Origin of the sequence: Bradyrhizobium sp. CCBAU 11434, from assembly GCF_028128895.1 — a bacterium.
Taxonomy (GTDB): domain Bacteria; phylum Pseudomonadota; class Alphaproteobacteria; order Rhizobiales; family Xanthobacteraceae; genus Bradyrhizobium; species Bradyrhizobium zhengyangense.
In genome coordinates this window covers 1-112,986 of the sequence record NZ_LBJX01000095.1, presented here as the reverse complement: position 1 = coordinate 112,986, position 112,986 = coordinate 1, and the positions used below count along the sequence as shown (strand labels likewise).

General features: G+C 63.7%; 110 protein-coding genes and 3 tRNA genes (1 of these 113 only partly in view). 77 read left to right on the top strand and 36 right to left on the bottom strand.

The features are described from left to right. A protein-coding gene (locus XI06_RS26155; RefSeq protein WP_271606872.1) for a polysaccharide deacetylase family protein crosses the window boundary here: on the top strand, nt 1-241 show its 3' end. The gene continues 803 nt to the left of window position 1, outside the view; the window shows 241 of its 1,044 coding nt (coding positions 804-1,044); the start codon falls outside the window, past its left edge; its stop codon occupies nt 239-241. On the opposite strand, the gene XI06_RS26150 is transcribed toward XI06_RS26155, so the two are convergent. Continuing rightward, nucleotides 231-452: a DUF2842 domain-containing protein gene (locus tag XI06_RS26150; RefSeq protein WP_045003154.1), complete on the bottom strand. Its 222-nt coding sequence runs from the start codon at nt 450-452 to the stop codon at nt 231-233. The two genes, XI06_RS26155 and XI06_RS26150, sit on opposite strands and share 11 nt — an antisense overlap. A 109-nt stretch (nt 453-561) precedes the next feature. On the opposite strand from XI06_RS26150, the gene XI06_RS26145 reads away from it, so the two are divergent. Then, nucleotides 562-1,644, top strand: coding sequence for a COX15/CtaA family protein (locus XI06_RS26145; protein ID WP_237861814.1), 1,083 nt, complete (start codon nt 562-564; stop codon nt 1,642-1,644). A 19-nt stretch (nt 1,645-1,663) separates the two neighbouring features. Here the strand turns inward: XI06_RS26145 and XI06_RS26140 are convergent, their stop codons facing one another. The 5 genes from XI06_RS26140 to XI06_RS26120 all read right to left on the bottom strand — a co-directional run bounded on the left by XI06_RS26140 (nt 1,664) and on the right by XI06_RS26120 (nt 5,491). Further along, nucleotides 1,664-2,005 (bottom strand): hypothetical protein, encoded by a 342-nt coding sequence (locus XI06_RS26140; protein WP_271606871.1) that lies wholly within the window; start codon nt 2,003-2,005, stop codon nt 1,664-1,666. A gap of 105 nt (nt 2,006-2,110) precedes the next feature. Then, nucleotides 2,111-2,449, bottom strand: a complete 339-nt coding sequence (locus XI06_RS26135) for a hypothetical protein (protein ID WP_237861818.1) — start codon at nt 2,447-2,449, stop codon at nt 2,111-2,113. Between the two features lie 112 nt (nt 2,450-2,561). Next, complete coding sequence (locus XI06_RS26130; protein WP_237861819.1) at nt 2,562-3,842, bottom strand: O-acetylhomoserine aminocarboxypropyltransferase; 1,281 nt, start codon at nt 3,840-3,842, stop codon at nt 2,562-2,564. Nucleotides 3,843-3,979: 137 nt separating this feature from the next. Further along, nucleotides 3,980-4,564 (bottom strand): CoA-binding protein, encoded by a 585-nt coding sequence (locus tag XI06_RS26125; RefSeq protein ID WP_237873877.1) that lies wholly within the window; start codon nt 4,562-4,564, stop codon nt 3,980-3,982. Between the two features lie 102 nt (nt 4,565-4,666). Further along, on the bottom strand, nt 4,667-5,491 hold the full coding sequence (locus XI06_RS26120; RefSeq protein ID WP_271606870.1) for an enoyl-CoA hydratase: 825 nt from the start codon (nt 5,489-5,491) through the stop codon (nt 4,667-4,669). 85 nt (nt 5,492-5,576) lie between these two features. Here XI06_RS26120 and XI06_RS26115 point away from each other — a divergent pair, with 85 nt between their 5' ends. The 6 genes from XI06_RS26115 to XI06_RS26090 all read left to right on the top strand — a co-directional run bounded on the left by XI06_RS26115 (nt 5,577) and on the right by XI06_RS26090 (nt 9,265). Further along, nucleotides 5,577-6,005 (top strand): PaaI family thioesterase, encoded by a 429-nt coding sequence (locus tag XI06_RS26115; protein WP_237861825.1) that lies wholly within the window; start codon nt 5,577-5,579, stop codon nt 6,003-6,005. A 159-nt stretch (nt 6,006-6,164) separates the two neighbouring features. Next, nucleotides 6,165-6,629: a 50S ribosomal protein L13 gene (gene rplM / locus XI06_RS26110; protein ID WP_015685724.1), complete on the top strand. Its 465-nt coding sequence runs from the start codon at nt 6,165-6,167 to the stop codon at nt 6,627-6,629. 2 nt (nt 6,630-6,631) lie between these two features. Then, on the top strand, nt 6,632-7,114 hold the full coding sequence (rpsI, locus tag XI06_RS26105; RefSeq protein ID WP_271606869.1) for a 30S ribosomal protein S9: 483 nt from the start codon (nt 6,632-6,634) through the stop codon (nt 7,112-7,114). Nucleotides 7,115-7,343: 229 nt separating this feature from the next. Continuing rightward, nucleotides 7,344-8,576: a GGDEF domain-containing protein gene (locus XI06_RS26100; RefSeq protein ID WP_271606868.1), complete on the top strand. Its 1,233-nt coding sequence runs from the start codon at nt 7,344-7,346 to the stop codon at nt 8,574-8,576. 56 nt (nt 8,577-8,632) lie between these two features. Then, nucleotides 8,633-8,869, top strand: coding sequence for a hypothetical protein (locus XI06_RS26095; protein ID WP_237861829.1), 237 nt, complete (start codon nt 8,633-8,635; stop codon nt 8,867-8,869). Nucleotides 8,870-8,968: 99 nt separating this feature from the next. Then, entirely contained in the window at nt 8,969-9,265 is a 297-nt protein-coding gene (locus XI06_RS26090) for an antibiotic biosynthesis monooxygenase family protein (RefSeq protein ID WP_035673823.1), read from the top strand. A 62-nt stretch (nt 9,266-9,327) separates the two neighbouring features. Here XI06_RS26090 and XI06_RS26085 read toward each other — a convergent pair whose 3' ends face one another. Then, nucleotides 9,328-10,428, bottom strand: coding sequence for an AI-2E family transporter (locus XI06_RS26085; protein WP_249802191.1), 1,101 nt, complete (start codon nt 10,426-10,428; stop codon nt 9,328-9,330). A gap of 296 nt (nt 10,429-10,724) precedes the next feature. Here XI06_RS26085 and XI06_RS26080 point away from each other — a divergent pair, with 296 nt between their 5' ends. From XI06_RS26080 to XI06_RS26070, 3 genes are all read left to right on the top strand, one after another. Further along, nucleotides 10,725-11,498 (top strand): gamma-glutamyl-gamma-aminobutyrate hydrolase family protein, encoded by a 774-nt coding sequence (locus XI06_RS26080; protein WP_237873869.1) that lies wholly within the window; start codon nt 10,725-10,727, stop codon nt 11,496-11,498. Between the two features lie 383 nt (nt 11,499-11,881). Beyond that, entirely contained in the window at nt 11,882-13,255 is a 1,374-nt protein-coding gene (locus XI06_RS26075; RefSeq protein ID WP_237862560.1) for an NfeD family protein, read from the top strand. Beyond that, on the top strand, nt 13,255-14,013 hold the full coding sequence (locus XI06_RS26070; RefSeq protein ID WP_377818674.1) for a slipin family protein: 759 nt from the start codon (nt 13,255-13,257) through the stop codon (nt 14,011-14,013). The genes XI06_RS26075 and XI06_RS26070 overlap by 1 nt, the downstream gene beginning before the upstream one ends. A 205-nt stretch (nt 14,014-14,218) precedes the next feature. On the opposite strand, the gene glnA is transcribed toward XI06_RS26070, so the two are convergent. Further along, complete coding sequence (gene glnA / locus XI06_RS26065; RefSeq protein ID WP_237861834.1) at nt 14,219-15,628, bottom strand: type I glutamate--ammonia ligase; 1,410 nt, start codon at nt 15,626-15,628, stop codon at nt 14,219-14,221. 151 nt (nt 15,629-15,779) lie between these two features. Next, nucleotides 15,780-16,118, bottom strand: a complete 339-nt coding sequence (locus XI06_RS26060; protein ID WP_007603495.1) for a P-II family nitrogen regulator — start codon at nt 16,116-16,118, stop codon at nt 15,780-15,782. A 378-nt stretch (nt 16,119-16,496) separates the two neighbouring features. Here XI06_RS26060 and XI06_RS26055 point away from each other — a divergent pair, with 378 nt between their 5' ends. Both XI06_RS26055 and XI06_RS26050 read left to right on the top strand, forming a co-directional pair. Continuing rightward, nucleotides 16,497-17,996, top strand: a complete 1,500-nt coding sequence (locus tag XI06_RS26055; protein ID WP_237861836.1) for an NAD(P)H-hydrate dehydratase — start codon at nt 16,497-16,499, stop codon at nt 17,994-17,996. Further along, nucleotides 17,996-18,430 carry a GNAT family N-acetyltransferase gene (locus XI06_RS26050; protein ID WP_237861838.1) on the top strand — a complete coding sequence of 145 codons (435 nt, stop codon included), beginning with the start codon at nt 17,996-17,998 and terminating at the stop codon, nt 18,428-18,430. The genes XI06_RS26055 and XI06_RS26050 overlap by 1 nt, the downstream gene beginning before the upstream one ends. Before the next feature lie 10 nt (nt 18,431-18,440). Here the strand turns inward: XI06_RS26050 and XI06_RS26045 are convergent, their stop codons facing one another. After that, nucleotides 18,441-19,757 carry a multicopper oxidase domain-containing protein gene (locus tag XI06_RS26045; RefSeq protein ID WP_237861840.1) on the bottom strand — a complete coding sequence of 439 codons (1,317 nt, stop codon included), beginning with the start codon at nt 19,755-19,757 and terminating at the stop codon, nt 18,441-18,443. A gap of 154 nt (nt 19,758-19,911) precedes the next feature. Here XI06_RS26045 and XI06_RS26040 point away from each other — a divergent pair. The 6 genes from XI06_RS26040 to XI06_RS26015 all read left to right on the top strand — a co-directional run bounded on the left by XI06_RS26040 (nt 19,912) and on the right by XI06_RS26015 (nt 27,413). Continuing rightward, nucleotides 19,912-19,996: transfer RNA gene (locus tag XI06_RS26040), tRNA-Leu, on the top strand. Nucleotides 19,997-20,179: 183 nt separating this feature from the next. Then, on the top strand, nt 20,180-21,538 hold the full coding sequence (gene tig, locus XI06_RS26035; protein ID WP_237861842.1) for a trigger factor: 1,359 nt from the start codon (nt 20,180-20,182) through the stop codon (nt 21,536-21,538). Between the two features lie 292 nt (nt 21,539-21,830). Next, on the top strand, nt 21,831-22,466 hold the full coding sequence (locus tag XI06_RS26030) for an ATP-dependent Clp protease proteolytic subunit (RefSeq protein ID WP_237861844.1): 636 nt from the start codon (nt 21,831-21,833) through the stop codon (nt 22,464-22,466). A gap of 448 nt (nt 22,467-22,914) precedes the next feature. Then, nucleotides 22,915-24,186 (top strand): ATP-dependent Clp protease ATP-binding subunit ClpX, encoded by a 1,272-nt coding sequence (clpX, locus tag XI06_RS26025; RefSeq protein WP_018642420.1) that lies wholly within the window; start codon nt 22,915-22,917, stop codon nt 24,184-24,186. Nucleotides 24,187-24,511: 325 nt separating this feature from the next. After that, nucleotides 24,512-26,935: an endopeptidase La gene (gene lon / locus XI06_RS26020; protein WP_237861846.1), complete on the top strand. Its 2,424-nt coding sequence runs from the start codon at nt 24,512-24,514 to the stop codon at nt 26,933-26,935. A 73-nt stretch (nt 26,936-27,008) separates the two neighbouring features. Further along, nucleotides 27,009-27,413: a GFA family protein gene (locus tag XI06_RS26015; protein ID WP_237862562.1), complete on the top strand. Its 405-nt coding sequence runs from the start codon at nt 27,009-27,011 to the stop codon at nt 27,411-27,413. Between the two features lie 136 nt (nt 27,414-27,549). On the opposite strand, the gene XI06_RS26010 is transcribed toward XI06_RS26015, so the two are convergent. Beyond that, nucleotides 27,550-27,626, bottom strand: a tRNA-Val gene (locus XI06_RS26010). A 219-nt stretch (nt 27,627-27,845) separates the two neighbouring features. Between XI06_RS26010 and XI06_RS26005 the strand changes: the two genes are divergently transcribed. Both XI06_RS26005 and XI06_RS26000 read left to right on the top strand, forming a co-directional pair. Continuing rightward, nucleotides 27,846-29,270 (top strand): cytochrome P450, encoded by a 1,425-nt coding sequence (locus tag XI06_RS26005; protein WP_271606867.1) that lies wholly within the window; start codon nt 27,846-27,848, stop codon nt 29,268-29,270. A 15-nt stretch (nt 29,271-29,285) separates the two neighbouring features. Further along, nucleotides 29,286-30,146: a class I SAM-dependent methyltransferase gene (locus tag XI06_RS26000; protein ID WP_271606866.1), complete on the top strand. Its 861-nt coding sequence runs from the start codon at nt 29,286-29,288 to the stop codon at nt 30,144-30,146. Nucleotides 30,147-30,306: 160 nt separating this feature from the next. Here the strand turns inward: XI06_RS26000 and XI06_RS25995 are convergent, their stop codons facing one another. Genes XI06_RS25995 through XI06_RS25975 form a run of 5 tightly spaced genes read right to left on the bottom strand, consistent with a single transcriptional unit; the run spans nt 30,307 to nt 37,158 of the window. After that, nucleotides 30,307-31,284, bottom strand: a complete 978-nt coding sequence (locus tag XI06_RS25995) for a cation diffusion facilitator family transporter (RefSeq protein ID WP_271606865.1) — start codon at nt 31,282-31,284, stop codon at nt 30,307-30,309. Next, nucleotides 31,277-34,498, bottom strand: a complete 3,222-nt coding sequence (locus XI06_RS25990) for an efflux RND transporter permease subunit (RefSeq protein WP_271606864.1) — start codon at nt 34,496-34,498, stop codon at nt 31,277-31,279. The genes XI06_RS25995 and XI06_RS25990 overlap by 8 nt, the downstream gene beginning before the upstream one ends. Continuing rightward, nucleotides 34,491-35,468, bottom strand: coding sequence for a divalent metal ion exporter adaptor subunit IhpB (ihpB, locus tag XI06_RS25985; RefSeq protein WP_237868753.1), 978 nt, complete (start codon nt 35,466-35,468; stop codon nt 34,491-34,493). Before ihpB ends, XI06_RS25990 begins: the two co-directional genes overlap by 8 nt. After that, on the bottom strand, nt 35,465-36,739 hold the full coding sequence (ihpA, locus tag XI06_RS25980) for a divalent metal ion exporter subunit IhpA (RefSeq protein ID WP_271606863.1): 1,275 nt from the start codon (nt 36,737-36,739) through the stop codon (nt 35,465-35,467). Before ihpA ends, ihpB begins: the two co-directional genes overlap by 4 nt. 59 nt (nt 36,740-36,798) lie before the next feature. Beyond that, nucleotides 36,799-37,158 (bottom strand): hypothetical protein, encoded by a 360-nt coding sequence (locus XI06_RS25975; protein WP_271606862.1) that lies wholly within the window; start codon nt 37,156-37,158, stop codon nt 36,799-36,801. A gap of 367 nt (nt 37,159-37,525) precedes the next feature. Between XI06_RS25975 and XI06_RS25970 the strand changes: the two genes are divergently transcribed. After that, nucleotides 37,526-38,419, top strand: a complete 894-nt coding sequence (locus tag XI06_RS25970; protein ID WP_271606861.1) for a hypothetical protein — start codon at nt 37,526-37,528, stop codon at nt 38,417-38,419. 7 nt (nt 38,420-38,426) lie between these two features. Here the strand turns inward: XI06_RS25970 and XI06_RS25965 are convergent, their stop codons facing one another. After that, on the bottom strand, nt 38,427-39,110 hold the full coding sequence (locus tag XI06_RS25965; RefSeq protein WP_237868759.1) for a MarR family winged helix-turn-helix transcriptional regulator: 684 nt from the start codon (nt 39,108-39,110) through the stop codon (nt 38,427-38,429). A gap of 153 nt (nt 39,111-39,263) precedes the next feature. Here XI06_RS25965 and XI06_RS25960 point away from each other — a divergent pair, with 153 nt between their 5' ends. Beyond that, on the top strand, nt 39,264-40,352 hold the full coding sequence (locus tag XI06_RS25960) for an AraC family transcriptional regulator (RefSeq protein WP_271606860.1): 1,089 nt from the start codon (nt 39,264-39,266) through the stop codon (nt 40,350-40,352). 2 nt (nt 40,353-40,354) lie between these two features. On the opposite strand, the gene pepT is transcribed toward XI06_RS25960, so the two are convergent. Both pepT and XI06_RS25950 read right to left on the bottom strand, forming a co-directional pair. Beyond that, nucleotides 40,355-41,602 carry a peptidase T gene (pepT, locus tag XI06_RS25955; RefSeq protein ID WP_271606859.1) on the bottom strand — a complete coding sequence of 416 codons (1,248 nt, stop codon included), beginning with the start codon at nt 41,600-41,602 and terminating at the stop codon, nt 40,355-40,357. Between the two features lie 117 nt (nt 41,603-41,719). Next, entirely contained in the window at nt 41,720-42,064 is a 345-nt protein-coding gene (locus XI06_RS25950; RefSeq protein WP_237868762.1) for an HU family DNA-binding protein, read from the bottom strand. Nucleotides 42,065-42,296: 232 nt separating this feature from the next. Here XI06_RS25950 and XI06_RS25945 point away from each other — a divergent pair. Then, a tRNA-Asp gene (locus tag XI06_RS25945) sits at nt 42,297-42,373 on the top strand. A 193-nt stretch (nt 42,374-42,566) separates the two neighbouring features. Here XI06_RS25945 and XI06_RS25940 read toward each other — a convergent pair. Next, nucleotides 42,567-42,770, bottom strand: a complete 204-nt coding sequence (locus XI06_RS25940; RefSeq protein ID WP_237861871.1) for a hypothetical protein — start codon at nt 42,768-42,770, stop codon at nt 42,567-42,569. Nucleotides 42,771-42,985: 215 nt separating this feature from the next. Here XI06_RS25940 and XI06_RS25935 point away from each other — a divergent pair, with 215 nt between their 5' ends. Next, a complete protein-coding gene (locus XI06_RS25935) occupies nt 42,986-43,888 on the top strand; it encodes an alpha/beta fold hydrolase (protein ID WP_271606858.1) in 903 nt (300 codons plus the stop codon). A 6-nt stretch (nt 43,889-43,894) separates the two neighbouring features. Here XI06_RS25935 and XI06_RS25930 read toward each other — a convergent pair whose 3' ends face one another. Then, complete coding sequence (locus XI06_RS25930; protein ID WP_271606857.1) at nt 43,895-45,187, bottom strand: spinster family MFS transporter; 1,293 nt, start codon at nt 45,185-45,187, stop codon at nt 43,895-43,897. Between the two features lie 56 nt (nt 45,188-45,243). Continuing rightward, nucleotides 45,244-46,434, bottom strand: a complete 1,191-nt coding sequence (locus XI06_RS25925; protein ID WP_271606856.1) for an aromatic ring-hydroxylating dioxygenase subunit alpha — start codon at nt 46,432-46,434, stop codon at nt 45,244-45,246. Between the two features lie 196 nt (nt 46,435-46,630). Between XI06_RS25925 and XI06_RS25920 the strand changes: the two genes are divergently transcribed. From XI06_RS25920 to mtnK, 24 genes are all read left to right on the top strand, one after another. Next, nucleotides 46,631-47,146 (top strand): MarR family winged helix-turn-helix transcriptional regulator, encoded by a 516-nt coding sequence (locus XI06_RS25920; RefSeq protein ID WP_271606855.1) that lies wholly within the window; start codon nt 46,631-46,633, stop codon nt 47,144-47,146. Between the two features lie 69 nt (nt 47,147-47,215). After that, entirely contained in the window at nt 47,216-47,440 is a 225-nt protein-coding gene (locus XI06_RS25915) for a hypothetical protein (protein ID WP_271606854.1), read from the top strand. 250 nt (nt 47,441-47,690) lie between these two features. Continuing rightward, nucleotides 47,691-48,056: an NADH-quinone oxidoreductase subunit A gene (locus XI06_RS25910; protein ID WP_092290902.1), complete on the top strand. Its 366-nt coding sequence runs from the start codon at nt 47,691-47,693 to the stop codon at nt 48,054-48,056. After that, entirely contained in the window at nt 48,047-48,634 is a 588-nt protein-coding gene (locus XI06_RS25905; protein ID WP_237861883.1) for a NuoB/complex I 20 kDa subunit family protein, read from the top strand. The genes XI06_RS25910 and XI06_RS25905 overlap by 10 nt, the downstream gene beginning before the upstream one ends. Before the next feature lie 11 nt (nt 48,635-48,645). After that, complete coding sequence (locus tag XI06_RS25900; protein ID WP_237861885.1) at nt 48,646-49,257, top strand: NADH-quinone oxidoreductase subunit C; 612 nt, start codon at nt 48,646-48,648, stop codon at nt 49,255-49,257. 2 nt (nt 49,258-49,259) lie between these two features. Further along, complete coding sequence (locus tag XI06_RS25895) at nt 49,260-50,456, top strand: NADH-quinone oxidoreductase subunit D (RefSeq protein ID WP_194475602.1); 1,197 nt, start codon at nt 49,260-49,262, stop codon at nt 50,454-50,456. Continuing rightward, nucleotides 50,456-51,418 (top strand): FkbM family methyltransferase, encoded by a 963-nt coding sequence (locus XI06_RS25890; protein WP_237868768.1) that lies wholly within the window; start codon nt 50,456-50,458, stop codon nt 51,416-51,418. Before XI06_RS25895 ends, XI06_RS25890 begins: the two co-directional genes overlap by 1 nt. 10 nt (nt 51,419-51,428) lie before the next feature. Beyond that, nucleotides 51,429-52,040 (top strand): NADH-quinone oxidoreductase subunit NuoE, encoded by a 612-nt coding sequence (nuoE, locus tag XI06_RS25885; protein WP_237861891.1) that lies wholly within the window; start codon nt 51,429-51,431, stop codon nt 52,038-52,040. Continuing rightward, a complete protein-coding gene (locus tag XI06_RS25880; protein ID WP_271606853.1) occupies nt 52,040-52,243 on the top strand; it encodes a hypothetical protein in 204 nt (67 codons plus the stop codon). The genes nuoE and XI06_RS25880 overlap by 1 nt, the downstream gene beginning before the upstream one ends. A 15-nt stretch (nt 52,244-52,258) precedes the next feature. Then, on the top strand, nt 52,259-53,584 hold the full coding sequence (nuoF, locus tag XI06_RS25875) for an NADH-quinone oxidoreductase subunit NuoF (RefSeq protein WP_237861895.1): 1,326 nt from the start codon (nt 52,259-52,261) through the stop codon (nt 53,582-53,584). 5 nt (nt 53,585-53,589) lie between these two features. Continuing rightward, complete coding sequence (gene nuoG / locus XI06_RS25870; RefSeq protein ID WP_271606852.1) at nt 53,590-55,665, top strand: NADH-quinone oxidoreductase subunit NuoG; 2,076 nt, start codon at nt 53,590-53,592, stop codon at nt 55,663-55,665. A gap of 6 nt (nt 55,666-55,671) precedes the next feature. Continuing rightward, the gene (gene nuoH / locus XI06_RS25865; protein WP_128961317.1) at nt 55,672-56,739 is read left to right on the top strand and encodes an NADH-quinone oxidoreductase subunit NuoH; all 1,068 of its coding nucleotides are present in this window, start codon (nt 55,672-55,674) and stop codon (nt 56,737-56,739) included. Between the two features lie 14 nt (nt 56,740-56,753). Then, complete coding sequence (nuoI, locus tag XI06_RS25860; protein ID WP_026232873.1) at nt 56,754-57,242, top strand: NADH-quinone oxidoreductase subunit NuoI; 489 nt, start codon at nt 56,754-56,756, stop codon at nt 57,240-57,242. A gap of 9 nt (nt 57,243-57,251) precedes the next feature. Continuing rightward, on the top strand, nt 57,252-57,890 hold the full coding sequence (locus XI06_RS25855) for an NADH-quinone oxidoreductase subunit J (RefSeq protein WP_237861899.1): 639 nt from the start codon (nt 57,252-57,254) through the stop codon (nt 57,888-57,890). Beyond that, entirely contained in the window at nt 57,887-58,195 is a 309-nt protein-coding gene (nuoK, locus tag XI06_RS25850) for an NADH-quinone oxidoreductase subunit NuoK (RefSeq protein WP_008547737.1), read from the top strand. The genes XI06_RS25855 and nuoK overlap by 4 nt, the downstream gene beginning before the upstream one ends. Before the next feature lie 8 nt (nt 58,196-58,203). Beyond that, nucleotides 58,204-60,285 carry an NADH-quinone oxidoreductase subunit L gene (nuoL, locus tag XI06_RS25845; RefSeq protein ID WP_237861901.1) on the top strand — a complete coding sequence of 694 codons (2,082 nt, stop codon included), beginning with the start codon at nt 58,204-58,206 and terminating at the stop codon, nt 60,283-60,285. Continuing rightward, nucleotides 60,286-61,794: an NADH-quinone oxidoreductase subunit M gene (locus XI06_RS25840; RefSeq protein WP_237861902.1), complete on the top strand. Its 1,509-nt coding sequence runs from the start codon at nt 60,286-60,288 to the stop codon at nt 61,792-61,794. It begins immediately after the preceding gene. Nucleotides 61,795-61,816: 22 nt separating this feature from the next. Beyond that, nucleotides 61,817-63,253, top strand: a complete 1,437-nt coding sequence (gene nuoN, locus XI06_RS25835; RefSeq protein ID WP_237861904.1) for an NADH-quinone oxidoreductase subunit NuoN — start codon at nt 61,817-61,819, stop codon at nt 63,251-63,253. A gap of 1 nt (nt 63,254) precedes the next feature. Beyond that, nucleotides 63,255-64,061, top strand: coding sequence for a biotin--[acetyl-CoA-carboxylase] ligase (locus XI06_RS25830; RefSeq protein WP_271606851.1), 807 nt, complete (start codon nt 63,255-63,257; stop codon nt 64,059-64,061). Then, nucleotides 64,061-65,731, top strand: coding sequence for a ribonuclease J (locus tag XI06_RS25825; RefSeq protein ID WP_237861908.1), 1,671 nt, complete (start codon nt 64,061-64,063; stop codon nt 65,729-65,731). The genes XI06_RS25830 and XI06_RS25825 overlap by 1 nt, the downstream gene beginning before the upstream one ends. A 43-nt stretch (nt 65,732-65,774) precedes the next feature. Continuing rightward, nucleotides 65,775-66,179 (top strand): methylmalonyl-CoA epimerase, encoded by a 405-nt coding sequence (gene mce, locus XI06_RS25820; protein ID WP_271606850.1) that lies wholly within the window; start codon nt 65,775-65,777, stop codon nt 66,177-66,179. A 9-nt stretch (nt 66,180-66,188) separates the two neighbouring features. Continuing rightward, nucleotides 66,189-66,464, top strand: coding sequence for a DUF1467 family protein (locus XI06_RS25815; RefSeq protein WP_237861912.1), 276 nt, complete (start codon nt 66,189-66,191; stop codon nt 66,462-66,464). Between the two features lie 33 nt (nt 66,465-66,497). Continuing rightward, nucleotides 66,498-66,845 (top strand): hypothetical protein, encoded by a 348-nt coding sequence (locus XI06_RS25810; protein WP_237861914.1) that lies wholly within the window; start codon nt 66,498-66,500, stop codon nt 66,843-66,845. 86 nt (nt 66,846-66,931) lie between these two features. Continuing rightward, nucleotides 66,932-68,221, top strand: a complete 1,290-nt coding sequence (gene mtnK, locus XI06_RS25805; RefSeq protein WP_271606927.1) for an S-methyl-5-thioribose kinase — start codon at nt 66,932-66,934, stop codon at nt 68,219-68,221. 37 nt (nt 68,222-68,258) lie between these two features. On the opposite strand, the gene XI06_RS25800 is transcribed toward mtnK, so the two are convergent. Continuing rightward, entirely contained in the window at nt 68,259-68,594 is a 336-nt protein-coding gene (locus XI06_RS25800) for a hypothetical protein (protein ID WP_271606849.1), read from the bottom strand. Nucleotides 68,595-68,853: 259 nt separating this feature from the next. Here XI06_RS25800 and XI06_RS25795 point away from each other — a divergent pair, with 259 nt between their 5' ends. The 6 genes from XI06_RS25795 (at nt 68,854) to XI06_RS25770 (ending at nt 74,937) form a co-directional block, all read left to right on the top strand. After that, nucleotides 68,854-70,440, top strand: coding sequence for an ABC transporter substrate-binding protein (locus XI06_RS25795; protein WP_237862564.1), 1,587 nt, complete (start codon nt 68,854-68,856; stop codon nt 70,438-70,440). A 59-nt stretch (nt 70,441-70,499) separates the two neighbouring features. Beyond that, nucleotides 70,500-71,423, top strand: a complete 924-nt coding sequence (locus tag XI06_RS25790) for an ABC transporter permease (RefSeq protein WP_237862565.1) — start codon at nt 70,500-70,502, stop codon at nt 71,421-71,423. Then, entirely contained in the window at nt 71,420-72,241 is an 822-nt protein-coding gene (locus XI06_RS25785) for an ABC transporter permease (protein WP_237861917.1), read from the top strand. Before XI06_RS25790 ends, XI06_RS25785 begins: the two co-directional genes overlap by 4 nt. Then, the gene (locus XI06_RS25780; protein ID WP_237868774.1) at nt 72,238-73,218 is read left to right on the top strand and encodes an ABC transporter ATP-binding protein; all 981 of its coding nucleotides are present in this window, start codon (nt 72,238-72,240) and stop codon (nt 73,216-73,218) included. Before XI06_RS25785 ends, XI06_RS25780 begins: the two co-directional genes overlap by 4 nt. Next, nucleotides 73,211-74,242 (top strand): ABC transporter ATP-binding protein, encoded by a 1,032-nt coding sequence (locus XI06_RS25775; protein ID WP_237861921.1) that lies wholly within the window; start codon nt 73,211-73,213, stop codon nt 74,240-74,242. The genes XI06_RS25780 and XI06_RS25775 overlap by 8 nt, the downstream gene beginning before the upstream one ends. A 251-nt stretch (nt 74,243-74,493) precedes the next feature. Then, nucleotides 74,494-74,937 carry a CBS domain-containing protein gene (locus tag XI06_RS25770; RefSeq protein ID WP_237861923.1) on the top strand — a complete coding sequence of 148 codons (444 nt, stop codon included), beginning with the start codon at nt 74,494-74,496 and terminating at the stop codon, nt 74,935-74,937. A 101-nt stretch (nt 74,938-75,038) separates the two neighbouring features. On the opposite strand, the gene chrA is transcribed toward XI06_RS25770, so the two are convergent. Further along, a complete protein-coding gene (gene chrA, locus XI06_RS25765; protein WP_271606848.1) occupies nt 75,039-76,277 on the bottom strand; it encodes a chromate efflux transporter in 1,239 nt (412 codons plus the stop codon). Between the two features lie 85 nt (nt 76,278-76,362). On the opposite strand from chrA, the gene XI06_RS25760 reads away from it, so the two are divergent. The 3 genes from XI06_RS25760 (at nt 76,363) to XI06_RS25750 (ending at nt 78,230) form a co-directional block, all read left to right on the top strand. Further along, a complete protein-coding gene (locus tag XI06_RS25760) occupies nt 76,363-76,605 on the top strand; it encodes a hypothetical protein (protein ID WP_237861927.1) in 243 nt (80 codons plus the stop codon). 462 nt (nt 76,606-77,067) lie between these two features. Then, the gene (locus XI06_RS25755) at nt 77,068-77,988 is read left to right on the top strand and encodes a DUF6065 family protein (RefSeq protein WP_237861930.1); all 921 of its coding nucleotides are present in this window, start codon (nt 77,068-77,070) and stop codon (nt 77,986-77,988) included. Then, nucleotides 77,985-78,230, top strand: coding sequence for a hypothetical protein (locus XI06_RS25750; protein ID WP_237861932.1), 246 nt, complete (start codon nt 77,985-77,987; stop codon nt 78,228-78,230). The genes XI06_RS25755 and XI06_RS25750 overlap by 4 nt, the downstream gene beginning before the upstream one ends. A 42-nt stretch (nt 78,231-78,272) precedes the next feature. On the opposite strand, the gene XI06_RS25745 is transcribed toward XI06_RS25750, so the two are convergent. The 6 genes from XI06_RS25745 to XI06_RS25720 all read right to left on the bottom strand — a co-directional run bounded on the left by XI06_RS25745 (nt 78,273) and on the right by XI06_RS25720 (nt 83,426). Beyond that, on the bottom strand, nt 78,273-78,617 hold the full coding sequence (locus XI06_RS25745; protein ID WP_271606847.1) for a serine hydrolase: 345 nt from the start codon (nt 78,615-78,617) through the stop codon (nt 78,273-78,275). Continuing rightward, on the bottom strand, nt 78,614-79,159 hold the full coding sequence (locus XI06_RS25740) for a hypothetical protein (RefSeq protein ID WP_271606846.1): 546 nt from the start codon (nt 79,157-79,159) through the stop codon (nt 78,614-78,616). The genes XI06_RS25745 and XI06_RS25740 overlap by 4 nt, the downstream gene beginning before the upstream one ends. A gap of 134 nt (nt 79,160-79,293) precedes the next feature. Beyond that, on the bottom strand, nt 79,294-80,322 hold the full coding sequence (locus XI06_RS25735; RefSeq protein WP_237861936.1) for an ABC transporter permease: 1,029 nt from the start codon (nt 80,320-80,322) through the stop codon (nt 79,294-79,296). 12 nt (nt 80,323-80,334) lie between these two features. Continuing rightward, nucleotides 80,335-81,837, bottom strand: a complete 1,503-nt coding sequence (locus tag XI06_RS25730; RefSeq protein ID WP_271606845.1) for a sugar ABC transporter ATP-binding protein — start codon at nt 81,835-81,837, stop codon at nt 80,335-80,337. Nucleotides 81,838-81,860: 23 nt separating this feature from the next. Beyond that, entirely contained in the window at nt 81,861-82,883 is a 1,023-nt protein-coding gene (locus tag XI06_RS25725) for a sugar ABC transporter substrate-binding protein (protein ID WP_271606844.1), read from the bottom strand. A 138-nt stretch (nt 82,884-83,021) separates the two neighbouring features. Then, a complete protein-coding gene (locus tag XI06_RS25720) occupies nt 83,022-83,426 on the bottom strand; it encodes a globin (RefSeq protein ID WP_271606843.1) in 405 nt (134 codons plus the stop codon). Between the two features lie 479 nt (nt 83,427-83,905). Here XI06_RS25720 and XI06_RS25715 point away from each other — a divergent pair, with 479 nt between their 5' ends. The 8 genes from XI06_RS25715 to XI06_RS25680 all read left to right on the top strand — a co-directional run bounded on the left by XI06_RS25715 (nt 83,906) and on the right by XI06_RS25680 (nt 93,048). After that, entirely contained in the window at nt 83,906-84,280 is a 375-nt protein-coding gene (locus tag XI06_RS25715) for a DUF2946 family protein (protein WP_237861944.1), read from the top strand. Between the two features lie 86 nt (nt 84,281-84,366). Continuing rightward, nucleotides 84,367-86,838 carry a TonB-dependent receptor gene (locus XI06_RS25710; RefSeq protein ID WP_237861946.1) on the top strand — a complete coding sequence of 824 codons (2,472 nt, stop codon included), beginning with the start codon at nt 84,367-84,369 and terminating at the stop codon, nt 86,836-86,838. Between the two features lie 43 nt (nt 86,839-86,881). Next, on the top strand, nt 86,882-87,403 hold the full coding sequence (locus XI06_RS25705; RefSeq protein ID WP_237861947.1) for a copper chaperone PCu(A)C: 522 nt from the start codon (nt 86,882-86,884) through the stop codon (nt 87,401-87,403). A gap of 31 nt (nt 87,404-87,434) precedes the next feature. Continuing rightward, nucleotides 87,435-87,953, top strand: a complete 519-nt coding sequence (locus XI06_RS25700) for a YcnI family copper-binding membrane protein (RefSeq protein ID WP_237861950.1) — start codon at nt 87,435-87,437, stop codon at nt 87,951-87,953. Continuing rightward, nucleotides 87,953-89,515, top strand: a complete 1,563-nt coding sequence (locus XI06_RS25695; RefSeq protein WP_271606842.1) for a copper resistance CopC/CopD family protein — start codon at nt 87,953-87,955, stop codon at nt 89,513-89,515. Before XI06_RS25700 ends, XI06_RS25695 begins: the two co-directional genes overlap by 1 nt. A gap of 147 nt (nt 89,516-89,662) precedes the next feature. Then, nucleotides 89,663-90,982: a proline--tRNA ligase gene (gene proS / locus XI06_RS25690; protein ID WP_271606841.1), complete on the top strand. Its 1,320-nt coding sequence runs from the start codon at nt 89,663-89,665 to the stop codon at nt 90,980-90,982. A gap of 73 nt (nt 90,983-91,055) precedes the next feature. Further along, entirely contained in the window at nt 91,056-92,336 is a 1,281-nt protein-coding gene (locus tag XI06_RS25685; protein ID WP_212232535.1) for a lipoprotein-releasing ABC transporter permease subunit, read from the top strand. 7 nt (nt 92,337-92,343) lie between these two features. Next, the gene (locus XI06_RS25680; RefSeq protein WP_271606840.1) at nt 92,344-93,048 is read left to right on the top strand and encodes an ABC transporter ATP-binding protein; all 705 of its coding nucleotides are present in this window, start codon (nt 92,344-92,346) and stop codon (nt 93,046-93,048) included. A gap of 130 nt (nt 93,049-93,178) precedes the next feature. Here XI06_RS25680 and XI06_RS25675 read toward each other — a convergent pair whose 3' ends face one another. Next, on the bottom strand, nt 93,179-94,258 hold the full coding sequence (locus XI06_RS25675; RefSeq protein ID WP_271606839.1) for a zinc-binding alcohol dehydrogenase family protein: 1,080 nt from the start codon (nt 94,256-94,258) through the stop codon (nt 93,179-93,181). 261 nt (nt 94,259-94,519) lie between these two features. Between XI06_RS25675 and XI06_RS25670 the strand changes: the two genes are divergently transcribed. Both XI06_RS25670 and XI06_RS25665 read left to right on the top strand, forming a co-directional pair. Next, on the top strand, nt 94,520-94,690 hold the full coding sequence (locus XI06_RS25670; RefSeq protein ID WP_271606838.1) for a hypothetical protein: 171 nt from the start codon (nt 94,520-94,522) through the stop codon (nt 94,688-94,690). Nucleotides 94,691-94,850: 160 nt separating this feature from the next. Further along, nucleotides 94,851-95,624, top strand: a complete 774-nt coding sequence (locus XI06_RS25665; protein ID WP_271606837.1) for a helix-turn-helix transcriptional regulator — start codon at nt 94,851-94,853, stop codon at nt 95,622-95,624. Nucleotides 95,625-95,649: 25 nt separating this feature from the next. Here XI06_RS25665 and XI06_RS25660 read toward each other — a convergent pair whose 3' ends face one another. From XI06_RS25660 to XI06_RS25645, 4 genes are all read right to left on the bottom strand, one after another. After that, nucleotides 95,650-96,066 carry a putative quinol monooxygenase gene (locus tag XI06_RS25660; protein WP_271606836.1) on the bottom strand — a complete coding sequence of 139 codons (417 nt, stop codon included), beginning with the start codon at nt 96,064-96,066 and terminating at the stop codon, nt 95,650-95,652. A 40-nt stretch (nt 96,067-96,106) separates the two neighbouring features. Continuing rightward, nucleotides 96,107-96,508 carry a (R)-mandelonitrile lyase gene (locus XI06_RS25655; RefSeq protein WP_271606835.1) on the bottom strand — a complete coding sequence of 134 codons (402 nt, stop codon included), beginning with the start codon at nt 96,506-96,508 and terminating at the stop codon, nt 96,107-96,109. 95 nt (nt 96,509-96,603) lie between these two features. Further along, nucleotides 96,604-97,296: a carboxymuconolactone decarboxylase family protein gene (locus XI06_RS25650; protein ID WP_271606834.1), complete on the bottom strand. Its 693-nt coding sequence runs from the start codon at nt 97,294-97,296 to the stop codon at nt 96,604-96,606. A 190-nt stretch (nt 97,297-97,486) separates the two neighbouring features. Further along, a complete protein-coding gene (locus XI06_RS25645; protein ID WP_333909369.1) occupies nt 97,487-98,593 on the bottom strand; it encodes an arabinose transporter in 1,107 nt (368 codons plus the stop codon). A gap of 150 nt (nt 98,594-98,743) precedes the next feature. Between XI06_RS25645 and XI06_RS25640 the strand changes: the two genes are divergently transcribed. The 4 genes from XI06_RS25640 (at nt 98,744) to XI06_RS25625 (ending at nt 102,456) form a co-directional block, all read left to right on the top strand. After that, the gene (locus tag XI06_RS25640; RefSeq protein WP_271606833.1) at nt 98,744-99,643 is read left to right on the top strand and encodes a LysR family transcriptional regulator; all 900 of its coding nucleotides are present in this window, start codon (nt 98,744-98,746) and stop codon (nt 99,641-99,643) included. A 162-nt stretch (nt 99,644-99,805) separates the two neighbouring features. After that, complete coding sequence (locus tag XI06_RS25635) at nt 99,806-100,492, top strand: TetR/AcrR family transcriptional regulator (RefSeq protein WP_442869478.1); 687 nt, start codon at nt 99,806-99,808, stop codon at nt 100,490-100,492. Nucleotides 100,493-100,562: 70 nt separating this feature from the next. Beyond that, nucleotides 100,563-101,420: a DMT family transporter gene (locus XI06_RS25630; protein WP_237861972.1), complete on the top strand. Its 858-nt coding sequence runs from the start codon at nt 100,563-100,565 to the stop codon at nt 101,418-101,420. A 103-nt stretch (nt 101,421-101,523) separates the two neighbouring features. Next, complete coding sequence (locus XI06_RS25625; RefSeq protein WP_271606832.1) at nt 101,524-102,456, top strand: dihydrodipicolinate synthase family protein; 933 nt, start codon at nt 101,524-101,526, stop codon at nt 102,454-102,456. A gap of 36 nt (nt 102,457-102,492) precedes the next feature. On the opposite strand, the gene XI06_RS25620 is transcribed toward XI06_RS25625, so the two are convergent. After that, on the bottom strand, nt 102,493-103,752 hold the full coding sequence (locus tag XI06_RS25620) for a hypothetical protein (protein WP_271606831.1): 1,260 nt from the start codon (nt 103,750-103,752) through the stop codon (nt 102,493-102,495). Between the two features lie 630 nt (nt 103,753-104,382). Between XI06_RS25620 and XI06_RS25615 the strand changes: the two genes are divergently transcribed. The 5 genes from XI06_RS25615 to XI06_RS25595 form a co-directional block, all read left to right on the top strand. Beyond that, nucleotides 104,383-105,102: an outer membrane protein gene (locus XI06_RS25615; RefSeq protein WP_237861978.1), complete on the top strand. Its 720-nt coding sequence runs from the start codon at nt 104,383-104,385 to the stop codon at nt 105,100-105,102. 502 nt (nt 105,103-105,604) lie between these two features. Beyond that, nucleotides 105,605-109,108: a DNA polymerase III subunit alpha gene (dnaE, locus tag XI06_RS25610; RefSeq protein WP_271606830.1), complete on the top strand. Its 3,504-nt coding sequence runs from the start codon at nt 105,605-105,607 to the stop codon at nt 109,106-109,108. A gap of 117 nt (nt 109,109-109,225) precedes the next feature. After that, on the top strand, nt 109,226-109,756 hold the full coding sequence (locus XI06_RS25605) for a DUF2846 domain-containing protein (RefSeq protein WP_237868787.1): 531 nt from the start codon (nt 109,226-109,228) through the stop codon (nt 109,754-109,756). A 101-nt stretch (nt 109,757-109,857) separates the two neighbouring features. Continuing rightward, nucleotides 109,858-110,598 carry a carbonic anhydrase gene (locus tag XI06_RS25600; protein WP_237861984.1) on the top strand — a complete coding sequence of 247 codons (741 nt, stop codon included), beginning with the start codon at nt 109,858-109,860 and terminating at the stop codon, nt 110,596-110,598. A 156-nt stretch (nt 110,599-110,754) separates the two neighbouring features. Further along, a partial coding sequence (locus XI06_RS25595) for a caspase family protein (protein WP_271606829.1) occupies nt 110,755-112,986 on the top strand: 2,232 nt, incomplete at its 3' end.

Genomic DNA, 112,986 nt, shown 5'->3' with positions numbered 1-112,986 from the left:
ATATCCGTTCGGCGATCGGTCCTCGTTCCGGCGCAGCCACGTCGTGATGGCGGAGGAGGCCGGTTTTGCCAGCGCGGTATCGACGATCCCGGGCATTGTGGATGCGGAAGGACGCACCAATCTGCGCGCGTTGCCGCGGATCCCCTGGGACGGGCGGGTGCGCTCGCTGCGAATGATGCGGGTGTTGGTGTCGGGCGTTGCGTTCGCGCCGGTGAAACCGACGGGCAGCGTTACGAGCTAGATTTCGCCCGGTCGGGCCGCTGCATCCAACTCACGATGGGCATGGCCGGAAGCACCCAGCCCATGCCGACCACCACGTAGTAGATCGCCTGACGCCAGCCGGACTCGGCGATCCACGGCATCTGCGCAGCCGCCATGCCGAGCAGAGCCCATACGGTGGCCAGCACCAGCAGCAGAATGGCGCCGAGGAACTTGCGGGTGCGGATCGTCATGGCGGGGACTTGCGGCTTTCGCGTAACTTGCGCTGCGGGAGCGGGGGACTATAAGGGGCACGCAGTCCGGTTCAAGTCTCTTAGTCACAAGGCTTGGTTTGTCCCTGAAATGACGACGATTTCCGCCCCGACCAACCCGCATCGCGCCGTGCGCTGGTGGCTGATCTCCGTGGCCGCCCTGATCGCGCTGATGGTGCTGGTTGGCGGTGCGACGCGGCTGACGGAATCCGGCCTGTCGATCGTCGAGTGGAAGCCGGTCGCCGGCAGTATTCCACCGCTGTCGGAGACACAGTGGACAGACGCCTTCGAGGCCTACAAGAAGATCCCGCAATATCGCGAACTCAACGCGGGCATGAGCCTGTCCGAGTTCAAGCAGATATTCTGGTGGGAGTGGAGCCACCGGCTGCTCGGCCGCTTCATCGGCGTCGCTTATCTGCTTCCGTTCCTGTTCTTCCTGTGGCGCGGCGGCCTGTCCGGTGAGCTGAAGCGGCGGCTGTGGCTGCTGTTCGCGCTCGGCGGCCTTCAGGGCGCAGTCGGTTGGTGGATGGTGGCCTCCGGATTGTCTGAGCGGGTGGAGGTTTCTCAATATCGGCTGGCGACGCATCTGGTGCTGGCGCTGCTGATCTTCGCCGGCATCGTCTGGACGGTGCGGCGGCTCGCCGACCGGGCGCAGCTCGCGGTTCCCATGCGGCTGCGGTTCACGAGCGCGGTGCTGGTGATCCTGACCTTCATCCAGATCTATTTCGGGGCGCTGGTCGCGGGTCTGCGCGCCGGACGCGCCTACAACACCTGGCCGGAGATCGACGGCGCATTCATTCCATCGGCGGACCGGCTGTGGTTCGAGACGCCGTGGTGGCGCAACATGTTCGACAATGTGCTGACGGTGCAGTTCGAGCACCGCATGACGGCTTACCTGCTGTTCACGCTGGTGGCGCTGCATGCGTTCGACGCGGTACGCTCGCGCGCAGGCTCGGCGACGAGCGGTGCGCTCTGGCTGTTTGCGGCGGTCAGCTTGCAGGTGGTGCTCGGCATCCTCACGCTGCTCAACCAGGTGCCGATTGACCTGGCGCTCTCGCACCAGGCGGTCGCGATCGCCGTGCTGACCTTGGCGGTCATGCAGGCGGAGCGGCTGGCGTCGCGGCAGAGCGCGGACGTGCAGCCGCGTGCAGTTCCGGTCGGTCAGGCCGGCTGATCACCATCAGCCAAGCTGATCAGCAATAGCCGTAGATGCCGCACGAATAGGGCAGGCGCCAGAAATAGTCGACCTGCTTCCCGCCGTAATACGAGCCCTGGTAGTCGTAGTCCCAGGGGCGGCCGTAATAACCCGGTAGTGTGTGCGAGCCCGGCAACAGCGGGGTGCCCGGCAGATTGCGGATGTAGCTGCCGACGCCATCGGCCGGCGAGATCAGCGCATCTGAATCAGTCTCGACATAGACCGTTGGCGGCGGCGGAGCTGCGGCCCGTCGCTTCGGATGGGCGGGAAAATCGGCGGCAAGGGCTGCTGAGGCCGTCAGCATTGCCGCAAGGGCAGCAGGCACCATCCAGCGCAGCATCGTCGGCTCCGAATCAAAGGCGATCCAAGAACGATCTATGCGGCAGATATGGTTAATGACTGTTAACCGTGGCCCGTTTCCAAGCGCTTTCACGCGCTCCGCTGATCAGGCAGGAATCGTCCGGACCGGGGTGACGGCCGCGTCGAACTGAATGCTCACCCTGTTCTTCAGAACGTGCTGGATCACTTCCGTTTCCGACCTCTCGAAAAGTTCGTCCCGGTTCGCGGCTTGACCGAATTCTCGCGCGAAATCGATGTCGGCGAATTTTCCAAGGAAGAGGGCCGCAACATCAGACTCATTGTTCTTCGCGAACACGTGGCTTTGTCCCGACTTCTTCATGTACAGCCCGATCATGCGCAGCGCCTTGTAGACCAGCGTGCTGTCGTGAAAGAGGATGATCGCGTCGGTACGGCCATGTTCGTGGCCATCCTTGTGCAGCCGCAATCACCACGATCATGTCGGATCGTGGACGTTGAGCGACCGTAGCCACGGAAGCTGGCGCGGAGCCCTCGGCAAGGCGCAGCGCCAGATCCCGGTGCGGATGGACGGTAGTGCTCTACGCGCTCAGGGCCTGCTCCAGGTCTGCGATCAGGTCTTCCTTGTCCTCGATGCCGATCGACAGACGCACCACGTCGGGACCGGCGCCGGACTTCACCTTGGCCGCGTCGTCGAGCTGGCTGTGAGTGGTCGAGGCCGGGTGGATGACGAGCGAGCGGGTGTCGCCGACATTGGCGAGGTGCGAGAACAGCTGCAGTTTCGACACTAAATTGACGCCCGCGTCATAGCCGCCCTTCAGGCTGAAGGTGAACACGGCGCCTGCGCCCCTCGGCGCATATTTGCGCGCGAGCTGGTTATACTTGTCGCTGGCCAGACCCGCATAGTTCACCGAGGCCACGGCGGGGTGGCCGGCGAGGAATTCGGCGACCGCCTTGGCGTTGTCGCAGTGCTTCTGCATGCGCAGCGGCAGCGTCTCGATGCCGGTCAGGATCATGAAGGCGTTGAAAGGCGACAGAGCCGGGCCGAGGTCGCGTAAGCCCAGCACACGGCAGGCGATCGCGAAGGCGAAATTGCCGAAGGTCTCCTGCAGGCGGATGCCGTGATATTCGGGCCGCGGCTCGGAGAGCATCGGATATTTGCCGCCCGTCGACCAATCGAAGGTGCCGGCATCGACGATGATGCCACCGAGCGAATTGCCGTGACCGCCCAGGAACTTTGTCAACGAGTGCACAACGATGTCGGCGCCGTGATCTATGGGGCGGATCAGATAGGGCGAGGCCAAGGTATTGTCGACGATCAGCGGCACGCCAGCCTTGCGCGCCACCGACGAGATCGCCTCGATGTCGGTGATGCTGCCAGCGGGATTGGCAATGGACTCGATGAAGATCGCCTTCGTGCGTGGCGTCACGGCGCGCTCGAAGCTCGCGATATCATCGGGGTCGGCCCACACCACGTTCCAGCCGAAGCTCTTGAATGCGTGCGTGAACTGGTTGATCGAGCCGCCATAAAGCTTTCGCGCGGCGATGAACTCGTCGCCCGGCTGGAGCAATTGCTGCAGGACCACGACCTGTGCGGCATGGCCCGAGGCGACCGCCAGCGCGGCGGTGCCGCCTTCGAGCGCGGCAACGCGCTCCTCCAACACCGCGTTGGTCGGGTTGCCGATGCGGGTATAGATGTTGCCGAACGCCTGCAGGCCGAACAGCGAGGCGGCGTGGTCGGCGTCGTTAAAGACGAACGATGTTGTCTGATAAATCGGAGTCGCGCGCGCACCAGTGGTCGGATCGGGCTGTGCGCCGGCATGCACGGCGAGGGTGGAAAATCCCGGAAGGCGATCGCTCATTGAGGCGTCCTGTTCTTGGGGTCTGAAATCGCGCGGCATGCTGATGGGAGCCGTGCCCGGCGTCAAGCCGCGGCTTCACATCGCAACGATCGTGCTACCCATTGACGCGTTCGCGAAACGAATCCTTCGCAATTGCGTCAGCTTTGCTCGCTCTTGTTTTTGGCGGCGCGATCGGAGGCGGCGGTGTCGCCACCGCCGACACTCATCCGATTGAGGGATAGACGCATGCCCTGCGTCGGCGCCGGCGGACGCTTGGAGCTCAGCGTACGCGAATTGACGCCCATCCAGGAGATCTCCGACGACAGTCGGCCATATTCGATCTTGGGGCAGCGGTTCATCACGACCTTAATACCGGCCGCTTCCGCCTTTTCAGCTGCGGCATCGTCATGCGCGCCGAGCTGCATCCAGATCACCTTCGGCAGAGGAGCGAGCGTCAGCGCCTCCTCGACCACGGGCATGATGTGGCTGGAGTTGCGGAAGATGTCGATCATGTCGATGGGGCGGCCGATGTCGCGAAGCGAGGCGACGAATGGCTTTCCGAGCAGATCTTTGCCGACATGTCCAGGGTTGACCGGGATCATGTCATAGCCGCGCTGCGCCAGATATTTGAACGCAAAGTAGCTCGGCCGCACGTTGATCGGCGAGGCGCCGACCATCGCAATGGACTTCACGCTGTTGAGGATGCTGCGGATATAATTGTCGGGATAGGCGTCGTGGTTCATTTTTTCTTTCCGTCATTCCGGGGCGCGCGATAGCGCGAACCCGGAATCTCGAGATTCCGGGTTCTGCTCTGCGAGCCGCCCCGGAATGACGATGCTAGAGTGTCACTCATCCCGCCATGTCGGCGTGCGCTTCTCGATGAAGGCGCCGATGCCTTCTTCAGCGTCGCGAGCCATCATGTTTTCGGTCATCACCTCTGCCGCATAGCGATAGGCATCCGCAAGGCTCATTTCGGCCTGGCGGTAGAACGCCTCCTTTCCGAGCTTGACGGTGTAGGCGGATTTCAGGGCGACCTGCTCGGCCAGCGCAATCGCAGCATCCCGCTCGGTGCCGGCGGCGACGACGCGATTGACCAGGCCGATCTCTCTCGCGCGCGCGGCCGGGACCGGCTCGCCCGTCAGCAGCATCTCCATCGCCTGCTTGCGCGGCACGTTGCGTGACAGCGCCACCATCGGCGTCGAGCAGAACAGGCCGATTTCGACACCGGGCGTAGCGAAACTCGCCGCTTCCGATGCAATCGCAAGATCGCAGCTCGCGACGAGCTGACAGCCAGCCGCGGTTGCGATGCCCTGGACGGCAGCGACCACCGGCTTCGGCAGGTGCACGATCGCCTGCATCATCGCGCTGCAGGCATTCATGGCCTCGGCGAAGAAGGCGCGGCCACGGTCGGGATCAGTGCGGCGCGCAGTCAGCTCCTTCATGTCATGGCCGGCCGAGAAGGCGGGACCGTTGGCCGCCAGCACGACACCGCGGACGGCCTTGTCGTTGCTGATGTCATGTAGCTCGGCATGCAGGCTGGCGATCATCGCCGTCGACAGGCTGTTGCGTGCCGCCGGCCGGTTGAGGATCAGGACCGCGATCGGGCCGACCATTTCGCGCAGCAGAATTGACTGATGCGGGGAGGGAGCGCGGGCGGCCTGGGTGGACATTGCGGCGTTTCCGATTGGATTATTACAGTTAGATGATGCAGTAACCTAATGTAGCAGGCGACGTGAAGCGAGGGTGGGGAACGGCATGGCGGCAGCGAAAATGAGCGTGGCGGAGCTCGAGCAGTTTCTCCGCGACGAATTTCCCCAGGCCTTCAGCGGCGACGACATCACGATCGAGAGCGCGGACGGCCAGACCTGCCTTTTGCGCCAGCGTTACGGTGAGAAGATGCTGCGGCCGGGTGGAACCGTATCCGGCCCGACGCTGATGGCGCTCGCCGATTTCGCCATGTACGTGGTGCTGCTCTCCGCGATCGGACCGATCGGGCTCGCGGTGACCACCAATCTCAACATCAATTTCCTGCGCAAGGGCCAGCCCGGGCAGGATGTGCTGGCGGAGGCCCGGCTGCTCAAGCTCGGCAAGCGGCTGGCGGTCGGGGAGGTCAAGCTGTTGTCCGGGACCTCGCCCGATCCGATCGCCCATGTCACATCGACCTATTCCATTCCAAATGCTTGAGCTTTTTACAGGTAATATAGCACCATATTTATAAGTCGCTGATTTGACTTATATAATTTCCGCCACTGGGCATTGACCGTTGCGTGTCTCTTCTCTAGAAACCCGCGCAGTCCGGTGCGGTGTTCGCGCCGCTATTCCCCGTCCACGGAAAACTCTGACATGAAAACCTTTTCGGCAAAGCCGGCCGAGGTGACCAAGAAGTGGGTGCTGATCGACGCCAAGGGTCTGGTCGTCGGCCGTCTCGCCACCATCGTTGCCATGCGTCTGCGCGGCAAACACCTTCCGACCTACACCCCGCACGTTGATTGCGGCGACAACGTCATCATCATCAACGCCCAGCATGCGGTCCTCACCGGTCGCAAGCGCGAGCAGAAGACCTACTACAAGCACACCGGCTATGTCGGCCACGTCAAGGAGCGCACCGCGCGCCAGATCCTTGAAGGCAAGCATCCCGAGCGCGTGCTCGAGAAGGCCGTCGAGCGCATGATCCCGCGTGGTCCGCTCGGTCGCGTCCAGATGGGCAACCTCCGTGTCTACGGTGGTGCCGATCATCCGCACGAGGCCCAGACGCCCGAGAAGCTGGACATCGCCAAGTTGAACCGCAAGAACACGAGGGCCGCATAATCATGGCCGAATCCATTCAGTCGCTCGACCAGCTCTCGCAGCTCAAGACCGCAGCCGTGGCGCCCGATGCGCCCAAGCACGAGAAGAAGGTCGACAAGTTCAACCGCGCCTACGCCACCGGCAAGCGCAAGGACGCGGTTGCCCGCGTTTGGATCAAGCCGGGCGCCGGCAAGGTCACCGTCAATTCGCGCGAGGTCGAGGTCTATTTCGCTCGTCCCGTGCTGCGCATGATGATCGAGCAGCCGTTCTCGGTGGCCCAGCGTTCGGGCCAGTACGACGTGATCTGCACCGTCGCCGGCGGCGGTCTGTCCGGCCAGGCCGGCGCGGTCCGTCACGGCATCTCCAAGGCGCTCACCTATTTTGAGCCGGAGCTGCGCACCGTGCTCAAGAAGGGCGGCTTCCTCACCCGCGACTCCCGCGTGGTCGAGCGCAAGAAGTACGGCAAGGCCAAGGCCCGCCGGTCCTTCCAGTTCTCGAAGCGTTAATCGCTTCGGTCACATTCGCCGCGAAAGCGGCTTCAATGAGAAGCAAAAAGGCGCTGATTTCAGCGCCTTTTTTGTTGTTCGTTTGTACGCAAATTGAGCGCGTGTTTCCCGAAAACTTGGGCCCGCGTGAAAACCTGAATGGAACTCGCCGGACCTAGCGTCGCATCTGGAAGGGCGCGCAAGTCGGCTGGGCCGATCGCGTAACTGCTATGTTTAGAAGGGGGCCGACATGATGTCGCTCGATAGCATCACGCTCTATTTGGTCGCCACGATGGTCGCCGCATTGCTCGGCGCCATGATGGTGTTTTTCGGCAAGCAGGAGAACAGCCCCGCGCTGAAATGGTGGGGCACCGCCTATCTGCTCGGCGCGTCCTCTGTCGCGCTGTGGACCGCGACCGGCGACAAGCTCGGCCCGTATCTCTATCTCGCCTTGAACGCGGTCGGCTTCGTCGCTTGCGGCATGGTGTGGAACGCGGCGCGCGTCTTCCACGGCCGCAAGCCGAACTGGCCGGGTCTGGTATTCGGCGCACTCGCGTGGGTCGCGGCCGCGACGTTGCTCGATCCCACGGCCTCGATGCTGCGCATGATCATCGGCGCCGGCATCGTCTCGATCTATGCGGCCCTGACCGCAAGCGAGCTCTGGGTCGAACGGCGCAAGAGCCTGCAACGGCGCTGGCCGGCTTTCGTCGTGCCGGTGATGCACGGCTGCGTGCTGATGCTGCCGATCCTGCTCGGCAGCTTCCTGCGCCCGCATGACGCCGGTTTCTCTACCAGCGTCTGGGTCACCGTGTTCGCGGTCGAGCTCATCCTCTATGCCGTCGGCACCGTGTTCGTGATCTTCATGCTGGTGTCCGAGCGCACCGTCACCGCGCATCGCACCGCTGCGTCGACGGATCCCTTGACCGGCATGCTCAACCGCCGCGGCTTCTCGGAAGCCTGCGCGCGCATGATCGAGCGCGAGGCCAAGGGCGGCCGCCCTGTCACGGTGATGATCTTCGACATCGACCATTTCAAGTCGATCAACGACCGCTTCGGCCATCCCGCCGGCGACGAGATGCTGAAACTGTTCTCGACCATCGTCGTCAACAATCTGCGCATCTCGGACCTGTCGGGCCGCATCGGCGGCGAGGAGTTCGCCGCGCTGCTTCCGTGCGCGCTTGAAGAAGGCGCGCTGGTCGCCGAACGCGTGCGCGAGGCGTTCCAGACATCAGGCGTCGTGGTCGAGGAGGGGCCTGTCGACACCACCGTCAGCATCGGCGTGGCGGGCGGGCCTGCCGGCACCGAGCTCGAGGTGTTGCTGGCGTCCGCCGACACGGCGCTCTACCAGGCCAAGCGCGGTGGTCGTAACCGCGTCGAGGCGGCTGAGGAACTGCCGCTGTCGCTGGAGAACTGGCGCCGCCAGAGCGCCGCGCGGATCGGCGTTCCCAAGGGACCGTCCAAGACACAGCCGGCCACGGCCTGAGACGAACACGGCTCGCGGTAATTCTCTGTTTACCATTCGGTTCCACCATTGCGGTCATGGAATCGATCCGTCGACAGAACCCGCAAGCTGCCCTGATGTCGCTCGAAGCCGCCGCAAGTTCGGCACGCGGTGGTTTCGCGTGTCTGTTCTCGACAGCGGACGAATACGAGACGGCGCTGATTGCCGAGCGCCGCGCCCAGGGGCGCTATACCCAGGGCCGTAGTTATTGGCCGATCGCGTTGTTTCTAGGTTGCGCGCTTGTCGTCGCCGGCACCGCGCTGCTGTTCGGCTGACAGCGCCGCATTTTCGGTCGGGCAGGGCGCCGTTTCGGCGCCTTTTTCTTTGCGTCCGTCTGCGCTAGACACGGCCACCAGACAATGGGGTGGAAACCGATGATCACCGAGATCGCGCAAATCGACGTCAAGCCGGGTAGCGAGAAGGACTTTGAGGCCGCCGTCGCCAAGGCCAAAGCCGCCTTCGGCCGTTCCAAGGGGTTTCACGGTTTCGAATTGCACAAGTCGATCGAGAAGCCGCAGCGCTATCGACTGATGGTGAAATGGGCGACGCTCGAGAACCACACCGTCGATTTTCGTGGTTCCGAGAATTTCACCGAATGGCGCGGCCTCGTCGGCCAGTATTTTGCCTCGCCTCCGGAAGTCGAGCACACCGAGACCGTGCTGACGACTTGAGCCGGCTTTATTTCGGGAGCAGATCTTTCGGAGAACCGCTACACACTTTTCCGGATCATGCTCTACGCCGCCTCGGCCGGGGGCGGCGCCTCGTACGTCTTGAAATGATCGATCATGACCTTGGCGATGGCGACAAGTGGCAGCGCCAGGGCCAGGCCCCAGATTCCGAAGACAACGCCGAGCAGGATCTGGAACGCGAACAGCGTGGCCGGCGGGATGTCCAGCGCCTGGCGCTGGAGCAGCGGCGTCAGCACGTAGCTCTCCATCGTATGCACGCCGAGGAACAGAATCAGCGCCGATAGTGCCGGAATCCAGCCCGAGGCGAGGCTCGCCAGCACCACGACAACGCCGGCGATGATGGCGCCGACGGTCGGGATGAAGGCGAGCAGGCCGGCCTGGATTCCCAGGATGAACGAGCCGGGTATGCCGATGATGGCAAGCCCGATCCAGGTCACGACGCCGACCGCAAGCATGACGATGATCTGCGCGATCAGCCAGCGCTCCAGCGTCTCGCCGATCCGGTCAATGATCAGCGTCGCGCGGAGGCGATGCTTGGCCGGTGCGAGGAACAGCAGCCCGTCGTGGTAGACGCCTGGTTGGGCTGCGAAGGCGAGCCCCAGGAAAAGCACGATAAAAATATTGCCGACGGCGCTGATCGCGCCGAACAGCAGCTTGAAGGTCTGGCTCACGATCGCCCCGCCGTTGGAGGCTAGTGCGCCTGCGCCCGGCAATGGGGCACGTGTGTTCGAGTTCGGCGGAGGGGCCGACGGCGTATCGGCCGAGGTCGAGGGGGCGGCGGAGCTTGCATTGCCGAGATCGAAGACGCTGGTGTCGATGCCGTGGTTCTCCAGGAACGACCTGACATGCGAGATCTGCGACTTGATGGTGTTGCTGAGCACCGAGGCCTGCTCGGCAATGGTCGCGCCGCCGAGATAGGCGACACCCGCAAACAATGCCGCAAGGACGAAACAAACAATCGCAAGCCGCACCGCATGCGGCAGGTGCACGCGGCGCCCGAGCGCATTGGTCAGCGCGTTGAGGCCGACGCCGAGCAGCATGCCGGTGAAGATCAGGAGCAGGGTGGTGGCAAAGTACCAGGTGAAGACGAGTGCCGCGGAGAACAGGACGACGGCGATGCCGCCGACGGCAACGGCCCAAGCCATGCCCCGCGTCAGATCGGAGCCGGTTTTTGACTGTTCATCTCTGGAGACGCTCACATCATGTCCTTTCGGGGCGGGCACGGGCACTCTTTCGTGAAATCAGACCGGCGATCAAGCCGGGGCCGGTGCGCCGGATCGAAGCGCCCGGGCGCCTTGCGACCAATGCCGCGGCTCTGAGAGGGCGCCCAGGGCCCATTTGCGCAAAAATAGCATTGCCGTCCCGCGATCCGCTCTGTTGAATTTGTTCCATCCGAGGGGCATGTTTGGAGAATCTTCTTACGGGGAGGTCGGAACGGGAGATGAGAAAGCCGGTCGTCGGCGTGATCGGGAACGCCCATCGCGTCGAAAATCGATTTCAGGTTCAGATGGTCGGCGAGCGCAATTTGCGCGCCGTGGCCGAGGTTTCCGGCGGCCTGCCGGTGATGTTCGCGGGTGCGCCCGACATCACCGATATCGCCGCTCTGCTCGATACCGTCGACGGCATCGTGCTGACGGGGGCCCGCGCCAACGTGCATCCGACCCGCTTCAATGTCGACCCCTGCGAGAAGCACGAGCCTTATGATATCCATCGCGACGAGGTCGCGCTGGCGCTTTCGGTCGCCTGCGTCTCGCGCGGCATTCCGCTGTTCGGCATTTGCCGTGGCCTGCAGGAGATGAACGTCGCCTTCGGGGGCTCGCTGCATCCCGAGATCCGCGAGATCCCCGGCCGCATGAACCACCGCATGCCCCGGCTCGAGAATGGCGAGATCCATCCCGACCCGACCGTGGTGTTCGCCGACCGTCACGACGTCGACCTCACGCCGGGTGGCGCGTTCGCCAAAATTCTCGGCTGCGAGAAAATCCGGGTCAATTCGCTGCACGGGCAGGGCATCCTCGATCCCGGCAGGCGCGTGCTGATCGAGGGCGTCGCCGAGGACGGCACCATCGAGGCGATCCGCATTGCGGAAGCGCCAACCTTCGCGCTCGGCGTGCAATGGCACGCCGAATACGATCCGCAGCGCAATCCGATCAACCGAAAGCTGTTCGAGGCTTTCGGCGAAGCAATGGTGGCGAAGCAGAAGGCGGCGGCGTAACTCGCGTGCCAGAGTCCGTACGGCATACTCTCGCCCGGCCGTCATTACGAACGCAGCGACTTGTCCGCCGAAGCCTCGGCGAAGGTGGAAGCAATCCAGAGTCTTGCCGCGACGGAGTTCTGGATTACATCGCGCGAATAAACCAAGCGGAAAGAATTGGTTCGCGCTGATTTCCGCGATTCCGATTCGTTCTTTGCGAACGAAATGGAGTCAGATGCAGAACGAAAAAATATAGCCATGCCTTCGCGTTCTCGCGACTGATTTCCACGAGCGCCGCCGTACGTCCCCGCCCATTGCATCGCACAATCGCAATCGCGAGCGACAGACCTCCGGATTGAGGTTTGCCTGACGGCCACCATATCTTCGCCAAGGGAGCCCTTGCCGTGCAGATCATGAAGGCGGCCCTCGTTGCGACAATCGGCATCGTCGCTTGTCTTGCCTGTCTCCGTCCCGGCTCAGCGGAGGATCAGCGCCGTCTTGCACTCACCGTCACGATCGACGGCGCCATCGGGCCGGCGTCGGCGAGCTATGTGAAGGAGGCGCTGGCCAAGGCAGGCGAGCGACGCGCCGAGATCGTCATTCTTCGCATGAATACCCCCGGCGGCCTGAACTCCAGCATGCGCGAGATCATCGCGGATGTGCTCGGCTCGACCGTTCCTGTCGCCGGCTATGTCGCACCGGCCGGCGCCCATGCGGCAAGCGCCGGGACCTATATTCTCTATGCGACTCATATCGCGGCGATGGCGCCGGGCACCAATATCGGTGCCGCGACGCCGGTGCAGATTGGCGGATCGCTTCCGGGCTTGCCGAGCGGCACGCCTGACAAGGACAGCAAGGACAAGAAGGACGAGCCGAAGGATGCGATGACGGCAAAGGTAACGAACGATGCCGTCGCCTTCATCCGCAGCCTCGCCGAACTGCGCGGCCGCAATGCTGATTGGGCGGAGAAGGCGGTCCGCGAAGCCGCGACGCTGTCCGCCAACGGCGCGTTGCAGGCGCACGCGATCGACCTCGTCGCGCGCGACGAGGTCGACCTGCTCAGGCAGATCGACGGTCGCGTGGTCGAGCTCGGCGGCGGCACGACGCAGCGGCTGGCAACGCAGGATGCCATCATCGAAGCCGTCGATCCCGGCCGGATCTCCCGATTCCTTGCGGTCATCACCGATCCCAACGTCGCGTTCATCCTCCTGATGGTCGGAATCTACGGCCTCGTCTTCGAGTTCATGTCGCCCGGGACGGTTGCTCCGGGCGTGGTCGGAACGATCTGCCTGCTGCTTGGCCTCTATGCCCTCAATATGCTGCCGATCAATTATGCCGGGCTCGGCCTGATGCTGGTCGGCATCGCGCTGCTTGCCATCGAGGCCTTCAATCCGACCGTCGTGATCGGCCTTGGAGGCGTCGTCGCCTTTGTGCTGGGCGCCATCATGCTGGTGCGGGTCGAATCGCCCAGCTACCGGCTGTCGTGGTCGGTCATCGCCATTGTCGCGGCGATCTTCGCCGGGTTTGTTCTGGTCGTGCTCGGCGCGCTCAGGCGTGCCCGCCGCGGTGCGCCACGGGTCGGCGCGCAAGCCATGCTTGGCCTGATCGCCGAGGTGCTCGACTGGAACGAGACCGAGGGGCACGTCTTCACGCATGGCGAACGCTGGCAAGCGCGCGGCGCCGATAGCTTCAAGCCCGGAGAGAGGGTCGAGGTCGCCAACATCGTCGACTTGACCCTGGTGGTTCGGCGGCCGAACGGCGAGGGAGGTCAAGTCTGATGTTCGAATATTCGCTTTATGCAGCGCTTGCGCTGATCGTCATCCTGTTTCTCACCCAGGCCGTTCGCATCCTCAGGGAATATGAGCGCGGCGTCATCTTCACGCTCGGCCGCTTCACCGGGGTGAAAGGGCCGGGCCTCGTCATCCTCATTCCGGTCGCGCAGCAGCTCGTCAAGGTCGACCTCAGGGTGATGGTGCAGGTCGTGCCGCCCCAGGACGTGATTTCGCGCGACAACGTCTCGGTCAAGGTCAACGCCGTCCTTTACTTCCGCATCGTTGATCCCGAGCGCGCCATAATCAAGGTCGGCGACTACATGGCCGCGACCAGTCAGCTTGCCCAGACCACGTTGCGCTCGGTGCTTGGCAAGCACGAGCTCGACGAGATGCTCGCCGAACGCGACAGGTTGAACGCCGACATCCAGGAAATCCTCGACAAGCAGACCGACGTCTGGGGCATCAAGGTGACCGGAATCGAGATCAAGGACATCGATATCAACGAGACCATGGTGCGCGCGATCGCCAAGCAGGCCGAAGCGGAACGGTTGCGGCGCGCCAAGGTAATCAATGCGATGGGCGAACAGCAGGCCGCCGAAAAGCTGGTCGAGGCCGGCCGCATTCTCGCGCAGGAGCCGCAGGCGATGCAGCTGCGCTACTTCGCGGCGCTGCACGACATCGCCGGCGAGCGGTCGTCGACCATCGTGTTTCCGCTGCCGACGGGATTGCTCGATTATTTTACGTCGCGGCGTGACACGACGTGAGTGTGGATCGACGGCACGATGGTGCGTAGCGAATCTCTCGGGTCGAATAAACCAATCAGCAAGGATTGGTTCGTGCCGATTTTCGCGATTCCGATTCGTTCTTTGAGAACGAAGTGGAGTCAGATGCAGAACGAAAGTTGAGTCGATCGCTCAAAACAAAAGGCGCCCGATGGGGCGCCTTTCGCGTGTCGTGATATCGAGCCGCTTAGCCCGAATAGTACATCTCGAACTCGACCGGATGCGGGGTCATCTCGAAGCGGGCGACTTCGGTCATCTTCAGCTCGATGTAAGCGTCGATGAAGTCGTCGTCGAACACGCCGCCGTTCTTGAGGAAGCCGCGGTCCTTGTCGAGGTTCTCCAGCGCCTCGCGCAGCGAACCGCAGACGGTCGGGATCTGCTTCAGCTCTTCCTTCGGCAGATCGTAGAGGTCCTTGTCCATCGCCGGACCCGGATCGATCTTGTTCTTGATGCCGTCGAGGCCAGCCATCAGCATCGCGGCGAAGCCGAGATAGGGATTGGCGAGCGGATCGGGGAAGCGCACCTCGACACGCTTGGCCTTCGGCGAAGCGGTGTAGGGGATGCGGCAGGAGGCCGAGCGGTTGCGCGCGGAGTAGGCGAGCAGCACGGGGGCCTCATAGCCCGGGACCAGACGCTTGTACGAGTTGGTCGACGGGTTGGTGAAGGCGTTGATCGCCTTGGCGTGCTTGATGATGCCGCCGATATAGTGGAGGCAGGTCTCCGACAGGTCGGCGTACTTGTTGCCGGCGAACACCGGCTTGCCGTCCTTCCAGATCGACTGGTGCACGTGCATGCCCGAGCCGTTGTCGCCATAGACCGGCTTTGGCATGAAGGTGGCAGTCTTGCCGTAGATGTGCGCGACCTGGTGGATGCAGTATTTGTAGATCTGCAAATGGTCGGCCATCAGCGTCAGCGTGTCGAACTTCATGCCGAGCTCGTGCTGGGCCGAAGCGACCTCGTGGTGATGCTTCTCGACCTTGACGCCCATCTTGGCCATGGCGCCGAGCATCTCCGAGCGCATGTCCTGCACCGAGTCCTGCGGGGGCACGGGGAAGTAGCCGCTCTTGGTGCGGACGCGGTGGCCGAGATTGCCGCCTTCATATTCGGTGTCGGAGTTGATCGGCAGCTCCGAGGAATCGAGACGGAAGCCAGTCTTGTAGGGATCGGACGAATAGCGCACGTCGTCGAACACGAAGAACTCGGCTTCGGGGCCGACGAACACGCTGTCGCCCACGCCCATCGACTTGACCATGGCCTCCGCCTTCTTGGCGATGCCGCGGGGGTCGCGGTTGTAGGGCTCGCCGGTGGTCGGCTCGAGCACGTCGCAAGTGATGACCATGGTGGTTTCGGCGAAGAACGGATCGATCGTCGCGGTCACCGGATCTGGCATCAGGCACATGTCTGACTCGTTGATCGCCTTCCAGCCGGCGATCGAGGAGCCGTCGAACATGGTTCCTTCGGCGAAAATGTCCTCGTCGATCATGCTGACGTCGAACGTCACGTGCTGCCACTTGCCGCGCGGATCGGTGAAGCGCAGGTCGACGTATTTGACGTCGTTGTCCTTGATCGATTTCAGGACGTCTTTGGCGGTCTTCATGCATACCCCTTTTGGCTCTGCGGGTCGGTTTCCAGATGAGCAGATTCGTTCTCGCTTTCGGCGAGTTTGGCGCAACCGCACAAACGAAATCAGGCCGCCGAAGCAGCCTTTTTTCTTTCAGAGTGTCGCAAAATTCGGGATAGCACCCGGCTCAGATAGCGTCCAGCCCGGATTCGCCGGTTCGGATGCGGATCGCCTCTTCGATATTGGAGACGAAAATCTTGCCGTCGCCGATGCGACCGGTCTGTGCGGCGCGGCGGATCGCATCAATCGCACGCTCGACCAGGTCGTCGCCGATCACGATCTCGATCTTCACCTTGGGCAGGAAGTCGACGATGTATTCTGCGCCGCGGTAGAGCTCGGCGTGGCCCTTCTGGCGACCAAAACCCTTCGCCTCGGTCACTGTGATGCCCTGGAGACCAACTTCCTGGAGCGCTTCCTTCACCTCGTCGAGCTTGAACGGCTTGATGATGGCTTCGATTTTCTTCACTGCGCGCCTCCCGGCATTTCGATCAAATAGCAACGTCTTCGTCAGGATGCGCTTGTGTCACGCACGATTTTGTCCTCGTCATGCCGGGACCTGACCAGCCTGGCAACAACGGCCGGCCACACCCAGAATATGCCAGTGAGCACGACGAACCGAAGCGGCTTCCTCGAAAGCAGGGTCTATGCCAAGTTGCAAATGCCCTGGATATTGGAGCGTTATCAGCCTTTTAACGAGCATCTCTGATAGGTGGAGCCGATTGGCTCAAAATACCGCAGACTACGAAATAGGCAAACGGTTCAATATCTGTGCAATCGAATGTTCCGCCGGGTGTATCGGCACGGAACGTGCCTGTTGAAAGGGCGTTTGGACCAGGGAAGTGGCATGGAAGTACTGACCAACGCTGAGATGCAGCGGGCTGACCAGCTCAGCATTGCGGCAGGCACGCCGGGCTTCAAGCTGATGCTGAGCGCCGGCCAGGTGGTTGCGGAGGCCGCCAATGCGCTGGTGGAGGAGGGGCCGATCCTGATCGTCGCCGGTCCCGGCAACAATGGCGGCGACGGTTTTGTCGCAGCTGCCGAGCTCGCTGCACAGGGCCGCGAGGTCTCGGTCATCCTGATGTGCGAGCGCGACCAGCTCCAGGGCGATGCAGCCTCGGCTGCGCGCGGCTGGAAGCATCCGGTGCTCCCGTTCAATCCGCAGGCGATCGGAAAGCCCGCGCTGATCATCGATGCACTGTTCGGCGCGGGCCTCAGCCGCTCCGTCGATGGCGAGGCGCGCGCGATGATCGAGGCGATCAACGCCAACGGTGCCCCGGTGCTTGCGGTCGACCTGCCGAGCGGTATCAACGGCACCAGCGCGGCGGTGATGGGCATGGCGGTGAATGCCACCGAGACCGTCACCTTCTTTCGCAAGAAGCCCGCACATCTCCTGTTGCCCGGCCGCATGCATTGCGGCCGCGTGCGCGTCGCCGATATCGGCATCGACGCACAGGTGCTCGACGAGATCGCGCCGACGATTTTTGAGAACGATCCGGACTTCTGGGGCGCCGCTTTCCCGGTGCCGCGTATCGACGGCCACAAATATGCCCGCGGCCATGTGCTGGCGGTATCGGGCGACGCTGCGGCGACCGGCGCTGCACGGCTTGCTGCCCGCGGGAGCTTGCGCGCCGGCGCGGGTCTCGTGACGCTGGCGACCCCGCGCGATGCGCTTGCGATCAACGCAAGCGCGCTGACATCAGTGATGGTTCGCCCCGTGGACACCGCGATCGAGTTCGGCGAGCTGCTTGGGGACATCAGGTACAACACCTGCATGATCGGGCCCGGCGCGGGCGTTGGTGAGCGCACCCGCGACATGGTCCACACCGCGCTCACCGCGCAACGCCATCTGGTGCTCGACGCCGATGCACTGACGAGCTTTGCCGCAAAACCCGAGCGGCTGTTTGAATCGATCAAGTCGTCGCAGGACACAGGCGTGGTGCTGACGCCGCACGAGGGCGAGTTTCCGCGGCTGTTCTCCGATCTCAGCAACAAGACTCCGGGTCGCTCGAAGCTCGAGCGCGTGCGTGCCGCGGCCGAACGCTGCGGCGCTGTCGTGCTATTGAAGGGCCCTGACACCACGATCGCCGCGCCCGACGGCCGCGCCACCATCGCCGCCAATGCGCCGCCCTGGCTCGCCACCGCCGGCGCCGGCGACGTGCTCTCGGGCATCATTGCAGGGCTCCTCGCGCAGGGCGTACCGGCGTTCGAGGCCGCCAGCATCGGCGTCTGGATGCACGGCGAGGCTGCTAGCGAAGCAGGGCCGGGGCTGATCGCCGAAGATCTCACCGAGACACTGCCTGCGGTGCATCGGCGCATCTATAGCGCACTCGGGATCGAGTATTGATGCTGAGACAGCTCGCGCTCACCGATATGGCTGCGGCGGCGCAAGTCCATCGGATCGCGTTTGATCATGCAATGCCGTGGCTCGTCGGGCTGCACACGCCGGATGAAGACCGCTGGTTTTATCGCGAGCTGGTTTTCCCGGCCTGCCGCGTGTGGGGACGTTTCGACGGCGATCAGCTCTGCGGCATTATCGCCTTTCGCGACGGTTGGATCGAACAGCTCTATGTCCATCCCGCCGCGCATGGCCGCGGCATCGGCACCGAACTTCTCAACAGCGCCAAGGCCGCGAACAAGCGGCTCGAGCTCTGGACCTTCCAGCGCAACGCACCGGCGCGGCGCTTCTACGAGGCGCGTGGGTTCACTCTGGCCGAGCAGACCGACGGGGCGCGGAACGAGGAGAGGGAGCCCGACGCTCGGTATGTCTGGTCGCGCTAGGGCCGATAGCTCACTCCACTCCGTACCAGCGCACCAGCCGCGGTGCGGCCCAGTCGGTCACGACGGATTCGATTAGCCATCGCCCTGGCGATGTCGCGGCAAAGGCGATGCGTTCGGTCTGGCCGGGCTCGATGGCGAGCGTGTCGAGCCAGTAGGGCTTCCAGCCGTCGTCGAGCTTGTCGAGCAGGCGGAAATGATGGCCATGCAAAGAGAAGACGGTGGCGACGGGGGCAGGGTTCTTCAAGGCCAGCACGACGGTGCGGCTGGCCTTGGTGCGGAAGGCGGGGTCAGAGGCCGTAGAGAAGTCTGCCGTCCGCGCCCATCCGGTGTCGGGCACACCAAGCGCGACATCCAGCCGCAGGGCCCCTTTGAGGTCGAGCTTTTCGGGCAGATCGTTCGACGGCAGCGGTCGCGGTGGCAGGAGAGGCGCACGCCGCTCGAACCAGCCGGTGACCATGAGGGCCCCAATCCGGCGCGCCTCCTTGCCATCGTGCAGCAGGAACTGGGCCGATCTGGCTGTATCCACAAAAGCGTCGGCGCGCGCACCTGGGGCCAGCACCAGAGCGCCGTTGCGCGCCGGGAACGGTTCGGCGGGCTGGCCGTCCAATGCCATGACTTGGACTTCGTGGCCCTCCAATTTGATCGCCAGAACAGAACGTTGCGAGCCATTGATAAAGCGCAGCCGCAGCCGCTGGTTGCCCAAGGCTGAGAGTTCGAATGAAGTCTGCCCGTTGATCGTATAGAGCGGCGTGCTGTCTTTGGGATCCTGGCCCGGCGGGACCGCAGTGCCATCCGGCCGCAGGCGCCATTCCTCAATCAGCAGGACCTCGTCGCGATCGACGGAGACGGGCCCTGTCTCCTCGGCAATGATCGGAAGCGGCCGCGCGGGCTGCTTCAGTTGGTCTTCGAATAGCCGGAAGTCAGTCAGCAGGGTTCCCGCGCTTGATATTGAAATCGTTGATGTTTCCGTGGCTCCTGGGGCTGTGGGCGCGCGTCCCCGTTGGGGGTCGGCCACGGCTGCGCCGTTCAAACCGTACCAGGCTGGCGCAAGTGGCACAGGCAGGTCGTTTCGAAACACCACTTCGCAGAGGTCGCCGCGCCTGAGATGGACGCCCTTGGTGTGACTTGCGGCGGCAAGTTCCCAGATCGGCGTAGCGCGTTGGCCAGGCCTCAGGTCCAGGGATGCGGGCTTGGCCTGAAGGAGGACTTGGGCCGTCGGGAGCGGGGCTGCGGCGCCGGCCACGAACCCGGCCGCCGGGGCTCCGAGGGAGGCTCCCAGCCCGGCCAGAACCTGACGCCGATCAGGGGCAAAAATCCGCTGTCTCATGCTGCGATCCGGACCACGCGGCGCTGGATAAGTCCAGCCATCGTGCCTACTTGAAGGCTGCCTCCATCAGGCCATTTTTTTGCTGCGAACAGTCGGGCACATGCTATAAGCCCGGCCGCCCGCGGCATCGCGGCCGGTCTTGATGCAACTTCACGCGGGCGTGGCGGAACTGGTAGACGCGCTGGATTTAGGTTCCAGTGACGAAAGTTGTGGGGGTTCGAGTCCCTCCGCCCGCACCAAGCGCTTATCGCGTTTGCACGGATTACTGAGGGGCCTTGGCTCCCGTGCGGAAGTTATTCCGTCTGGGGCCGGGCTCGATGAACCACCGGCGTTGAGGCGTTTGCCTCGCGCTGGATCGATTAATGACAGCGTCCCGACGCGGGTAGCGTTGCCGGGACCGAACGAGAAGAAGATTGGACGCCATGCAGGTCACAGAAACCCTCTCGGAAGGTTTGAAGCACGAGTTCAAGATCAGCGTTCCCGCGTCTGATCTCGACGCCAAGGCCGGCGCCAAGCTCGTTGACCTCAAGGACAAGGTGCGCCTCAACGGCTTCCGTCCCGGCAAGGTGCCGGTCACTCACCTCAAGAAGGTCTATGGCCGCTCGGTGATGGCCGAGACCATCGACCAGACCATCCGCGACACCAACACCCAGCTGTTTTCCGAACGCGGTTTCAAGCTCGCGACCGAGCCTAAGATCACGATGCCGACCGAGCAGGCCGAGGTCGAAGAGCTGCTGAGCGGCAAGACCGATCTGACCTATACGGTTGCGATCGAAGTTGTGCCCGCCATTGCGCTTGCCGACTTCAAGTCCTTCCAGGTCGAGAAGCCCGTCGCCGACGTCTCCGATTCGGACGTCGACGAGGCGATCAAGCGCATCGCCGACACCAACCGCGGCTATGCCGCCAAGGCCGAGGGCGAGAAGGCCGCTTCCGGCGACCGCGTCACCATCAACTTCAAGGGCACCATCAACGGCGAAGCCTTCGAGGGCGGTACCGGTGAGGGCATTCAGGTCGCGATCGGTTCCAACACCTTCATTCCGGGCTTCGAGGAGCAGCTGATCGGCATCGGCGCGAACGAGACGCGCACGCTGAAAGTGTCGTTCCCCAAGAACTACATGAGCGAGAAGCTCGCGGGCCAGCCGGCCGAGTTCGAGACCACTGCGACGCTGATCGAAGCGCCGCAGGACATCACGATCGACGACGAGTTCGCCAAGACGCTCGGCCTGGAATCGCTCGACAAGCTCAAGGAAGCTGCGCGCGAGCGTCTGGCTGCCGAGTTCGCCGGTGCGACGCGCCAGCGCGTCAAGCGTGCGCTGCTCGACCGCCTCGACGAGGCGCATCGCTTCGAGGCGCCGCCCTCGCTCGTCGACGAGGAGTTCAATCTGATGTGGAACTCGGTCAAGGCCGAGATGGACTCCGCCGGTAAGACCTTTGCCGACGAGGATACCACCGAGGACAAGGCCAAGGAGGAGTACCGCAAGATCGCCGACCGCCGTGTGCGCCTCGGTCTCGTGCTCTCGGAGATCGGCGAGAAGAACAAGATCACCGTGACCGACGACGAGGTCGGCCGCGCCGTGATCGAGCGTGCGCGCCAGATGCCGGGCCGCGAGAAGGAAGTCTGGGACTTCTATCGCAACAATGCCCAGGCATTGGCCCAGCTTCGTGCACCGATCTATGAGGACAAGGTCGTCGACTTCATCCTCGAGCTTGCCAACGTGACCGAGAAGAAGGTCTCGCGCGAGGACCTGTACAAGGACGACGAGGAAAAGACTGCAGCCTGAAGGCTTTGACGCAGTCTTCTATTAAGGATGATCAGCGAACGGGCCCAGCTAGCCAGATGGCCGGCTGGGCCTTTTTGCGAGAATCAGCTTCAAGTGCCGCAAAGGGCCCGATGGATTAAGCCTTAATTCGCTCCGCACTTGTCTGGCGCGAATTGGGCTATATCTGTCGGTACCTACGCGTTCTACCTCTACCAACTTCCTGCATCACGGGACGTCCATCGGCCTTCCGGCACATCCAGTCCGACTGGCAGCCAAGACTGGCGATGTCCGCCTCTAAAACCCTAGGTGACTCATGCGCGATCCGGTTGAAACTTACATGAACCTCGTGCCCATGGTGGTCGAGCAAACCAACCGTGGCGAGCGCGCCTACGACATTTTCTCGCGCCTGTTGAAAGAGCGCATCATTTTCCTGACCGGTCCGGTCGAGGACGGCATGTCGACGCTGGTCGTCGCGCAGCTGCTGTTCCTCGAAGCGGAAAATCCGAAGAAGGAAATCTCGATGTACATCAACTCGCCGGGTGGCGTGGTGACGTCGGGTCTTGCGATCTACGACACCATGCAGTTCATCCGCCCGCCGGTCTCGACGCTGTGCACCGGCCAGGCTGCTTCGATGGGCTCGCTGCTGCTCGCCGCCGGCGCGAAGGACATGCGCTTCTCGCTGCCGAACGCGCGCATCATGGTGCATCAGCCCTCCGGCGGCTTCCAGGGCCAGGCCACCGACATCATGTTGCACGCGCAGGAAATCCTGAACCTGAAGAAGCGGCTCAACGAGATCTACGTGAAGCACACCGGCCAGACCTACAAGTCGATCGAAGACGCGCTGGAACGCGACAAGTTCCTGACCGCGAACGACGCCAAGGAGTTCGGTCTGGTCGACAGGGTCATCGACAAGCGCGCCGAAGAGGCCGCGCCTGCGAAGACCCCGTAGCACTACCGGGACTGCGACGGCGATCCCCGAAATGAGCGGAGATTGCCGGAACGACGTTCACGTCGGGAACGCGTTCGCGAGGGCGCAAAAAGCCCATTTTTGCGCCCTGCGGCAAGCAGAAAGTTCCGCTTTCGTGCTCGTTTTTCGTGGTAATCCAGCAACGTCGGGGTGATTTCGGTCACTTCACCCGTGCCAAGACCTGAAATCACGGTATTGTAACGGGTAGCCGACGACCCCCGATTAGCGAATTCTTGATAGTCGGGTGACAGCATGGTTGGCTACGATTGATCGGCTATGATCGCGGAGAATCGAGTGACCGTGATTCGCACGGGATGTAACGCGTAGGGTCTTTTTTGGTACGGAATTTGCTCTATTTGAGTCCCTTACCCGCCAACGTTTCGGGATGGGACGATCGAGCGGACGGATCGAACCGCGGACGGAGACATGAATGAGTAAGGTCGGCACGAGCGACTCCAAGAACACGCTATATTGCTCGTTCTGCGGCAAGAGCCAGCACGAAGTCCGCAAACTGATCGCGGGTCCCACGGTCTTCATCTGCGACGAGTGCGTCGAGCTCTGCATGGACATCATCCGCGAGGAGAACAAGTCCTCGCTGGTCAAGTCGCGCGACGGCATTCCGACGCCGAAGGAAATCTGCAAGGTCCTGGACGATTACGTCATCGGTCAGAGCCATGCGAAGAAGGTCCTGTCGGTCGCGGTGCACAACCACTACAAGCGCCTCAACCATCAGACCAAGCACAACGACGTCGAGCTCGCGAAGTCGAACATCCTGCTGATTGGTCCGACCGGCTCGGGCAAGACGCTGCTCGCGCAGACGCTTGCCCGCATCCTGGACGTGCCGTTCACGATGGCGGATGCGACCACGCTGACCGAAGCCGGCTATGTCGGTGAGGACGTCGAGAACATCATCCTGAAGCTGCTTCAGGCCGCCGACTACAATGTCGAGCGCGCCCAGCGCGGCATCGTCTACATCGACGAAATCGACAAGATCAGCCGCAAGTCCGACAATCCCTCGATCACGCGCGACGTGTCGGGTGAGGGCGTGCAGCAGGCGCTGCTGAAGATCATGGAAGGCACGGTGGCTTCGGTCCCGCCGCAGGGCGGCCGCAAGCATCCCCAGCAGGAATTCCTGCAGGTGGATACCACCAACATCCTGTTCATCTGCGGCGGTGCATTCGCCGGCCTCGAGAAGATCATCTCGGCGCGCGGTCGGTCCACCTCGATCGGTTTCGCCGCCCAGGTGATGGCGCCGGAAGACCGCCGTACCGGCGAGATCTTCCGTCACGTCGAGCCTGAGGATCTCTTGAAGTACGGTCTCATCCCCGAATTCGTCGGTCGTCTGCCCGTCGTGGCGACGCTCGAGGATCTGGACGAGACCTCGCTGAAGAAGATCCTCACCGAGCCGAAGAACGCGCTGGTGAAGCAGTACCAGCGGCTGTTCGAGATGGAGAACATCGAGCTGACCTTCGCCGACGAGGCGCTTGGCGCGGTTGCCCGCAAGGCGATCGAGCGCAAGACCGGCGCGCGTGGTCTGCGTTCGATCCTCGAAGCGATCCTGCTCGAGACCATGTTCGACCTGCCGGGCCTGGAAGGTGTGGAAGAAGTCGTGATTTCCCGCGAAGTTGTGGAAGGCACGGCGCGTCCGCTCTACATCTACGCCGATCGGACCGATCGCGCGGTCGAGAACGCCAGCGCCTGATTTCCCGGCGCTGGAACGCTTCCCGTCGTCTTTCACAGCAGCGGCTGCGGACATGTATTCCGCAGCCGGAATTGCGTCGCTTACCCACGTGCGTAAGCGCCTGATGGCGCGTGTTTTTTCAATGACTTGACACCCCCCCGGTCGATAGCCACCTAATGTCGGCGGCGAGCGAGAATTCTGTTCAAGATTCGCCTCTGTTTCGATCCGGCAAGCCCGGTCCAACCTATGAAGGGTAGACCGGTTTTGTGGATCACCTCGGCACCTTGTGGCGGTTGCGCACCGAATGCGGGCTGCGTGCGAGGGGGCAAAGCAAAAGGAAAAGGCCATGACTAATCCAAAACCCAGGCCAACCATCGTCCATGGCGAGACGCACGCTTATCCCGTGTTGCCGCTGCGCGATATCGTCGTCTTCCCGCACATGATCGTTCCGCTCTTCGTCGGTCGCGAGAAGTCGATCCGCGCGCTCGAAGAGGTGATGAAGAACGATGCGCTGATCATGCTCGCGACGCAGAAGAACGCGTCCGACGATGATCCGGCGCCCGATGCCATTTACGAGACCGGTACGCTTGCCAGCGTGCTGCAGCTCCTGAAGCTCCCCGATGGCACCGTGAAGGTGCTGGTCGAAGGGCTCGAGCGCGCACGCGTGTCAAAATACACCGATCGCGCCGACTATTATGAAGCCACCGCCGTTGCGCTCGCCGACACCGATGCGAAGTCGGTCGAGGCGGAAGCGTTGGCGCGCTCCGTCGTGTCCGACTTCGAGAGCTATGTGAAGCTCAACAAGAAGATCTCGGCCGAGGTCGTCGGCGTCGTGCAGGCGATCACCGATTTCGCCAAGCTCGCCGACACCGTTGCTTCGCATCTCGCGGTCAAGATCGCGGATCGGCAGGGCATCCTCGAGACGCTGTCCGTCACCACGCGCCTGGAGAAGGTGCTGGGCCTGATGGAGAGCGAGATCTCGGTGCTGCAGGTCGAGAAGCGCATCCGCTCGCGCGTCAAGCGCCAGATGGAGAAGACCCAGCGCGAGTATTATCTCAACGAGCAGATGAAGGCGATCCAGAAGGAGCTCGGCGACGACGACGGTCGCGACGAGCTCGCCGATCTCGAAGAGAAGATCGCCAAGACCAAGCTCTCCAAGGAAGCGCGCGACAAGGCGCAGCATGAATTGAAGAAGCTGCGCCAGATGTCGCCGATGTCCGCGGAAGCGACCGTCGTGCGCAACTATCTGGATTGGCTGCTGTCGATCCCGTGGAACAAGAAGTCCAAGGTGAAGAAGGACCTGGAGCAGGCGCAGGCCATCCTGGACTCCGATCACTATGGTCTTGAGAAGGTCAAGGAACGTATCGTCGAGTATCTCGCGGTGCAGTCGCGCGCCAACAAGCTGACGGGCCCGATCCTTTGCCTCGTCGGACCTCCCGGCGTCGGCAAGACCTCGCTCGGCAAGTCGATCGCGAAGGCGACCGGCCGCGAGTTCGTGCGCGTGTCACTCGGCGGCGTGCGCGACGAAGCCGAGATCCGCGGTCACCGCCGCACCTATATCGGCTCGATGCCCGGCAAGATCATCCAATCGATGCGGAAGGCGAAGTCGTCCAATCCGCTGTTCCTGCTGGACGAGATCGACAAGATGGGCGCCGATTTCCGCGGCGATCCGTCCTCGGCCTTGCTCGAGGTCCTTGATCCCGAGCAGAACGGGACGTTCGCCGACCACTATCTGGAGGTCGACTACGATCTGTCCAACGTCATGTTCATCACGACCGCGAATACGCTCAATATTCCCGGCCCGCTGATGGACCGCATGGAGATCATCCGGATCGCGGGTTACACCGAGAACGAGAAGGTCGAGATCGCGCGCAAGCACCTGATCCCGAACGCGGTGTCCAAGCATGGCCTGGACTCCAAGGAATTCTCGATCGACGACGACGCGCTGCTGCTGTTGATCCGCCGCTACACCCGCGAAGCGGGCGTGCGTAACCTGGAGCGTGAGCTCTCCACACTCGCCCGCAAGGCGGTGAAGGAGCTGATGATCTCCAAGAAGAAGTCGGTCAAGGTCACCGAGAAGACTCTGGAAGAGCTGCTCGGCGTGCCGAAGTACCGCTTCGGCGAGATCGAGAGCGAGCCGCAGGTCGGCATCGTCACCGGCCTTGCCTGGACCGATGTCGGCGGCGAGCTGCTGACCATCGAAGGCGTCATGATGCCCGGCAAGGGCAAGATGACGGTCACCGGCAATCTGCGTGACGTCATGAAGGAATCGATCTCGGCGGCGGCGTCCTACGTCCGCTCCCGCGCGATCACCTACGGCATCGAGCCGCCGCTGTTCGACCGGCGCGACATCCACGTGCACGTGCCCGAGGGCGCGACGCCGAAGGATGGTCCGTCGGCGGGCGTGGCCATGGCCACCGCGATCATCTCGGTCATGACCGGCATTCCGGTCCGCCACGATGTCGCGATGACCGGCGAGATCACGCTGCGCGGCCGCGTGCTGCCAATCGGCGGCCTGAAGGAGAAGCTGCTGGCTGCGGCCCGCGGCGGCATCAAGACGGTGCTCATCCCCGAGGACAACGCCAAGGATCTGACGGAGATTTCCGATGCGATCAAGGGTGGCATGGAGATCATCCCGGTTTCCCGTCTCGATGACGTCATCGCCAAGGCGCTGGTGAAGAAGCCCGTGCCGATCGTCTGGGAAGAGGACACCAAGGTGACGGTGAAGCCGGACGGGGATGAGGCCGCCGGCGGCCTGACCGCCCACTGAGATCGCAGATCGAAAAGATGATAAAACGGCGCCTCCGGGCGCCGTTTTTGCTTTGGGAGAAGGGACGATCGTGATGCAGGTCGATGGGCAATGCCATTGCGGCAAGATCACTTTTGAGGCCGAGATCGATCCTGAGGCGGTCTCGGTCTGTCATTGCCGTGACTGCCAGGCCCTCACGGGATCGCCGTTCCGGGTGACCGCCATCTGCACCGCTGATGACGTCAAGCTCACCGGCGGCTCGCCCAAGATCTATGGCAAGCGTGGCGATAACGGCCGAATGCGCTTCCAGCACTTCTGCGGCGAGTGCGGTTCCCCGCTGTTCACCAACGGTGAAGGTGACCAGGCCGACGACTGGGGCATCCGCTGGGGCTCGATCCGCCAGCGCGATAAATTGCGCCCCGTCAGGCAGATCTGGTGCCAGTCGGCGGCTGTGTGGATCGACGCGGTGCCGTTGCTGCCGGGCCGGCCAGCGGACTAAGGGGTTTGCCCAGCCGAAGCTCGTTGCCCAAAGCCCGCCTTCGCCTAACGGCTTCGGCGCGGCACCTTCACTCGCTTCGCGTCAATGAAGTTCCTGGCTGGCTTGCCTAGCCGTAGCCCGCGAAGCGGGCGAAGGCTGGTGGGCGGTCACGGATTCGAACCGCGGACCCTCTCGGTGTAAACGAGATGCTCTAACCAGCTGAGCTAACCGCCCCTCGGCGCCTCTTTAGCCCTCCGGCGGGTGTTGGAGCAAGGGGGGGCTGTGGTGAACAGACCGGCCAGCGCGGCCTTATTCGGCCGAGCGGTTTCCTCCGAAACCGTCCTTCCTCCGCGACTACGCGCTGATTTCCGCGATGAGGCTGGACGTTGCCGGGAACTCCGGCGACACTCCGGCCTTATTCGATATTGTTCCCAACCCTTATTGCGCCGTTCGATGCTGCGTATCGATGGTGATATTGCGCAGAACTATTGTCCGCCGGCGCCGCAGCCGCCGGAGGCGCGGTTGCGGCTGTTCAGGCTGCTCGCGACGCTGAAGCGCAATCCTCTGGAATGCTGGAGTGCGGAGTTCTTTCGCGAGCCCATCGCCAGGGTAGGACTGCCCTTTACCGACGCCTTTCTGGTGCACGATCCCGCTGCCATCAGGCACGTGCTGGTCGACAATGCCGATAACTACCGCAAGGACCCAATTCAGCGCCGCATTCTGGCGAGCGGTCTTGCGGATGGGCTGTTGAGCGTAGAGGACGCGCGCTGGGAAACGCAGCGGCGCATGCTCGCGCCGCTGTTTGCCCGACGCGCGGTGGCGACGTTCACGGAAGCGATCCTCACAGCCGTCGACCGGTTGACGGCGCGTTGGCGCAGCCGGGGCCCCGGGGCGGCCTTCGACGTCGCGGCCGAGATGGCGCTGCTCACGCTTGACGTGCTCGCACTCACGATCTTCTCGGATGGCATCGCGGGCGATTACGACGCATTCCGCAGTGCGATGAATGCCTATTTTGCGGTGATCGGACGGATTGGCGCGCTTGACCTGCTCGGTGTGCCGCAATCAGTGCCGCGCCCCGGACGAGCCCGGCTGCGGCGGACCCTGGACTATTTCGAAGGCATCATCGACCGCATCATCGATACGCGTCGGCGCGTGCTTGCAGGCTTGCCGCCCGGGGAGGGGCCATCCGATCTCCTCACGCCGCTGTTGCGTGCACTCGATCCCTCGACCGGTCAATCACTGTCGCTTGCCGAGGTGCGCTCCAACATTCTCACCTTCCTGTCGGCAGGTCACGAGACGACCGCGAACGCGCTGAGTTGGTCGATCTTCCTGCTGTCGCAGTCGCCCGACTGGCGCTACCGCGTGCGGGAGGAGGCGGCGCGCGAACTCGCTGGACCCGTGGAAGGCCTCACCGACCGGCTGGTTGTGACCAGGGCGGTGGTCGAGGAGGCGCTGCGGCTTTATCCGCCGATCGCCGCATTGAGCCGGATGACAAAGGACGCCGACATGCTGGGTGGCGTCGCGGTGAAGCCTCGTTCGCTGATCGTCATTGCGCCCTATGTGTTGCACCGGCATCTCCTGCTGTGGGAGCAACCCAATGCGTTCGATCCAGCGCGCTTCATGCCGGCGCGCCGCGGCACGATCGGACGGTTTGCATATCTGCCCTTCGGCATCGGCCCGCGCATCTGCATCGGCGCCTCGTTCGCGTTGCAGGAGGCGACGATCGCGCTTGCCGCACTCATGCAGCGCTTCGACATCATGCTCTCGCCGGATGCCAAAGTTTGGCCCTTGCAGAAAATTACGCTAAGGCCGGAGAGCGGCTTGCCGATGCGCGTAACCCCACGCGATTGCGGGGAGCGGCCGGTCTTACATGAATGAAGAATAGAGGGACTGATGGAATCGCCCACCGGACACGAGAAAAACGCCGACCAGATCGCCTATTGGAACGGGCCCAGCGGGCAGCGCTGGGCCGATCGGCATGCGGCACAGGAGACCATCCTCGGGCCGATCGCGGAGGTCCTGATCGACCGCGCCAGGCCCAGGCCGGGCGAGCGCGTTCTCGACGTCGGCTGCGGCTCGGGTGCGACCACCTTTGCTTTCGCGAAGGCTGTTGCGCCCGATGGCTTCGCCCTCGGCCTCGATGTGTCCGAGCCGATGCTGTCGCAGGCGAGAGCGTTTGCGCCAAAGGGGCTGCCGGTCGATTTCGTGCTGGCGGATGCGACGGTGTATCCCTTTGAGCCGGCGAGCTTCGATCTGCTCGCCTCACGCTTCGGCGTGATGTTCTTTGCCGATCCGATTGCGTCCTTCACCAATCTTCGCCGCGCGCTGAAGCCGACGGGACGACTTGCGTTCGTCTGCTGGCGCGAGCCGAAGGAAAATCCGTGGATGATGGCGCCGCTGATGGCGGTCTACAAGCACGTGCCGAAGATGCCGCCGGTCGGGCCGGAGGAGCCGGGCCCGTTCGCGTTTGCTTCCGAGGAGCGCGTGATGCGCATTCTGAAGGGCGCGGGCTTCGTCGACGTGGCGATGGAGCCGCATAATCTGCCGATGGACATCGCCATCGGCGGCGGGCTCGACGCTGCCGTCGACGGCTCCTTGCAGATCGGCCCCGCCAGCCGTGCGCTGCAGGGCCATTCGCCGGAGACGGTCGCTGCGGCCAAGGCGTCGATCCGCGAGACGCTCGCGCCGTTCGTGAAGGGGCAGAACGTGGCGCTGCAGGGCGCGATCTGGATCGTGACGGCGAGGGCGGGGTAGACGACCGCCGCTCTCTCCACCGTCATTGCGAGGAGCTCGCGACAAAATTGCTTTGCAATTTTGCGCTGATGCGACGAAGCAATCCAGACTGCCTCCGCTGAGGGATTCTGGATTGCTTCGCTGCGCTCGCAATGACGGTATTGATGAAGCGGAGCCTCCCTCACACCACATCATCCGGCGCCAGCGCGCAGCCGTTGTCCGGATGGGTCTCGATCTGGAGCGTGGTGTGGCCGATACGGAAGGTGGTCTTCAAGAGTTGCGCGGTCTCCATCAAGAACGCGTCGACGGTGCCTGCGGGCATCACGAGATGGCAGGTGAGCGCCGTCTCGGTCGTGGAGATCGGCCAGACGTGGAGATCGTGGATCGCCGAGACGCCGGGGCGCGCCAGCAGGAACGCCTTGATCGCGGCAAGGTCGGTGCCCTTGGGCGCGGCCGCCATGGACATGTCGATGGAGCCGCGGAGCAGGCTGGTCGTGCCCCACAAAATGCTGGCGCAGATGGCGAGGCTGGTAACTGGGTCGAGCCAGAGCCAGCCGGTCCAGATGATCAGCGCCGCCGAAATCACGACGCCGAGCGAGACCGCGGCGTCGGCGGCCATGTGCAGATAGGCGCCCTCGATGTTGATGTCGTCCTTGCGGCCGCTCGCAAACAACATGGCGGTAAAGCCGTTGATGAAGATGCCGATGCCGGCGACCACCATCACGGTCACGCCCGCGACGGGCTCGGGCTCGCGCAGCCGCAGGATTGCCTCCCAGCCGATCGCACCGGTCGCCACGAGGAGAAACACGGCATTGGCGAGCGCCGCCAGAATCGTGGACGCGCGGAAGCCATAGGTGAAGCGGCCGCTCGGCGCACGCTTCGCCGCGACCGAGGCGCCCCAGGCCACGACCAGGCCGAGCACGTCGGACAGATTATGGCCGGCATCGGCGAGCAGCGCGGTGGAATTGCCGATATAGCCATAGATCGCCTCAGCCACGACCAGCGCGGTGTTGAGCGTGATGCCGATCGCGAAGGCCTTGCCGAAATTGGCGGGCGCATGGACATGGGCGTGACCATGACCATGGGAATGATCGTGGCCATGATCATGCGCGTGGCAGTGGTCATGGTGGTGATGACCGTGATGGTCGTGGCTACCCAAACCTAGCGCTCCCGGCTTCAGCCAAATCAGGCGCCATTGTAGGCGTTTCGCCTGCGCCGTCACGCCGGAACAGCATGTAGAGCGCCGGTAGCACCAGCAATGTCAGGATGGTCGAGGAGATGATGCCGCCGATTACGACGGTCGCGAGCGGCCGCTGCACTTCGGCGCCGGAACCGGTTGCGAGCGCCATCGGCACGAAACCGAGGGAGGCGACCAGCGCCGTCATCAGCACCGGGCGCAGCCGCGTCAACGCACCCTCGCGCACGGCCTCGGCGACGGGGCGTCCGTCGCTGCGGAGCCGCTCGATGAAGGCGATGATGACGAGGCCGTTGAGCACGGCGACCCCTGATAGCGCGATGAAGCCGACCCCGGCGCTGATCGACAGCGGAATGCCGCGCAGCAAGAGCGCCGCGACACCGCCCGTCAGCGCCAGCGGTACGCCGGAGAACACCAGCGCCGCATCTGCCGCCGATCCCATGCTCATGAACAGCAGCAGGAACACCAGCGCGAGCGCGACCGGCACGACGATCGTCAGCCGCTTGCTGGCGGAGACCAGTTGCTCGAACTGGCCGCCCCAGCCGATCCAGTAGCCCGGCGGAAGTTTTACTTTCTCGGCGACGGCGGCTTGCGCCTCAGTGACGAAGGAACGCAGGTCGCGGCCGCGAACATTGGCCATGACCACCACACGGCGCTTGCCGTTCTCGCGGCTGATCTGGTTGGGGCCGGGCGCGATCTCGATCGCGGCCACGGAGGAGAGGGGGACGTAGCGGAGCGCTGCGCCCGAGACGCCGGACCAGGCGGTCTTGGTGACGGGCATCGCATCCTCGCCCGGTGGCAACGGGATCGGCAGCGACTTGATCGCGTCAGGATCGGCGCGCAGGCTCTCCGGCAGCCGCACCACGATATCGAAGCGGCGATCGCCCTCGAACAGCTTTCCGGCCGGCTTGCCACCGATCGCGATCTCGACGAGGTTTTGCACCTCGCTGAGGCTGAGGCCGTAGCGCGACAGCGCCTGGCGGTCGAGCTTGACGGTGAGGATCGGCAGGCCTGCGATCTGCTCGGTCTTGACGTCGGCCGCGCCGTCGATGCCGCGCATGACGCCATCGACCTGCTGCGCAACATTGGCCAGCACGTCGAGATCGTCGCCAAAAATCTTGACGCCGACGTCGCTCCTGATGCCGGCGATGAGCTCGTTGAAGCGCATCTGGATCGGCTGGGTCATGCCATAGGCCGTGCCGGGCAGGGTGTTGGCGGCGCGTTCAATCGCCTCGATCACCTCATTCTTCGGCTTGGCGGGATCGGGCCATTCCTCGCGCGGCCTTAGCGTGACATAGGTGTCGGCGGCGTTCGGCGGCATTGGATCGTTGGCGATTTCGGCGGTGCCGATCTTGGAGAAGATGGTCGCCACTTCCGGCACCTGTTTGACCGCCTTCTCCAGTCGCAGTTGCATGTCGACGCTCTGGGTCAGGCTGGTGCCGGGAATCCGGATCGTCTCGATGGTGATGTCGCCTTCATCGAGGCTCGGGATGAACTCGCCGCCCATGCGCGTTGCGGCAAACAGGCTGCCGGCGACGATCAGGACAGCACCGAGCGCAACGCTGCGCCGGTAGCGGATGGCACGGTCGAGCAGCGGCACATAGACCCGCTTCGCCGCGCGCATGAAGATGTTCTCGGTCTCCGAGACCTTGCCGGTGACGAAGATCGCAATCGCTGCCGGGACGAAGGTGACGGAAAGCAGGGCCGCGCCGGCGAGCGCCATCAGCACGGTCAGCGCCATCGGGGTGAACATCTTGCCCTCGGTCCCCGTCAGCGTCAGGACCGGGAGGTAAACCACGGCGATGATGAGCGTGCCGAACAGGCTCGGCTTGATGACCTCGCTACTGCCGTCTCGGATGGTCTGGAGCCGTTCATCCAGCGTCAGCAGCCGGCCGCCCCGGTGCTGCTCGGCGGCCAGCAGCCGCAGGCAGTTCTCGACGATGATCACTGCACCGTCGACGATGATGCCGAAGTCGACGGCACCTAAGCTCATCAGGTTGGCGCTCACCTTGCTTTCGACCATGCCGGTGATCGTGAACAGCATGGACAGCGGAATGACGCAGGCCGTGATCAGCGCGGCACGGATGTTGCCGAGGATCAGGAACAGCACCGCGATCACCAGCGCGGCGCCCTCAATGAGGTTCTTCTCGACGGTTTGAATGGTGGCTTCCACCAGATGGGTGCGGTCGTAGACCGCGTGCGCGATGACGCCGTCGGGCAGCGATTTCGCGATCTCGCCTAGCCTTGCGGCGACCCGCTGGGCCACCGTGCGGCTGTTTTCGCCGATCAGCAGCATGGCAGTGCCGAGCACCGTCTCGCTGCCGTTTGCTGTCGCAGCGCCGGTGCGCAGGTCCTGGCCCTCACTCACCTCGGCGACGTCGCGGATGCGGACCGGCACCCCGCCGCGCGAGCCGATCACGATGTCTCTGATATCAGCGATATCGGCGACCTGGCCCGGCGCACGGACCAGATATTGCTCGCCGTTGCGTTCGATATAGCCGGCGCCGATATTGGCATTGTTGGCGGCAAGCGCCGTCATGATGTCGCGGAAGCCGAGCTTGTAGGCCATCAGCCGGCCGGGGATCGGCAGCACGTGGAATTGCCGCTCATAGCCGCCGATCGAGTTGACCTCGATCACGCCGGGAATGGTGCGCAGCTGCGGCTTGATGATCCAGTCCTGGATGGTGCGGAGCTCCGTCGGCGTAAAATCAGCACCGCTCGGCGACTTCGCGCCCGCCTTGGCTTCGACCGAATAGACATAGATCTCGCCGAGCCCGGTCGAGATCGGTCCCATCGCGACCTCGGTGCCTCCAGGAAGCTGATCCTTGGCCTGCTGAATGCGCTCGTTGACGAGCTGACGCGCGAAATAGATGTCGGTGCCATCCTGGAACACGACGGTCACCTGGCTCAGGCCATAGCGCGAGATCGAGCGGGTGTAGTCGAGCCTGGGCAGGCCGCCCATCGCGGTCTCGAGCGGGAAGGTGATGCGCTGCTCGGCTTCCAGCGGCGACAGGCCCGGTGCGCGCGTGTTGATCTGCACCTGCACGTTGGTGACATCAGGGACGGCGTCGATCGGCAAGCGGGTGAAATTCCAGACCCCGAAGGCGCCGGCCGCGAGCGCAAGCAGCACCACCAGCCAGCGCTGGCGGATAGAGAAGGAAAGCAGCGCGTCAATCATGATCGGCGTCTCCTTTGCCCATCTCGGCCTTCACGACAAAACTGTTCTCGGCGACGTAATGCTCGCCCGCGGTGAGCCCCGCCTTGATCTCGACGAATTGCGGATCGGAGTCGCCAAGCTCGACCGGGCGCGCCTCGATCTTGTCGCTGTCCTCGCGAACGAACACGATGGTCCTGTTCTCCAGCGTCTGGATCGCGCTCCGGCGCACGGCGACCGCGACATTGCGGGCGGCGAGGACCAGCCGCGCGGTGACGAACAGGCCAGGACGCAAGCGTCCGTCGGGATTTGCCAGCAACACGCGGGCGAGAGCAGTCTGTGTCTCGCTCGAGCCGATCGGTGCGATGTAGGAGATCGTGCCTTTGATCTCTCCGCGGCCGTCGTCGGGATCGATCAGCACCTGATCGTTGAGGCGCACGCGCTTGAGGTCCTGCCGATAGATCGAGAGGTCGACCCAGATGGTGGAGAGGTCGGCGACGACGAAGGCCGGCTTCTGCTCAGAGGCGTATTCGCCGAGCGAGATCTGCCGGTCGATGATGGTGCCTGGTATCGGCGCCTTCAGCTCGTAGACGGTGAGACTCTGGTTGCTCTCGATGGTGGCAAGCAGATCGTCCTTGCCGACCTTGTCGCCGATGCGCTTCTGGATCGATTTTGCCACCCCCGGAAAACGCGGGGTGACCTGGACGACCGCTTCTTGATTGGCGCGCAGGATGCCGTTGAAGGAGAGCGTATCGGTCAGCGTGGCGCTCGCAGCTTCCGCAAGCGTCACGCCCGCTGCGGCCAGCTTGACATCGGAGATGCGGATGCGGTCGGCGCCGTGCTCGTCCTGCTCGACATGGTCGTTCGGCTTCTCGGGCCTCTTCTCTGCCGCGTGTTCGGTCGATGCGACCTTGACCGGCGTGAGCATGGAATAGCCGTAGGCGCCGAGGGCGGCGGCCACGATGGCCACAACAATGGTCGAGGACGTCTTCATCGCGCGCTCTCCCGGGCCAGCGCAAAGGGATTGCCGACGAGCCCTTCAATTGTGGCGACGCCGGCGTGGAAGTTCTGCAGGGCTTCCTGCTCGCGCAGCCGCGCCTGTGTCACGCTCGCCTGGGCGTCGAGCACCTCGAGCAGGGTGAAGCGGCCCTGGCCGTAGCCTTGCGAGATCGCATCCGTCGCTTCCGTCGCCTTGGGGATGGCGGTCTCGCGCAGCACCGAGAGCTCGCGCAGCGAGCCCTGCAGTGAGTCATAGGCGCGCCCGGCGATCACGATCAGCGTGTTGCGGTTGGCCTCGCGTTCGGCTTTCGTCTTGGCGAGACTTTCCTGGGCCGAGAGGACGTTGCCCTGGTTCTGGTCGAACACAGGGATCGGCACCGAGACGGTGAGACGCACCGCGTCGTCATTGGTTTCGTTGAAATGGCGCCAGCCGGCGGCGATCCGCACGTCAGGATAGGGTTTGAGCCGCGCCATCAGCAGCTCGGCATTGCGCTGCGCATAGACGGCGGTCCAGCGCACCAGCTGCGGATTGGCATCGATGGCCGCGACCACCGACTGAAAGGTCGGCGGCCGTCCCGTGGTGTCGAGCCGGCCGGAGACCTCGCCGAATTTCGCCATGGGATCGCCCATCAGCACGGCCAGCTCGCGCCGGGCGCTTGCCAACGTCGCCTTGAAGCGCTCGCGGTCGGCTTTCACCAGCGCGGAGGCGACCTCGGCGCGGCCGGTCTCGGCCGGCGAGGAGGCGCCGGCCTCCACGCGGCGGTGCAGCAGCGGCGTCAGCCTGTCGATCGCCGCAATCTGCTCGTCGAGGATCTGGATGCGCCGCTGTGCGCCGAGCACGCTGAGGAACGCGATCGCGGTCTCCGACAGCACCTCCAGCCTGATCGCCTTGCGCTGGATCGCGGCGATCTCCATGCCGGCCGCTCCGGCCGCGATCCGCGCTTCGCGCTTGCCGAACAGCTCAAAGGCCTGGCTGATCTGGAGCGTGGTCTCGGCCGATTTGGTGCCGCGATAGACGCCCGACCCGAACGAATTATCCTGCTCGTAGGATAGTTCCGGATTGAGCAGGGCACCGGCCTGGATGCGCTGGCCCGTGGCGATGCCGACATCGCGCTCCGCCGCGGTCAGGCGCGGGCTCGCGGCCAGCGCGCGCGACAGTGCGGCGCGCATGGTCAGGGTCTGGGCCTGCGCTCGTTGCGCCAGCCAGGGGCTGATAAGCATAGCCATCGCGCACGCAAGGCGCGCGGCCGTCCGTCTGCAAGACATGAAGGTGACCTGTGAACGAGAGCATCATTGGCGCCGCAGCGCCCGGCTGATCAGTTCAGTCAGGACTTGGGGGGCGGGGAGACCGTATCGGGCGCAATTCCGATCAGCGCAGGCACGCGCTGCTGAACCGGCGCTGCCATCAGGTCTGTCGCGGCGCCGGATTGCAGCGGTTGCACGACAGCGACGGAGAAGCAGCCGTGGCAGTGATGGCCTGCCAGCGCCTTGTGATCGCCGTGGCCGTCAAAACCGCTGTCGAGGAGCGATGCGATCTCCGAGCCGCCCGAAGGGCTGGTGACATCGATGTCGTGCGTGCCATGGAGCACGCCCGCAAGCAGGTAGACGGTCGCCACCACGATAGCCACCAACCCACGCCAGTTGCGCGGGGAGCAAAAGCTGGAGATGCGGCGGGGCGTGGTCACTGTGGCGCTCGGTTCCTGATCTGCCTCCGGTAGCACGGCGGCCGGAACAGTGTCGACCCGCAACATTGTTACGTGTGGGGAACCTGATGTCGCGAGCGCCCGAACGAAAAGGCCCCAGCCCGGGGCTGACCGGCTGAGGCCTCTTCTGCTCACAATCTTCATCCGTTGGGACTTGCAGAGACAATTTCGGTCTCGCTGGTTCGTTCCGGCAGCTTGTAAAATTTAGGAACGTTCTCCGGTCCCCCTCATTAGCGCCCCGGAGCGTTTGAGGAGGAAGGGACCATGGACGGACTGATCTATCTGATCGGCCTGATCGTCGTGATCATGGCGATCTTGTCGTTCTTCGGCCTGCGCTGAGAGACCCGCTATGACGATTGAAACTCTCGTGCAGGACAACATCGTGGAAGGCGGCTTCATCGCCGCCGAGGAGCAGCGGAGCATCCAGTGGAGCTCCGTCATATCAGGCGCTCTTGCGTCCGGCGCAATGTCGTTCATTCTGGTCAGCTTTGGCGTGGCCATTGGCCTCGGAGTCAGCTCGGCGTCGCCGACATGGCGCGACGCCTCGGCCGCGCTGGCGCTGCTGTCAGGACTGTATCTGATCATCCAGGCGATCGTCAGTTTTGGCTTCGGCGGCTACATCGCCGGCCGCACGGCCAGGCCGGCGCCCACGCTTGCAACGATTGAGGATGACGGCGAGCGGCGCGACGGGCTGCACGGGCTGATGTCATGGGCGCTGGCCATTCTGATCGGTGCCGCGCTGCTGGCGATCATCGGTGCCGCGGCGATCGAGCGCTCGCCGGTGCGCAGCGGAGCCGGCAACGCGACCTCCGCCGAGCCCTTGCTCAGCTACGAGCTCGACAAGTTGTTCCGCGCCCCACGCCGACCTGTCAACACCGACATGCGGGAAGCCCGTGCCGAAGCCGGGCGCATCCTGATGACGTCATCGAGCCACAGCGGCATCACCGTCGATGATCGTGCCTACCTCGTGCAGCAGGTCGCGGCGCTGACGGGACTGGGCGCACCCGACGCCGAGCGGCGCGTCGATGCGTCGATCGCCGACGCCCACACGGCGATCAATCGCGCCAGGCGCAATTCGGTCATCGTCGCCTTCTCGGTTGCAGCGGCGGCCCTGATTGGCGCTGCCGTGGCCTGGGCTGCGGCCGTGGCGGGCGGGCGTCACCGCGATGGCGAGCCGCTGCCGAACTGGATGGCCAGTTCCAACCGTTTCCATCGCAGCCGGCGTGCCATGCCGGTGCCGTAGCCGGCCTTCAGTCGCCGCTGGCGCGTTCGAAGCTGGTGCAAAGCTGCTCGGTTTCCTGAAGGGTCAGCTGGGCCCGATGAAGCCGGCACCGAAACTCGGTATCGGTGCGCGCCTTGTTCAGGCGCGCGTCGGCACTTCTGCGAAGAAAAATACAGTCGCTGCAACGACCGGCGCTGGTTTCGGTGCGTGGTGCGTCGATGCGGTTCAGGATTTCGTTCAACGCATTCCTGAGCTTCAGGCGATCCTCCGCGACCAGTGTCGCGATCGCGTTCGCCATGCCGCTGATCGGGTCATGCTGGGCAAGCAGTTTGTTGCCTTGTGGGGTCACGCAAAGCATCACCGACCGCTTGTCGCTGGGGGCAGGTTCGCGGACCACATATGATTTGTCCTCGAGCGTCTTGATGATCTGTGTCGCGGTCGCCCGGGTCGTGCCGATATAGTCGGCGACTGCCGTCGGGGATTTCGAGAATCTGTTGGCTCGCGCGAGGAATCGCAGCGCCTTCCATTCCCGGTCACGCAATCCGCGCAGATCGTCCAGAACCTGGCAGGCGCCCGCCGCCTGAACCAGCAACTCAACTGTTTCGCGTATGAGGGGCATGATCAGCTCGGATAAGGACGGAGGGAGGTCTGCCGGCGTGCGGCAGCGCCCGGCCGGCGGCGGTTTTCGTTGACCCAGATCAAGGGTGGACAAGGTTGCTGCCTGTGAAATCGCAGGCTCAGGGGCGTCAACGCTCGCAGAATCAATCGTGCCGCCCGTCCTGTGATCTAGGAGCGGGCTGCGGTTCCGTCTTGTGATTGCGAGCCGGCGATTTGGCGATCGGGGTCAATCGCGATTGATACTGCCATGCACCACACCAATCGCTTCAGTTCCATCCCCAGCGCATCAGGCGGGATCGCGCGATTGGCTTGCGCGCGCGTTCGCGACGCCGGACGGGATCTTGCACAGATGGCGTCGCGGGCAGGGCTGGCGCTTGCGCTGATCGACGAGCCGGCCCGCCGGCTCGACGTGGCCGCACAGATCAAGCTGCTTGATCTGGCGGCTCAGGAGCTCGGCGACGAGCAACTCGGCTTCCATCTGTCGCAGGAGTTCGATCTCCGCGAGATCGGTCTTCTGTATTACGTCATGGCGTCGTCGGAGACCGTCGCGGACGCGCTTCGCAATGCCGCGCGCTACAGCACGCTGAACAACGAAGGGGTTCAGCTATCCGTCGATCTCGATCGCGGCACTGCGATTGCGCTTCACTATCTGGACGTCGAGCGTCAGTCCGACCGCCATCAAGTGGAGTTCTGGATCGGCGCCCTGGTGCGCGTCTGCCGGCGGCTCACCAACAACCGATTGGCGCCGCAGCAGATCAGGGTGAGGCATCATCGTCCCGAACTTTCAGCCGGGATCAAAAACTTTCTCGGCTGCGAAGTCCACTTTGGATCTTATGCCGACGAGATCGTCTTTGCCGCGGGCACCGCGTCGCTTCGATCCGTCGACGCGGACTCCTATCTCAACCGCCTGCTGTTGAGTTACGCCAACGAGGCCCTGGGCAAGCGGACGCAGCCGCGATCGAGCTTGCGATCTCGCGTCGAGGAGGCGATCGCTCAAGCCTTGCCACATGGGCAGGCCAATGCCGCCATGATTGCGGGACGTCTCGGCATGAGCCGCCGGACGCTCGCGCGCGCCCTGGCGGAGGAGGGCGTGACGTTCTCGGAGTTGCTCGCAGAACTGCGGTCGCTGCTGGCCAAACGCTATCTGAGTGAGCGCGAGCTTCCGATCTCGCAGATCGCCTGGCTGCTCGGCTACCGCGAGACAAGCTCCTTCACCAACGCCTTCGCCCGCTGGACCGGCTCGACGCCACGAGAATTTCGCGTCACCCACGGCGGCCGATCAAAGCCGTCCAATGGCCGGCGCGCGGTGAGAATGCCGGGCAATCGCAGCAGATGAGCTTAGGCCTTCTCCTCCCAGATCATCGCCAGATGCACGATGGTCTGCACCGCCTTTTCCATGTCCTGCCGGCTCACCCATTCCAGCCGCGAGTGAAACGCGTGCTCGCCCGCAAAAATGTTGGGGCAGGGCAGGCCCATGAAGGAGAGGCGCGAGCCGTCGGTGCCGCCGCGGATCGCGGTGCGCATCGGGCGCAGGCCGGCCCGGCGGATCGCCTCGATGGCGTATTCGAGGATATGCGGGTAACGATCGATTACCTGCTTCATGTTGCGGTACTGCTCGCGCACCTCGAACTTGTAGGTCGAGTGCGGGTAGTCCTTCATCACGTCCTTGACGATGGTCTCGAGCAGGGCTTCCTTGTCCTTCAGCCCTTCCTCGGTGAAGTCGCGGACGATGAAGGAGAGCGTCGCCTGTTCCAGCGCGCCTTCGATGCCGACCGGATGCAGAAAACCCTGCTTGCCTGAGGTGGTCTCGGGCGAGCAGCCTTCCTTCGGGAGTCGCTCGACGATGGCGGCCGCGATCTTGATGGCGTGCTCCATCTTGCCCTTGGCATAACCAGGGTGGGCGCTGACGCCCGTGATGGTGATGGTGGCGCCGTCGGCGGAGAAGGTCTCGTCCTCGACGCTGCCGGCGCTCTCGCCGTCCATGGTGTAGCCGAAGTCGGCGCCGAGCTTCTTGATGTCGACATTGTCGACGCCGCGGCCGATCTCTTCATCCGGCGTGAACAGGATCCTGATGGTGCCGTGCTTCACGTCCGGGTTGTTGATGAAGAAATGCGCGGCATCCATGATTTCGGCGACACCGGCCTTGTTGTCGGCGCCGAGCAGCGTAGTGCCGTCGGTGGTGATGATGTCGTTGCCGATCTGGTGCTTCAGCGCGGGATGCTCGGTGAAGCGGATCACCTGGCTGGCGTCGCCCGGCAGCGTGATGTCGCCGCCGCGATAGTTCTTCACGACCTGCGGCTTGACGTCCTTGCCGGTGACGTCGGGCGAGGTGTCCATGTGCGAGCAGAAGCAGATCACCGGCACTTTCTTGGTCGTGTTGGCCGGGATCGTCGCGTAGACGTAGCCGTAATCGTCGAGATGGGCATCCGCGACGCCCATGGCCTTCAGCTCTGTCACAAGAACGCGGCCGAGATCCTTTTGCTTCTCGGTCGATGGCGAGGCAGGGGAATTCGGATCGGACTGGGTGTCGATGGTGACGTAGCGCAGGAAGCGTTCGGTCACGGTATGCGTGAAGGTCAGGGACATTTCTGGTCAAACCGCCGGGCTTTGGGGAGCAGGTGTTGGGAAGCAGCCGATATACCAGAAAGCGGGCGGCGTTGCGGCACCGGCGACGCTGGATCAGGCTTAACGAAGCGTGAGCGCTCAGATCGCCTCTTTCAGCTCCTTGACCGGGCGGAACGCGACCTTCTTGCTGGCCTTGATGTGGATGGCTTCGCCCGTGGCTGGATTGCGGCCGGTGCGGGCGGCGCGCTTGCGAACCTGAAGGATGCCGAGCCCAACGATACGAACGCGGTCGCCCTTCTTGAGGTGCTTGGTGATGAGGTCGACCATGTCAGTCAGGACCGCTTCGGCATGCTTCTTGGAGAGGTCCTGGCTCTCAGCGATGTCGGCGGCCAAGTGCTTGAGCGTGATCGTGGCGGGGGCGGTGGCCTTCTTCGCCGAATCCTTCTTGGCCGAGTCCTTCTTAGCCGAGTCCTTCTTAGCCATGTCTGGCCTCCTCGATTCTTGCGGGGTCGCGGAGAGAGGGCCTCGGAACCTCGCAAGTAACGGAAGGCGTAGACGATTCGGGACCGGGCTGACTACGTCGCGGGATGTGGGAGGGACGATACCTGCGCGCTGGCGGCGCGACACGGGACTATTCCGGCTGTGGGTGCCAACGTCCTTGACTTCACAATGTCACGCCTTTAAGTCCCCCCTCGTTCCGCGGACATCGCGTCACGCGGGAGTAGCTCAGTTGGTTAGAGCGCCGGCCTGTCACGCCGGAGGTCGCGGGTTCGAGCCCCGTCTCTCGCGCCATTTTTGGCAACATCTTCCTCCCTTCGCCGCCACCATCACTATCCAAACCACGCCCGTCGTGCGACCGCCGCTGATCAGGCGGCGAATTCATTTGTCTTATCAAGATGTTGTGTGCTGATCTTCAGTCGTTTCAGGAAAGCAAAAGGCCGCCTCGTGGCGGCCATTGCATCTCAAGTCGGACCTTTTTCGGCGATTAGCGAATTTCAGAGGTGCCCGAGCTCGTGATCGCCACCGGCTTGCCGGCCTTGATCACATGAGTGGACTGGGCGGTCTGGCTAAATTCGGCGTTGGTGCGAGCTGCGATCCCGAAGGCGGCCACTGCGATGCCGGCCACCAGCGCCACCACCACGATCTTCAGGTGGGTACCCCGATCTGCAGAGTGAATTGAGTGGTTCATCGAAGCCTCCCGACGGGCTTTGGCGCCGTCTGTAGGCTGATGTCTTAAGGAGCATCTGTTTCCGGATCGTTTCGCGGGTTCCGCAAAATGGTTTCATCTGGCGATTTCACCGCTTCGCCTTGGGCCCTCTTACCTGCCGCGTAATCGCACAGGCCCCGTCAGCTCGTCATGATCGCTTCCATCGGCCGCGAACAATCCGGCAAGGGAGAAGCACCATGAACCGTCGAACCGTCCTCGAAGCCACGCTACTCGGAACCGCCTTGGCGGCATCGGGCACAAGTGCGCCAGCAGCGGCCCAACCTGCTGTGCGATCGCCCTATGTGACCGCCAGGGACGGCACGAAACTGTTCGTGCAGGACTGGGGCAACGGAAAGCCTGTGCTGCTGCTGACGGCCTGGACCTTCGATGCCAGCACCTGGGGCAGTCAGATCGAGGCTCTCACTGCGAAAGGCTTTCGTTGCGTTGCGCCTGACCGGCGCGGACATGGCCGATCGGAGATGCCCTCATCGGGCTATGACCTGGACACACTGACCGACGATGTCGCCGCGGTGATCGAGGCACGCAATCTGCGTGACGTCACGCTGGTGGGCTTCTCGATGGGGACGGTCGAGGCGGTGAACTATCTCGGACGATATGGCTCGGACCGGATCGCAAGGCTGGTGCTGGTCGCGCCGACGACGCCGTTTCTGGTCAAGACCGAAGATAATCCGGATGCTGTTCCGAGGGCGATGATCGAGGCCGACAACGCGGCCGTCGCGCGCGACTTCGCCAAATGGATTGTGGCGAATGAGGCGCCGTTCTTCCTGCCCGAGACGCCGGAGATCACGCGGACCTGGATCCGCGAGATGATGCTGCGCGTGCCGTTGCCGGTGGCGATGGCCTGCCGCAAGACCATCTCCCTCTCCGATCTGCGCGCGGCTGCCGCCAGGATCGATCGCCCGACGCTGATCCTGCAGGGCGACAAGGATGCCAGCGCGCCGCTGCCCTTGACGGGAGCCAAGACCGCGAAACTGATCAAGGGCAGCAAGCTGATCGTCTACGAGGGCGCGCCGCACCCTCTGCCGCTGACGCACGGCGAGCGGCTGATTGCGGACATGCTTTCGTTCATGGCGGCTTGAGGGGGCTCAGCCCGCCCTGACGATATCGGCGCGGATGGTCCGCGCCGCCCAGATGAACAGAAGCGCGCCGAGCGTGGTCGTGACCGCCGCTGAGAGCAGCGAATAGCGCACGGCATCATTGCCGTAGCTGCCCTTCAGCGCATCATTGACCACGCCGACGGCGAGCGGGCCGACACCCTGGCCGAAGCAGGTCGCGGTGAGCGCGATCAGAGCCGAGGCCAGCGCCCGCATGCTGGGCCTGGCCACCGTCTGCGCAATCGCGAAGATCGGCCCGAGATGGAAGCCGACCAGGAAGGAGGTCAGCGCCAGCATCGCGACCATCATCGCGAAATCCTGCGTCAGCATGCAGAGCGCAAAGACGGGACCGGCGAGGCCTGAGGTGATCGCCGGCGCCCACAGCTTCCAGCGGTCGTCGCGGCGGCTCACTTGTGCCACCACGAAGCCTCCGAGCAGGGTGCCGGCCATGCCGGCAAGCCCCTTGAAGGTGCCGGCATAGGTGCCGATCTCGGCGCTCGACAGATGATGCACGCGCGCCAGGAACGGCGGGATCCAGGCCGCGGTCGCGTAATTGGTGTAGGTCGTGAGGCAGAAGCCGATCAGCACGATCATAAAGCTCTGCTGCGAAGCGAGGAAGCGCAGCGTCGGTCCGAGTGGCTCGGGCACGAAGCTCTCCTGCATCGCGCCGCGCTTTGGCTCGGAGATCGTCAGCCACAGGGTCAGCGCGAGCAGGATGCCCGGCACGCCCGCGACATAGAAGGCCATGCGCCAGCCATAGTGCTGATTGACATAGCCGCCGACGAAATAGCCGAGGAAGACACCGAGATAGGTGCCGATGGCGTAGACGCCGAGCGCACGCGGGCGCTCGTTCTTGGCAAACAGGTCGGCGACGATCGATTGCGAGGCCGGGGAGCCCGCGGATTCGCCGATGCCGACGCCGATCCTCGCAAACGCGAGCGCTGTCACGCTCGACGCGGCGCCGCACAGCGCCGTCATTGCGCTCCAGAACGCGAAGGCGATCGCCACGATGTTGCGGCGGTTGAGCCGGTCGGCGACGCGCGCGATGGGAATGCCGAGCAGGGAATAGAACAGCGCGAAGCCGAAGCCCGCGAGCAGGCCCATCATGGTGTCGCTGAGTTGAAACTCCTTCTTGATCGGCTCGATCAGGACGTTGAAGATCGTGCGGTCGAGAAAGTTCAGCGCGTAGATGATGGTGAGCAGGCCGAGCACGTAATAGCGCCGCGCCGTGGGTTTCTCCGCGGAGGTGGTCTGCACCGGCATTTGTGACGTCACATCGACCATCGCTCCCCCCAATCTGTCTTTTGTTGTTATCGTTGGTCCAGCCCAGTTCGGGCTGACTAGCCTTCGCGGATGTAGTTCCCCGCTTCGAACGCGACTTGCGGCGCGCCTGTGTCGAATGAAACGCCGACCGGGTCACGGCCTGCTTCCATCGCTTCCAGTTGCTCGCCCAGCATGCGCCGGATCATCAGGATGCCGCGGTCGCTTTGGCCGAAATGCTCCTCGGAATGAACGGTCACCGGGCCCTGGCCGACCTGGGCCTCGTAATCGCCGGGGAATTGCTGGTGCTCTTCTTCCGTCATGTCCCACCAGAATTTTCCGTTGAACTTCGAGCGCATGCGGCCGATGTCGCCTGATGTCTTGACGCGGCCGGCGACATAGATGCGGAACGAGGTGTCGTCGATCGGCAGCGTCCAGCCGATCGACTCGACACGGGCAAATTGGGCGACGCGCGGATTGGGAACCACGCGCAGCGTGGGGAGGGCGGCTTCGGTGACGCGGTAAAAAACTTTGCCGTCGTCCTGCTTGCGGATCGAGCGCACGGCGATGCCGCGTGGCGTCTTGTCGAACGTCACCTCCGGCATCGAGGCCATCATGTTGGTGAATTGCGGCCCCGAGAACGAGCCGTGCAGGACCGGCACGTGATAGGGATCGACCACGTTCTCGAAATGCTGCAGCCAGTTGCAGGGAATGATTGCCGGTCCGCCGCCACCGATCGATGAATCGTCGGCCTCGACGAACTCGCCGTCGTCCATGTTTTCGAGGCACTCGTAAGCCGGCAGCACCGGACGTTTCTCGGCCGGGCCCATATAGGCGAAGATCAAGCCGTAGCGCTCCTCGACGGGGTACCAGGGCTGGCGCACCTTGTCCTTGAACTGGCCGCCATCGGGCTCACAGGGTTGCTCTAGACAATGACCCTCGGTGTCGAACTTCCAGCCGTGGTAGCAGCAGCGGATGCCGTCCTCTTCGACCTTGCCGTAGTAGAGCGTGGTGCCGCGATGGCAGCAGCGGGCGTGAAGCAGGCCGACGCGGCCGTGCTTGTCGCGGAACAGGATGAGGTCCTCGCCAAGTGCGCGCACCTTCTTCGGCGTGTCGGTGGCGTCGCTGACGAGGCCGACCGGATGCCAGTAGCGGCGGAGCAATTCGCCCATCGGCGTGCCGCGTACGACCGAGGTGAGCTCGATGCGCGTGAGCGCCGGCTTCATCGCATAGGCTGTGCCGAGATCGCGATCCCGCTGGGTCATCGTCATGCTGGTTTCTCCCGCCGCGGGCCTTGGGTGGCCCCGTCGCTCCTGGCGCGTTGAGCTAGTGAAAAATAATTCGATGACAATGTCAACGATCATCCCAGGGTGCTTCACAGGCGCATTTGGGACAGATTGGGCAGGTTGCGCTACCAACGCTCTACGACCACTTGGCACGTCCTGGCTTTCTTGGCAGAGGTGGGCCATGAGCCAGACATCGAGCAGGGACGGGCGTGCATCGTCCGATGCGGACGACAATCATTCGCCGGCCCCGATCACCGTGATGCTGTCGTCACGGCTGATGGTGCTGGCCAATCTGCTCAAGCGTGGCGCCATCCTGCGCTACAAGCGTCTCGCCGGATTGTCCTCGGTCGAGTTCGGTCTGGTCGCCTCGCTCGGCCGGCGGCCATCGATGAGCGTGGCCCGGCTCGCCGAAGCGGTCGGTCAGGACAAGGGGCAGATCAGCCGTGCATTGGCGGAACTCGTGTCGCGCAAGCTGATCGAGAAGTCGACAAATCCGAAGGATAGTCGCGAGGTGCTGGTGTCGCTGACACCAGCAGGCCTCGCCGCGCATGATGTGATCGTCGAAGGCGCGCGGGAGCGCAACCAGATGTTGCTCGAGCAATTGAGCAATGACGAACTCGTGACGCTGCTCGCGCAAATCGATCGTCTCACCGCAACCGCGGAAGCGATGCTCGAAGCCGAGAAGGTTGTGCGCTGATCGTCCGGGTATCTCCGGATCTCCTGACATGACGCATTCGCTAGACGAGCCCCGGTCCCGTCGTGACGCATGGCTCCCCTGACCGCGCGCCTATGGATACGTGTCTTTGCTGCACCGGCCTTGCTCGCCGCCGCGACCAGCACGGGTCTGTTGGCTGCGCTGCTCTGGGGAACGGCGGGCCAGTATGTCGCCTGGGTGACAGTCGGGCCACCGGTGGCGGTCGTCGCCTGGGTTTGGGTGCGTCGCCGCGGCGAGAAAACCCGGCCATTTCCGCCGGCGATCCAGGGCAAATAGCGGGGCGTGGCGGGTCCGCCGCAATCTCAGAAACTGCTGCCCTGCAAATCTGTGCCTGCCCTTGTCGCGTCGGGCGATCTGCTCCATACCAGCCGCCGGGTGATTCCGGGATTTCCACCGGTCTGGGAGCAGCAAAGGGCCTGAAAAGAGCGTGTCTTGCGCCCATTGGTGCACTGCGCTAAGGCTCAGAATAATTCCAAATCGGACGAATCCGTGGCTGTCCCGAGGCTGCGGGAAAAAGGGCTCGTCAATGAGCGGCATTCTACAGAACTATCTTCCACTCGTCGTCTTTATAGGGGTAGCGGCCATCATCGGCCTGGTGCTCCTGATCGCGCCCTTCATCGTGGCGTTCCAGCAGCCGGATCCGGAAAAGCTGTCGGCGTATGAGTGCGGTTTCAATGCCTTCGACGATGCCCGCATGAAGTTCGACGTCCGCTTCTATCTGGTCGCCATCCTCTTCATCATCTTCGACCTCGAAGTGGCGTTCCTGTTTCCGTGGGCGGTGGCGTTTGGCAAGCTTGGCGCGACCGGCTTCTGGTCCATGCTGGTGTTCCTCGCCGTTCTGACGGTGGGCTTCGCCTATGAATGGAAGAAAGGCGCACTCGAATGGGATTGAACCCTGCAACGTCCTCCGGTCCGGTCGTAGCGCCGGCGCCCAAGGGCATCCTGGACCCGTCGACCGGCAAGCCGGTCGGGGCCAATGATCCGTTCTTTCTTGAGGTCAATTCCGAGCTCTCCGACAAGGGCTTCTTCACGGCTGCGACCGACGACCTCATCACCTGGGCCCGTACCGGCTCGCTGATGTGGATGACCTTCGGGCTCGCCTGTTGCGCGGTCGAGATGATGCAGGTGTCGATGCCGCGCTATGACGTCGAGCGCTTTGGCTTTGCGCCGCGTGCCTCGCCGCGTCAGTCCGACGTGATGATCGTCGCCGGCACCCTGACCAACAAGATGGCTCCGGCGCTGCGCAAGGTCTACGACCAGATGCCCGAGCCGCGTTACGTGATCTCGATGGGCTCCTGCGCCAATGGCGGCGGCTACTACCACTATTCCTACTCGGTCGTGCGCGGCTGCGACCGCATCGTCCCGATCGACATCTATGTGCCGGGTTGCCCGCCCACGGCGGAGGCGCTGCTTTACGGCGTGCTGCTGCTGCAGAAGAAGATCCGCCGCATCGGCACCATCGAACGCTAAGGTTTTACGTCATGGACGACGCCAAGCTCGACGCCCTGGGGCAGACGATCGTGAGCGCGCTTCCGGGCGCTGCCACCGGTTATCAGGTGGCCTTCAACCAGCTCGCGGTTGATGTCGAGGCCAGCAAGATCGTCGAGGTGGTCAAGTACCTCCGCGACGATCCGAACTGCCGTTTCGTCAACTTCACCGACATCACGGCGGCCGACTATCCCTCGCGCGAAAAGCGTTTTGACGTGATCTATCACTTCCTGTCACCGACCCTGAACACGCGCATCCGTCTCAAGGCCCAGGCCGACGAGACCACGCAGGTGCCGTCGCTGATCGAGGTGTTCCCCGGCGCCGACTGGTTCGAGCGCGAGGCCTACGACCTCTACGGCGTGTTCTTCGTCGGTCACCCCGACATGCGCCGCATCCTCACCGATTACGGCTTCGAGGGGCATCCGCTGCGCAAGGATTTCCCGCTGACCGGCTTCCTCGAGGTCCGCTACGACGACCAGGAGAAGCGGGTGGTGTACGAGCCGGTCCGGCTCAACCAGGAATTCCGCAAGTTCGATTTCCTCTCGCCATGGGAAGGGGCGGACTATCCGCTTCCCGGTGACGAGAAGGCAGGACCGAAGGCCTGATCATGAACGAGCAACCTGAACAGCTTCGTAATTTCACCATCAACTTCGGGCCGCAGCATCCAGCCGCGCACGGCGTGCTGCGTCTGGTGCTGGAGCTCGACGGTGAAGTCGTCGCTCGCGTCGATCCGCATATCGGCCTGCTTCACCGCGGCACTGAAAAGCTGATCGAGCAGAAGACCTATCTGCAGGCGATCCCGTATTTCGACCGGCTCGACTACGTCGCGCCGATGAACCAGGAGCACGCCTTCTGCCTCGCCGCCGAGAAGCTGCTCGGCATCGAGGTGCCGCGTCGCGGCCAGTTGATCCGCGTGCTCTATTGCGAGATCGGTCGCATCCTGTCGCATCTGCTCAACGTCACCACGCAGGCGATGGACGTCGGCGCGCTGACCCCGCCGCTGTGGGGCTTCGAAGAGCGCGAGAAGCTGATGGTGTTTTACGAGCGCGCCTCGGGCAGCCGCATGCACGCAGCCTTCTTCCGTGTCGGCGGCGTGCACCAGGACCTGCCGCAGAAGCTGGTCGACGACATCGAGGCCTGGTGTGATCCGTTCCTCAAAGTGGTCGATGACCTCGACCGCCTGCTCACCGCCAACCGCATCTTCAAGCAACGCAACGTCGACATCGGCGTGGTGCCGCTGAAGGAAGCCTGGGAGTGGGGTTTCTCCGGCGTGATGGTGCGTGGCTCGGGCGCGGCCTGGGACCTGCGCAAGTCGCAGCCCTATGAATGCTATGCCGAGATGGATTTTGACATTCCGATCGGCAAGAACGGCGACTGCTACGACCGCTACCTGATCCGCATGGAAGAGATGCGCCAGTCGGTGCGCATCATGAAGCAGTGCATCCAGAAGCTGAACGCGCCTGATGGCAAGGGCCCCGTCGTCGTCGAGGACAACAAGGTCGCGCCGCCCCGTCGTGGCGAGATGAAGCGGTCGATGGAAGCCCTCATCCACCACTTCAAGCTCTACACCGAGGGCGTTCACGTGCCGGAAGGCGAGGTCTACGCCGCGGTCGAGGCGCCCAAGGGCGAGTTCGGCGTCTATCTGATCTCCGACGGCACCAACAAGCCCTACAAGTGCAAGATCCGCGCGCCGGGCTTTGCCCATCTCCAGGCGATGGACCACATCTGCCGCGGCCATCTGCTTGCCGACGTCTCGGCCATTCTCGGCTCGCTCGACATCGTGTTCGGAGAGGTCGATCGGTGATGGCGCAGGCGCCAATCCAGTTTGACCGTGCCTCGGGGGCCCTTGAAGGGGCCAACCTGTGGGAGCGGACGGCTGCCTTGGCGCTGGTGACGGGCTCGAAGATCTCCTCGCACTTCTCGCACATGGGCTACATCGCCTGCGCGAATTTGCTGCGGAAGACGCTGCCCGAGCGCAACATCGCGATCAAGCTCAACCCGGACGCCGTGTTCGAATTCCCGTACGGCGACGGTTACTGGAGCAAGCTGCTCAACCGGTCCTATTGCTATGAGGACGAGCTGGAGCTCTTGTTCAGCGACTCCATCGACGTCGATTACACGTTGCTCGATTGCGGTGCGAACTACGGCTACTGGTCGGTGCTGGTGTCGAGCAAGCCGTTCGGTTCGCACAAGGCGATCGCGATCGAGCCGTCGGGCCAGAACTATCCGAAGCTCGCCAATAATTCGCGCATCAACGGCAACCGCTTCGAGACCATGAAGTGCGCGATCGGCGCTGCCCGCGGCACCGCGCGTCTGTCAGGCACCAAGCACGAAGCCTTCAGCATCGCCGGCGCCGCATCGGCCGGCGGTGAAGAAGTGCCTGTCCTCGCACTCGATGACCTCATCGACGACGGCAAGATCCCGGCATCAGGCAAATACCTGATCAAGCTCGACGTCGAGGGCGTCGAGATCGAGGCGATCAAGGGCGGCGCCCGGCTGCTTCAGACCGACAGCGTCATCATCTGCGAGGAGCACGGCAGCGACCGTTCTCATGCGGTGTCGCGCTACATCCTCGAACAGACCCCGATGAAGCTGATCGTGCTCGATCCGCGCACCAACCGGCTGGAGACCGTGACCGAGCTGTCGATCCTCGACCGCATCAAGGTCTCGACCCACGTCGGCTACAACGTTTTCGGCACCGCAAGCGCGTTCTGGCAGGACAGGATCAATGCCCTGAACGCCAAAACCGCGCGCCGCATGCAGTGAGAGATCAGATATGTCCGTTCGCCGATTAGCACCGAAGGAAGTCCAGCCCGCGAGCTTTACGTTCACGGACGAGAACCTCGCGTTCGCCAAGCAGCAGATCGCGAAATATCCAGCCGGACGTCAGGCCTCGGCCGTCATCGCCATTCTCTGGCGCGTCCAGGAGCAGCATGACGGCTGGGTTTCGGAAGCCGCGATCCGCGCCGTCGCCGACCTGCTCGACATGCCCTATATCCGCGTGCTCGAGGTCGCGACCTTCTACACGATGTTCCAGCTCGCCCCCGTCGGCAAGAAGGCCCACGTCCAGGTCTGCGGCACCACGCCGTGCCGCCTGCGCGGCGCCGAAGATCTGATCCATGTCTGCGAGAGCCGGATCCATCACGATCCCTTCCACCTCTCCAAGGACGGCAATTTCAGCTGGGAAGAGGTGGAGTGCCTGGGCGCCTGCGTGAACGCGCCGATGGTGCTGATCGGCAAGGACACCTATGAGGACCTGACCGCGGAAAGCTTCGGCAAGGTGCTCGACGGTTTCGCGTCGGGCAATCCGCCCAAGCCCGGTCCGCAGAACGGCCGCCAGTTCTCCGCGCCGATGGGCGGGCCGACCACGCTGAAGGAGACCTCCTGATGGGTCTTCCGTCCAAGGCGAACCGGGGGAGCGAAGCCGTGAAGAAATGGGGCTTCGTCGCCATGCACTCCGCGCTCGCCGCCGCCTTCATGTTCCTGCTGCAGCGCTTCGTGATGAACGCGACGCAGGAATCCAGTCTGCTCTGGGCGCTGACCTTCGCCGTCTGCGCCGCCGGGCTTGCCTACAAGCAGGCCAACCGTTGATCGGAAAGCACTGATATGCTCGAGGACAAGGATCGCATCTTCAAGAACCTCTACGGCCTCCATGATTGGGGGCTCGAGGGCGCGCGGCGCCGCGGCGCCTGGGATGGTACCAAGACTATCATCGACAAGGGCCGCGACTGGATCATCAACGAGATGAAGGCGTCGGGCCTGCGCGGCCGCGGCGGCGCCGGCTTCCCGACCGGTCTGAAGTGGTCCTTCATGCCGAAGGAATCCACCGACGGCCGTCCGAGCTATCTCGTCGTCAACGCCGACGAATCCGAGCCCGGCACCTGCAAGGATCGCGAGATCATGCGGCACGATCCGCATCTCCTGATCGAGGGCTGCCTGATCGCCAGCTGCGCGATGAACGCGCACACCTGCTACATCTATGTCCGCGGCGAATTCATCCGCGAGCGCGAGCACCTACAGGCCGCGATCGACCAGGCCTATGACGCCAAGCTCGTCGGCAAGGACAACGTCAACGGCTGGCCGTTCGACATCTACGTCGCGCACGGCGCCGGCGCCTATATCTGCGGCGAAGAGACCGCGCTGCTCGAAAGCCTCGAAGGCAAGAAGGGCCAGCCGCGCCTGAAGCCGCCGTTCCCGGCCAATGTCGGCCTATTCGGTTGCCCGACCACCGTGAACAACGTCGAGTCGATCGCGGTTGCCCCGGACATCCTGCGCCGCGGCGCCGCCTGGTTCGCCGGCATCGGCCGTCCGAACAATGTCGGCACGAAGCTGTTCTGCATCTCCGGCCATGTCGAGCGGCCGTGCAACGTCGAAGAAGCCATGGGCATTCCGTTCCGTGAGCTGATCGACAAGCATTGCGGCGGCATCCGTGGCGGCTGGGACAATCTCAAGGCCGTGATCCCCGGTGGCTCGTCGGTGCGCATGGTACCGGCCGAGCAGATCATCGACACGCCGATGGATTTCGACAGCCTGAGCAAGCTACGCTCGGGCCTCGGCACCGCGGCCGTGATCGTGATGGACAAGTCGACCGATTTGATCCGTGCCATCGCCCGCATCTCCTATTTCTACAAGCATGAAAGCTGCGGCCAGTGCACGCCGTGCCGCGAGGGCACGGGGTGGATGTGGCGCGTGCTCACCCGCATGGCCGAAGGCCGCGCCCACAAGCGCGAGATCGACATGCTGCTGGAAGTCACCAAGCAGGTCGAAGGACACACCATCTGCGCGCTCGGCGACGCGGCGGCGTGGCCGATCCAGGGCCTGATCGCGCATTTCCGTCATGAGATCGAAGCGCGTATCGACCAGTATTCGCACAAGGCCGACATCGACGATGCCGGCGTCCGCGATCCCGTGAACATGGTCGCGGCGGAGTAGAGAGAATGACCAAGCTCATCATCGACGGCAAAGAGATCGATGTCCCCGCCGACTACACGCTGCTTCAGGCGTGCGAGGCGGCCGGCGCAGAGATTCCGCGCTTCTGCTATCACGAGCGCCTGTCGATCGCCGGCAATTGCCGGATGTGCCTCGTCGAGGTGAAGGGCGGCCCCAAGCCGGTCGCATCCTGTGCCTGGGGCGTGCGTGATTGCCGTCCGGGCCCGAAGGGCGAGCCGCCGGAAATCTCGACGCGGTCGCCGATGGTGAAGAAGGCACGCGAAGGCGTGATGGAATTCCTCCTCATCAACCATCCGCTGGACTGCCCGATCTGCGATCAGGGCGGCGAGTGCGACCTCCAGGACCAGGCGATGGGCTATGGTGTCGACACCAGCCGCTTCGCCGAGAACAAGCGCGCGGTCGAGGACAAGTATCTCGGTGCGCTGGTCAAGACCTCGATGAACCGCTGCATCCAGTGCACGCGCTGCGTCCGCTTCTCGGCGGAAGTCGCCGGCGCCCCTGAGATGGGGGCGACGGGGCGCGGCGAGGACATGGAGATCACGACCTATCTCCAGCACGCACTGACGTCGGAGCTTCAAGGCAATCTCGTCGACATCTGCCCGGTCGGTGCGCTGACATCGAAGCCCTATGCATTCGCTGCGCGCCCCTGGGAGCTCGGCAAGACCCAGTCGATCGACGTGATGGACGGCATCGGCTCTGCGATCCGCGTCGACACGCGCGGCCGTGAAGTCATGCGCGTGCTGCCGCGCATCAACGAGGCCGTGAACGAGGAGTGGATCTCCGACAAGACCCGCCACATCGTCGACGGCCTGCGCACCCAGCGCCTCGACCGGCCCTATATCCGCGAAGCTGGCAAGCTGCGCGCAGCGAGCTGGCCGGAAGCCTTCGCGGCGATCGCCTCCAAGGCGGCGCGAACCGACGGCAAGCGCATTGGCGCGATCGCCGGCGATCTCTCCGGCGTCGAAGAAATGTTCGCGGTGAAGGATCTGCTGGCAAAATTCGGCTCGGCCAATCTGGCGGTGCAGGGCGGCGACGCCTTCGATCCCGCGCTCGGCCGCGGCTCCTACATCTTCAACCCGACGCTCGCAGGCGTCGAGCAGGCGGATGCGCTTCTCATCATCGGCGCAAATCCGCGGAAAGAGGCGGCCGTATTCAACGCCCGCATCCGCAAGCGTTGGCGCGCCGGCGGCTTCAAGGTCGGTGTGATCGGCGCCAAGGCCGATCTCACTTACGACTATGATCATCTCGGCGCAGGCACCGAGACGCTCGGCGAGCTCGCCTCCGGCAAGCACTCCTTCATGGACGTGCTGAAGAACGCCAAGAATCCCGTCATCCTGATCGGCGCAGGCGCAGCCTCGCGCCACGACGGCGCTGCCATTCTCGCCGCCGCCGCCAAGCTCGCGCTCGACGTCGGCGCGGTGAAGGACGGCTGGAACGGCTTTGGCGTGCTGCACGAGACCGCTTCGCGCGTCGGCGCACTCGACATCGGCTTTGTTGCAGGTCAGGGCGGCCTGAACGCCGCGCAGATGACGACTTTCGGCACGCTGGATCTGCTGTTCCTGCTCGGCGCGGACGAGATCAAGGCGCCTGATGGCACTTTCGTTGTCTACATCGGCACCCATGGCGACCGCGGCGCGCACCGCGCCGACGTGATCCTGCCGGCGGCCGCCTATACCGAGAAATCAGCGATCTACGTCAACACCGAAGGCCGCGTGCAGATGACCGGCCGTGCCGCGTTCCCGCCGGGCGAAGCCCGGGAGGACTGGGCGATCATCCGCGCGCTCTCGGAAGCGCTTGGCAAGAAGCTCGGCTACGACTCGCTTGCCGCGCTGCGCCAGGCGATGTTCAAGGCCGTGCCGCATCTGATCCGTCTCGACCAGATCGAGGCCGGCTCCGCCGACCAGATCAAGAAGCTGGCGGGGAAGGGCGGCTCGTCCGAGAAGGCGCCGTTCAAGGCCGTCATCGAGGACTTCTATTTGACCAACCCAATCGCGCGTGCGTCCGCCGTGATGGCGGAATGCTCGCGGCTTGCCTCCGGGCAGATGCTGACCGCAGCGGAGTGAGCTAGAATGGAATTCTTCGAAAGCGCATTCTGGACCGGCTTCCTCTGGCCGCTGATCATCATGATCGCGGAGAGCGTGCTGGTGCTCGTCGTCCTCCTGGTCGCGATCGCCTACATCCTGCTCGCCGACCGCAAGATCTGGGCGGCGGTGCAGATCCGCCGCGGCCCGAACGTGGTCGGGCCCTGGGGCCTGTTCCAGTCCTTCGCCGACCTGCTCAAATTCGTGCTGAAGGAGCCGATCATTCCGGCCGGCGCCAACAAGGGCGTGTTTCTCCTTGCTCCCTTGGTCTCCTGCGTGCTCGCGCTGGCGGCCTGGGCGGTGATCCCGACCAATCTCGGCTGGGTGATCTCCGACATCAATGTCGGCATCCTCTTCATCTTCGCGATCTCGTCGCTGTCGATCTACGGCATCATCATGGCCGGCTGGTCGTCGAACTCGAAATACCCGTTCCTGGCCGCGCTGCGCTCGGCGGCGCAGATGGTGTCCTACGAGGTCTCGATCGGCTTCGTCATCATCACGGTGCTGCTCTGCGCCGGCACGCTGAACCTCTCGGCCGTGGTCGAGGCCCAGCATGTCCGCGGTCTTGCCAGCCTGATCGGGCTGCCGCAGCTGACGATCCTGAACTGGTACGTCTGGCCGCTGTTCCCGATGTTCGTGGTGTTCTACGTCTCGGCGCTGGCGGAAACCAACCGTCCGCCCTTCGACCTTGTCGAAGCTGAATCCGAGCTCGTCGCCGGCTTCATGGTCGAATACGGCTCGACGCCGTATTTGCTGTTCATGCTCGGTGAGTACGTCGCGATCGTCACGATGTGCGCGATGGCCACGATCCTGTTCCTCGGAGGCTGGCTGCCGCCGGTGGACCTGCCGCCCTTCAATTGGGTGCCGGGGATCATCTGGTTCTCGCTGAAGCTGTTCTTCATGTTCTTCCTGTTCGCGATGGCAAAGGCGATCGTGCCGCGCTACCGCTATGACCAACTGATGCGTCTCGGCTGGAAGGTGTTCCTGCCGCTGTCGCTGGCGATGGTGGTCGTGGTGGCCGGCGTGCTGCAGTTCGCCGGCATCGCGCCGAAGTGAGGGCCGTCATGGGTATCAACATCAACGCCACTGCACGCTCGCTTCTGCTGTCGGAATTCGTCTCGGCGTTTTTCCTCGCCATGCGCTATTTCTTCCAGCCGAAGCCGACGCTGAACTACCCGTTCGAGAAGGGCCCGATCTCGCCGCGTTTCCGTGGTGAGCACGCGCTGCGCCGCTATCCGAACGGCGAAGAGCGTTGCATCGCCTGCAAGCTCTGCGAAGCGGTCTGCCCGGCGCAGGCCATCACCATCGAGGCCGGTCCGCGCCGCAACGACGGCACCCGCCGCACCGTGCGGTACGACATCGACATGGTGAAGTGCATCTATTGCGGCCTCTGCCAGGAGGCCTGTCCGGTCGACGCCATCGTCGAAGGTCCGAACTTCGAGTTCGCGACCGAGACCCGCGAGGAACTGTTCTATGACAAGGCCAAGCTGCTCGCCAACGGCGACCGTTGGGAACGCGAGATCGCGAAAGCGATCGAGCTCGACGCGCCGTACCGGTGAGATGAGAGCATGATCCTTCCCGCGCTCTTCTTCTATCTCTTCGCCGCCGTCTGCGTCGCCTCGGCCGTGATGGTGATTGTCTCGCGCAATCCCGTGCACTCCGTGCTGTACCTGATCCTGGCCTTCGTCAACGCCTCGGGCCTGTTCGTGCTGATGGGCGCCGAATTTCTCGGCATGATGCTGATCGTCGTCTATGTCGGCGCGGTCGCGGTGCTGTTCCTGTTCGTGATCATGATGCTCGATGTCGACTTCCTCGAGCTGCGCGAAGGCTTCATCCAATACCTGCCGGTCGGCGTCGTGATCGGCGGCATCTTCCTGTTCGAGCTGCTCCTGACCGTCGGCGCCTGGGTCATCAACCCGACCGTGAGCAAGACCATCACGGCGCCGATCCCGAGCAACGTCTCGAACACCGAGGCGCTCGGCCTGGTGCTCTATACGAAGTACATCCACTACTTCCAGCTCGCGGGCATGGTGCTGCTGGTCGCCATGATCGGCGCCATCGTGCTGACGCTGCGCCACAAGGCGAGCGTGAAGCGGCAGGACATCAACGTTCAGAACGCACGCACGCCCGACATGGCGATGGCGATGCGCAAGGTGGCGCCGGGGCAGGGGCTCTCGGACGCGGATGCTGCGGAGTGGGTGAAATGACGATCGGGCTCGGACATTATCTGGCGGTCGGCGCGATCCTGTTCACGCTCGGCATCCTCGGTATCTTCCTGAACCGCAAGAACATCATCGTCATCCTGATGTCGATCGAGCTGATCCTGCTCTCGGTCAACATCAACCTGGTGGCATTCTCGACCTTCCTCGGCGACATCGTCGGTCAGGTCTTCGCGCTGCTGGTCTTGACCGTTGCGGCCGCCGAAGCCGCGATCGGTCTTGCCATCCTGGTGGTCTATTTCCGCAACCGCGGCTCGATCGCGGTTGAGGACGTCAATCTGATGAAGGGCTGAGCTCTCAAATGGTCCAGGCAATTGTCTTTCTGCCGCTGCTGGGCGCCATTCTGGCCGGCCTGATCGCGCTCGTTGGCGCGCATGGCCGCAACCCCTCGGGCGACGAGGTCGAGCATCACGGCGATCACGGCCATGGCGATGCGCATGCCTCAGTCGCTCATGACGACCATGGTCACGACGACCACGCCCATGACGACCACGGCCACGGTCCGGTTGAACCGGCAGCCGCCGGCTCGCGCGGTGCCGAGCTGATCACCACGGCGCTGCTGTTTGTCTCGGCGGCGCTGTCCTGGATGACGCTGGTGGATGTCGGCTTCAACGGCCACGACGTCAGGTATCAGCTGCTGCCCTGGATCTTCTCTGGCGACCTCGAGGTCTGGTGGAGCTTGCGCGTCGACACGCTCACCGCCGTGATGCTGGTGGTGGTGACGACCGTGTCGTCGCTCGTGCACCTCTATTCCATCGGCTACATGGACGAGGATCCGAACCGACCGCGCTTCTTCGGATATCTCAGCCTGTTCACCTTCGCCATGCTGATGCTGGTGACGGCTGACAATTTGGTGCAGCTGTTCTTCGGCTGGGAAGGCGTGGGCCTGGCGAGCTATCTCCTGATCGGCTTCTGGTACCAGAAGCCGTCGGCGAACGCCGCCGCCATCAAGGCCTTCGTGGTCAACCGCGTCGGCGATTTCGGCTTCGCGCTCGGCATCTTCGCGATCTTCATGCTGACGAACTCGACCGATTTCGAGACCATCTTCCACGCCGCGCCCGGCCTGACCGGCAAGACCATCAACTTCCTCGGCTGGCATGCCGATGCGCTGACCCTCACGTGCCTCCTGTTGTTCATGGGCGCGATGGGCAAGTCGGCGCAGTTCCTGCTGCACACCTGGCTGCCGGACGCGATGGAAGGCCCGACCCCGGTGTCGGCGCTGATCCATGCCGCGACCATGGTCACCGCCGGCGTGTTCATGGTGGCGCGCCTGTCGCCGCTGTTCGAGCTCGCTCCGAATGCCCAGGCCGTCGTGATGTTCTTCGGCGCCACCACCGCGTTCTTCGCGGCGACCATCGGTCTCGTCCAGAACGACATCAAGCGCATCGTCGCCTACTCGACCTGTTCGCAGCTCGGCTACATGTTCGTGGCGATGGGGGCAGGGGCCTATTCGGTCGGCATGTTCCATTTGTTCACGCACGCCTTCTTCAAGGCGCTGCTGTTCCTAGGCTCCGGCTCGGTGATCTACGCGATGCACCACGAGCAGGACATCCGCAACATGGGCGGTCTCTGGAAGAAGATCCCGTACACGTTCGCGGTGATGACCGTCGGCACGCTGGCGCTGACCGGCTTCCCGCTGTTCGCCGGCTACTTCTCCAAGGACGCGATCATCGAGGCGGCCTATGCCTCGCATAACCCGTTCTCGACCTACGCCTACCTGCTGACGATCGTGGCCGCCGGCCTGACCTCGTTCTATTCCTGGCGTCTGGTGTTCAAGACCTTCTTCGGCGAACCCCACGACCAGGAGCATTACGAAGCCGCACATGAGAGCCCGATCTGGATGCTGATCCCGATCGGCGTGCTGGCGGTCGGTTCGGTCCTTGCCGGCTTCCCGTTCAAGGAACTGTTCACCGGACCGCACGGCGTGGAGGAATTCTTCCGCGAGTCCGTGAAGATGAACCCGCATATCCTCGAGGATATGGAGCACATGCCGCATCTCTTGGGCTGGCTGCCCTTCGTGATGATGGTGGGCGGCTTCCTGGTGTCCTATACGTTCTACATCCGCAAGCCCTACCTGCCGGTCGAGCTCGCGAACACGCAGCCGATGCTCTACAAGTTCCTGCTCAACAAATGGTACTTCGATGAGCTCTACGACCTCATCTTCGTCCGTCCGGCGAAGTGGATCGGCTACCAGCTCTGGAAGAAGGGCGACGGGTTCATCATCGACGGCTTCGGCCCCGACGGCGTCTCGGCCCGTGTGCTGGATGTCACCCGCAACGTCGTGAAGATCCAGACCGGCTATCTCTATCACTACGCATTCGCCATGCTGATCGGCGCCGCTGGCCTGATCACCTGGTTCATGTTCGGCTTTGGAGGCCAGTAAATGACAACCTGGCCCATCCTTTCGGTCACGACGTTCCTGCCGCTGGTCGGCGCGCTGATCGTTTACCTGAGCCGCGGCGATGACGAGGCTAGCAGGCGCAATTCGCGCTGGATCGCACTGTGGACCACGATCATCACCTTTGCCGTGTCGGTGATCCTGGTGATGCGCTTCGACCCCTCGAATGCCGACTTCCAGTTCGTCGAGAAGTCGGCCTGGCTCGCCACCGGCATCACCTACCACATGGGCGTCGACGGCATCTCATTGCCGCTGGTGATCCTGACCACCGCGATCATGCCGTTCTGCATCATCGCGAGCTGGAAGGCGATCACCAACCGCGTTCGCGAATATATGATGGCGTTTCTGATCCTGGAAACGCTGATGATCGGCACCTTCTCGGCGCTCGATCTCGTGCTGTTCTACCTGTTCTTCGAAGGCGGCCTGATCCCGATGTTCCTGATCATCGGCGTCTGGGGCGGTCCGCGCCGGGTCTACGCGTCGTTCAAGTTTTTCCTCTACACGCTGCTCGGCTCGGTCTTGATGCTGCTCGCCATCATGGCGCTGTACTGGAACGGCGGCACCACCGACATCCCGACCCTGATGCACACGGCCGTGCCGCGGTCGTTGCAGACCTGGGCGTGGCTGGCCTTCTTCGCCTCCTTCGCGGTGAAGATGCCGATGTGGCCGGTGCACACCTGGCTTCCTGATGCGCACGTCGAGGCGCCGACCGCGGGCTCCGTGGTGCTCGCCGCGATCCTGCTGAAGATGGGCGGCTACGGCTTCTTGCGCTTCTCGCTGCCGATGTTCCCGCTGGCCTCGCACGACTTCGCGCCGCTGATCTTCACCATGTCCGCGATTGCCATCATCTACACCTCGCTGGTGGCCTTGATGCAGGAGGATATGAAGAAGCTGATCGCGTACTCGTCGGTTGCGCACATGGGCTTCGTCACCATGGGCATCTTCGCCGGCACCATGCAGGGTGTGGCCGGCGGCATGTTCCAAATGATCTCGCACGGCATCGTCTCCGGCGCGCTGTTCCTTTGCGTCGGCGTCGTTTACGACCGCCTGCACACCCGCGAGATCGCGGCCTATGGCGGCCTCGTCAACCGGATGCCGCTCTACGCGCTGACCTTCATGATCTTCACCATGGCCAATGTCGGTCTGCCCGGCACATCAGGCTTCGTCGGCGAGTTCATGACATTGCTCGGCACCTTCAAGGTCTCGATCCCGACCGCGTTCTTCGCCACTTTCGGCGTGATCCTGTCGGCTGCTTACGCGCTGTGGCTTTACCGCAAGGTCGTGTTCGGGACGCTGGTCAAGCCGACGCTGATGAGCATGAAGGATCTCACCTTGCGGGAATGCGTGATTCTGTTCCCGATGATCGCGCTGACGATCCTGTTCGGCGTCTATCCGAAACCGGTGCTCGACATGTCGGCCGCCTCGGTCCAGCAACTCGTCAATAATTACAACACCGCTGTGACGGCCGTGAAGGCCGCCGCACTGCTCCAGTGATCGGGCAGGTCAGGATATCGCCATGAGCATTACGACTGCAGGTTATCAACTGGCGCCGGTGCTGCCCGAGCTCGTGCTCGCGATCGGTGCCATGGCGCTTCTGATGCTCGGCGCTTATCGCGGGCAGGGGACCACGAGCACGGTCACGACGCTGGCGGTGCTGCTGCTGATCCTGGTCGGCGTGCTCGAATACATGCTGCCCGCAGGCAAGCAGGTCACCTTCGGCGGCAGCTTCATCGTCGACGACTTTGCCCGCTTCATGAAGATCCTGGCGCTGATCGGCTCGGCGGTGACGCTGATCCTGTCGACCGAGTTCCTGGCCGACGCGTCGCGCCGCATCTTCGAATACGCCATTCTGGTGCTGCTCTCGACGCTCGGCATGATGGTGCTGATCTCGGCCGGCGATCTGATCACGCTCTATCTCGGCCTCGAACTAATGTCGCTCGCGCTCTATGTCGTGGCGGCATCGAACCGCGACAACGCCAAGTCCACCGAAGCCGGCTTGAAGTATTTCGTGCTGGGCGCGCTGTCCTCGGGCATGCTGCTGTACGGCTCCTCGCTGGTTTACGGCTTCACTGGGACCGTCAGCTTCACCGGCATCGCAACGGCCGCGACCGCCGCGAATGTCGGCCTGGTGTTCGGCCTGGTGTTCCTGCTCGCCGGCCTCTGCTTCAAGGTCTCGGCCGTGCCGTTCCACATGTGGACGCCTGACGTGTACGAGGGCGCGCCGACGCCGGTCACCGCCTTCTTCGCCTCGGCGCCGAAGGTCGCCGCGCTCGCGGTCTTCACGCGCGTCACGCTGACCGCATTCCCGGGCATCGTCTCGCAGTGGCAGCAGATCCTGGTGTTCGTGGCGATCGCCTCAATGGCGCTGGGCTCGTTCGCCGCGATCGGCCAGAGCAACATCAAGCGCCTGATGGCGTATTCCTCGATCGGCCATATGGGCTTCGCGCTGGTCGGCCTCGCCTCGGGCACGGTCGAGGGCGCGCAGGGCGTGCTGATGTACATCGTGATCTATGTCGCGATGACGCTCGGTTCGTTCTCGATCATCCTCGCCATGAAGCGCAACGGCCAGGCCGTTGAGCAGATCAGCGACTTCGCCGGTCTCTCCCGCACCAACCCGCTGCTCGCCTTCATGTTCGCGATGCTGCTGTTCTCGCTCGCAGGCATTCCGCCGCTCGCCGGCTTTTTCGCCAAATGGTACGTGTTCGTCGCCGCCATCAAGGCGAATTTGTTCACGCTCGCCGTGATCGGCGTGCTCTCCAGCGTCGTGGGCGCCTACTACTATCTCACCATCGTCAAGACGATGTACTTTGATGAGCCGGCCGGCCAGGTCGATCCTGTCAGGTTCGAGGTGAAGTCGGTGCTGGCGGTCGCGGGCCTGTTCAACATCCTGTTCGCCCTGTTCGCGGGCCCGGTGGTGAGCGTCGCCTCCGCCGCAGCAAAATCGCTGTTCTAGGATGGGATTCGCGCTCGGTTCTCGCGCGTCAGCGGCAGGCTACAAGCTCGCCGCCCTTGAGCGGACCGGCTCGACCAATGCTGACGCCATCGAAGCGGCCCGCGCCGGCGAGCGCGGCCCGATCTGGTTCGTCACATCAGAGCAGACGGCCGGTCGCGGCCGTCGCCAGCGCCCCTGGATCGCGCCCAAGGGCAATCTCGCCGCCAGCGTCCTCGAAGTCCTGGACGTCTCCCCAGCCGTCGGGGCCACGATCGGCTTCGCCGCCGGACTGGCCGAGGAGGCCGCCTTGGAGAGGGTCAGCCTCGAGGCTGCGCTACGGCTCGGGGAAGGCAGGCCCCGCTACACCTTGAAATGGCCGAACGACGTCCTCGCCAACGGCAAGAAGCTGGTCGGCATTGGCCTGGAGGCCGAAATCGTCGGCGATCGCCTGGCCATCGTGGTCGGCATCGGCACCAACATCGTGGCGGCCCCCGAGGGCACGCCGACGCCGGCGGTGTCGCTCGCGGCCCTCGGCGTCCAGATCAGCGCGGAGGAGCTGTTCTCGGCGCTCTCGGACGCCTGGGTCGAATTCCGCGGCATTTGGGACAATGGCCGAGGCTTTGCCGAGATCCGTAAGCTGTGGCTGGAGCGTGCCGCCCGCCTGGGCGAGCCGATCGCGATCCATACGGGAACCACGGTCTTGGAAGGCATCTTCGATACGATCGACGACACCGGCTGCCTGATCGTCCGCACCGCGGAGGGCCGCCTTGTGCCCGTGGCGGCGGGCGAAGTGTTCTTCGGCCCGGCCCGTTCGGTGGGAGCTGCGTGATGGCAAGGCCTGACGAACTGGTGTTTGCGCCGCTCGGCGGTGTCGGCGAGATCGGCATGAACCTGTCGATCTACGGCCTCGGCAACCGTCACCAGCGGTCTTGGCTCGCGGTCGATCTCGGCGTCTCCTTCGGCGACGAGGAGCATCTGCCCGGCATCGACCTGATCATGCCGGACATCTCCTTCCTTGAGAAGGAACGCAAGAACCTGATGGGCCTGGTGCTGACGCACGCCCATGAGGACCATTTCGGCGCCATCATCGACCTCTGGCCGAAGCTGAAATGTCCGATCTATGCGACGCAGTTCAGCGCGGCGCTGTTCGAGGCCAAATGCGCCGCCGAGCGCAACGCGCCCGTCATCCCCGTCACCGTGGTCCCGTCAGGTGGCCGCATCGACGTCGGCCCGTTCAACATCGAGTTCATTCCGGTTGCGCATTCGATTCCGGAAGCGCATGCGCTGGCGATCCACACCGATGCCGGAGTGGTGCTCCACACCGGCGACTGGAAGATCGACCCGACCCCGACGCTCGGACGTCCGACCGATGAGAAGCGGCTGCGTGAGCTCGGCGAGGAGGGCGTGCTCGCCTTGATCGGGGATTCCACCAATGCCGTGCGCGACGGCCGTTCACCGTCGGAAGCCGAGGTCGCGCGTACGATCATTGATCTCGTCAAGTCGGCCAAGGGCCGCGTCGCGGTCACGACCTTCGCTTCCAACGTCGCGCGTATCAAGGCGGTCGCCGATGCCGCGAAGGCCGCCGATCGCGAGGTCGTCGTGGTCGGCCGCGCCATGGAGCGCGTGGTGCAGGTGGCGCGCGAGACCGGCTATCTCGACGGCGTGCAGAACTTCCGCTCGCCCGAGGTCTACGGTCATCTGCCGCAGGACAAGGTGCTGGCGCTGTGCACCGGCAGCCAGGGCGAACCCCGCGCGGCGCTCGCCCGCATCGCCAATGACGACCACCCTGAGATCACGCTCAACCGCGGCGACAGCGTGATCTTCTCCTCGCGCACCATCCCGGGCAACGAGAAGGCGGTCGGCTCGATCATCAACAATCTGGTGCTGCAGGGCGTCGAGGTCCTCACCGACCGCGACCATCTGGTCCATGTCTCGGGCCATCCGCGCCGCGACGAGCTGCGCGACATGATCTCCTGGGTGAAGCCGCAGCTGCTGATCCCCGTCCACGGCGAAGCGCTGCATTTGAACGAGCACGCCAAGCTCGCGCGCGCCGCCGGCGTGCCGCGAGTCCTCGTCATTCGTAACGGCGACCTGGTCAAGCTCGGCCCCGGCGATCCCGGCGTGGTCGGCGAGGTGCCGTCGGGCCGGCTCTACAAGGACGGCTCCATCCTTGAGGATTCCAAGTCCCGTGCGGTGGTCGAGCGCCGCCGCATGGCGTTCTCCGGCTGCGCCTTCGTCGCCATCGCCATGACCGCGCAGGGCGAGCTTGCCGACGAGCCCGAGGTCGATCTGGTCGGGATCCCCGACAAGAACCGGGCCGGCGAGCCGCTCGACGACATCGTCTTCGATGCCGTGATGTCCACGGTCGAGGGCCTGCCAAAGGCGCGCCGGCGGGATCCGGATGCGCTGGCGGAATCGGTGCGACGCGCCGTCCGGGCCGTCATCAACGAACATTGGGGTAAAAAGCCCCCCTGTCTGGTCCACGTCCTGACAGTGTAGGTTGGGCGTGGTCTTTTGGATCATGCCCTGAGGGAGAAGAGATATGCTGGGTCGCCTCAATCACGTCGCGATCGCGACCAAGGACGCCGCCAAGGCCGCCAGGATCTACGGCGCGGCGTTCGGCGCCCAGATCTCCGAGGCCGTGCCGCTGCCCGAGCATGGCGTCATCACCGTGTTCGCGACGCTGCCCAACACCAAGATCGAGTTCATCGAGCCGCTCGGCGAAGCCTCCCCGATCGCAAAATTCGTCGAGCGCAATCCTGATGGCGGCATCCACCATGTTTGCTACGAGGTCGTCGACATCATCGCCTCGCGCGACACGCTGGTGAAGGAGGGCGCGCGGGTGCTCGGCGACGGCGTGCCGAAGATCGGCGCCCACGGCAAGCCGGTGCTGTTTCTGCATCCGAAGGATTTTTCCGGCGCGCTGGTCGAAATCGAGCAGGCGTAAGACCGGATCATGGCCATCCAGATCTCAACCGCGCTCGCGATCTACTTCGTCATCTGGTGGATCTCCTTGTTTTTGACGCTGCCGTTCGGCGTTCGCAGCCAGCACGAGGACGGCGTCGGCGCACCCGGCACAGACCCCGGCGCGCCTGTGCTGACGGGCATGAAGCGTAAGCTGATCTGGACCACGATCATCTCCGCGATCATCTATGGCCTCGGCGTTGCCGCCTATCACGCCGGCTATCTCTCGCTCGAGCGTCTCTCGAGATTGATGGGCATGCCGTTTTAGTTTTTTCCGTTGCGTCTGGTTTTGGGGGAGCAAATGACTTTTCAGAGGATCGTCGTCGCGCTTCTGGTGCTTGTGGTCGCCGGTCTCGGGGCAATCGGCTATTTCGAGTGGAAGATGGCTGTGCAGGTGCGAACGCTCAAGGCGTTCGTCGAGGGCTATGTCTTTAACGAAGCCGTGATGGCCTGCGAGCAGGCCAAGAGCTCGACGCCGTTCAAATGGAATGGCGGCAAAAGCACCTCGGTGATCGGCCTGAACTCGGTCAAGCTGGATAAATACACCGTTAGCGCCAGCTACACGCTGGTGGCGGACAGCGTTTATTGTGATTACGATCCCATCAAAAGAAAGGCCGAGATCGGCTCGAGCTTCCTGGAGCGGGAGTAACGATCCGGCGCCTACCAAGCATGATCCGGAAAAGTGTGAAGCGGTTTTCCGAGAAGATCATGCTCAAGCAATTGGACAGGATCGTCATGACCGGGAGCCGGACGGGGGACTATCGGATCTTGCAGGAAGCGGCCTTGCGGGACTATCTCGCAGGCCTGCCTGACATCAAGAAGCTGCTCGGCGGCGAGCCGGCCGTCTGGTCCATTACCGAGGTCGGCGACGGCAATCTCAACCTCGTCTTCATCGTGAAGGGCGCGAGCGGCGGCATCGCCGTGAAGCAGGCGCTGCCTTACGTCCGCCTCGTCGGCGAGAGCTGGCCGCTGCCGCTGTCGCGGGCCCATTACGAATATCTCGCGCTGTCCCGGCAGGCCCGGCTGGCGCCCGGCCTCGTGCCGGCCCTGCTGCACCACAACGAGACGCTCGCGCTCACCGTGATGGAGCTGCTCGAGCCCCACATCATCATGCGCAAAGGGCTGATCGCGGGCACGCGCTATCCGCGCTTCGTCGACGACATCACGACGTTCATGGCGAGGACGCTGTTTTTCACCTCCGATCTCGCGCTCATCGCTGCCGAGAAGAAGGAAGCCATCGCGTCCTTTGCCGGCAACCATGCGCTCTGCAAGATCACCGAGGATCTGATCTTCACGGATCCCTACCGCATCGCCGAGCAGAACCGCTGGACCGCGCCTTATCTCGATGGCCTCGCCGCATCCTTGCGCGAGGACATGGAGCTGCATGTCGCGATCAGCAGGTTGAAGCTGAAATTCATGTCGAGCCCGGAAGCGCTGCTGCATGGCGATCTCCACACCGGCTCGATCATGGTGACGGCGTCGGAGACGCGGGTGATCGATCCGGAATTCGCCTTCTTCGGTCCGATGGGGTTCGATGTCGGCGCGGTGCTGGCCAATCTGCTGATGGCTTATTTCGCGTCCGCCGGCCACGAGCGCGCGGCGGGCGAGCGGCGCGAATTCGAGACTTGGTTGCTGGAGACGGTCGAGCAGGTCTGGAGCGAGTTTGCGCGAAGATTCCTCGACCTCTGGCGATCGGAGGCGAGCGGCGATGCCTATCCCGTCTCGCTCTTTGCCGGCGAGAAGGGCGCGATGCGCCTCGAGGCCGAGCGGCAGGCCTACATGCAGCGTCTGTTCATCGACACCGTCGGTTTTGCCGCGGCCAAAACCATCCGTCGCATCTTCGGCCTTGCCCACAACATCGATTTCGAGCTGATCGAGGATCCCAGAAAGCGGGCGATCAGCGAAGCCCGCGCCATCAGGCTGGCCCGCGGGATGATGGTGGAGGCGGCGGCATTTCGGACGATCGCCGACGTCACCGGAGCTGCGCGGAAATTGCGGGAGTGGCAGCCGGAATTGTCAGGTTAAAGCCGTCGCAATGACGGGGCGAGACGGTCGCAGAACGCTAATAAAGATGCACTGGCAGCAAGACGCCGTGCGTCTCGACGAGCAGACCCCAGGTCTCGTTGGCCGCGACCTCAAACTCCCGGCTGCGCGCCGCACTGCCGTCCACCGCGTTGCAGATCAGACGCTTGCCGAGAAAATTGGGGGAGCAACGGCCCCTGATCGTCCACCAGATATCGGCAACTTCCCCGTTTGACCGCGAGATGTGGGACCAGCCGGCCTCGATGCCGTCAGCGGCTCCGTCCCTGTCAGGGGCCGGTGTGACGGGGATCGCCATCGCAGCGATCGCGGCGACCAGAATGCCGGCGAGCAGGACAGCTGGCGTTCGACGATTCATTTTTTCCGCAATCCCTGGCGCTTAGACAACGATCGTCAGCTTGGTCGCGGCGATCCCGAAAAATGTTCACCGCCCTGGTTGCTCGATGACGCACTGCGTCATCAGGCGGGCTTGCGTCACGTGGGAATGCAACCCCGCGAGGTCTTCATGCCTGCCTCAGGAACCGGCATCAGCTGCCATCAAAACGAAGCTTGCATTCCACGGGCGACGGATGATCAAATCCCTGATCGAAATACCTGCGTTGATGGGGGACCACATGATGTTCAGGATGAGCGTGATCGTCGCGGGGATGGCACTGGCGCTTGCCGGATCAGCGGAGGCCCAGACCCCACGCAAGGGCGGAACCATCCGCATGACCGCGCCCTATGGTTCGAGCTTCACCAGCCTCGACATTCACACCACCCAGCGTGCCCAGGACGAGATCTACGCCAAGGCGCTGCATCGCTCGCTCTACACCTGGGACTCCGCGGAAGGAAAGCCGGTTCCCGAGCTCGCAAAGGAGGTCGTCGTCTCGGGCGGCGGTCTCGTTCAAACCTTCAAGCTCCGCGACGACGCCTATTTCCACAACGGTCGCAAGATGACGGCCGACGACATCATCTGGACCTTCAACCGCATCATGGACGGCACCAAGGCCTATCCCGGCGCGCGTTATGTCCGCATCATCGAGGGGGCGGCCGCAGTCGAGAAGGGGCAGGCCAAGGAGATCTCCGGCCTGAAGAAGATCGACGACTTCACCCTCGAGATGAAGCTGACCGAGAAGGTCGATCCCGGCTTCTATTTCTTCACCGCGCTGACCTCGATCTATCCCGCCGACGAGGGCGCCAAGGACAGCTTCATCCAGCATCCGATCGGTCTTGGACCGTTCAAGTTCGTCGAGCACGTGCCGGGTTCGCGCATCGTTCTGGAGCGGTGGGACAAGTTCTACAAGCCCGGCAAGCCCTACGCCGACAAGGTCGTCGTCTCGATCATGGGCGAGGCCGCGGCGCGCGACGTCGCCTTCCGCAACAAGGAAATCGATACCTCGGTGCTCGGGCCGGCGCAGTATGTCGCCTATCAGGCTGATCCCAACCTCAAGGGCACCATCGTCGAGGTCGCCGAGGTCTTCACGCGCTACATGGGGATGAACCCCGCGTTCAAGCCGTTCTCCGACAAGCGTGTCCGGCAGGCGATCAACTACGCGATCGACAGCGACCTGATCATCAACAAGCTGGTCAAGAACAAGGCCTATCGTGCCACCAGCTGGCTGCCGCTGACTTCGCCGGCCTACGACAAGACGATGAAGCCGTATCCCTACGATCCGGCCAAGGCCAAGCAGCTGCTCACCGAGGCCGGCTATCCCCAGGGCTTCGAATTCGAATGGACCACCAGCCAGAATGAAAGCTGGGGCCTGCCGATCGTCTCGGCCGTCATCCCGATGCTGGACAAGGTCGGCATCAAGGTGAAGGTCAAGCAGGTCGAGACCGCGGTGCTTGCGGAGGTGGTGCGCACCGGCGACTACCAGGCCTTCATCTATTCCCAGCAGAGCGGACCGGATCCGCTGGCTGCGCTCAAATGCTTCCACTCGTCGACGCCGCAGCCGGCCTGCAATTACATGAATTTCAGGAATCCCGACTTCGACAAGATCCTCGACGAGGCGGGACAGACCGACGACACCGCCAAGCGCAACCAACTGCTGCAAAAGGCCAATGCGTTCCTCTACGAGGAAGCGCCGGTCTGGTTCTTCAACTACAACAAGGCGGTCATGGCCGTGCAGCCCTGGCTCCACGGCATTCAGCAGAACCCGACGGAGCTGACCCATCAGAACACCGAGGAGCTATGGGTGGACGACACTTCGCCCGCGAAATGACACGCGTTCTCGTGCTCCCTCCATCGCCATGAGCGGTGGAGGGACGGAAGAAAGTGCCGATGCTCTCCTTCCTGATCCGTCGTCTGCTGCAAACCATTCCGACCGTGCTCGCCGTGGTGCTGCTGGTCTTCGTGCTGTTCAGCGTCGTTCCCGGCAGCATTGCCTCGACCATCAGCGACGACGTCGATCCCCAGGTCGAGCTGCGCCTGAAACAGCAGCTCGGCCTCAACGATCCCATCTATGTGCGGTTTGGCAATTACATCGGCAAGCTCGCGATCGGTGATTTCGGGACGTCGTTTCGGACCCGCGAGCCTGTCACGAGCATGATCGCCAAGCGGGCCTGGCCGACGCTGCAGCTGATCTTCACGGCCATGGCGTTTTCCGTCTTGCTCGGCGTGCCGCTTGGCTTCGTCGCCGCTTTGCGGCCGGGCGGCCTTGTCGACAGTGCGGCGATGATCGTCGCGGTGACGGGGCTGTCCATTGCCAAGTTCTGGCTCGGATTGGTGATCATGTACGTCTTTGCGCTGAAGCTCGGCTGGCTGCCGAGTTTCGGCTACGGCGATGGCGGCCTGAAACATCTGCTGCTGCCGGCCTTGACCCTCGGCGTCTCGCCGATGGCCCTGTTTGCGCGGACGACGCGCGCTGCGGTCCTCGAGATCATGACGGCCGATTTCGTCCGCACCGCGCGCTCCAAGGGCATGAGCGAGACCAGGGTGGTGAAGTGGCATGTGATGCGCAACGCGCTCGTCATCATCCTCACCACCGTCGGCCTGCAATTCGGCGGCCTGATGGGGCAGGCGGTCGTCGTCGAAAAACTGTTTTCCTGGCCGGGCATCGGCTCGCTGCTGGTCGACAGTGTCCTGCAGCGCGACATTCCAGCCGTGCAGGGCTCCATTCTCGTGGTGGTGCTGGCCTTTCTCGCGATCAATCTGCTGGTCGATTTGCTCTACGGCGTGATCGATCCGAGGATCAGATACGCATGAAGCTCCGCGCCAATCTCATCATCGGTGGCACGTTGTTCGCGCTCGCGATCGTGGTCGGCGTGCTGGCCCCATGGCTGGCGCACACCGATCCCGTCATGGATGCCAACCTCATGAACGCGGAAGAGCCGCCGAGCTGGACCTGGTGGTTCGGCACCGACGACCAGGGCCGCGACATCTATTCCCGCGTCGTCTATGGCGCGCGCGTCTCGCTGACGGTCGGCATCGTCTCGCAGCTCATCAACAGCGTCATCGGCGTGGCGCTGGGCCTCAGCGCCGGCTATTGGGGCGGCTGGTGGGACGATGTCGTCAACGCCCTGACCAATGTCATGCTCGCGATCCCCTCGCTGATCTTCGCGCTTGCCATCATGGCAGTGCTGGGACCGGGCCTGACCAGCCTCCTGATCGCGCTTGGCCTCACCAACTGGTCCTTCACCTGCCGGATCGCCCGCGCCTCGGCACTCTCGCTGCGGAGCCAGGGCTATGTGCAGGCCGCCACCGTGCTCGGCTATGGCGATTTGCGCATCATGATCACGCAGCTGCTGCCGAACATGCTGGGACCGATCGTCGTCATCGGCACGCTCGGCATGGGCAGCGCGGTGCTCTCGGAGGCGGCCTTGTCGTTCCTCGGCCTCGGCGTCCGTCCACCGTTTCCGAGCTGGGGCAGCATGCTGTCGGATGCCCGCGACCAGATTACGACGGCACCGTGGCTCTCGTTATTTCCGGGCCTTGCCATCTTCCTGACGGTGCTCGGCCTCAATCTGCTCGGCGACGGCCTGCGCGACATTCTCGATCCCCACTCGCGGAGCCGGCGGACATGACGGGCGCGCCGCTGATCGAAGTCGAGGACCTCCGTATCGATCTCGACAGTGGATCCGGGCGCGTTGCCGCGGCCGAGGGCATCTCGTTCCGCATCGATCGCGGCGAGACTTTTGGTCTCGTGGGCGAATCCGGCTGCGGCAAGAGCATCACGGCGCTCGCTCTGATCGGCCTGTTGCGGCCGCCGCTGTCGATCGGGGCCGGCGTCATCAGGTTTGACGGTCGGGAGATCCAGCATCTGTCTGCGGCCGCCCAGCGCGACCTGCGCGGCAACAGGATCGCCATGATCTTCCAGGAGCCGATGACGGCGCTGAACCCGGTCTCGCCGGTGGGGCGGCAGATCGCCGAGATGTTCGTGCTGCACAAGGGCAAGAGCTGGCGTGAGGCCAACAAACTCGCGGTCGAGGCGCTGGCTGATGTCCGCGTGACCGCGCCGGAGCGGCGCGTGAACGATTACCCGCACCAGCTTTCCGGCGGCATGCGCCAGCGCGTGATGATCGCGATCGCGCTCGCCTGCGGCCCGGATCTGCTGATCGCGGACGAGCCGACCACCGCGCTCGATGTCACCGTGCAGGCCGAAATCATCGAGCTGATGCGCAATCTCTGCGCCGAGCGCGGCACGGCGATCCTGATGATCAGCCACGATCTCGGCCTTGTTGCCAATGTCTGCCGCCGCGTCGCCGTCATGTATGCCGGCCGCATCGTCGAGGAGCGCGGCTCTGCCGATATTTTCCGCGCGCCTTCGCATCCCTATACCCAGGGCCTGGTCGACTCGCTGCCGCGGCTGGGCAGCCGCGCAGCGCTTGGCCGGAGCAGACTCAAGGAGATCGCGGGCGTCGTCCCGGCTATCACCAGTTTCCCTGACGGCTGCCGCTTCAACCCGCGCTGCGCCCATGCGACCGACATTTGCAGGAGCGTCGTGCCGACGGCGGATTTCCTGGAGGCTGGCGGCCTGGTGAGGTGTCACCACCATGCATGAGCCGCCAGGGAAGGTGGACAACGATCTCATTCTCAGCGTCGAGGATCTCGCGGTTCATTTTCCCGTTGGCGGCGGCCTGTTGGGCCGCAACCGGCGAGTGCTCCGCGCCGTTGATGGTGTCGATCTCAAGCTCAAGCGCGGCGAATGCCTCGGCCTCGTCGGCGAGTCCGGATCGGGCAAGTCGACGGTGGCCTTGTCGATCCTGGGCCTGCTGGCGCCGACACGCGGCCGCATCGTGCTGGACGGGCAGGTGGTGACATCAAGGCCATCAGGCGATCGCAAGGCGCTCGCCCGCATTGTGCAGATGGTCTTCCAGGATCCTTACGCCTCGCTCAATCCGCGCCAGACCGTGCGCCGCACGCTGGAAGATCCCCTGCGCGTGCATGGCGTGACCGCAAGAAGCGAGATCGAGGACCGCGTCGCGACCATGCTGCGGCATGTCGGCCTGCGGCCCGAACAGGCCGACCGCTACCCGCATGAATTCTCCGGCGGCCAGCGCCAGCGCATCGGCATTGCGCGCGCGCTGATCCTCAACCCCAAGATCGTCATCTGCGACGAGCCGGTATCGGCTCTCGACGTCTCGATCCGCGCCCAGATCATCAATCTGCTGCTGGAATTGAAGGACACGCTCGGTCTGTCCTACATCATGATCAGCCACGATCTCGGCGTCGTCGAGCACATGAGCGACCGCGTCGCCGTGATGTATCTCGGCCGCATTGTCGAAAACGGCGACTGGCGTGAAATTTTCGAGCGGCCGGCGCATCCCTATACGCGGGCACTGATATCAGCGATCCCCGATCCCCTGCACCATGCGCCATTGGCGACGACCGGCGGCGATTTGCCCAATCCGCTCAATCCGCCCAACGGATGCGCCTTCAGTCCGCGGTGTCGGTACGCGGAAGACGTGTGCCGCCATGAGCCGGGGCCGGCGCTGGAGACGCGGCCCGATGGGCATGCGGTAAGGTGCTGGCGAGCTGAGGAGATTGCCGGACGCATGGCACTCGCGTCCACTGAGGGCGGATAGTCCTGGACACGCTGACGAACCGGCTGACCGGCTTCGTCCGCTGGCCCGGCGAGGCGCGTGACCATGCGCGCAGCAACCAGGTGTCGGGCGGTCTGAGCGTCACGTTCTGAACGCGTTTGGCGTAGCGCCCTGGCGCTTTTGCGGTCGCAAGCTTCGCCGGCGATATCGGCGCGGTGCTGACGAGGCCAGATATTTCGACTATCCTTCAGTCTGGATCATCAAAGGCGGGCAGGGCCCACGAGGGGAGATCGATGAGCACAGTAAAAAGCGCTCTGGCTCAGAAGCGTGGCGCCCTGATCCATGTTCGTTCCAGCGACATGGTCGTCGAAGCCCTGCGCCAGATGCGCGACAACAAAGTGCGCTCGGTGCTGGTCATGGACGACGACGTCCTTGTCGGTATCGTGACCCAGGGTGACTGCGCCATCAAAGTGCTGCTGCCCGGGCTCGACGCGAAGCAGACGCCGGTGAGCCAGGTGATGACGGGCAACCCCGTCACGGTCAAGCCGGATGATCCACTGGAGGGCTGCATGGCAATGATGGCTCAGCGCGGTTTTCGCCATCTGCCGGTGCTCGACGCGGGCAAGGTCGTGGGCGTGATCTCGGTCGGAGACGTCGTCAAGAACATCATCCGGGATTTGGAGCACAACGTAGACGACCTGATGGGCTACATTATGAAGGACGGCCCCGGGGGCTAATAGACGAACCGAGCGGTGCCCATAGTCCATGACAACCGATTGCTGGGGCGCCCTGAGAGAACGTCATTGAAGTCCGATAACGCCGCTCTGCGGACCAGACCTCAAATCAGCGCCATCGCAGTTCCTGCAGCGGCGCTGAAGGCGACCACGACCAGGGGAGGGGCGCGCCAGGCGACCAGCAGGACGAAGCCGACAAGGGCGATGCCGAAATCCCGTGGCGAATGCACGGTGGTGGTCCAGACCGGATTGTAGAGCGCCGCACCGAGCACGCCGACCACCGCGGCGTTGACGCCGCGCATCATGGCCTGGGCGCCTGCGCGCTTCCGGAACGAATCCCAGAACGGCAAGGCACCGAGCAGGACGAGGATCCCCGGCAGGAAGATGCCGACAAGGCCGAGCACCGCCCCGGCCACGCCATGCGGTTCCGGAGAGACCACCGCGCCGAGATACGCCGCAAAAGTGAAGAGCGGGCCCGGCACCGCCTGGGCTGCGCCGTAGCCGGCGAGGAAGGCATCGTCGGTCAACCAGCCCGGCGTGACGAAAGCTTCCCGGAGGAGCGGCAACACGACATGGCCGCCGCCGAACACGAGCGCGCCGGAGCGATAGAAGGCGTCGAACAGGGCGATGCCCGTCGAGCCGGTCAGGGCCTGGAGCGCAGGGAGACCTGCCAGAAGAACGAAGAATATCCCGAGGGTGACAAACCCTGCGGTACGTGACACCGGCATCTTCACATGCCCGGACGAGGCTTGCGCATCGCTACGGCACAGCCACAGACCGGCGAGCCCGCCAAGGACGATCGCGCCGATCTGGGCGATCGAAGCGGTACTGAACAGGATGATCAGTGCCGCCACGACGGCGATCGACGCACGCTCGCGATCCGGGCAGAGGTTGCGCGCCATGCCCCAGACGGCCTGCGCCACGATGGCGACCGCGGTGAGCTTCAGTCCGTGCAGCAGGCCGGCGCCGACCGGTCCGCCCAGCGCGCCGGCACCATAGGCGAACAGGACGAGGATAGCGGCCGACGGCAGGGTGAAGCCGGTCCAGGCGGCGAGCGCGCCGGGATAGCCGGCGCGCGTCAAGCCGATCGAGAAGCCGACCTGGCTGCTGGCCGGGCCAGGCAGGAACTGGCACAGCGCGACCAGATCGGCGTAAGCGTGCTCGTCGATCCACTTTCGCCGCACGACGAACTCGTCACGAAAGTAGCCGATGTGAGCGATCGGGCCGCCGAAGCAGGTCAGACCCAGCTTGAGGAAGATGCGCAGGACTTCCAGCGGCGAGCCTGCCGGGGATGCTTGACCGGCTGAGATGCCGGTCGATGGATTGAGCTTGCTCGTGGGCATTGAACCTCATGCGCCTTACCGGATCCTCGTAATTGGAACGAGGTTTCGGGTCGGAGGCGCCACATTAGCAGCGAGGAGAGCGGCCATGGCAAGTGCGGCAGATCGCGATCCCCGACACCATGCGCAGAAGATGCAGAAGGCCTCGCACGATATAAGGAACCATCTGCGCGAAGACGTCTCAAACGAGTACGACGCGATGGCCGAGGACTTCGAGAAGAAAGAGCATGAATTGTTCGGCGAAGACGGCTTCGAGAAGATGGCCGCGCGCGTCGCTCAGCTGGAGCAGCAGATGGGCATTCACGACCTGAACCAATTCACACCGCGCTGACGCTGGGTATGGATATTCAACCTGCGCTCGCCATCAGGTCGGTCCAGCAAGCGTCGTCCTTTCCCGATCACCCCGAGGTGGCCGCTCTTCGGTAAGTCTCGAAGTGCCGCATCTCGTGCAAAACATCGATGTCGAGTTGATCCGGAACGCGCAAGCGCACGATCGACGAGCCGCGGCTGGTGCAGGTGGATGAAGCTCACGACATCGATGTCGTCCGACACCGTGAGTGTAACACAAGATTGCCTGCGAATCGTATATAGTATCTGAGCATGCATGCTTCCCGGAGATGCTGCTGAATTCAGGCGTGAAACATTCCTAAATCCAGGAGCATCTCGCTCCGATAGGAGGTCCGCATGAAGTTGGGTGTGAAGGTCGAAAAGACTTTACCGAAGAACATTCGTGATCGGGACAATGTCAATATCGGTGGTATGGCGCCCGTGTTCACGGCGGTGAAGTAGCCTTTTGTTCGACGAGATGGGGCCGGCATCGCTTGCCCCATTTCCCGTAAAGCTGCTGGTATATTCGAAAGCAAGTGGAGTGGCCGTATCCCTCGCCCGTCTTTCGTCGCGGTGGGCGAAGCGGTGCGTCTGCTCATGTGCGGCGAAGCGAATACCTGATGGGTCGGGAGGTCTGCCAGTGTCTCTCATCACATTTCATGAGCTCGTCTACAATCATCGTTCGCCGGTTCGCGCGTCCAAGACGGCGGGCGACCAGCTTCCCGCCGGGCATCATCGTTGCGAACCGGTGCGAGCTGCATCGGGCCTCGGATGGTATGTTTTCCTGCCGATCTCGTTCAAGCTTCTGTGGTCGGGTCGCAAAACCCTGATCAGCCTCGACGACGGCAAGACCTGGAATAAACTGGACGCTATCCAGTATCCGGACTTCGAGCCGATGTTTCAGAGCCGCGCGCCAGAGTCTGCGAAATTCTCTTCACCCTGGATGTGCGGCATGACCCAGTTTTATGGGATCATGCAGATATGGCCGGGGTACCTGATCAAGACGGCGCCGGGCTATAGCCTGATGGTGCGCGCTCCCGTCAACGTCGTGCCGGATGATGCCTATCACATCATGGAGGGCATCGTTGAGACCGACCGCTGGTTCGGTCCGCTGTTTACCAATATCAGGCTGATCGACACCGGCATTCCTGTCGACTTTCGCGCCGATCAACCGTTCCTTCAGTTGATCCCAATTCACCGCGCCGAATATGCCGATGAGAAGCTGAACAATTTCACGGTGCATACGGGTTTCGATGGATTGACGGCCGAGGACTGGCAGGCATTCAAGCGCACGATTGTTGAGCCCGGCATGAACCCGATCGGGCGGCGGCAAGGGGCTTATGCAGTGGCGGCGCGCAAACGCCGCGCCGGGGAGCAGCGGTTATGACCAGGCAGGATTTCGTCACTTACATGCCGTGGGGCATGTCTTTGATGACCATGTACGGATATTGGGTCATCGGCAACAGGAGCTGGTGGTCGTGGTATGTGCCGCTTCTCACTCAGGCACTCTGGTTCATCTGGATCGCGATCTCCGGAAATCTCGGCTTTCTTCCGGCAGCCGTATTCCTGACGGCAATTGCAACGCGCAACCTGTTCAAATGGCGGCGTGAGTTGCTTCAGCCTGCCTGAACATCACGTGGCGGGACGTCTCGCAGAGCCATTCCGCCTGCGTCAATTGGCGGGAGCCATAATTTGCCGAACGAGGTCGAGAAGCGTCGTGGAGTGAATTCCTTGCTGGCGTTCATTCAATTCAACGACCTGAACGGCGACGAGACGCTTCTCCGGAACGATCACGATCAACTGTCCTCCGTAGCCGGACGCAAAGATTGCGCCGCGTCCCCACGCGCCGGCATCGAGAGTCCACCATAGATAGCCATAGCCGCGGTGTTTTCGATCGGTCTCTGAATAGGCCTTCGTCGACTCCGCCGTCCACTGCGACGGAACGACGGAAGCGTCATTCCATCGCCCCTTGTTGAGGAACAGCAATCCAAAGCGTGCAAGATCCCACGCGCTCATGCTGAACACATAGGCGCGATATCGCGACGAACCGTCTCCAACGAAAGTCCCGTCATGGGCCGTGAAATCCTGCATCCCGATGGGACGCGCGATGATGGGGCGGTGTCGTCGATTCTCAATTGTTCGAGCGTGCTTTCGAGCTTGATCTGACCGCGCTCGATGGCGATGCCGTAGAGAGCACTCAGGAAGCTCTTTCGAACGGAGCGAACATTGACCTTGCGGGCGATGTCGCCCGAGGTTGCGACCACGAGTCCGTCCTGCACGACCATGATTGCAGTCGGCTTGTATTTTCGCGCGTAGCTCTCGATAGCGCCTTGAACTGGCGACACCCGCGCCGCCTGCTTGGAATCCAGAGACTGCCATTCAGATCCGAGCTCGGCACTTGCCCACCCCGACCAGAACGGCAAGGTCGCGAGCAGCACAAGATACCCCATGACAATGGCCTCGCTCTGAGGGTGGTGCAGGATCGGAGAGGGAGGAGAGGAACCGGGGGTCGCTTCACCAACCCGGGCACGCACCCCGGGCCGGGTGCTCGCCGCCATGATGACATCCTACTCCTGTTTTGCCCGACGCGTCAAACTGGAGTTCGGAAATATCGCAATGTGCTCCGCGCCGAATTCCCCAATGAATTGTACTGTGCGTGGGGTTGTTTTCGCGGCTTTGTCTTGCGGGCGGTCTACTCCGCCGTTTTTTCGCGCAAGCGCTGCGCATAGACGTTGATGATCAGGGCGGCCAGCAGGATCAGGCCGCGGATCAGGATCTTCAGGAAGCTGTCGATGTTGACGTGGTCGAGGCCATTGTTGAGCACGCCGAGCACGAACAGGCCGACGATGGTGTTGCCGATGCCGCCGCGCCCGCCGAACAGGCTGGTGCCGCCGACCACGACCGCGGCGATGGAGTCGAGCAGATAGGTGTCGAACTCGTTCTGCTGCGCGCTGCCGAAATGGGCGACGCCGAGCATGCCGCCGATGCCGGAGCACACCGCGGAGATGATCATCACACTGCCTAGGATGAGCTTGACGTTGAGGCCGGAATATTCGGCCGCCTCGCGATTTCCCCCGACCATGTAGACGTAGCGGCCGAAGCGCGTGTAGGTCAGCACCAGGTGCCCGGCGAGCAGCATGATCGCGGCGACGATGACGATCCAGGGGATGCCGCCGATCGAGCCCGAGCCGAGGGTCGTGATCAGGCTCGGGACCTTGTAGGCGATCTGGCCACGCACCAGGAGGGCCGAGATGCCGGCCGCGATCTGCATCATGGCCAGCGTCATGATGAAGGAGGGGATGCCGATGACCGTCAGCCCCAGCGCGTTGACGAGGCCGAGAGCCGCGCAGAGCAGGAGCGACAGGATGATCGCGATCGCGCCGGGCAGCGGGATGTTGGCGATGTTGACGTAGGACTCCTGCAGCGTGAAGTAGGCGACCGCGATGCCGGTGACGTTGGCGATGCCGGCAATCGAGAGGTCGATCTCGGCGCAGAGGATCACGAAGGTGAGGCCGACGGCGATGATGCCTGTGACCGACACCTGCGTCAGGATATTGCCGAGATTGTCGATGGTCGCGAAGGAGGGGCTGGCGACGGCGAAGAAGGCGGACAGGAAGATCAGCGTCAGGAACGGCGCGATGTTGCGCATCTGCGAGCGCAGGAAGGTCGCAACGCCGCGTGCGCGTTGGCTTGCTGCCGGTGCCGTCTCACTGCTCGCCATTGTGCTTCTCCGTCACGCCGCTTCCAGCAGGCGGTCCTTGCTGACCGGCTCGTTCTTGAATTCCCGCACCAACGCGCCGCGCTTGAGCACAAGGATGCGGTCGGCCAGCGACAGCACCGTTTCCGGCTCGGTCGACAGCACGATGATCGCGAGTCCCCTGGCGCGGAGGTCGCGGACGATGTTGATGACGTCGTTCTTGGCGCCGACATCCATGCCACGGGTCGGCTCGCACAGCACGAGCAGCTTGGGCGGATAGGTCAGCCATTTTGCCAGCGCAACTTTCTGCTGGTTGCCGCCCGACAGCATGCCGAGATCGAGGCCGACCACCGGCGGCCTGATCTGCAGCTGCTCGACCTGGCGCTGGGCGATATCGCGCTCCTGCGCCGGCTTGAGCAGCAGCGACGAGATGCGATCGAGGATGCTGATCGAGATGTTCTTGTAGACCGGCTCCTGATGAAACAGCATCGCGCGCCGGCTCTCCGGCACCAGCGCGATGCCCGCGCGCCGCGCCGCCGCCGTGCTGGCGAAAGTCTTGGATGCGCCTTCGACGATCAGCGTGCCGGCGTCGGGCTTCAGCTTGCCGAACAGGATACGCGACAGTTCCTGCTGGCCGCAGCCCATGAAGCCGTAGATGCCGAGCACCTCTCCGGCGCGGGCCTCGAAGGAGACGTCCTTGAGGCTGCGCGCCAGCGACAGCTGGTCGACCTTCAGCACGACCGAGCTGTCGCTCGGTTTCGGCAGCATCAGATCATCGGTGTAGCTGTGCTCGAGCGCTTCGCCGCCGCGGCCGATCATGGCCTCGATCAGCGCGCCCTTGGTGGTCGCAGCGCTTGCGGTCTCGGCGACCTTCCGCCCGTTGCGGAAGACAGTCACCGTGTCGGAGACGCGAAGAATGTCCTCGATGAAATGCGAGATGAAGACGATGGCCGTGCCTTCCTCGCGCAAGCGCCGCAGCGTCGTAAACAGCCGCTCGACCTCGGGCGGCGAGAGGGCGGAGGTCGGCTCGTCCAGGATGACGATGCGCGCGCCCGAGAACAGCACGCGGGCGATCTCGATCAGCTGCTGCAGCCCGATCGGCAGGTCGCCCAGTCTCGACATCGGATCGACATTGATGCCGAAGCGCGCGAGCTGCTCGCCCGCCTCGCGCGCCATGCGTCGCCATTGCACGAGGCCAAGGGCGTTGGTCGGCTGGTTGCCGAGGAAGACGTTCTCGGCGACCGTGAGGTCAGGGGCGACAGAGAGCTCCTGATGCACCATGGCGATGCCGGCGGCGTGCGCATCGCGCGCCGATCGGAAATGGGTCTCATGGCCGTCGATCAGGAAGCGGCCGGAGAATTCGGTGTGCACGCCCGCGATGATCTTCATCAGCGTGCTTTTTCCCGCGCCGTTCTCGCCGACGAGACCGTGGATCTCGCCGGGGAGAAGCGCGAAGTCGACACCACGAAGCGCCTCGACGCCGCCGAAGCTCTTCGTGATGCCCTGGAGTTCCAGGATGGGCTGTCGACCCTCAGGCATGCAAGATCAGATCTTGGAGGATTTCAGATCAGGAAGTGATCCTGCATCCACTGCATGCCGGCGGCATTGGCCTTGGTCACGACAGGGCCGTCGGTCACGACGTTCTTGGGAATGCCCTGGCCGCTCTTCTCGCCGCCCGCCACCGCCGCGACGCCCGCAACGATCGCGCCGCCATGGATGCGGCAAGACGGATTGCGGACGGTCGCGTACATCCGGCCCTCGCTTACCGCCTGGATGGCCGGCGGCATGGCATCGACGCCACCGATCAGGATGTTGGTGCGGTTGTGCGCCTTCATGATGTTGGCGGCAGCAAGCGCCATGTCGTCGTTGTGGAAGAACGCCGCGTCGATCTGCGGGTACTTGGTCAGGTAGGTCTCCCAGAGCCGCGCGGTCTTGGAAACGTCCCAATCCGCCGGCTGGGTGTCGAGCACCTCGATCCCAGGGAATTGCTTCACCACCGAGTTAAAGCCCTTGGCGCGGCCTTGCGCGCCGGTATGGCCGAGCGCTCCTTGCGTCATGATGATCTTGCCCTTGCCGCCCATGGCGTTGCAGAGCGCCTGCGTCACCGAGGCGCCCATGAACTCGTTGTCGGGGGCGAGGAAGGAATGGACGTTGATTTGATCAAGAGGAGCAATCAGCGTGTCCATGTCGATGACGGGCGTGCCGGTGTCGATCATCTTCTGCACAGGCTGGGTGAGGGTGCCGATGCCGAAAGCCTGGATCGCGACGAAATCCCATTTCTGCGAGGCCATGTTGTCGATCGCAGCGCGCTGCTTCACCGCATCGAGCTGGCCGTCGAACCAGGTGACTTCGACATTGAACAGCTTGCCCCAGAATTCCGCGGCCTGCTTTCCCTGCGCGCACCAGGTGGCCTGAAGGCCTGCATTGGAGAACGCCGCCTTCAGCGGCTTCTCGCTTCGTCCCATTTCGGCTGCCAGTGCTGGGTTTATGCCCATGCTGCCGAGGATGGCAGTCGCGGCGCCGGCGGTCGCAGCCGCCTGAAGAAGATCGCGCCTCGTCGTCGAGAAATCTTTCGTCCCGGACATCGCTCGCTCCCATATATCTTGTCGTCGGCGCGTCATTGGTTGCGCTACCGATCTGGAAAGTGTCTCACAAGAAGTGATGCCACTCAATGCGCAATCAATGGTGAGATTGTCACGGCAGCGTTGGTGCAGCGCAAAGCGTTACACTGCGCTGCCTACGAAGTCCTCGATCTCGACGAGGAAGGTGTCCCACGCTTGAGCAATGTTCGGTGACCATGCGCTGCCGAGCAACTCGCGCAACGTATCCCGGATGACGCCGAAGAAGGCGATGAACAGCTCGCGCGGCGTGCCATAGGCGTCGTGCGAGGCGGCTTCGCAGGCGATCAGCCTGAAATGTCCACTGCGCTCGCCTGCGAAGTCGAGAATCGCCTCGATCGTCAACGCGAGCATCGATCCCATCACGAGCTCGCTCCCCTGTGTGCGGAACATCGTCCGCGTCTCTGGATGCTCTTCGAACAGCCGCTGGTAGACGAGGGGCGTGAAATCGGCGCAGCGCAAGGCTGCGAGCTCCAAGCTCTGTTCGATCGGATTGGGGGAGGTACTCATCGGCACATCAGCCGCGCAGATAAAAAAAGAGCGGGGCCCTAGCCCCGCTCAAAAATTGTGTCGACCCTATTATCCCCGATTCTAAGATTTGCTCTTGATTGACGGGGCGACGCTGCGTTTTGCGCGCCAGGGGCTCCTCCCGAGACTTGGACCACCAGACTTCGACCTCACGGCCAGCCTGAGCAAGAGGGATGCTAGATCAACTTTTCTCACTTGTCATCATTTTCGGCAACGATTGTTCAAAATTCGAGCAGTTGACGAAACGATCGGGCTGTAAGGGGCGTAAGTATATGACAAATATATGAATTTTGTAGATATGGCGGGGCGGTGCCGCTGCCTCAAATGCCGGATACCGCCCGGGCGGAGCCCTCCGAGGACATCCGTCGAGAAATTTGCGCCGCCCCAACGAGGCTGGCGATGTGATCTCGACTCGAGCCAAGCGTGGTGTTTAGTTAGCAGACGAACGAATGGTTCGGCGGATGCGCGCACGGCTGCAAAAATTCCTACCGGTTGTCCTGCTCGCTTTGGTGATGCAGGTGCTGGCGCCGATTGCCGCCTGCTGGGCGGCCGGCCAAGCCGTTGCCGATCCGGTTGGTGCCGGCATCATCTGCCACAGCGTCAGTGAGCAGGGCGCTCCGAATAACCAGGGTGGCTCGCCGATCGCCCATTCCGGTGCCTGCGCGCTGTGTTGCCTGGCGCAGGCCAACGCGTCGTTCGATTCGCCGCCGCATGCAGCGCTCTCCAGTCCCCTCCGTCACGCCGAACGCGTAGTGTGGCATGAGGCGGATGCATCCGTTCTCGTCGCTCACAAAGGCGCAAGCGCCCAAGCTCGGGGACCTCCCTCCATTTCCTGACCAGCCTTCATGATCGCAGCGGTCCATCCGCTGGCGATTGATGTTGTCGATTGGCCGGAGCGACAGCCGGCGTCAGGAATGCAACCATGTTACCTCGTCATGCCCGCTGCGGCGTGAGCGTCGTTGCCGTTCAGGCAGCGCTGCTCGCCGCGCCGAGTGGAACCTTTGCCCAGAGCAGTCCACGAGAACTGCCAAGAGAACTGCCAGCGGTGACCGTTGACGCGCCCGCAACGGCGAAACCCAGGCCGCGCAAGCCCACCGTACAAACTGCTGGTATCAGGAGAAATTCGGCCAAGCCGACGGTCGAGCGGCCGGCCTCGGTCGCCACAACCAATGAGCAAGGCACGGGCAGATCCCGGGCGTCACTCGATCAGCCGACGGCGGTGGCGCGCTATCAGCTGCCGCAACGCTCCTTCAGCATTACGGCCAAGGAGGCCGACGAGACCATCAATCTCAAGGACCCCGAAGACGCCGTCAAATACATGCCGAGCCTGTTCGTGCGAAAGCGCAACGACGGTGACAACCAGGCCGTCCTTGCGACCCGAAGCTGGGGCCTGAACTCGAGTGCGCGAACGCTGATCTATTACGATGACCTGCTGATCTCGGCCCTGATCGGCAACAACAACTCCGGCGCCTCGCCGAAGTGGAATCTCATCTCGCCTGAGGCGATCGGGCGGATCGATTTCCTCAATGGACCGTTCGCAGCTGCCTATCCCGGCAATTCCATCGGCGGTGTCCTGCTGATCACGTCGAAGATGCCGGACAAACCGTTTGCGGTGGCGAAGGAAACCGTCTCGGTGATGCCGTGGAATCAATACGGCACCAAGGACACCTATGTGACCAGCCAGACGAGCACCGCTGCGGGCAATCGCGACGGCAAGCTGTCCTGGCTCGGCAGCGCGAACTATCTCGACAGCTACCAGCAGCCGCTGACCTACACGACGAACGCCACATTCCCCGCCGGTACGACTGGCGGCTTTGCAGCCCTCAACAAGACCGGAGGCGTCGCCAACGTCGTGGGCACGGGCACGTTGGCGCATTCGCAGCAGACATCCGGCAATCTGCGACTCGCCTACGACATAACGCCGCTGGTGCAGGCGACATACTCACTCGGCATCTGGAATAACCACCAGACCTCCGATCCGCAGACCTATCTCAGATCAGCAGCGACAGGTTTGCCGACGTTTGGCGGCGTCAGCAGCTTCGCCAGCAGCAAGTATACCTGGGACCAGCTCCACATGAGCAACGCCGTCGCGCTCAAGAGCGACACCAAGGGCGTTTTCGACTTCGACCTAGCTGCCTCAAGCTACAACTACCTCCAGGACACCCAGGTCAATCCCTTTACCGTCGTGCCGTCGCCTGGCCTCGGCTATTCGCTCAATGGCAAGGTAACGCGGATGGATGGGACAAACTGGCAGAACGCCGACGCCAAGGGCATCTGGCGCCCGTTCGGCGGCGATGGTCCGCACGAGATCAGCTTTGGCGCTCATGGCGACCGCTATCGGCTGGAGAACCCCGTCTATGCCTCGACCGTCTGGTTCAATGCGTCCTCGACAGGGAATGGCCAGGTCTATTCGACCGGTGTCGGCGAGACGCGCACCGAAGCGCTCTGGCTACAGGACGCCTGGAAGATCAATCCGCTCGTCAAGCTGACACTCGGAGGACGGCTGGAGAGCTGGCAGGCGGTGGAAGGCTTCAATCTCAACACCACGACGACGGGCGCTGGCGTCATCACATCGGCGGTGCCGACATGGCAACCGGGGCTGTCCTCAACCAATTTCTCACCGAAGGCGTCGCTTTCGTTCGATCCCACCAAGGACTGGAACGTGACCGCCAATTTCGGCGAGGCCTACCGCTATCCGACGGTGACCGAGCTCTATCAGAATATCAGCGTCGGCGGCGTCACCTATCTCGCCAATCCGCTGCTATCACCGGAGCAGGATTTCACCGGTGAGCTCAATCTCGAACGGCGCTGGGTCGACGGGCGTGTACGGCTTTCCGTGTTCGGCGAGCGGACCAACAACGCGCTGATCTCGCAATCGACCACCGTGACGGACGCAAGTGGGGCGCAGTCGGTTCAGACGGCCGTCAGCAACGTCGGCGCTGTTCGCATGAACGGCGTTGAACTGTCGGCTGACAAGGACAACGTGCTCGTGAGCGGCCTGCAAGTTTTTGGCAGCGTCACTTATGTCGATTCCAGGATCATCTCCGATCCGAACTGGAAGGGCCCGACCGGCGTGGTCGGCAAGCGCGTGCCTTTCGTGCCCGACTGGCGCGCCAAGTTCGGCGTCACCTATCGGCCGAACGAGAGCTGGGCCTACACGGTCGCGGCGCGCTATAGTGGCAAGCAGTATTCAACATTGGACAACACCGACAGCGTGTCGCACGTCTACGGCGCCTTCGATAACTTTTTCGTTGTGGACTTGAAGATCCATTACAACGCGACGAAGAATTTCGCGTTCGACTTCGGCATCGATAATCTGTTGAACGAGCAATATTTCCTCTTCCATCCGTTCCCGGGACGAACTTTCGTTCTCGCCGGCAAGTATACGTTCTGACGGATGGGGTACTCTCTCGACGGCGACAAGAAAGGCAATCGACATGAACAAGCTCTCAACTCTCTTCGCGTTCGCGGCTCTCTCAGCCGTCGTGATCGCGGCTCCCGTCCGCGCCGACGACGTCAAGGCTGGCGACCTCGTCATTTCGCAGGCCTGGAGCCGGGCTACGCCTGGAGGCGCCAAGGTCGCGGGAGGTTTCCTGACCATCGAAAACAAAGGCACGGCGCCCGACAAGCTCATCGCCGTGTCCGCTGAGATCGCCGGCAAGGCCGAGGTCCACGAGATGGCGATGGACAATGGCGTGATGAAGATGCGCCCGCTGGACAAGGGCCTCGTCATCGAGCCCGGCAAGACCGTGAAGCTTGCGCCCGGCGGCAACCATCTGATGCTCCAGGACCTGAAGGGCCCCTTCAAGCAGGGCGATAAGGTGCCGGTTACGCTCGAGTTCGAGAAGGCCGGCAAGGTCTCCGTCTCGCTCGACGTCCAGGGCGTCGGCGCGCAGGCGCCAGGCGGTGGTGGCATGATGATGAAGAAGATGCCCGATCATTCGGGAATGAAAATGTAACAGACGTGATCTAACGTCCGGGAGATAGAGCATGTCAAAGACACCCTGGCTGATCCTGATGGCTACGCTTGCCGCATCGCCTGCGGCGGCCCACGTCTATCTGGAAGGCAAGCAGGCCACGGTCGGCGGGTCCTACAAGGCCGTCTTCGCCGTGCCGCACGGCTGTTCCGGTTCGCCGACGGTCAAGATCCGCGTGCAGATTCCCGAAGGCGTGATCGCCGTGAAGCCGATGCCGAAGGCCGGCTGGAACGTCGATGTCGTCGAGGGGCAGTATGCCAGCGCATACGACTATCACGGCAATAAGCTGACCTCGGGCGTAAAGGAAGTTGTCTGGTCCGGCGGCAAGCTGCCGGATCACAATTACGACGAGTTCGTCGTCAGCAGCTTCCTCACCGACAGCCTGAAGCCGAACACCACGCTCTATTTCCCGGTGGTGCAGGAATGCGAGAAGGGTGTCAGCCGCTGGATTGAAATCCCGGCGGAGGGCGCAGCGCATTCGCGTGAAGACAAGTCGCCGGCGCCTGGCGTGAAACTGCTGCCCAAGCCGTAATGCGTCTTCTCGCCGCGCTCGTCACGCTGCTCATCCTCGTCGGCACCTCGACCGGCGCGTCAGCGCATGCGGCGCTGATTTCGGTCGAGCCGGCGAGCGGCAGTGTCCTTGCGAGCGCGCCAAAGGCGGTGGAATTTCGCTTCAACGAGGCGGTGACGCCAGGCGCGATCCAGTTGATCGACGGCGCGGGCAGGGCGCGCGATGACGCACGCGTCACGACATCGGGCGCGGGCATTTCCGTTGCGATGCCGCCGGACCTGCCGCAGGGCACGGCGGTCGTGAGCTACCGTGTGATCTCGCAGGACGGCCACCCTGTGGCGGGATCGGTGATCTTTTCCGTCGGCGCGCCGACGGCCACACAGCCTCTGCCCAATGCCGACGGCCGGTTGGACGTGTTGATCTGGCTGTCGCGGATCGGTCTCTATCTCGGACTGTTCGTCGGCGTCGGCGGCGTGTTCTTTGGCCGCTGGATCGCGTGGTCGATGACGGGCATGGGCATGCCGCGCGCGACGCTGCTCATCGGCATCCCGAGCGCGGTCGTATCTCTTGGCGTGCTGGGCCTCGATCTCCTCGGCCTGCCGTTGGCAGCTGTTGTGACGACGGCGCCTTGGAGCATCGCATTCGCGACCAGTGCCGGCCGCGCCTTGCTCGTCGCCATCGCGGCGATGCTGCTAGCGCTGATGGCGCTGAGCCGGGCTTGGTACGCGCGCGTGTTTGCCGCCATCGCGTTGGCCGGCGTCGGCCTGTCGCTCGCGATGACCGGCCACGCGGCAACGGCGTCGCCCGAGGTGCTGACGCGACCGGCGGTCTTCGTCCATGGCCTCGCTGTCGCTTTCTGGATCGGCGCATTGGCCCCGCTGGCTGCGCTGGTCTCGAAGCCGACGCCGGCCGCGCTGCCGCTCCTGAACCGCTTCTCGCGCATCGCCATGCCGGTGGTCGTGGCGCTGGCTCTGACCGGGCTTACGCTTGCGATCATCCAACTCGAAAAGCCGTCGGCACTGATAGAAACCACTTACGGCCTCATTCTGTCGGTCAAGCTGGCGCTGGTCCTGTCCTTGTTGGTGCTAGCTGCGCTCAATCGTTATCGATGGACGCCAGCGCTGGCGAAAGACCGCGGGGCCGCATCCGCGCTCAAACGTTCGATCCTGCTGGAGTGCGGGGCTGCGTTCGGTATCTTCGCCATCGTCGCTGGCTGGCGCTTCACGCCGCCGCCGCGGACCATCGTGCCGGAGACGCCGCTCGCGATCCACATCCACAGCGACAAGGCGATGTTCCAGGTGCTGGTTTCCCCGGGCAAAGCCGGCATGGACGATTTCGTGCTCCAACTCATGACCGGCGAGGCGACGCCGCTGAAGGCCAAGGAGGCGACGCTGACGCTGAGCCTGCCGGAGCGCGGGATCGAGCCGATGGAGCGTAACGCCGAGCTCGGGCCCGACGGCTATTGGCACGTGCGCAAGGTCGAATTGCCCTTTGCGGGCCGCTGGCATGCGCGGATCGACGCGCTGGTGACCGATTTCGAGAAGATCACCCTTGAGGACGACCTCGAGGTCGCGCCGCCCTAGCGTCGACACGGTTCAACTCGAACCTTAAGGCAACGGAAAAATGACAGGAATTCCGCCGCGTTAGCGGCTTTTCCTCATTCCCGGTCTTGTGTTTTCGCTCCCAATCCGGTTTCACTGCAGCCCCTCACTGATTCCCAGAGTATTGCCATGCGGTTGTCGCGGTTCTTTCTGCCCATCCTGAAGGAAAATCCGAAAGAGGCGGAGATCGTCTCGCATCGGCTGATGCTGCGCGCTGGCATGATCCGGCAGGAGGCGGCCGGCATCTACGCCTGGCTGCCGCTCGGTTTCCGGGTGCTGAAGAAGATCGAGCAGATCGTGCGCGAGGAGCAGGACCGTTCCGGTGCGCTGGAACTGCTGATGCCCACGCTCCAGCTCGCCGACCTCTGGCGCGAGAGCGGCCGCTATGACGCCTATGGTCCGGAGATGCTGCGCATCGCTGACCGCCACAAACGCGAACTGCTGTATGGGCCGACCAACGAGGAAATGATCACCGAGATCTTCCGCGCCTACGTGAAGTCCTACAAGAACCTGCCGCTGAATCTCTATCATATTCAATGGAAATTCCGCGACGAGCAGCGTCCGCGCTTCGGCGTGATGCGCGGCCGCGAGTTCCTGATGAAGGACGCCTATTCCTTCGATCTCAACGAGGCCGCTGCACGCGCCGCCTACAACAAGATGTTCGTCGCCTATTTGCGCACCTTTGCGCGGATGGGGCTGAAGGCGATCCCGATGCGCGCAGAAACCGGCCCGATCGGCGGCGATCTCAGCCACGAGTTCATCGTGCTCGCTGAGACCGGCGAATCCGGCGTTTTCATCAATCGCGACGTGTTGGACCTGCCGGTGCCGGGCGAGGACGTCGACTATGACGGCGATCTGACGCCGATCATCAAGCAATGGACCTCGGTCTATGCCGCGACGGAAGACGTCCACGATCCCGCGCGGTTCCAACAGGAAGTGCCGGCCGAGAAGCGCGTGAACACCCGCGGCATCGAGGTCGGTCAGATCTTCTATTTTGGCACCAAGTACTCCGAGCCGATGAAGGCGATGGTGGCGGGCCCCGACGGTGTCGACGTGCCGATCCACGGCGGGTCCTACGGCGTCGGTGTCTCGCGCCTGCTTGGCGCCATCATCGAGGCCTGCCATGACGATGCCGGCATCAAATGGCCGGAGGCGGTGGCGCCGTTCCGCGTCGCGATTCTCAACCTCAAGCAGGGCGACGCGGCCGTCGATGGCGCCTGCGAGAAGCTCTATGCCGAGCTCACCACCAAGGGCGTCGATGTGCTCTACGACGACACCGACCAGCGTGCCGGCGCCAAATTCGCCGCCGCCGACCTGATTGGTATCCCCTGGCAGATCATGATCGGGCCGAAGGGGCTGGCCGACGGCAAAGTCGAGATCAAGAAGCGCAGTGACGGCGCCCGCGAGACGATGTCGCCTGCGGACGCGGTCGCGCGCCTGGTCGGCTGAATATTGTTCATCGCCCGAGATCGCGGCCGCCAATCCGGCCACAATTGACCCCGAATCATGGGATTATCGAGCGATGGATGAAACCATGACCGAGACCGTCCAAACTGCGCCGTTCGCGCCCTTCGAGTGGATGCTGTCGGCCCGCTATCTGCGGGCGCGGCGCAAGGAGGGATTCATCTCGGTCATCGCCGGGTTCTCCTTCCTCGGCATCATGCTGGGCGTCGCGACGCTGATCATCGTGATGGCCGTGATGAACGGCTTCCGGAAAGAGCTGCTGGACAAGATCCTCGGCCTGAACGGCCATATCCTGGTCCAGCCGCTGGAATCGCCGCTGACCGACTGGAAGGACGTCGCCGAGCGCATCAGCCAGGTCCAGGGCATCCGGCTGGCGGCCCCCGTGGTCGATGGCCAGGCGCTGGCGTCCTCGCCCTGGAACGCCTCGGGCGTGCTGGTGCGCGGCATCCGCTCGGACGACCTCAACAACCTCACCTCCATCGCCAAGAACATCAAGCAGGGCTCGCTCGAGGGCTTTGATGACGGGCAGGGCGTCGCGATCGGCCGGCGGCTCGCCGACCAGCTGTCGCTGCATGCCGGCGACAGCGTGACGCTGGTGGCGCCGAAAGGCGCGGTGACCCCGATGGGCACGACGCCGCGCATCAAGCCGTACAAGATCGTCGCCGTATTCGAGATCGGCATGTCCGAATACGACCTCGGCTTCGTGTTCATGCCGCTCGCCGAAGCGCAGGCCTATTTCAATCGCAGCAGCGACGTCACCTCGATCGAGGTGTTCACCACCAACCCTGACAGGATCGACGCCTTCCGCAAATCGGTGACGGAAGCCGCAGGCAGGCCGGTGTTCCTGGTCGACTGGCGGCAGCGCAACTCAACTTTCTTCAACGCGCTCCAGGTCGAGCGCAACGTGATGTTCCTGATCCTGACCATGATCGTGCTGGTCGCGGCGCTCAACATTGTCTCCGGCCTGATCATGCTGGTGAAGGACAAGGGCAGCGACATCGCGATCCTGAGGACGATGGGGGCGTCGCAAGGCTCGATCATGCGGATCTTCCTGATCACCGGTGCCTCGATCGGCGTGGTCGGCACGCTGGTCGGCTTCTTCGTCGGTCTCGTGATCTGCCTCAACATCGAATCGATCAGGCAATTCCTGTCCTGGCTGACCAGTACGGAATTGTTCTCGCCGGAGCTCTACTTCCTGTCGAAACTGCCCGCCGAGATCGACGTCGGCGAGACCACGGCCGTCGTCATCATGGCATTGACACTGTCGTTCCTGGCGACGCTGTACCCGTCGTGGCGCGCCGCGCGCCTCGATCCGGTCGAAGCGCTGCGGTACGAGTGAGGGGCTGATGGAGCAGCAGCAGGGGGCTGAGGATGTACCGGTCATTTATCTCCACGAGATAAGGCGCCAGTATCTCCAGGGTGAAGCGGCGCTGACGATCCTCGACAACGCCAAGCTGGCGCTGTGGGCCGGGCAGTCGGTCGCGCTGGTCGCGCCATCAGGGTCAGGCAAGTCGACGCTGCTGCACATTGCGGGGCTGCTTGAGGCGCCCGATTCCGGCGAGGTCTATGTCAACGGCGCGCCGACATCGCAACTGCCCGACATCGAGCGCACCCAACTCCGCCGCAGCGATATCGGCTTCGTCTACCAGTCGCACCGGCTGCTGCCGGAATTCTCGGCGCTGGAGAACGTCATGTTGCCGCAGATGATCCGCGGCCTCAAGAAGTCCGAGAGCGTCAAGCGCGCCAAGGAGATCCTCGGCTATCTCGGCCTCGGCGACCGCATCACGCACCGCCCCGCCGAGCTGTCAGGCGGCGAGCAGCAGCGCGTCGCGATCGCCCGCGCGGTCGCCAATGCGCCGCGCGTGCTGCTGGCGGACGAGCCGACCGGCAATCTCGATCCGCACACCGCCGACCACGTGTTCCAGGCGCTGATGCAGCTGGTCAAGGCGACCAAGGTCTCGATGCTGATCGCAACCCACAACATGGAGCTCGCCGGCCGCATGGATCGGCGCGTGTCGCTGGCGAACGGCCAGGTCGTCGAGCTCGAATAGCCAAAAGCCAAAAACAACCCCATGCACAGTAGACGGCCGCGGCCGGCTACATCAGGGGTGATCGCCTCCAGCCCTCTGATAAATCAGGCCTATCAGCCGCGACAGCGCGTCGCCACAGCGGGCAGGCCAATCACGGCCTGATCACCGTCATCTTGAACGGCCCGCCATTGGCCGCGGCATGCGCGACAGCCTCGTTGACGTGATCGAGGTCGAAGTTCGTCGTCTGGTATTCGTCGAGCCGCAACAGGCCTGCGCGCACCATCGAGATCAGGCGGCCCGCCGCATCCGGCGGATACATCCAGACGCCATGGATGGAGATGCAGTTGCGCATGAGCCAGGGGTAGGGCAGCTCGAGCCCCGCACCGCCCGCCATGCCGACGCCGCCCATCAGCACGACGCGGCCGTAAGCGCGCACCGTCATGACCGCCGCGCGCACCACGTGGGTGCTGACCGAGGGCGGCATGATGTCGAGCACGCAGTCGATCGGTCCGCCTGCCGCGCGCTTCATCGCCTCGCGGTCGTCGTCCTCGTTGCCGGAGAGCCTCACCGGCTTCACCCGCGCGCCGAAGCGGCGGACGAGATCGGCGATAACAGCCTCGTTGCGGCCGGGCGTCACCACGCAGGCCGCGCCCATCGCGAGCGCAACCGAGGCGGCCGCGCTGCCGAAATTGCCGGTCGCCCCGCTCACCAGCACGGTCTCGCCCGGCTGAAGCTTTGCGGCGAGAAAGCCGCCATAGGGCACCAGCGCCGTCCCCAGCGCGCACCATTGCGAGGCGTCCTCCGAATTGATCTCGCCGAGCTTCTTCACGTTCTCGGTCGGCACGCGCATCTGTTCGGCATACGAGCCGTGGCGAAAATGCTGTTGCAGCTTCATGCCGCCGGGGCCCGCGGCGGTGAGCCCTTGCAGGGCGATATCGGGCGCCACGACATCGTCGCGCGAACGCACTGTCGGGTCGCAGAACACCCAGTCGCCGACGCTGAGCTTGGTGGCATCGGGGCCGATCGCGCGCACCCGCCCGATGGCGCCGGGGCCCGGAATGATCGGCAGGGCCAGCGCGTAATTGCGTTCGCCGCTGAAGATCTCGTTCATGTATGAGAGGACACGCGTGGCGACGACGTCGACGATGACCTCGCCGGTGCCGAGCACCGGGTCCGGAGCAGTCTCGACCACCAGCGGCGATCCCAGGGATTTGAGTACGGCAGCTTTCATGATGTTCACCTCAGACACAGGTGATAGTCATATGAGGCGGCGCGGTGGGGACAAGAAGGCCTGGTATTATCCTAGTATTGAGGAGGCCCTGCATGCGATCGCGATATTCCTCAACGAAAGAGTGGTTCGCAGCCCCTCAGGAAGTGAAGGCGGGGAACTGCCTTGACCTCATCGGACCATCTTCTGACGATTTGATTCAGCGCAAGGAAAACGGCCGGCGTTCCGGTGCAAATGACCTTGGCTCCAAGGCGGGAGCAGGACATGCTGGACACAACAACAGCCGAATTTTCAAAATCTCAAACCGAACAGCGACACGTCGGTGATTTCGCTATTCCGTTCATCTTCTTTACACTCGCCGGCACAGCCATGATCGCATGGGTCGCTACTCTGGGCTGGCTGAGTTGGCGCATCTTAGCGTGGCTGCTATTCTGAGCCGACGAGCATGAGCGCCGTTCTTAACGGCTCCGCCATGGAGGTAATCTCGTTCAACAATCCGGTCGACCTCCGCCAGCGAAAGCTTCGGATTGCGGACATGCAAGCGTCCCTGGTATTATCCTAGTATTCCAAGAATCCTCCGTCTCGGGACCAATCCATGGCCGATCCCCGCCGCGTCGAATTCGGCGATTTCCTCCGCTCCCGCCGCGAGAAGCTGTCGCCTAAGACCGTCGGCCTTCCCGCAGGCCAGCGGCGGCGCACTGCGGGGCTGCGGCGCGAGGAGGTGGCGCAACTCGCCGGCATTGGGGTCGACTGGTACATCCGGCTCGAGCAGGGCCGCACCGTCAGCCCGTCGGTCACGACGGTCGATGCGCTGGCGCGGGCGCTGCGGCTGAGCAAGACCGAGCATGCGCATCTGAAGGACCTCGCGCGCGATGGCGCGAGGGGCCCCTTCACCCGCGAAGTGGTGCCGCCGGCCATTCGGCGCCTGGTCGAAAGCCTGCCGCATCCGGCCTACATCACCGGCAGGCGCTGGGACGTGCTGGCCTGGAACGATGCCGCCGAGGAGGTCTTCGCGTTCGGGCGACTGCCGGAAGAGGATCGCAACACGCTGCTGTTGATGATGACCAACAAGAAGACCCGGAAATCCTACGGCGCGGGCTGGGCTGATGTTGCCAAGCGCATGGTCGCGATGTTTCGCGCCACCCACGACGTCTGGGCCGGCGATCCCGCGTTCGCCGAATTGCTGACGCGCTTGCGCGCAGGCAGCCCCGAGTTCGTCAAATGGTGGGGCGCGCATGAGGTGCACGGCACCTTGTCGGGCCGCAAGACCATGACCCATCCAACCAAGGGCGTGCTGCATTTCGAGCATGCCAGCTTTCAGGCCAATGACGATCCGGCGCTGAAGCTCGTGATCTATACGCCGGTGTAGGCGGGCGGACTCGACGGCCCAGTGTTCACGTTTGTTTTGCGCCCAGCAAGATAGGAACGGTATCCCGGAGCTTGAGGGATTTCACCATGTCCTGCGTGATCGTCTTGTACGTCTTGAAATGAGCCGTCTCGATGTGAGCTATGTAAGCATCGATGTCGGCATAGATCTCGAACACGAAAACGTGCGCCGGATCCTGTTCGTCCGCCACTGCATATAATGCGAGCACTCCCGCTTCGAGCCGGACAGCAGCCTCGATCTGCTCCTTCACTGCCGCCCCGTAGGACTCGACCTGCGACGGCTCGATCTCGATCTCCGCGACTCGCACATAGGGCTGATGCATCTCATGAACTTTCTCTTGGGCTTTCTCTTGGTCTCCTGCGGGACCAGCCAAGGCGACCGTCAGCATCGACGCTGCAAGAACGAGACATTGTCTGGCGTCCATGTCGGCTTCTCGTCTGTGCTCCTTTGGCCGGCTTCCTCGATTACTTCCGATATTGCTCGTCGCTAACCTTCTCCATCCAGTCGACATTCTTGCCGTCGAGGGATTCCTGGATTGCGATGTGCGTCATCGCCGTTGTCGGCGACGCGCCGTGCCAGTGCTTCAATCCCGGCGGAAACCAAACGACGTCGCCGGGGCGGATTTCCTCGACCGTGCCGCCCTCGCGCTGCACCCAACCAAGTCCTGCCGTGACGATCAGCGTCTGTCCAAGAGGGTGGGTGTGCCAGGCGGTACGGGCGCCGGGCTCGAACGTGACCTGACCCGCGCCGACGCGGGCAGGATCAGGAGCCTGGAAGAGCGCGTCCACGCGCACCGCGCCGGTGAACCAGTCCTGGGAGCCCTTTTGGGATGGGCGAGATCCGTTTCGCTTGATGTCGAGGTCCATGGCAAACTCCTTTGCTCCGGACGCAAGCGCCCGCGTCCATTCTCCTCCGATTGTCGCGGCAGCGCTGCCGCGGATGAGCACGCCTCTGCGCGCGATCACCGCGGACGTTTTTCGATCACGTCCTTGAAAACGGGCGCCGCGGAGAATGCATTGGGCCATCCGGCGTAGAAGGCGAGATGACCGAGCACTTCGCCGGCTTCCGCCCGCGTCAATCCGTTGTCCATCGCCCGGTTCAAATGGTAGGTGATCTGAGCGACTTGGCCCGTCGCGATGAGAGCGCTGACGGTGACCAGGCTGCGGTCCCGCGGTGCAAGATCGGGCCTCAGCCAGAGATCCCGGAAAAGTGCGTCGGTCGTGTATTGGACGAGGCTCGGTGTAATCTGGCCGAATTGTTCGCCGACGCGCGTTGCCCGCTCCGTCTCGGCCGCCTCGTCGAGAGGCAGCTGCGGCCCTGATGCCGGCGGAAGCTGATCGGCCCCGATATTGCGGCTCTTGAAGACCTCGCTCAATGCAGAGATCGCACTCGTCGCGTTAGACCATCCGGTATAGAACGCCAGATGCGTGACGATTTCGGATATCTCGGCAGGCTTCACACCGACGTCGAGGGCAAGGGCGAGATAACGCGACAGTTCGACGGTCTGGTTGCGCGCGATGAGAGCCGCGACCGTGACGATGCTGCGGTTACGAGCAGAGAGACCGGCGCGCTTCCAGAGATCGTCGACCAGAAATTTCTGCCCGTACATCTCCAGCGCGGGTGCGACGGCGCGGACGTCTTCCGATTTCAACATGGGATCAGCTCCTTTGATGGCGGCCTATTCGGCGGCAGTCGCGCCGCCAACCCACAGACCGATGGAAAACAGAGTGGCTGCGCTCGGTTTCATTGCCGGCTTCCTTCGGCTGTGAACGGGTTTGCCAGCAACCACCACGCAACCAGCGCAGCACACAGCACCGTCAGGGCGCTGGCGAGAAACAGGACGTTCAGCCTCGCTCCGTCGCGATCAAACCAAGCACGGGGCTGGCAAGTCCCTGGGCCAAGTCTAGAAAGGCCGTGTAGGCTCCCATCGCCATGCCGCGGCTCTGCGCTGGAACGCGGCGAACCGCCTCGACCCCGAAGCCCGGGTAGACCAGCGAAAAGCCGAACCCGGTGAGGGCCGCCCCTGCCAACGCCATTTCGGGTCGAACCGCCAGCCAGATCAGGATTTGGCCGACGGCTTCGATCAATGCGCAGGCTAGCGCAACCTTTGCGCCGCCGATCGCATCGGCCAAGTGACTGAAGCAGATCCGGGCCAAAATGAAGGCCGTAGCGTAAGCCGTATAGGCGAGCCACCCGTTGGCCCAGCCGCGGTTGGCGAATAGCAATGCAACGAACGTTGTCACCGCACCGAAACCGACGCTTCCGAGCGCCGAGCCAAGGCCGGGCACCCAGACGGCACCGACCACTTCGGTGAACGAAGGGCGCGCGTGCTGGATCGGCGCGACCGTGGGAAGCGGTACGACGAGCAGCAGCGTCATCAACGGAGCCGCGGCCGTGGCGATCGCGATCGCTGCGAAGCCGTGGGCGGCATAGAGCGCGGCGCCTGTGGGTGCACCGATCGCGAAGGCCGCGAACATCGCCGAACCAACCCAGGCAATGACCTTGCCTGTGCTACGGGCGTCGGCGAGCGCCAATCCCCAACTGACCGCTGCGGTGATGATGAAGCTCTCCGCCGCACCGAGCAGGCCTCGCCCCAGCAGGAGAATAGTTACAGAGGCCAGCGGCAGCTCGCTGAAATACAGCGAGAGCAGATAGAGCAGCCCGGAAGCCGCCGCCGCAACGAGACCAACGACCACGCCTCGCTTCGCTCCGCGGCGGTCCGAAAAGTGACCCGCCCACGGCCGCGAGATCAGCGAGGCTCCAAACTGGCTGCCCGCGACAACGCCCACAGCGAGCGTACCGAGCCCGAGACCGTCGTGCACGTGGAGCGGAAGCACGGGCATCGCGACACCGATGACCAGGAAGGCGACGAACACCACGCCCATGATCGGCAGCAAGTCCCCGGCGACCCGAGGACTCGCGGTCGGCTCTCGTAGAGCGGCTATTGACATGTCGACCTCGAAGTTCCCGCTGGGGGCCGGCGGTGGAGCATTACGTGCCGGACACGGCGTAGCCGCCCGATGGCTGATCGGAACCTAGGCCTTTCGTCGTCCCGTGATTAGGTGATAAATTCCGAATGCAATCATTAGGGCAGCTAATCAATGCATCGGGACGACGCGAGCGACCTCCTGGCCTTCCTCGCTGTTGCGCGGGAGCGCAACTTCACGCGCGCCGCCTCGAAGCTCGGTATGACGCAATCCGCGCTCAGCCAGATCATCCGGAATCTGGAGGAACGGCTGGGCGTCCGGCTGCTGAACCGAACGACGCGGAGCGTCACACCGACCCAGGCCGGAGAACGGTTGTTCTTGAGCGTCGGACCCAAATTTACCGAGATGGATGCCGATCTTGCCGCGCTCGGCGAATTTCGTGAAAAGCCGGCGGGATTGGTCAGACTGACGGCGACAGAATATGCCGCCGCTGAAATCCTGTTGCCCGCGCTGAAAAAAGTCCTGCCGAAATACCCCGACATCCACGTCGAGATCATCGTTGATTACGGTCTTACCAACATCGTGGCGCAGCAGGTGGATGCGGGCATTCGCCCGGGCGAGCTCGTTGCCAAGGATATGATTTCGGTCCGCGTCAGTCCCGATCTGCGGATGGCCGTCGTGGGATCGCCGTCCTACTTTGCCGAGCGCAAGCGCCCAAGAATTCCCCAGGATCTCACGCATCACAACTGCCTCAACCTTCGCCTACCGACCCACGGTGGCAGCCTCTATGCGTGGGAGTTCGAGAAGAATGGGCGAGAGCTCAATGTGCGCGTCGAGGGACAGCTGGTGTTCAACAGCGCGGGCCTCCTCCTGGATGGAGCACTCAAGGGATTGGGACTCGCCTACCTGACGGAGGGACACGTGCAGCCCTACGTTTCGCAAGGACGGCTGGTCAGGGTCCTGTCCGATTGGTGTCCGCCATTCTCCGGCTATCACCTCTATTATCCCAGCAGGCGCCAGCCTTCGCAGGCGTTTTCGCTGCTCGTCGAGGCTCTCAGGCATCGTGGGAAATAGCATCGGCCTCTCGGCGGGCTGAGGCCGCGAAGTCCGAGAAGGCCAGTGAACCGTTTTGCGACACCACGAAGTTTCGGAGCAGGTTCGTCATTCGAACCAGTGGCGGGGCCGCGAACTGCGCCAGCGGGGGGTACGCGGGATTGCAGGAACTCGCGTCGGACTTTGAACAATGAGCAGAAACGCCAGGGCGAATGGTTCTTGCCATTTAAAGACCGAGTAGTCTATATATGTGCTATGCACCGCCAGACCTCAGAGCCGTTGCCCCGTGGCCGTCCCCGGACGTTCGACACGGAGGCTGCTGTCGAACGTGCGATGAATGTGTTCTGGACGCGCGGCTATCACGCCACGGCGCTGCCTGATCTTCTTCGGGCGACCAGGCTCTCGCGCGGCAGCCTTTATGCCGCCTTCGGTGACAAGCACTCGCTCTTCCTGCGTACACTTGATCGCTACATTGCCGATGCCCTCGCTCGGATGGACGTCGAGTTTGCCCCTGATAGAGAGCCGGTCGATGGCTTGCGGGCGTACTTCGCCGGCTATGTTGAGCGCAACAGCGGCGCCAATGGTCGGCGCGGATGCCTGCTGGTCGCCACAGCCATGGAGCTGGCTGGCCGCGATGCCGAGGTTGACCGTCGCATCGCGCGCTTCTTCAAAGCCATGGAGGCGAGGGTGGCTGATGCACTGTCCCGTGCGAAGGCCGCGGGCAAGTTGGCCGATGGCGTCGAGCCTTCGAGTGCCGCACGAATTATCGTCTGTTTCGTCGAGGGCATGCGGGTGGTCGGGAAAACGGCACCCACACGGGTCATCTCGCAAGCCACCGTTGACGCTTTGCTCGATCGCTTCATCAGGTAAACACGCCATGGACGCTCCCGCTGGTCGCACGTCAATATCTGGACCGAATGGTCTTGAAAGTAACGGTGCCATGTCGACCATCCAGGTCGTCTGTGCCGTGGCCGTCCCCTTGCTCTGGGGTTATCAGTTCGTGGTCATCAAGGTCGGCGTGACGGAATTTCCGCCGCTCTTCTTCCTCGCACTGCGCTTTATGGTCATCGCGCTGCTGCTCGTTCCTTTCGTCAGGCGGCCGACGCGGCAACAATTCGGTCCTGTCGCTGCCATTTCGCTGTTCCTCGGCGGACTGAATTTCGGGCTCTTCTATGTCGGTCTCGGGCTCGGCTCGGGAAGCCTGTCGGCCGTCGCGTACCAGCTTGCCCCGCCCTTTACCGTCCTGTTGGCCTGGCCGCTGCTGGCGGAGAAGCCGTCGCTCACCACCTCCGGCGGCGTCGTGATCGCGTTCGCCGGCGTGGCCGTGCTCGCTGCGGGGCCGGGCCTGTCGGCCAACGCGCTTCCGCTGCTGCTCGTGGTCGGAGCCGCATTCGCGTTCGCGGTGTCCAACGTCCTGACCAAGCGCTATGGCCCTTTCGATCCGCTGATGCTGATGGGGTGGTCGTCGCTGCTCACGGTGCCGCAGGTGCTGGTGATGTCGTTGCTGCTCGAGCATGGACAGCTCGCAAGCCTCGTCGTCGCGGATGAACGTGGTTGGCTGGCGCTGGCCTACACGATCTTCATCGGAGGGATTGTCGGATTCGGCCTCTGGTTCTGGCTGATCGCCCGATGCTCCATGGGCCGCGTTGCGCCGTTCGGCCTGCTGCTGCCGGTGTTCGCCTTGATATCGAGTGTGTTGTTCCTCGGTGAGCACGTGACGCCAAAGCTGGTCGTCGGCGGGCTGCTCGCGATATCAGGTGTTGCCATGACACAGGTGCGAGCGGCCTCTCGTCCGTAAGAAGGACAGCGGCGAAGGACCTTGTCCACTGAGCCTCTTTGCGAAACGACGACGTTTCGGGGTAGGTTCGTCGGCACTATCAGATATCGTTTGGAGCTCGCCTGTGACCATCGCCCTCAAGGGCATCATTCCCGTGATGCTGACGCCGTTCACCGAAGCGAACACGATCGACTATGCCGGCCTCGAACGGCTGATCGAATGGTATGTCGCCAATGGTGCCGACGCTTTGTTTGCGGTCGCCCAGTCGAGCGAGATGCAGTTCCTGACGCTGGACGAGCGCGTCGCGCTGGCGCGGTTTGTCGCCAAGACCGCGGCCGGCCGGCTTCCGGTCATCGCCTCAGGCCATATCAGCGATTCCAGGGAAGACCAGCTCGCTGAGCTGTCGTCGATCGCGAAGACAGGCGTCGACGGATTGGTGCTAGTGACCAACCGTCTCGCCTCGCGCGATCCGGCGGGAACTGACTTCACCGCCAATCTGACCTGGCTGCTCGACCGGCTGCCCAAGGACATGACGCTCGGCCTCTATGAATGCCCGGCGCCGTTCCGCCGACTGCTTTCCGACGACGAGCTGGCCTTTTGCGCCGACAGCGGCCGCTTTGCCATTCTCAAGGACGTCTCGTGTGATTTGCCGACCGTGCAACGCCGGGTCAAGCTGACCAGCGGCTCGCCGCTGACCATCGTCAATGCCAATGCGGCGATCGCCTTCGATGCGATGAAGTCGGGCGCTCCCGGCTTTACCGGCGTGTTCACGAACTTCCACCCGGATCTCTACAAATGGCTGTTGACGCGGCACCAGAAGCATCCGCAGCTTGCGACCGAGCTTTCGGTGTATCTGGCGCTCGCTGCGATGGCGGAGCCCATGGGCTATCCGAAACTGGCAAAACTCTATCACCAGCGGCTCGGCACCTTTTCCTGCATCGAGAGCCGGGCGGTCGACTTCGATATCCGCGAGCGGTTCTGGGCGCTGGATGCGCTGATCGACAAGATCGTCGAAGGACAGGAGTCGTTCCGCGCGAGAATCGCGGCGACGCGCTGAGCAGGGCGCACGAGACCGCCGCAAATCTCGATGGAGTCAGGGCGACGGCGCGGCCGATGGTGTTGCCGTGGTCTTCGGCGGAGGAATTGCCGGCCAAGGGGGCTTCTGGCTCGTCGTCGCCGGTGGGCATGTTTCCTCGAGCTGCGTCCAGGCCGAAGGCAGGCCGGTGGTGTCGATGTCGAACTTTGCCGTGTCTGCCGTTTCGTCCGGCTTCTGCGTGGTCTCACGGACATGCAGGGCGCGGGACGCCATGATCGCCCTGAACCTGCCGAAATCGAGCGAGCCGCTCCACACTTCGTACTTGCCTGACCGCAGCGGACGTCCTCCCGCTTCCTCGGTGGGGGCGGCATCCGCCGTCATCATGATGGTGCGCTGGCCGATCGCCGCCTCGTCGATCTCGGCCGCGAACATCAGCGGCACGCGATTTTTGCTGTCGCAGTACAGGCGCCATTCCATGGTTCGGAACGACGGGCCGTTGTCGCTTCTGAGCGTCGCGAACTTGCTGATATAGGGCCGGGCTCCCTTCACCAGCCGCCACATCGTCTCGGCCAACGGCCGCTTGTCGATGTTGAACCTGTCGAGCTCAGTGCGCGTCAGCATGTGCAGGTTTTCAAACTTCACAGTATGAATCAGATCGTCAAGCTCGCGGCTGATGCCCATCGCTACGATATAGGCCGCGCGCTCGTGGTCGGCGCTTGCGGTCCGACGCTGCCTGAATTCGGCGAGCAATGCCTCGGGCGGATGGCCGTGAATCGCGAAGACGAGCCGGGAATTATGAACCCCCAGCGCAGCGTCGGGCGCCACTTCGCGCGATGTCGCGCCGAGAAACACGTAGCCGCAGGCCGAGTTGCACATCGCATGATAGGTGGTGAGCTCGGCCTCGATCTCGCCGCCTGCGTTCTTCGCCTTCAGGCAGGCGGCGTCAACCTGCGTGCCTGCGGCACACGCTGTTGCAATCGTCTGGCCGACGCGGGCAACCGCCTTGCGGCTACGAAGGAGCCGCCCGATGACATAGGACTGCTCCACATTGCCGCCGGGCGAATGCAGGTAGATCGGGCGCTGCGTGTCCTTGACGCCGGCGAGGAAGCGGCGAACGCGCGACGCCGCGTTCGCGTCGATCTCGCCCTCGATGGCGATCCAGCGGTCGCAGCCCGGTCCGCATGCGCCAGGTGCGCCCTTCGCAAGATAGATCGTCAGATTGGAGGCAAATCCGGCTTTCTCGGCCGCCGTCTGCTCCGCGCACAATGCAGTGGGAATCGTCAGGGAGGCCAAGAGGAGCAGAACGCGGACAAGCATGGAATGAGGAAGCCGATGTGATGAAGGACGTGAGCCAACGTTACAGGACGATCGGAGCCGCCACAACTTTTAGTGGCACGCTGGCGCGCTGTGATGCGATGTGGCCGCGGCCCTCCCGGTTGAGATGCGCGCAGACTGTTTGCGCGCCTTCATGGAGAAGTCCCACGCAATTCGCATCTCGCCCTTGGACGCTTCAGCGCTGTTGCGCTGTGATGATCTGGCGCAACGAGGCGAGGAGGGCGCGGTCGAGATCGCGCCGTCCTTGCGCGTTCCACCTTGGCAATAAGAGCAGCGCGTCACGTGCCCGCGCGCGAGGCAAATGCAAATGTGGCGATCGCGTGCGACAATGTGGCGGCAATGCGGAGAGAACACGCGCTTCGCTTTTCCAATCACAGAATCGTGCGTGCGGCGTCGTTACGCCGGTTCCCGCCGCAATGCGCAGCTTCAACGCTGGAATCGCTGAACACTCTTGTTTCAAAGGGTTTCCGCGCACGCGTTGCTAAACACTCGGTAATGAAACCGGGCCCTTTGACGTGAACTGTTGCGTCGGAGTTACAGCAATTCCGTCGATCACTGTTATGACGTCGCCACGGCCCGGGGGCCTAACGACGAAACTGGAACGGGATTCAAATGAACAAGAATTTGTTGCTCGCTGCTGTGAGCCTTGTCGCGATCAGCGCGACTGCGCCGGCGCTGGCTGCTGACCTCGCTGCGCGTCCTTACACCAAGGCGCCGGCGATGATCGCCACGGTCTATGACTGGAGCGGCTTCTACATCGGTATCAACGGCGGCGGCGCTTCGGCGCACACGACCTGGGATCAGACCGCTCCGCTGGTGGCCGGTGAAGGTTCCCACAACGCCACGGGCGGCACGGTCGGTGGCCAGGTCGGCTATCGCTGGCAGTCGGCGCAGTGGGTGTTCGGTCTCGAAGGCCAGGGCAACTGGGCTGACTTCTCGGGCGACAATCTCAGCGCTGTGACGGGCTTCACCGATCGCTCGAAGATCGATTCGTTCGGTCTGCTCACCGGTCAGGTCGGCTACGCCTGGAACAACGTCCTGCTCTACGTGAAGGGCGGTGCGGCTGTGGTTGGCACCAAGAACGAGCTGCGCGCCGCCGGCACGACCTTCGCTTCGGTCAGCGACACCCGCTGGGGCGGCACCGTCGGTGCGGGCCTGGAGTTCGGATTCGCTCCGAACTGGTCGGTTGGCGTCGAGTACAACCACATCTTCCTGTCCGGCAAGGATGTCACCTTCGCCGGCTTCCAGACCGACCACATCAAGCAGGACGTCGACATGGGCCTCGTCCGCCTGAACTACAAGTTCGGTGGCCCGGTCATCGCCAAGTACTGAGTACTGAGTACTGAGTACTGAGTACTGAGTACTGAGTACTGAGAATAATCGCTCTGGAACGGGCGATTGTGGAAAGCCCCGGCCTTGCGCCGGGGCTTTTTCTTGCGTGGATTCAGCGAGTTAACCATTTCATTTTGAAGCGCCTGAGCTTGCTTGACTCCATAGAACGAAATGAGAACAATGTTCCTCATACGTTCTGGTGATGGAGCAAGCCATGTTCAGGATTTTCGTGGAAGAAGCCGCTGCACTGACGTCGATCGCACTGTTTGTCGGGATGATCGCGATCTGGGCTCAGGTCATACCGCAGCTGTGATCCCGCAGCTCCAGGCCCCTTGGGGAAAACCGGGATGAGACGGCGAAGCGGCAGCTACAGCGTGGACTCTGGCGCGGCGAGCCCCCACCATTGTGAGGCGAGTCGGCAAGGGTACTCCAATGGCGAGTGGATGATGATCCCGACGCCGGCGACCGCTCCATCTCATCTGCAAGAGGCCGTTACGCGACCATGCCGAGCGCCGGATTTGTCCACCTTCACATTCACTCGGCCTATTCGCTGCTCAAGGGCTCGATCAAGATCGCCAAGCTCGGCGAGCTCGCGAAGAAGGACCACCAGCCCGCGCTGGCGCTGACCGATACCGACAATCTGTTCGGTGCGCTCGAATTCTCCGACAAGATGGCAGGCTACGGCATCCAGCCGATCGTCGGCCTGGAACTCGCGATCGATTTCGGCGACCAGGATCCCAGCGCGCGCAACGCGCTGCCGCCTTCGCGCGTGGTGCTGCTGGCAGCGCAGGAGCGCGGTTATCGCAGCCTGATGCGGCTGAATTCGCGCGCCTTCCTCGAATCCCCTGACAGCCACGCGCCGTTCATCAAGTTCGATTGGTTCGACGGCGAGACCGAAGGCCTGATCGCGCTGACCGGCGGCCCTGATGGCCCGATCTCGTTGGCGCTGGCGAGCGGCCAGGCCGAGGTTGCGGCCGCGCGCTGCGAGCGTCTCGCCGGCCTGTTCGGCGATCGCCTCTATGTCGAGCTGCAGCGCCACAACGTCGACAAGGAACGGCGCATCGAGAGCGGGCTGATCGACATCGCCTACGCCAAAGGCCTGCCGCTGGTCGCGACCAACGAGCCGTATTTCGCGTCGACCGACGATTATGAGGCGCATGACGCGCTGCTTTGCATCGCCGGCGGCCGGCTGATCGCGGAGAGCGAGCGCGAGCAGCTCACGCCCGATCACCGCTTCAAGACCCGCGCCGAGATGGCGGTGCTGTTCGCGGACATTCCGGAAGCGCTGGCATCCACCGTCGAGATCGCCGAGCGCTGCTCGTTCCGCCCGATGACGCGCAAGCCGATCCTGCCGTTCTTCACGGTCGGTGCCGCGGCAAGCACGGACGCGGCCGCGGTCGAGGCGGCGGAGCTGAAGCGGCAGGCGGAGGAGGGGCTCGCCAATCGCCTGCGCGTGCACGGACTGTCGCAGGGCACGAGCGAGGAAGATTACAACAAGCGCCTGGCGTTCGAGCTCGACGTCATCCTGCGCATGAAGTACGCGGGCTACTTCCTGATCGTGTCCGACTTCATCAAATGGGCGAAGTCTCAGGGCATTCCGGTCGGCCCCGGCCGCGGCTCCGGCGCAGGCTCGCTGGTGGCGTGGGCCTTGACCATCACCGACCTCGACCCGATCAAGTTCGGCCTGCTGTTCGAGCGCTTCCTCAATCCCGAGCGCGTCTCGATGCCGGACTTCGACATCGACTTCTGCCAGGATCGCCGCGGCGAGGTGATCAGGTACGTCCAGGAACGCTATGGCCGCGATCAGGTCGCGCAGATCATCACCTTCGGTACGCTGCAGGCCCGCGGCGTGCTGCGCGACGTCGGCCGTGTGCTGCAAATGCCCTACGGCCAGGTCGACAAGCTCACCAAGCTCGTGCCGCAGAATCCGGCGGCGCCTGTCACGCTCGCGGCCGCGATCGAGAGCGAGCCGAAGCTGCAGGCCTTCCGCGATGAAGATCCGATCGTGGCGCGCGCCTTCGACATCGCCCAGCGCCTCGAAGGCCTGACCCGTCACGCCTCGACCCACGCGGCCGGCATCGTGATCGGCGATCGTCCGTTGAGCGAGCTGGTGCCGCTCTACCGCGATCCGAAATCCGACATGCCGGTGACCCAGTTCAACATGAAATGGGTCGAGCCGGCCGGCCTCGTGAAGTTCGACTTCCTCGGCCTGAAGACGCTGACCGTGCTCGACGTCGCCTGCAAGCTGCTCAAGCCGCGCGACATCCATGTCGATCTCGCCACGCTGCCGATCGACGATGCCGAGAGCTACCAGATGCTGGCGCGCGGCGAGGTGGTCGGCGTGTTCCAGGTTGAAAGCCAGGGCATGCGGCGCGCGCTGGTCGACATGCGGCCCGACCGTTTCGAGGACATCATCGCGCTGGTCGCGCTGTATCGCCCGGGCCCGATGGCGAACATCCCGACCTATTGCGCGCGCAAGCACGGCGACGAGGAGCCGGAATATCTGCACCCCGTGCTCGAGCCGATCCTGAAGGAGACCTTCGGCGTCATCATCTACCAGGAACAGGTGATGCAGATCGCGCAGGTGATGTCGGGCTATTCGCTCGGCGACGCCGATCTCCTGCGCCGCGCCATGGGTAAGAAGATCCGCGCCGAGATGGACAAGCAGCGCGACATCTTCGTCGCGGGCGCGGTGAAGAACGGCGTGCCGAAGGGGCAGGCCGAGACCATCTTCGAACTGCTCGCCAAGTTCGCCGACTACGGCTTCAACAAGAGCCACGCGGCGGCCTACGCGCTGGTGTCCTACCACACCGCCTACATGAAGGCGCATTATCCGGTGGAGTTCATCGCTGCGTCGATGACGCTCGATCTGAACAATACGGACAAGCTCTCCGAATTCCGCTCCGAGGCGCAGCGCCTCGGCATCAAGGTCGAGCCGCCGAACATCAACCGCTCCGGCGCGACCTTCGAGGTCGGCGACAAGGTCATCTATTACGCGCTCGCCGCGCTCAAGGGCGTCGGCATCCAGGCCATCGACCAGATCATCGAGGAGCGGACCAAGCGCGGCCTGTTCACCTCGCTCGCCGACTTCGCCGCACGCGTCAATCCGCGCGCGATCAACAAGCGCATCATCGAGAGTCTCGCTGCCGCCGGCGCATTCGACACGCTGGAGCCGAACCGCGCCCGTGTTTTCGCCGGCGCGGATTCGATTCTGGCCGCTTGCCAGCGCGCGCATCAGGCCGAGACCAGCGGCCAGAACGACATGTTCGGCATGGCGGCAGATGCGCCGACCATCATGCTGCCGCAGATCGAGCCGTGGCTGCCGGCCGAAAAACTCCGCCGCGAATACGACGCCGTCGGCTTCTTCCTGTCGGGCCATCCGCTCGATGATTACGCCACCGTGTTGAAGCGGCTGCGGGTGCAGTCGTGGGCGGAATTCTCGCGCGCGGTGAAGACCGGCGCCACCGCGGGCAAGGTTGCAGCGACGGTGGTATCGCGCATGGAGCGGCGCACCAAGACCGGCAACAAGATGGGCATCATGGGGTTGTCCGATCCCACGGGCCATTTCGAGGCCGTGCTGTTCTCCGAAGGCCTTGCACAATATCGCGATGTGCTGGAGCCGGGCGCGGCCGTGCTGCTGCAGCTCGGTGCGGAATTGCAGGGCGAGGACGTCCGCGCCCGCGTGCTGCATGCCGAGCCGCTCGATGACGCTGCCGCCAAGACACAGAAGGGCCTGCGCATCTTCGTGCGCGATACCAAGCCGCTGGACTCGATCGCCAAGCGCCTGGCCGGCCCCGAAGCCGCAGGCACGAATGCCGCCGCACCAAAAATCGGCAGCCCCGGCATCGCACCGCGCTCCAACGGCGACGGCGAGGTCTCGCTGGTGATGATGCTCGACCTCGAGACCGAGGTCGAGATGAAGCTGCCCGGGCGCTTCAAGGTCTCGCCGCAGATCGCCGGTGCCATCAAGGCGGTGGCCGGCGTGGTGGATGTGCAGCAGATATAGCCGTGCTGCCGCGCAATTGCGCGTGAGCCCGGCGGGCGCGGTAAACGCAAACACGCCGTTGCAACCAGACGATGTTTCCGGCTAGCATGCCTTCGGGGAATAAAGTTCGGGGGCGTGATGTTGTTGCGTGGACTGGTGCTGCTCGTGGCTGCGGCGTTGCTGTGCGGCTGTGAGACGACTGCTCGAAGCGGGCTGGATTATGCGGACACGCTGCGGAAGATCGGGCCACCGAAAGCGGGCCAGGCGCGCATCGTTGTGCTTCGCGAAAAGGGTTATGGCGGTCTTGCCGATGCGGGCTGGGGATTTAAGCTTGATGGCACGCCGCTCTCGGGGCTGAAGACCGGCACCTACGTCTATGCTGATCGTCCGGCAGGTCTGCATTGGTTCGTGGCGGAGGAGGCAGGCTTTCCCGGCGTCACGCACGTCGAGTTTACTGCGCGTTCGGGGGAGACCTTGTTTTTCGTCGCCCGCGTGAGCGAACGCAAGAACGCCGTGATCGCAAATGCCAGTACGGGATTGCTGGGCTATGGTCTCACACTCGCAATGACCTCTGGCTACAAGAACCAGGGGCCCGTCGATTTCCTGGCGCTGGATGAAGCGGCGGCACGAACGACGATCGCCGAGCTGAAGTTGGCCCAGGCCGAGTAGGTGCGGAGCAGGGCGGCTCCGGGGTTCGTGACGTCGTCGCAGCAGGGATGTAAGATAGCGCGCCTGCGCTGATCCCGTCGGAACGGTCGAGGAGACCAATCATGTGCGACCAATGCCCTGAAGATCGCTCCAATCATGCAGTGCCTTCACGCCGGTCTGCGATACTGCTCGGAGCCTCTGTGCTGGGCACCGTCTTCGCCGATCGCGCCTTCGCCAAGGAGCACAAGGCGCCGCCCAAGCCGCAGAACGTGCTGGCGCCGGACGCGGCGCTGAAGCGGCTGATGGACGGCAATGCCCGCTATGTCGACGGCGTCACGCGGCGTCACGATTTCAAGCACGAGCGTGAGGCGCTGGCGGGCGGGCAGAATCCGTTTGCGGCAGTGCTGAGCTGCGCCGACTCGCGCATTGCGCCGGAATACGCGTTTGACACCGGACGCGGCGATCTCTTCGTCTGCCGTGTCGCAGGCAATTTTGCCGGCACCGAGACCATCGCCAGCATGGAATACGCGGTCGCGGTGCTCAATACGCCGCTGATCCTCGTGCTCGGCCATGACGCTTGCGGTGCGGTCGATGCAACGCTGAAGGCGATCAAGGACGACAAGCCGCCGCCGGGACACATCCCCTCGCTGGTCGATGCGATTGCGCCGGCTGCAAAGGCCGCGATGCAACAGGGCGGGGACACGCTCGACAAGGCGATCCGCCAGAACGTGATCGACAATGTCGCGAAGCTGAAGGCGGCGGCGCCGATCCTCAACGCGGCCGTGGAGCAGGGCAAGCTGAAGATCGCCGGCGGCATCTACCGGCTCTCGACGGGAACAGTGGATCTGATCGCGCAAGGCTAAGGCAAAGGCGGAAGCTTACGCGGAGCTGACGCGATCCGGCGGGATCGGCGGATGCCATGGCGCCGCCTCAATCCGAGCCTTTCGTTCAAGTGCCGTTCAGACGGCCGCGCGTCTCATGCGTGGTGGACATTCAACAACAATAATGGGCAGCAAGCCATGCGCGGGACACACAAGGCCTTCCTCTGCTTCCTTCTACCGATCCTGCTTGTTGCAGGCGTGATTGCTCCGGCGCGCGCGCAGCAGCAGGAAAAGCGCATCGCGCTGGTGGTCGGCAACGGCGCCTATTCCAAGTCGCCGCTGGCAACCACCGCAAATGATGCCGGCCTGATCGCGCAGACGCTGCAGGCCGCGGGCTTCGACGTGGTCGGCGCGCGCGATCTCGATGGCGACACGCTGCGCAAGAGTCTGCGTGACTTCATCCAGAAGGCGCAGGCCTCGGGACCCGGCACCGTCGCGATGATCTATCTGTCCGGCTATGGCGTGCAGCTGGCCGGCGAGAACTATTTCATCCCCGTCGACTCCAACATCACGCGGGACACCGACATTCCGACCGAGGCGCTTCGCCTCAGCGACTATGCCCGCCAGCTTGCCGCCATCCAGCTCAAGGCCAACATCATCGTGCTCGACGCCGCGCGGGCGCAGCCCTTCGTCGAGGGCGGCCAGCAGCCGATCGCGAGCGGACTGGCGCTGGTCGAGCCGGATCCGAACATGCTGATCGCCTTCAATGCGGCGCCGGGCACGGTGGCCCCAGAGGAGCCGGGACCCTACGGTATCTATGCGCAGTCGCTTGCCGAGATGATCCGCACCGGCGGCCTGTCGTTGCCTGAGGTGTTCGACCGTGTCCGCCTGCGCGTCAATGAGTCCTCGAAAGGCGCACAGGTGCCGTGGGACGACCAGAAGATCTCCGCTCAGTTTACTTTCTTCGATCGCGCCCCCGACGCGCCGCCGCCAGCGACCACGCCCGACCAGGTCGCAGCGATCCGCAACAGGCCGATTCGCGATCTCGGCGTGCAGGATGCCTATGCAGCCGCGCTCGAGCGCGACACGCTGCCGGCCTACGAGGATTTTCTCGCAGCCTATCCCGGCGATCCCCTGGCCAAGCGCGTGATGGCGATCGTGGCGGCGCGCCGCGAGGCGATCACCTGGCGGCGGACCTATCGCGCCGACACGCCGGATGCCTATTGGTCGTATCTGCGCCGCTATCCGCGCGGGCCGCATGCGGGCGATGCAAGGCGCAGGCTCGCAATCCTGACCGCGCCGCTCGAGCCGCCGCCGACTTTCGCGATGATGGACTATGACGTGCCGCCGCCGCCACCGGAGGAGGTTGTGTATGTCGACCGTCCGGTACTGTATTTCAGCGACCCGGATTTCGGTTTTGCGCCGCCGCCGCCGCCGCCGGTCTATTTCTGCCCGCCGCCGCCGCCGGATTTCGTGGTGCTGGCACCGCCGCTTGCCGTCGTCGGCCTGTTCGTGCTGCCGCAGCCGGTGTTCGTGCCGATGCCGGCATTCTACAGTCCGCCGGTCTATGTCGCGCCGCCGCCGAACAACATCATCTTCAACAACATTCATAACACCACGGTCATCAACACCGTGATCAACCAGCCACCGGCGCCGCTGCCGGCCGGCAACGCGGCTGCGGCCGCAGCCATTGCCGCCAACGGACCGGGGCGCCCGAGCGGGATGACGCAGGTGCCGACGGTCGTGAAGCAGCAGGCGCAACAGATCCAGGCCAATCCGAACCAGCCGCTCAAGCCGAGCCAGGCGGCGCTCGTCAGCAACCCCACGGCAAAGCCGGCGGCGATGAAGGTGATGCAGGTTCACGCGACGCCGACCGCGGTCACTCCGTCTACGGCGGCGCCGGCGGCGCCCGGCCATGCGTTGCCGGGCTTCCAGAACGGGCCGACCGCACCAGCCGGTGCGGGCCAAGCCCCCAACGGCAAGCTGGCGCCGACGGCAAATGCGCCCGCCAGTGGCCAGCCGCTGGCTCATCCCACGACGACGACCGCGCCTGCCACCACGACCGCCCCCGCCAACGCCGCAACCACGCCGGCCTCCAAGCCGCCCGTGGCGCAAACACCGCCGACGGGCGCGCCGGATCCGCATGCCAAATCACTGGCGCATGAGCCGCCCGTCACGCCGCCGACCACGACCCCGGCAGGCAAGCCGGGCGTGACCACGACCAATGTGACCAATGGAAAGCCGACGCAGCCGTCGCCGCCCGTCGCCGCGCACGAGCCGATCAAGCCGCAGGGCCAGCGGCCCGCAACGCCATCGCCCGCGCAGGTAACAAGGCCGCCGCCGCCAGCGCCGCACCCGCAGGCGCTCGCAAGGCCGACGCCTCCACCTCCGCCACACGTGGCGCCGCCTCCGCCGCGGGTCGCGCCCCCG

Coding starts and splice junctions, on each gene's coding strand:
- XI06_RS25990 (WP_271606864.1), bottom strand. CDS start 34,498: ATGATTGACGCGCTGCTTTCCTTCTCTATCCGCCAGCGCTGGCTGGTG.
- nuoH (WP_128961317.1), top strand. CDS start 55,672: ATGGAATTCTTCGAAAGCGCATTCTGGACCGGCTTCCTCTGGCCGCTG.
- XI06_RS25705 (WP_237861947.1), top strand. CDS start 86,882: ATGAACAAGCTCTCAACTCTCTTCGCGTTCGCGGCTCTCTCAGCCGTC.
- XI06_RS25790 (WP_237862565.1), top strand. CDS start 70,500: ATGCTCTCCTTCCTGATCCGTCGTCTGCTGCAAACCATTCCGACCGTG.
- XI06_RS26050 (WP_237861838.1), top strand. CDS start 17,996: ATGCTGAGACAGCTCGCGCTCACCGATATGGCTGCGGCGGCGCAAGTC.
- XI06_RS25920 (WP_271606855.1), top strand. CDS start 46,631: ATGAGCCAGACATCGAGCAGGGACGGGCGTGCATCGTCCGATGCGGAC.
- XI06_RS25645 (WP_333909369.1), bottom strand. CDS start 98,593: ATGTCAATAGCCGCTCTACGAGAGCCGACCGCGAGTCCTCGGGTCGCC.
- XI06_RS25950 (WP_237868762.1), bottom strand. CDS start 42,064: ATGGCTAAGAAGGACTCGGCTAAGAAGGACTCGGCCAAGAAGGATTCG.
- XI06_RS25660 (WP_271606836.1), bottom strand. CDS start 96,066: ATGGACGCCAGACAATGTCTCGTTCTTGCAGCGTCGATGCTGACGGTC.
- XI06_RS25795 (WP_237862564.1), top strand. CDS start 68,854: ATGTTCAGGATGAGCGTGATCGTCGCGGGGATGGCACTGGCGCTTGCC.
- XI06_RS26055 (WP_237861836.1), top strand. CDS start 16,497: ATGGAAGTACTGACCAACGCTGAGATGCAGCGGGCTGACCAGCTCAGC.
- XI06_RS25815 (WP_237861912.1), top strand. CDS start 66,189: ATGGCCATCCAGATCTCAACCGCGCTCGCGATCTACTTCGTCATCTGG.
- XI06_RS25855 (WP_237861899.1), top strand. CDS start 57,252: ATGATCCTTCCCGCGCTCTTCTTCTATCTCTTCGCCGCCGTCTGCGTC.
- XI06_RS25750 (WP_237861932.1), top strand. CDS start 77,985: ATGACCAGGCAGGATTTCGTCACTTACATGCCGTGGGGCATGTCTTTG.
- XI06_RS26045 (WP_237861840.1), bottom strand. CDS start 19,757: ATGAGACAGCGGATTTTTGCCCCTGATCGGCGTCAGGTTCTGGCCGGG.
- XI06_RS25710 (WP_237861946.1), top strand. CDS start 84,367: ATGTTACCTCGTCATGCCCGCTGCGGCGTGAGCGTCGTTGCCGTTCAG.
- XI06_RS25675 (WP_271606839.1), bottom strand. CDS start 94,258: ATGAAAGCTGCCGTACTCAAATCCCTGGGATCGCCGCTGGTGGTCGAG.
- mce (WP_271606850.1), top strand. CDS start 65,775: ATGCTGGGTCGCCTCAATCACGTCGCGATCGCGACCAAGGACGCCGCC.
- XI06_RS25940 (WP_237861871.1), bottom strand. CDS start 42,770: ATGAACCACTCAATTCACTCTGCAGATCGGGGTACCCACCTGAAGATC.
- XI06_RS26085 (WP_249802191.1), bottom strand. CDS start 10,428: ATGGCTTGGGCCGTTGCCGTCGGCGGCATCGCCGTCGTCCTGTTCTCC.
- XI06_RS25740 (WP_271606846.1), bottom strand. CDS start 79,159: ATGGCGGCGAGCACCCGGCCCGGGGTGCGTGCCCGGGTTGGTGAAGCG.
- XI06_RS25895 (WP_194475602.1), top strand. CDS start 49,260: ATGAACGAGCAACCTGAACAGCTTCGTAATTTCACCATCAACTTCGGG.
- XI06_RS26070 (WP_377818674.1), top strand. CDS start 13,255: ATGTTCGAATATTCGCTTTATGCAGCGCTTGCGCTGATCGTCATCCTG.
- XI06_RS25800 (WP_271606849.1), bottom strand. CDS start 68,594: ATGAATCGTCGAACGCCAGCTGTCCTGCTCGCCGGCATTCTGGTCGCC.
- XI06_RS25650 (WP_271606834.1), bottom strand. CDS start 97,296: ATGTTGAAATCGGAAGACGTCCGCGCCGTCGCACCCGCGCTGGAGATG.
- rplM (WP_015685724.1), top strand. CDS start 6,165: ATGAAAACCTTTTCGGCAAAGCCGGCCGAGGTGACCAAGAAGTGGGTG.
- XI06_RS25680 (WP_271606840.1), top strand. CDS start 92,344: ATGGAGCAGCAGCAGGGGGCTGAGGATGTACCGGTCATTTATCTCCAC.
- XI06_RS26145 (WP_237861814.1), top strand. CDS start 562: ATGACGACGATTTCCGCCCCGACCAACCCGCATCGCGCCGTGCGCTGG.
- ihpA (WP_271606863.1), bottom strand. CDS start 36,739: ATGTCTTGCAGACGGACGGCCGCGCGCCTTGCGTGCGCGATGGCTATG.
- XI06_RS25830 (WP_271606851.1), top strand. CDS start 63,255: ATGGGATTCGCGCTCGGTTCTCGCGCGTCAGCGGCAGGCTACAAGCTC.
- dnaE (WP_271606830.1), top strand. CDS start 105,605: ATGCCGAGCGCCGGATTTGTCCACCTTCACATTCACTCGGCCTATTCG.
- XI06_RS26080 (WP_237873869.1), top strand. CDS start 10,725: ATGAGAAAGCCGGTCGTCGGCGTGATCGGGAACGCCCATCGCGTCGAA.
- XI06_RS25775 (WP_237861921.1), top strand. CDS start 73,211: ATGCATGAGCCGCCAGGGAAGGTGGACAACGATCTCATTCTCAGCGTC.
- XI06_RS26140 (WP_271606871.1), bottom strand. CDS start 2,005: ATGCTGCGCTGGATGGTGCCTGCTGCCCTTGCGGCAATGCTGACGGCC.
- clpX (WP_018642420.1), top strand. CDS start 22,915: ATGAGTAAGGTCGGCACGAGCGACTCCAAGAACACGCTATATTGCTCG.
- nuoF (WP_237861895.1), top strand. CDS start 52,259: ATGCTCGAGGACAAGGATCGCATCTTCAAGAACCTCTACGGCCTCCAT.
- XI06_RS26005 (WP_271606867.1), top strand. CDS start 27,846: ATGCTGCGTATCGATGGTGATATTGCGCAGAACTATTGTCCGCCGGCG.
- XI06_RS26150 (WP_045003154.1), bottom strand. CDS start 452: ATGACGATCCGCACCCGCAAGTTCCTCGGCGCCATTCTGCTGCTGGTG.
- ihpB (WP_237868753.1), bottom strand. CDS start 35,468: ATGAAGACGTCCTCGACCATTGTTGTGGCCATCGTGGCCGCCGCCCTC.
- nuoN (WP_237861904.1), top strand. CDS start 61,817: ATGAGCATTACGACTGCAGGTTATCAACTGGCGCCGGTGCTGCCCGAG.
- XI06_RS25825 (WP_237861908.1), top strand. CDS start 64,061: ATGGCAAGGCCTGACGAACTGGTGTTTGCGCCGCTCGGCGGTGTCGGC.
- pepT (WP_271606859.1), bottom strand. CDS start 41,602: ATGTCCCTGACCTTCACGCATACCGTGACCGAACGCTTCCTGCGCTAC.
- XI06_RS25640 (WP_271606833.1), top strand. CDS start 98,744: ATGCATCGGGACGACGCGAGCGACCTCCTGGCCTTCCTCGCTGTTGCG.
- lon (WP_237861846.1), top strand. CDS start 24,512: ATGACTAATCCAAAACCCAGGCCAACCATCGTCCATGGCGAGACGCAC.
- XI06_RS26015 (WP_237862562.1), top strand. CDS start 27,009: ATGCAGGTCGATGGGCAATGCCATTGCGGCAAGATCACTTTTGAGGCC.
- XI06_RS25760 (WP_237861927.1), top strand. CDS start 76,363: ATGGCAAGTGCGGCAGATCGCGATCCCCGACACCATGCGCAGAAGATG.
- XI06_RS25960 (WP_271606860.1), top strand. CDS start 39,264: ATGCACCACACCAATCGCTTCAGTTCCATCCCCAGCGCATCAGGCGGG.
- XI06_RS25630 (WP_237861972.1), top strand. CDS start 100,563: ATGTCGACCATCCAGGTCGTCTGTGCCGTGGCCGTCCCCTTGCTCTGG.
- nuoK (WP_008547737.1), top strand. CDS start 57,887: ATGACGATCGGGCTCGGACATTATCTGGCGGTCGGCGCGATCCTGTTC.
- XI06_RS25715 (WP_237861944.1), top strand. CDS start 83,906: ATGCGCGCACGGCTGCAAAAATTCCTACCGGTTGTCCTGCTCGCTTTG.
- tig (WP_237861842.1), top strand. CDS start 20,180: ATGCAGGTCACAGAAACCCTCTCGGAAGGTTTGAAGCACGAGTTCAAG.
- nuoL (WP_237861901.1), top strand. CDS start 58,204: ATGGTCCAGGCAATTGTCTTTCTGCCGCTGCTGGGCGCCATTCTGGCC.
- XI06_RS25605 (WP_237868787.1), top strand. CDS start 109,226: ATGTTGTTGCGTGGACTGGTGCTGCTCGTGGCTGCGGCGTTGCTGTGC.
- chrA (WP_271606848.1), bottom strand. CDS start 76,277: ATGCCCACGAGCAAGCTCAATCCATCGACCGGCATCTCAGCCGGTCAA.
- XI06_RS25620 (WP_271606831.1), bottom strand. CDS start 103,752: ATGCTTGTCCGCGTTCTGCTCCTCTTGGCCTCCCTGACGATTCCCACT.
- XI06_RS26030 (WP_237861844.1), top strand. CDS start 21,831: ATGCGCGATCCGGTTGAAACTTACATGAACCTCGTGCCCATGGTGGTC.
- XI06_RS25785 (WP_237861917.1), top strand. CDS start 71,420: ATGAAGCTCCGCGCCAATCTCATCATCGGTGGCACGTTGTTCGCGCTC.
- mtnK (WP_271606927.1), top strand. CDS start 66,932: ATGACCGGGAGCCGGACGGGGGACTATCGGATCTTGCAGGAAGCGGCC.
- XI06_RS26000 (WP_271606866.1), top strand. CDS start 29,286: ATGGAATCGCCCACCGGACACGAGAAAAACGCCGACCAGATCGCCTAT.
- XI06_RS25770 (WP_237861923.1), top strand. CDS start 74,494: ATGAGCACAGTAAAAAGCGCTCTGGCTCAGAAGCGTGGCGCCCTGATC.
- XI06_RS25745 (WP_271606847.1), bottom strand. CDS start 78,617: ATGAGCGCGTGGGATCTTGCACGCTTTGGATTGCTGTTCCTCAACAAG.
- XI06_RS25720 (WP_271606843.1), bottom strand. CDS start 83,426: ATGAGTACCTCCCCCAATCCGATCGAACAGAGCTTGGAGCTCGCAGCC.
- XI06_RS25615 (WP_237861978.1), top strand. CDS start 104,383: ATGAACAAGAATTTGTTGCTCGCTGCTGTGAGCCTTGTCGCGATCAGC.
- XI06_RS25735 (WP_237861936.1), bottom strand. CDS start 80,322: ATGGCGAGCAGTGAGACGGCACCGGCAGCAAGCCAACGCGCACGCGGC.
- rpsI (WP_271606869.1), top strand. CDS start 6,632: ATGGCCGAATCCATTCAGTCGCTCGACCAGCTCTCGCAGCTCAAGACC.
- XI06_RS25840 (WP_237861902.1), top strand. CDS start 60,286: ATGACAACCTGGCCCATCCTTTCGGTCACGACGTTCCTGCCGCTGGTC.
- proS (WP_271606841.1), top strand. CDS start 89,663: ATGCGGTTGTCGCGGTTCTTTCTGCCCATCCTGAAGGAAAATCCGAAA.
- XI06_RS25930 (WP_271606857.1), bottom strand. CDS start 45,187: ATGGTCGATGTGACGTCACAAATGCCGGTGCAGACCACCTCCGCGGAG.
- XI06_RS26125 (WP_237873877.1), bottom strand. CDS start 4,564: ATGAACCACGACGCCTATCCCGACAATTATATCCGCAGCATCCTCAAC.
- XI06_RS26090 (WP_035673823.1), top strand. CDS start 8,969: ATGATCACCGAGATCGCGCAAATCGACGTCAAGCCGGGTAGCGAGAAG.
- XI06_RS25905 (WP_237861883.1), top strand. CDS start 48,047: ATGGGATTGAACCCTGCAACGTCCTCCGGTCCGGTCGTAGCGCCGGCG.
- XI06_RS25890 (WP_237868768.1), top strand. CDS start 50,456: ATGGCGCAGGCGCCAATCCAGTTTGACCGTGCCTCGGGGGCCCTTGAA.
- XI06_RS25600 (WP_237861984.1), top strand. CDS start 109,858: ATGTGCGACCAATGCCCTGAAGATCGCTCCAATCATGCAGTGCCTTCA.
- XI06_RS26120 (WP_271606870.1), bottom strand. CDS start 5,491: ATGTCCACCCAGGCCGCCCGCGCTCCCTCCCCGCATCAGTCAATTCTG.
- nuoG (WP_271606852.1), top strand. CDS start 53,590: ATGACCAAGCTCATCATCGACGGCAAAGAGATCGATGTCCCCGCCGAC.
- XI06_RS25810 (WP_237861914.1), top strand. CDS start 66,498: ATGACTTTTCAGAGGATCGTCGTCGCGCTTCTGGTGCTTGTGGTCGCC.
- XI06_RS25915 (WP_271606854.1), top strand. CDS start 47,216: ATGGCTCCCCTGACCGCGCGCCTATGGATACGTGTCTTTGCTGCACCG.
- XI06_RS25700 (WP_237861950.1), top strand. CDS start 87,435: ATGTCAAAGACACCCTGGCTGATCCTGATGGCTACGCTTGCCGCATCG.
- XI06_RS25970 (WP_271606861.1), top strand. CDS start 37,526: ATGACGATTGAAACTCTCGTGCAGGACAACATCGTGGAAGGCGGCTTC.
- XI06_RS25665 (WP_271606837.1), top strand. CDS start 94,851: ATGGCCGATCCCCGCCGCGTCGAATTCGGCGATTTCCTCCGCTCCCGC.
- XI06_RS25880 (WP_271606853.1), top strand. CDS start 52,040: ATGGGTCTTCCGTCCAAGGCGAACCGGGGGAGCGAAGCCGTGAAGAAA.
- XI06_RS25925 (WP_271606856.1), bottom strand. CDS start 46,434: ATGACGATGACCCAGCGGGATCGCGATCTCGGCACAGCCTATGCGATG.
- XI06_RS26130 (WP_237861819.1), bottom strand. CDS start 3,842: ATGAGCGATCGCCTTCCGGGATTTTCCACCCTCGCCGTGCATGCCGGC.
- XI06_RS25670 (WP_271606838.1), top strand. CDS start 94,520: ATGCTGGACACAACAACAGCCGAATTTTCAAAATCTCAAACCGAACAG.
- XI06_RS25695 (WP_271606842.1), top strand. CDS start 87,953: ATGCGTCTTCTCGCCGCGCTCGTCACGCTGCTCATCCTCGTCGGCACC.
- glnA (WP_237861834.1), bottom strand. CDS start 15,628: ATGAAGACCGCCAAAGACGTCCTGAAATCGATCAAGGACAACGACGTC.
- XI06_RS25935 (WP_271606858.1), top strand. CDS start 42,986: ATGAACCGTCGAACCGTCCTCGAAGCCACGCTACTCGGAACCGCCTTG.
- XI06_RS25900 (WP_237861885.1), top strand. CDS start 48,646: ATGGACGACGCCAAGCTCGACGCCCTGGGGCAGACGATCGTGAGCGCG.
- XI06_RS25780 (WP_237868774.1), top strand. CDS start 72,238: ATGACGGGCGCGCCGCTGATCGAAGTCGAGGACCTCCGTATCGATCTC.
- XI06_RS25910 (WP_092290902.1), top strand. CDS start 47,691: ATGAGCGGCATTCTACAGAACTATCTTCCACTCGTCGTCTTTATAGGG.
- XI06_RS26115 (WP_237861825.1), top strand. CDS start 5,577: ATGGCGGCAGCGAAAATGAGCGTGGCGGAGCTCGAGCAGTTTCTCCGC.
- XI06_RS26095 (WP_237861829.1), top strand. CDS start 8,633: ATGGAATCGATCCGTCGACAGAACCCGCAAGCTGCCCTGATGTCGCTC.
- XI06_RS25685 (WP_212232535.1), top strand. CDS start 91,056: ATGGATGAAACCATGACCGAGACCGTCCAAACTGCGCCGTTCGCGCCC.
- XI06_RS25725 (WP_271606844.1), bottom strand. CDS start 82,883: ATGTCCGGGACGAAAGATTTCTCGACGACGAGGCGCGATCTTCTTCAG.
- XI06_RS25655 (WP_271606835.1), bottom strand. CDS start 96,508: ATGGACCTCGACATCAAGCGAAACGGATCTCGCCCATCCCAAAAGGGC.
- XI06_RS26100 (WP_271606868.1), top strand. CDS start 7,344: ATGATGTCGCTCGATAGCATCACGCTCTATTTGGTCGCCACGATGGTC.
- XI06_RS25730 (WP_271606845.1), bottom strand. CDS start 81,837: ATGCCTGAGGGTCGACAGCCCATCCTGGAACTCCAGGGCATCACGAAG.
- nuoE (WP_237861891.1), top strand. CDS start 51,429: ATGTCCGTTCGCCGATTAGCACCGAAGGAAGTCCAGCCCGCGAGCTTT.